We start from the raw sequence: 84,673 nt of genomic DNA, 5'->3' as shown, positions 1-84,673 counted from the left end.
AGATGTGTATAAGAGACAGCTCCCCACCTCCCCACCTCCCCACCTCATGTATTACGCTGTATGAAGCCTTGACCCTCAACCTATGGTGGAACAACTCAAGCCTCGCTATTCTGTCACCTGGATAGACCGAATTGCCGACATTCCTAAACCGGCGTGGGATGCTCTGGCTTTGCCGCTCAAAACACCGTTCCTGGAATGGGACTGGCTCCACAATATGGAGACATCTAACAGCACCACGAGATCGGGCTGGTTGCCGAAACATCTGGTCGTCTGGCGCGATCGACAGTTAGTGGGAGCCGCACCTCTGTATGTGAAAGAACATAGCTCCGGTGAATTTGTCTTCAGTCATTTCTGGAGTAATGAAGATGTTGCCCATCGGTTAGGGGTACGGTACTACCCGAAGTTGTTGGGGATGTCACCCTTTACGCCAGCCGAAGGTTATCGCTTTTTGATCGCTCCTGATGAGGACGAGGATGATCTAACGGAACGCATGGTGGCAGAGATTGATTATTTCTGCGATCGTCACCACATCACCACCTGTAACTTTCTTTATGTGGATCCAGACTGGCGATCAGTGATTGAACGGCATGGATTTTCCTCCTGGTTGCACCATAGCTACATTTGGCAAAATCAGGGCTATCGAACCTTTGATGACTACTTAAGTGCGTTTAATGCTAACCAACGGCGCAATATTAAGCGAGAGCGTAAGGCTGTGAATACGTCAGGATTGACCCTGCGAACGCTGACCGGAGAGGAGATCCCGAAGCCGCTATTCTCGCAAATGTACGATTTTTATAGTGATACCTGCGATAAGTTTGGTTGGTGGGGCAGTAAGTACCTAACTCGCAAGTTTTTCGAGCAACTTTATCCCCACTATGCCCATCGAGTGTTGTTTGTCGCGGCTTATAGTGAAACCGACGATCGCCATCCGGTGGGGATGTCGTTTTGCTTAACCAAAGGTAGCCAATTATACGGTCGCTATTGGGGTGCGACCCAGGACATTGACTGCCTCCATTTTGATGCTTGCTACTACACCCCGATCGAGTGGGCAATCAATCACGGCATTCAGGTATTTGATCCGGGGGCAGGGGGACGACATAAGAAACGGCGGGGGTTTCCGGCAACTCCGAATTACTCGGTGCATCGGTTTTATCATCCCCGTTTGACACAAATCTTTCGTTCCTATCAGGATCAAATTAATGATCTAGAACAACAGGAAATTGATGCCATTAATGATGATTTACCGTTTAAACAAACGAATCTAGTTGCAGAAACAGAAACAGATTTGTAAGGTGATCTGATTAGCCAATGAGTTAATGCTTGCTGATCTATCTATCTCAAGCTAACCAGCCGCTTGACTGAAAATTATCACATGCTGTTGGGGTAAGAATCCTTGAGTTTCTTGCCAGATTAATCCTACAGTGGCAAGTTCCTTTTTGACTTGGTTTTGGGTCATTTTATGTAGCTTTTTAATCGGAACAAAGGGGTTCTCACCTCGATATTCGACTAAGATGACTCGTCCATTGGGTTTCAGTGCCTGGGCGATCGCCTGCATCATTTCCTGAGGATAGGTAAATTCATGATAGGCATCAACGAATAGCGCTAAATCAATACTATTTGGTGGTAAGTGTGGATCAATTTCACTTCCTAAAATTGGCTCCACATTAGTGATGTGATTCTCCTGTTTCAGACCTTCCAGAATCTCTATCATCTCTGGTTGGATATCCACCGCCTAAGTACAGGACAAAAAGCTTGAAAGATTGAGCAGGGTAGGGTTTCATCAGAATTACGACACTCATCAGAAACCCTATGAGCCAATATAGCGAATTAAGGCGAGTCCTCCAAGCCCAATTGAACTGGCATGGAGCCAGGATTTCATTTCTGGCTTTGTTTTTGTTAGCCTTGCTGAAAGTCAAAACGGTAAATTTAAGCGAACTATGTTTAGGCTTTGGCGGCAAGGCTTTGCCCGAATCGAGCTACAAGCGGTTGCAGCGCTTTTTTCGAGAGTTTGACCTGGATTACACCGAACTGGCGACCCTGTTGGTGAGTTGGATGCAAATTCCACCAGGGTGGGTGTTGAGCCTGGATCGCACGACCTGGAAATTCGGGAGTCATTGGCACAACATTTTGACCTTAGGCATTGTGCATGAAGGGGTTGCCTTCCCGATTCTGTGGTGGCTGTTGGATAAAAAAGGGAACTCCAACAGCGACGAGCGGATGCGGTTTATGGAAACCTTTGCCAAACGATTTCCCACCGCTCGGGTGAACTGCTTGTGTGCGGATCGCGAGTTCGTTGGCCAAGCCTGGGTGCGCTATCTCCTGCTCGAACCGGCTTTAGCCTTTCGCTTACGGATTCGGGACACCGACCAGATTGAGCACGATGGCAAGGTCCTGGCGGCGCGGGTCGTCTTTGCCCATCTGCAAGTCGGTCAATCTCAAAGACTCACTGGCACTTGCCGGGTCTGGGGTTATCCGGTTGCTGTGGAAGCCCTGCGACTTGAGGATGGGGAGTTACTCGTGGTCATTGCGCCCGTCCACACCCAGAATTTGGTTCAAGATTACGCCAAACGTTGGTCGATTGAAACCTTGTTTGGCATTTTCAAAACGCGGGGTTTCTGTCTGGAATCCACTCACTTCACCGATGCCGAGCGGTTGAGCAAGTTGTTCGCCTTGTTGACCTTAGCTTTATGTTGGGCCATGAAAACAGGCGTATGGTTGCATCAATGGCAGCCGATTGAGATGAAAAAACACGGTCGTCGTGCCAAAAGTTTGTTTCGCTTAGGATTCGATTATTTGCGCCATTTGGTGCTCAATCCATCTGCGTCTAATGGGTCCGACTTTTTGCAATCTCTACAACTTTTGTCCCGTACTTAGATCCACCGCCAGCACTTTACCTTTGGGGACTAATGGGGCAATCCGAAAACTGAAATACCCCGTTCCGGCACCAATATCAGCAACAACATCGGTGGGCTTCAGGTTCAAATGATCGATCAATACCTGAGGCTGTTCTTCCCGTTCGCGACTGGGGCGTTCCAACCAACCTGCGCCCAAATGTCCCATCACCTGAGCAATCTCCCGCCCTAAATACACCTTACCAATGCCATCCCGGCTGGCGGGGCGGGTTTGATACACCGAAGATGCAGTAAGAGCCAGAGTTGGTAATGGGGCATGAAGGTAAAGCCCAATGCAGAGTAGGAGAGTAGCGATCGCCCTCAACCAGCGAACGGATAAGTTGTGCTTCATTGGAATGGCAGGTGGCTAACGACTTAAGCTAATTTTGTAACTCTTGTATTACAAAAGCTGTATTTGTAGTACGATTTTGCGAAATTGCTTCCGCGTCTAGTGTAGACCTCAGCACCACCCATTGTGATTGAGGTGCAGAATGACCACACTATTGCTGCCACCATTTACAGCCCGCACCTACGCCGGTGAGACAGATTTACCCGCGATCGTCGAGTTGATCAACACCTGCAATGCGATCGATCAATTAGATCAGGTCGTTACGGTTGCAGACTTACAACACTCTCTAGACAATCCTGACCCAGATTCGATCGATGAACTGCGGTTATGGAGCGATGCCGAAGGTCGGCTAATTGGCTACTCTCGACTCCACATCTTGCCTGCGACTACCACCGCTCAGGAGGGCTTTTTTAACACCAAAGTGCATCCCGATGCTCGCTACCAGGGGGTGGAAGACCAGATCCTCGCCTGGGCAGAAGCGACATTTCGTGATGTGGGGCGATCGCTGAACCTGCCTCTCTACCTGCGAACGGGGGCACGAGACAGTCAGATCGAGCAAAGAACCTGGCTAGAACAGCAGGGCTTCTCTGTCGCTCGGTGCTTTTACCGTATGGCGCGATCGCTGGCAGACCCGATTCCTACCCCACAATTTCCGGCAGGATTTACAGTGCGATCGGTGCAACCGGAGGATCTGTCTGCCTGGGTCGAGATGTTTAACCAGACATTTATCGATCACTGGAACCATCACCCGATGACCGCAGAACGGCGACAGCGTTGGCTGACTCGTCCTGATTATGATCCAGAGCTTGATCAACTCGCGATCGCGCCCGATGGTACATTGGCCGCCTTTTACTTTAATTTGATTGACCAAGAGGACAATCGTTGGACAGGACGGCAGGAAGGTTGGATTGGTGATTTGGGAACTCGTCGGGGGTTTCGTCGCCTGGGGTTAGGTCGAGCCATGTTGCTGATGGGAATGCACCAATTGAAAGCGAAAGGGATGAATACGGCTTTGCTATCAGTCGATGCTCAAAACCCATCGAGAGCCTTCAACTTATATGAATCCGAAGGCTTTCGGCGACAGTGGAGTAACTTCGCGTATTGCAAGGAGGTTTAATCATTCGGGGACATTTCCTAGTGCAGGTTCAACCGACCCTCTGTGCAGTGCCTAAGACTACCCACCCTGCGGGAAGCAAGCTATACCCTCGCCCTCTCTCATAAGGCTACCGTGTACACACAAGTGATCCAATTTAGCTAAAGCCCTGACGAACCGCCCCCAACCCCAATTCTGGGGGAGCCAAACGATTCAAAGTCCCCTAGAATTAGGGGCTTAAAGCCCTGCGGGCATACCAGAAAAGGGGGCTAAAAGGATGTAAACGAAGTCAGACTCGATTTGTGTGTACACAGTAGCCCATAAGGAGAAGAAACAAGAGTTTTAGCTCCCTTCTCCCTGGGGAGAAGGGGTGGGGATGAGGGTAAAATTCGGATGACAAGAAGCTGGTCTGACACTGTACTAGGAATAAGCTGTGTTGGCGATCGCTCGGCTCAACCCGTATTTCGCATCCCGGCGGCAATCCCGTTAATGGTGAGTAATGCGCCCCGCAGCAGTTCTCCTTTGCTATAGCGCGATCGCACTAATCCGGTGGTTTCGACCTGATCCTTGTACTGCCGCAAGCGTTTGATCAAAGAAACTTGGAGGAGACCCAGAGGAACGATCGTGCCATTGCGTAAATGCACCGACCGTTGCAAATCGGGGTTGTCATCCAGTAAGCGATGATGGCCGTTAATTTTCAGCACAATATCGCGGGTGCGGTAGAACTCACTGGCAATCTGTTCAAAAATCGGTTCAAACCGATCGCGATCGGCAGGACGACTGAGTTCCTGCACATAATGCTGGGCGATTTGCAGATCAACTTTCGATAAAGTCATTTCCACTTTTGACAGCACCACTTTGAAGAAGGGCCACTTGAAGTAGAAATAGCGCAACAGTTTCAGATGTTCTTCGGGCTCTTCATCCAAAAAGCTTTGCAGGGCTGTACCGACACCGTACCAGGATGGTAACAAGAAGCGAGTTTGCGTCCAGCTAAATACCCAGGGAATGGCTCTCAGCCCACTCAGATCTCGCTTGCCACCACTGCGACGAGCCGGACGGGAACTGATCTGAAGCTGACTAATTTCTTCGATCGGCGTGATTTGCAGAAAGAAGTCAAGGAAATCGGGTTGCTCGTAAATCAGCGATCGGTAGTGGGTACGGGCTCGGGTCGCCAGTTCTTCCATAATTTCGTGCCAGGGCTGGATATCATCAAATCCAGTCCGCAACAAGCTACCCTGAATCACCGCCGTAGTCACGGTTTCCAGGTTATAGAGGGCAAGTTCGGGCAACGAGTATTTTGAGGCGAGGACTTCACCCTGTTCCGTGATTTTGATCCGCCCATTCACACTTCGACCCGGTTGAGCCAGAATCGCTTCGTAAGCCGGGCCACCACCGCGACCCACCGAGCCACCGCGACCGTGGAAAATCCGTAAATCTATCCCATAGGTTTCGGCAATCCGTTGAAGGGCTTGTTGGGCTTTATGAATTTCCCAGTTGCTACTGAGGAAGCCGGAGTCCTTGTTGCTATCGGAGTAGCCCAACATCACCTCTTGCAGGTTAGGGGTCAGTGGTGAAATTGGCGCACCGTCCTGGCAATGCCCACCTGCCAGCATGGTGCGATAGAGCGGGAGTTCAAACAGCTCAGTCATAATTGCGGGGGCTTTCCGCAAGTCTTCTACCGTCTCAAACAACGGCACGACCTGCACACAACTGGCTCCGGTCGCGGGGTCATAAAGCCCAGCTTCTTTTGCCAGTAACAAGACTTCCAGCAGATCACTGACATCATGGCTCATGCTAATGATGTAGGTCTGGCAGATGTCTGGTCCGAACTCTTTCTGCAAGCGTCGCAACATGCGGAAGGTTTCGATCGTCTCGCAGGTTTTTTCCGAGAAGGGTAGCTCGGTGGACACCAGGGGACGACGGGTTTGCAGTTCCGTGGCTAACCAGAGAACTTTTTCCGGTTCCGAAAGTTCGTTATAGGGTTTGTGTAGCACTTGCAGGTAATTGACGATTTCCGTCAAGGCATCCAAATGGCGGGTGCTTTCCTGCCGAATATCCAGGTGTGCCAAGTTAAACCCAAAGATTTCCACCTGACAAATGAGCTGATCCAGATCCGTACAGGTCAGTCCGGTTTCTGCCAGGTTCAGTTTAATCAGGTGCAGTTCAGCTAAAAATTCCTGAGTGGAGCGATAAATCGTAGCTGGATTGGCTTCTGACAGCGCTGTGGTCAGGTTACTGTAGTCGCTGTCATACAGGCGATTATTGCGATCGCGGGTATTCTCCAGCCGTTTCTGGATGTAGGACAACTTGAGGCGGTAGGGTTCCTGACGGTAGCGAATGGCTAAGCGATCGTAGACCTCTGGCATCTGAAGTTGATCCTGCTCCAGGGACTCCAGGAGATCGGGTAGGACATCGCTCCAGTGTAGGGACAGACTGAGCAAGTCAATCAGTTTGCGGATGGATTGGATATACCGCTCCAGCACCAGATTGCGTTGATAGCAAGCGGTCTTCCAGGTGACAGCTGGCGTCACGGATGGGTTGCCATCGCGATCGGAACCCACCCAGGAGCCAAACTTACAGAAATTATGCTTGGGTAGCTGCATCCGGGGAAACGACTCTTGCAGATCATGCTTCAGCCGTTGATACAACTGCGGAATCACCTCAAACAACACTTCCTGGAAGTAATGCAGGGCATAGTCTACTTCATCCAGTACCGTTGGTTTGAACTGGTGGAGTTCATCCGTGCGCCACCAGAGGCGAATTTCCTCAGTGAGTTGTTGGTGCAGCAGTTTGGCTTCCCAGGATAGTGGGGCATCCTGAGCCGAACTTTGTTCCTCTGCCAGATCCAACTGGCGCAAGATTTTGACAATCCGGCGCTGCTTACCTCGAATCGTGTGCCGCACAATCTCGGTTGGGTGAGCGGTGAACACTAAGCGCACATCCAGGCGATTAATCAACGCTTGAATATGCTGGGGAGGAACATTCAGGCTCCGCAGCTTAGGAAATAGCCAGTGAAACGTGCCTAATTCTTTACGGGAGCCAGCTTCTTGCAGGGCTTTTTCCAGCAAATCGGCTTCTAAACGACTACTGGAGGTGGTGGCTTCCTCCGCCAGACTGGTGGCGGTTTGCCCATTCGTGGGACTGGCGGCTGGGGTTTTGCTGGTCGTCACGGTTTCCCGAGAAGCCCGATATTGCTGTTGTTGATCGCGTTGTTCGTAATGTTGCTCAACGATATTGATCAACTGGAAATATAACGCAAATGCCCGCGCTGCCCGAATCGCTTCATTTAGATCCAGGCGTTCGACCAACTTCAATACTTCTGATTCCCGAAAGGTATTCGCCTGCCCTTCGGGGGAGCAGAGATCGCGGAGTTGATTTAATAAGTCAACTAGTTCTTGCCCACACTCCTGTCGTAAAACGGTTTCCCACAGATCTTCTACAATGCCAAGCCGATGCCGCAGCAGTAAATCAGAGGGAGAAGCAACTAGCATTTCTGCGGTTGTTCTGGTTTCTGTAGCGGCTCCAGAACCAAATACATCATCCGCTGAAGATCGTGTCGAAGTCATGGAGTCTGCCCTAGCCAAGGATATTCAATACATTTTATGGGTTTACTTCTGGATTTTGGAGTTGCCGGGGCAACGAATTATCAGGGCTGGGTAGAATTACCGCCGCTCGTAATCTCGTTGTTAACATCAGAGGTAGAGGTATCCGGGTGATCGATCGCGCTGGGTGGAAATGTCAACAATGGCAAACGATCGCCCCGAAAGATTTCCTCACTGAGTTGTCCTAGCTCCTGCACCGTCTGGAGAATGGCTCGTCCACCTAATACTCCCATTAGGACAGGGATTGTTGCTAGACTCAGCCATAAATCTGGCGATCGCGGAGTGGAAGTCGCAGTATTCGGGGTTGGTTCATTCGGTTCAAGGAGTGGCATAGTGAAGTATTTTTAAGATATGTAAATAAAAAGTCCAACTTGTAGCATTAGCCACGTTTCTTGCTAAAACGGGTTGCTTATGGAAGAGTTGTTGCGACATGCAACCCTCAAGGGAGCTTGGCATCTGCTGCATCAACCACTCATGATGTGGCAACGAATGGCTGGAACCATCGTCATCATATCTAGTGAGATGCCATTCTGGGTGGCAAGTATGCCAAATTGCCATAAGTGTGTTATTTCTATGGGGCAAGATGGCGGTGTCTGGTCGCTAGTTTGAGCTAAAAGCAGGGATCAACTCTCTCATGGCGAATGTGGATGGACATAATGCATCACCTTCTGGCGAGTCGTTTTCCGTAGAAACGGCAACTAAGCGCGTTTCCCTGACTCACTGGATACATCGGGTGATTGGGCTAAGTCAAGCCCAAATCAAAATGCGATTGCGGGGCAATGGGTTGCATTTGCTATGTGAAGGGCAACCCTGTCCGGATGCCGAAACGATCATCTGGCGGTTACAACGTGCCTTTGCGATCGCGCCTCTAGAAAAATTACTGCCGCCTGGTTCGCCCCAAATTTTTCAGATGACGATTTATGGGCGAGAGTTGGGCGAGGCGAATCCCGATTGGACGAGAACGATCCATTTTCATGGGGTGAGTTCAGTCATAGAGCCGATCGCCTCAACGTCAGAGGTTGAAGTTGTCCCATCTCAGGCAACGACTGAGGAGGAGGCTGAACTGCCTGCGCTGGCATCGGCTCCGGTGACTTCAGAGGTCGCTTCGCCAGAGCCAACTGTGCCAGATATGACCGCTATCACGGCAACGATCGTGGAGTCCGAAGAAGTTGCTGCCAGTGTGACTGAGCCAGTAGCGGTTGGATCGACACCGACTGAAATCCCTGATTTAGACCCCGTTCCTGTCGAGGAAGTGGTAGTTGCAGCAGCCGATTTGCCAGAAGATCAGGTGGCTATAGAGTCAGAACCAGAGGTGGTGGCGGTCGTCTCGACGGTCGAATTAGCTCGGCAGGGACAACCGGACGCGATCGCTCGTTACTTGAGTCAGGTCTTGAGCCATTTGGATGTGGCAGTGCGGGTCAAGATTGAAGTGGGTAAAACTGCCAATCAGCAGGTGGGGCAGTCAGGCAACCCGGAAACTGAGTCAGACTCAGATAGAGAACCCCCGAAGCGCCTATTGATTTTATGTGAGTCGATCTATGCTCCCGATCCAGGGCTGCTGGCAGAACCGATCGCCCAACGCTTACGCGAACTAGACTTAACCGGATTCCGCCACGCGATCGTCTTTGGTCAAGTTCAGGGGGAAACCAGACCCGAATGGCTGTTACGAGTCGATTTAACGCCGCCAGAAATTACCCTGCGGGAATGGGCCCGTTGGGGGGATGTGCAGGCGATTAGCCAACTGTTAAATCACAACCTGCGATCGCAAGAAACCCAGGTATCCGCCCTGTTAAAGGACTCCACGCTACATTTATCCTGCTCGGGGATGGGAGTCACTGCTCCAGATAAACTGACTGTCTTAGCCACGATCGCGCCACTGTTACAAGAGCTTGCCCCCCAGGGAATTCAGGCGGCGACGATTTATGGCTTAATTCGTGAGCCGGACAGCACGAAAGCCACCGAGCCACCTGCCGATGCCGATACGGCTCTCTCTCCCCTGTGGGTACATTGGTTAGATCTACCCGCCACTACCCAGCCCGATCGGGCTGGATCAACCTTAGAACTGGCACAGCAGGCTCATCTAGAGGCAATTACTTTTTTATTAACTCGGTTATTAAATCCCGATCTGGCAACCAAGTTAGCCACGGGTGGCATTCGGGTGCAGCTTCGCCAAAAAGGGGATCTGCTACATGTGATGACGGATGCGCCTACTTGTCCGCGTCAAAGTGATATAGGAGCGGCGGTAGTTCGCTTCCTGAAGCCGTTAGCGATCGCGGATGTGGCGGGAGTCCGGGTGTATGGACGGCGGGCGGGACAAAAGCAACCGTTATGGAGTTATGGAGCCGATTTTGCCCCCCGGAGTCGGTTAGTCCCCGAAGCGACCCCAGAATTTGCAGCTTCCGATGCCTATGTGAATGAATTGCTGTCACCTCCCGGAGCCATTGTCCTGTGGTCGGAATTGCCGCCGCATGATTGGCGATCGGTGATTCAAACGGCCTGTAGTCAAGCGGTGGGTTGGCTGCAACGATCGTTGATTGCCTCCCAATTGTTTGTGCCCCAAGAACCGGCGACTCTGACTGCGACGGAAGCCGGTTTCGACTCTGAAGCCAGTACGGCGATGCGTTCAGCCTATGGTGTGGGAGTTGCCCTGATTTGGAGTACGGTCGGAGTCCTGCTGGTGCTGCAATCCGATTGGCTATTAGGACGGTGGGTGCAACCATTATTGCGGGAACAATCGCCTCCGATCGCGCAACAACCTGCTTCGCCCTCATTGGTAACTGCGCCATCGCCTTTGCCGAATCTGCCGTTACAAAAGTCTCAACCTGAGAATGCTGAAGACTTTAATGATTCTGGGTTTACTCGCCCCGGTTCAGTAATGTTGTCGTCCCCGGATCCTAGTCAGTCTGGGGGGTCGGACGTTGTGTTACCAGCTTCTCCCTTACAACCAACGGCGGAGAGTGTCGCGGCGATCGATCCCTCGACCTATCCCACTTTTAATAGTCGGCAGTTTGATACGCAACTGACTCTGTATCGTCGCTACTTGGAGCAGCATGGTACGCCCGATGTTTTGATTATTGGCAGTTCCAGAGCCTTACGAGGGATTGATCCAGTGTCTCTCCAAACGGCACTGGCGGAACAGGGCTATCCCGGCATGAAGGTGTTTAATTTTGGGGTAAATGGGGCGACAGTACAAGTCGTCGATCTGCTGGTGCGGCAAATTCTCCCACCAGAACGGCTGCCGAAGTTAATTCTATGGGCGGATGGGGCGCGGGCATTCAATAGTGGACGCGTAGACATTACCTATAACGGGATCGTAGCATCGGAAGGGTATCGCACCTTGTTAGCCGGTCAACCGCCGGTTCCTGGTACGACGGTGGCTCAAGCAAGTGGCACCGCCGCTAACTCTCCAGCCCGGTCAGCCAAGGCGGGTACTGAAGATGCCACAGCGTCTCTGTCGGGTAGCTATCGGATTCTGAATGATCTGCTCAATCAACAGTTAGCCGCGTTATCGGTCACCTATGGGCAGCGCGATCGCCTGAAAACTCGATTACGGGATCAGGTGGCTGCCTGGTTGCCCCAAAGTGGGACGTTAGCGGCTTCATTACGGTTGATTTCGCCCAATTCGCTGGCAGACTCCACCAGTCCGGCGGCATCGGCATCGACTTCTGTACCGCCAGTGTTAGCCGAAAGTCAAAGTCAGATTGATGTGAATGGTTTCCTGCCGTTAGCGATCCGGTTCAATCCAGCCACGTACTATCAAAAGTACGCCAGAGTGCCTGGAGATTATGATTCTGACTATGAATCCTTCCAACTTAACGGGAAGCAGACCGATGCCTTAATCGCCCTGGCTCAGTTTGCTCAAGCTCAACACATTCCATTAGTGTTTGTAAATTTGCCCTTAACGGCAGAGTATCTGGATCCACCTCGGCGACGTTATGAGGAGGAGTTCCAACGCCACCTGCTTCAGTTAGCGCCGCAATTGGGCTTAATTTATCGGGATTTGAGCCAGGGAGTAGCCACCAAATCAGACTATTTCTCGGATCCCAGCCACTTAAATCGTTACGGAGGGTATGAGGTGTCCCGCCGACTGGCACAGGATGTGATGATTCCCTGGAGTCAAGCCCGGTAGGCTACAAAATATCGATCGTGCCTTGCTGACCATCAATGCGGACTAACTGATTATCTTTCAGCAGGTGAGTGGCATCATGCACATCCATGACTGCCGGAATCCGGTATTCTCGCGCCACGATCGCGCCATGGGATAAGCGTCCTCCCACCTCAGCGATCAATCCTTTGGCTCTGGCTAGTAGCGGTGCCCAACCTGAGTCGGTATAGGGAACAACCAGAATTGTATCTGTACCGATTTCTGGCATTGTCTTGAAGTCCCGCACAATCTTGATCCGTCCTTCTACTTGCCCAGGGCTCGCTGCAATCCCCCGCAGTTGTTGGGATACGTGCCAACCTTGGGTCTTTAACATTGGTTGGGGCGGATCATCGCCATAAACTAGAAAGGGGACGGGTTCCAGCTGACGATCGCGTTCCAGTTGTGCCTTACGCGGTTCAATCCACTGGAATACATCTAGATGGTCAACGACTTGCGAGGATGGCTGGATCACCTGCCGAATTTCATCGAGTTCGAGGAAAAAGATCTCCCCTGGATGGTTGAGTCGTCCAGCATCAAGCCATTGCCGTTCCAACGCCACCACTGCCCAACGCAATTCTGCTAATAGGTGACTGTAGACTTCCGTGACTCTCCCCTTCAGGTCAAACCGCCGTTGGATGGAACGGACTTTGCCAGTGGCTTTGGCAGGGACAGGCGCGATCGCTGGCGGATACAAACAAAATTGCTGAAATGATGCTCGGACTGAAGTCGGATCTTCCTTCCAGGTGGGCACAGCAATATCCGTCCCAACTTCACTTAAGTACCCATAGGTTTCTAGCAACTGCTCGAACTGCTCAAGAATTTCTCTCCCCTCAGCCGTCGTCGCCAACCCTTCAAATACATCACCCCTAAACTGCTCATCTCCCCCATCTCCTCCATCTTCCCCATCCCCTAACCACCCCGATCGCTCCAACACCACTCTCGCCCTTCCTGCCAACTCCTGGAGCGATCGCAATGCCGCCACCTCTGGAGTCGCCTGGGAGTCGATCTGGTCATCCTGAACTTTGGCGATCGCTTTTCGCAGGGCGGCACTTAAGGGAGCCAGAATGCTGTAGTAGGTGGCTAGCTTCAGCAGATTCAAAATATGGTCAATTCGTTGCAGTAATTCGGTCGCCGAGAGGGTGCTGGCTGGCTGTTCCGCCAATTCTAAGAGAGCTGGAGTGAAGGTTTGGCGATCGTGCTGCTGGAAGTCCTGCTCTAACCGACGTTCGCGTTGCCACAGGCGTAAAAGTCCCGGCAGACTGCGTAGGGTCGATCGTAGCGGGGGTTTACTAAACTTCGCTCCTCGGGTTAAAAACTCTAGGCTTTCCGGTGGCAATCCCATGCGGCGAAAAATTTGTCCCAGTAGAGACGCATTAAAGTAAGCACGGGAATAATGGAGAGTAGCGGTTTGCCCAAAATCCAGCCCTTTTGCCCGTTCCGCTAAGACCAACGTGAATAAATCACCCCACACGCCACAGGTCAGAGGACGGTTAATTGACCAGGTTAGCGGTCGAATCATGCCGGGAATCACTTCACTGGCAATTTTGCGCGTCCAAATTGGCAGCAGCGTCGTAATCGGACGAGATTGCAGTAGCCAGAGCGTTTGTCCGTCGTAGCTCCATTCAATATCTTGGGGAATGCCGTGATAATGCTGTTCCAAACTCCGAGCCAGAAACGCCACTTGCTGGATCAATCGCGGGGGAATGTCACCGCTGCCCTGCATCGGTAAGCTCAATTCATCCGGTAATTGCCAGGAATTGGTAGCAGTGAAATATTGCTGTTGAATCGCATTCCCGATCGTCACCTGATAGCTTTCTGGTGTCACCTGCCCCGAAACTACCTGACTGGCGTTACCCGGTAGCGCTTCGATCACGACCTCATCCCCTTGCCGCGCGATCGGATCGCGACTAAAAGCAACTCCCGAAAATACGCCCCGAATTTGTTGCTGCACAATTACCGCCATTGATGTATCGGCAACTCCCCGTTGCTGGCGATACTGTACGGCGGAGGGGCGATCGTAGGAGGCTAAACACCGATGGATGGCAACTGGCAGTTCCTCTTGGCTGGTCACACTTAAAACGGTTTCGTACTGCCCCGCCGCTGAAGCAATATCGGAGTCTTCTCCAACGGCTGACGATCGCACCACGAATGGTTGTTGAGGAGAGGGTTGCAGTTTGGCAATTAAGGGAGCTGGATCATCACCCGGAGCCAGAACCCAACCCATTGGGATAGGATAGCCCAACCGTTTCAAATCGGATAGCGTTGCCGCTTTGCCCCCAACTTGGGTGGCATCCAGGGATTGATCGAGGGAGCGGAGGGCACGATCGCCTCGAAAAAACTTAAACATGGTTTGAGACTCCGTTTGTCCAGCAGTGGGGCTTAAATCCAGATCATCGGGAATTTTGGTGTAAATCCAACCCAGTAAGGCGGATAACGCGATCGTCGCTATAATCAATTCCGTTTCATGAATATGACGTAGGGCAGTAATCAGCGGCAGCAAAATTAACACGCCGAATCGTCCTTGACGGCGCTCTCGCAGGATAGTGAAGCTAATGCTGCTAATCAAAAACAGTAAAGCCGCACCGACGGGATCAAAGGCAATATAACCCCAAACCACATTCGTCGTTCCAGCCCCCTTACCGACCCAGTAGCGCCCCATCACCAGGGCAATCAACGCTACCATCACCCAGGCAGGACTAAGGGGAAAAAAGGTGCGAGCCAACCAGACAGCTGCAATCCCTTTACTGGCTTCGGATAGCACTGCCAGTATTCCCGCAACTTTACCCCCGTGATAAAACGCGGCTGACACCCCAATATTGCCTGTCCCCAATTGGGATAGTTTTTTGCCAGTCAGAGCTTGGGTGATCCAACCGACTAACGGCAGTCCTCCCAAAATCGGACAAAGGAGAAAGATCAGCAGAGCACCCCAAACCTGTGTCAGTGTCATGAGGCTTGAGTCCATAGCCAACCTAAATGCAGCTCGAATCCAGGTAGCACTGGATTGCCCTTGAGCACAGCGGGAGCTGACAAAACTGTTACAGGTTGCCCCGGACGATAAACTTCGACCTGTCGATCCTGGGGATTAATCAACCAGCCCAGTTGTAAGCCATTGTCCAGATACTCCTGCATTTTGGTTTGTAATGGCTGTAATTCATCTGTCACAGACCGCAGTTCAATCACGAAATCTGGACAAATGGGTGGAAATCGCTTTTTTTGAGCAGGGGTTAGGGCATCCCAGCGATCGCGGCGAATCCAGGCCACATCGGGCGAGCGATCGGCTCCATTCGGTAGCTTAAATCCAGTGGAGGAATCAAACGTAATGCCCTGTCGAGTCTGACGATTCCACAGGGTAACATCGGTCGCAATCTCAGCGTTATAGTTACCTGTGTCTCCTCCCGTGGGTGACATGATGATTACCTCCCCGGTAGCCGTCCGCTCAAACTTCAACTCCGGATTGACCTGACACAGTTGATAAAACTGCTCATCCGTGAGCGTGATGATGGGGTTCAGGTTAATTGAGTATGCCGTCATGGTCTGGGCTACTCCCAATCGGCGGTATCTTCATCATTGTACGATCGCCTTCTCCGGTTGGTCGCCCCATAGCAAAAAGCCCCTCCGGAGTGGAAGGGCTTTTGTATGATCAAGAACTAATGAGAATTAGCCGTTGATAGCAGGAGCGGTCAGCGCGATGGGAGCCGCTTCGCCAGCCGCCAAGTCGAGCGGGAAGTTGTGAGCATTACGCTCGTGCATCACTTCCATCCCCAGGTTGGCGCGGTTCAGCACGTCTGCCCAGGTTCCCACCACACGACCTTGAGAGTCGATGATGGACTGGTTGAAGTTGAACCCGTTCAGGTTGAACGCCATCGTGCTGATGCCCAGCGCGGTGAACCAGATCCCAACTACCGGCCATGCACCCAAGAAGAAGTGCAAGGAACGAGAGTTGTTGAAGCTAGCGTATTGGAAGATCAACCGACCAAAGTAACCGTGGGCCGCCACGATGTTGTAGGTTTCTTCTTCTTGTCCGAACTTGTAACCGTAGTTCTGAGATTCGGTTTCGGTGGTTTCCCGCACCAGCGAGGAGGTCACCAACGAACCGTGCATGGCGGAGAACAAGCTACCACCGAACACGCCAGCCACACCCAGCATGTGGAAGGGGTGCATCAGAATGTTGTGCTCCGCTTGGAACACGAACATGAAGTTGAAGGTACCGGAAATACCCAGAGGCATCCCGTCAGAGAAGGACCCTTGACCGATCGGGTAGATCAGGAACACGGCGGTTGCAGCAGCCACAGGAGCGCTGTAAGCGACGCAGATCCAGGGACGCATGCCGAGGCGGTAGGAGAGTTCCCATTCCCGACCCATGTAAGCGAACACGCCAATCAGGAAGTGCAGGACAATCAGTTGGTAAGGCCCACCGTTGTACAGCCACTCATCGAGGGAAGCCGCTTCCCAAATGGGGTAGAAGTGCAGACCGATCGCGTTGCTGGAAGGCACAACCGCACCGGAGATGATGTTGTTGCCGTACATGAGAGAGCCAGCCACAGGCTCACGGATGCCATCGATGTCCACGGGGGGAGCTGCGATGAAGGCAATGATGAAGCAGATAGTCGCGGTCAGTAGGGTGGGGATCATCAGAACACCGAACCAGCCGACATAAAGACGGTTGTTGGTGCTGGTCACCCACTCGCAGAACTGACTCCAGATGTTAGCGCTTTCGCGGCGCTGAAGAGTCGTTGTCATGATAGTAATGAGTGCTTGATGTAACTTGGATGATGTACGGCTTTCACCGTATGCACTTTAGTTTAGACTTCTTCATTGAGTTTTGTAAAGTACCTGATTAAGATTTCTCCCGAATAGGCGATCGACCCCGCTAAACCAGGCTGAGTACCCCTCTGATGTCGTCAGAAGTGTAAAGCTATATTTGTTTTTGATAAAGTAAAACGACTCAAAAGGTTAACAAGGGTTAACAATCCGCTGGACGGTTTACCGCCCGTCTGATGCCTGCTCCGCCTACCCCACTTCTGAACCTAACTTCAAGCTGGCAAGGGCTTGGGGAATATTGAGTTCCAGGAAGCGATCGAGGGCTAAATAAATCCAGTGATACGATCGCTGATTGTCTGGGCAGGTTTTCTGAAAGCCCAGTTTTAGACGCAGTTCTTCGTACAACGGATGCACAATCAGCGAATAAAGATCACACAGGTTGGGAAAATCGCTCTGCATTTGTACCAGGGTTTGTTTGGTGTCCTCAAGTAGCAGACAGAGATTGTCCACCGAGAGGAACTGGCTTTCAATCACCCAGGCTCGGATATAGACTGAAGTGCAATCTGGATCGCCTGAAACTGCCATCTGAAATGGGTCGGTTTCGTTATCCGTTGTCAGGTAAAAGCTTTTACTGGGAGCCTGGAAGAAGTTAAATTCTGAAGTGCTTGTCACCGGATACAAAATACAAATGCCGACGGGATTTTGGTTGTCGGAGCGTCGTAAGACCCGCATGCCCCTGGCGTAACGCTGCGCCCAACTCCGGAAGGAGCGAGCGATTTTATGGGAAACGAACGCATTGTCCTTAATCAGTTCGGCATAGGTGCGAGTCACCAAATTTGCCAGGGGAATGGTATCGGTGCGTGGATTAAAGTTGTCTACCGTCAGCGTGACGGTGGCGATCGGGACGGGTGGATCAGCCAGTTCGGGTAACGATCGCACTTGCAAACACAGGGTTTGACCATCAAAGCGTTTTTCGATCAGCCCGAGGGCAACCAGGCGATCAATCATCATCCCTGCCGCGCGATCGCTGCCCCGATCCTGATCGCCATAAAATAACTCGGCGGCTTCCCGATGAGTACAGGCAACTAATCGGTCTAGGGGATAAAGCTGAGTGAGGGGATGGAGTGCGGCTACGGCGGTATCCTGCTGGTGTTTCAGTAACAAATAAGCCCACAATCTCACAAAGCACTCGGCTCGTCGTCGAGTTAACCCTCCGCGCTCTAGGAGCATTCTCACGTAGCGACGTTGCTGCTCAGGTGAAAAAAACCGATCGAGGACTTCTGGCTCAATCGACTGCGGAGACTCGGACGATGATTTCAAGGAACTTACCACAGAGAGATCACTGATATTAAGAAGGGGCTAACGCGATCGTAAACGAATTCACCCATTCAGGGGTTTCCAAACTTGGAAAGGTATGCGTTCTGAATTAGTCAGATCGAAGAGTACCCAAACGGGTGACTGCTTTTCCGACAATTGCAGCGACAATTCGGAATATCATCCTGTCAGGTGTAGTTGAATGGTTGGTTTGAGGGGATGCCTCAACCATCTGTTCTATGGCTGGGCAATAGTTCAGCCCTGTGGGAAGACGAACTATCTTGAAGGAACAGATTCAATTCACGCTTTCTCTAATCAGCAAGATCAATTCCTTGACCGGGAATTTCTGAAGCTTAGAGAGGATTTTTTTGAGGTTGGTGTGACTATTATCAACCGATTTATCTGAGTTCCACAATCGGATGTTGCCTAAAACTTCACCCTACTTCACCCCAATTCATCTGACTTCGGGCTGTATCACCTGACTTCAGACCAGTAAGGTGAATTACAGTTTGCTCATTGTCGATTCGCCAGACCAGCGAGCAGAATAGCCTCAAGTACTTGAGGAATCTGACCTATGACAGCTCGTGTTCTTAATGTTTCTCCGGAAACCGCGTCTGTCGGCTCGTTGTTTGTCTGCCAAGCCCCCCGCAGCTCACGTAGCTTTACGGCATCTCACCCTGATTCTGGCAAACACCTAGTCCGCAGACACACTGAAACTCCGGAACCCTCGACCAGTAGTGATATTCCAGATGTGAATCTGCTCTGGAAGCAGTTGTTTGAACTGTTGCCCCAGGGAGTGATTGTTGCCTCTCGGTATCAGAAACCCGTGTACTGGAACCTGAAAGCTCAATATCTCTGTCAGGAAGCACTGAACACCAATTTCCCGATCGCCGGACTCCCCGGTTTGGTGTCGGAGGTGTGTCAGCAGTTCATGCGGGAGGATTCCGCCGCTAGTACAGGGATTACGCACGAATATCAAACGGCTAGCGGGCGAACGGTTCGGATTACGGTACGCTGGTTAGAACTGAATTTAGGCAACGATCGCCCGAATGGTAATGGTCGGGTTGAGCACTTGCGCCCGGTGGACTCTAACGGTGAAGCTCCGTATTTGCTGATCTTTTTGGAAGACCGCGATCAAGTGTTACGGGAGGAATTGCGGATTCAGCAGCAGAAATATGACCTGACCGATCGGGAAGCGGAAATCTGGATGCTGTTGCAGCAAGAGTTTACCTATCAAGAGATTGCCAAACGGCTGCAAATTAGCCTGAATACCGTCAAGACGCACGTTAAAAATGTCTATGCCAAGAAGCGGAGTTGTCAAGAGACTGAGTCGGAATAAGTGGCTTGGTTGTGTGAGGCAGTCAGGCATGATGGTAATTAGCTTGCCACTTACCGATGACGAATGATTGATGACTGCTCGAACCATCACGTACAGTCCAGCCCATACGCTGGTTCCCACCTATGAGTGCTTTAATCGGTGTACCTATTGTAATTTTCGGGTTGATCCGGGTACACACGCTGGGCTGAGTTTGACGGCTGCTGCCGAGCAATTAGCGACCCTGCGGGAGCATGGGGTAATCGAAATCCTGATCTTGAGTGGGGAGGTGCATCCCCAAAGCCCCGATCGCCCTCACTGGTTCCAACGCATTTACGATTTGTGTGACCTGGCACTCTCCCTGGGATTTTTGCCCCATACCAATGCTGGAATTTTGAGTCGGGCAGAAATGGAGCGGCTCAAAGCGGTGAATGTGTCGATGGGCTTGATGCTGGAGCAAATTACCCCAGCGCTCCTTCAGACGGTGCATCGTCATGCCCCCAGCAAAGTGCCAGCCGTTCGCTTGCAACAACTGATCTGGGCAGGAGAGTTGCGAATTCCCTTTACGACTGGACTGCTGTTAGGCATTGGCGACACCGTGGACGATCGCCTTGCTACCTTAGAAGCGATCGCCGCGATTGCCCAGGAATGGGGGCATATTCAGGAAGTGATTTTGCAACCCTATCGTCCCGGTCAGCAGGAAGCTCTCAGTAGTGCCGCCTTCGGGATTGAGGATTTGATCGACACGATCGCGATCGCCCGCAAAATTCTGTCATCTCAAGTGACCTTGCAAGTGCCGCCGAATCTAATTGCCAAACCGGAACAGTTGATTGCCTGTATTGAAGCAGGGGCGAGGGATTTGGGGGGCATTGGTGTGCGGGATGAGGTGAATCCAGATTATCCCCATCCAATCGATCTCACTCTAGCGAATACATTAGAACTAGCTGGCTGGCAATTAATCCCACGATTACCTGTCTATCCCCAATATTTTGACTGGTTATCGGCACCGTTACGGCAGGCGGTCGATCGCTGGCAGCGGCAACTGGATCAAACAGGAATCCCGCAAACCTGATGATGACATGACCACCAGATCTCCGGGATTCAAAGAGTATCGCGACGAAACCAGAACGGCGATCGTAACGATACAGAGTTTTTAGAGTTGGTTATTGTTCCGCCGTAGCCAGTTCGGTGCTGCCCCGACCTCGACGTTGGGTGAGGGAGTTGAACAGGAGAATACCGATCGCTTTGATCAGGCTACCTTCGAGTTCTTTGAACATCTTCATGTTCAGACCAAAGGCATCATTGGCTTCGTCTACAATCCGTTCAGCCGTTGCCTCATCCACCTCTAGATCGTTCATGGCTTGACGATAGACGGTCTTAAAGGCTTTCTCGTCCGAGATGGTTTTGAACTCGTAGAAGTTAGTTCCAGATCCATCGCTCAGGTTCATGCCTCGTTGAGCAATGCCCTTGAGGATTTGACCGCCGGATAAATCGCCTAAGTACCGGGTGTAGGAGTGAGCCACCAGCAGTTCCGGGGCGGTGTTCGATACTTCCCGAATCCGAGCCACGTAAGCTTGGGCGGCTGAGGAAGGGGCAATTTGCTCCCGCCAGTTCGTCCCGTAGTAGTAGTACAGGTCGTTTTCTAGAGCTTCTTTACGGTTGAGTTCTGGGAAGTAGATTTTTGACACGATCGGATGATCTTTCTGCTTCTCCATTTCCTCTTCCATCGCGGTGTAGACGTAGTAGAGGTTCGACACCAGCTTGCGGTAAGAGTTTTTTTCTACAGTGCCTTTTAAGAAACAGGCGATGAAACCTGTATTTTCAGCCATCGTATGGGATTTCTTGGTGCCCTCACGTAGCTTGGTTGCTAAATTACTGCTCATACTAAATCTTCCAACCTGGGGTTGACGTGTGAGTGTACTGGGTTCTGAAACGCTAAAAAACCATCTAAATTGTTAAGGTAGACCGATTTGATGAGCGTTTTTATTAAAAATTTTGAAGGACATGGAGCTAAATTGAACAACTTACGAAACAAAAAATAATAGCCACTTTCATCAAAGCCCTGGCAAATCAAGATCATACGGCTTTAGACAAAAATGGCTAGCTTAAATTGCTTGACATGTAAATTTTACAATTCGTAAAAAATCAACCCTCGGCGGGTACAACTTGGGGTTGCCCCATACTGTAATTCAGCACCCGGCTATTCAAGTTATAGGAAATACTGCCTTGCTGGAGCAGCGATCGCACCAGGTGTTCTAGATCCGAACCAATTCGCCGCAGGTTGTATTCCGTTAACTCAGCCCCGTTATACGCTTCAACTAGCTCATCAAACTTACGGTAAACCTGCTGAAGGGCTTCTTCCGTCCAAACGAATTCGTTATCTGGATCAACATCCAGAGTCAACACGTTGTCGCTGGGAATCAATTCATTCTTTTCAACGGTGGCAGCAAAGATATGGATATGGCGCGTGGTTGACTTCAGCAACATGGGGTAGTCAGCTAAACGGTACAGCTTTATTGTAAAGAGCGATCGTCCCTAGCAGGTATTGCATTCGTCAACTAGACCAATAGATGGAAGGGGAACAAGCCCTCTCAGCGCATTGCCAGCGATCCTGTACACTGAGGGGCAATTCATCTGAATGGCGCTTCTATGGCAACCCCGAAAATGAATAGACTAGCGATAGAAATGCCGCAACTGACTGTATTTAAGCTTTAGCAAGCGAATTATGACGACGAGTAATCCCGCCCACCCCCCTCAACGTGTGATTGGTTTGACTGGAGGGATTGGCATGGGCAAAACGACAGTATCGGATTATCTGGCAACTGTCCATCACATTCCAGTGCTAGATGCAGATATTTTTGCCAGGGAAGCGGTACAACCGGGCGCAACGGCATTGGCTGAACTGGTCGATCGCTACGGTTCTGGAGTGCTGTTACCCGACGGGAGTTTGAACCGCCATCGCTTAGGCGACATTATTTTCAGCAGTCCGGCGGAACGGCTCTGGGTGGAACAACGGATTCATCCCTATGTCCGCGATCGCCTCACGGAATCGATGCAAGCTCCGTTACTCCGAACCAGCCCGATCGTGGTGATGGTGATTCCGTTGTTATTTGAAGCTCGAATGACTGATTTGGTTACAGAAACCTGGGTGATCCGGTGTACTGAAGACCAACAGCTACAACGCTTAATCCACCGCGATCGCCTCAGCTTTGAACAAGCCCAGGCTCGAATGAATAGTCAGATGGCAATTCAGAAAAAACTGGCTCGGGCGGATGTGGTGCTGGACAATACCTCCACGCCGGACCAGTTGTATCAAGAAATCGATCGCTATATCGCTAAACATCCCCAGCAAGTCACGATTCGCCGGGGATGCTAACGGCTAATCCATCGCTTCGCCGCCCACCACGACATTGCGAATCCGCAGACTGGGCCCACCACAGCCGACGGGCAAGCCACTTTGCCCCCCCTTGCCACAACCGCCGGACTCATCCCAGAAAAAGTCATCGCCGATCGCTTCAATGTCTGCCAGGGTCTTAAACGCATTGCCGGATAAGGTGACATCCCGGACGGGTTCGGCAATCTCGCCATTGCGGATCATCCAGGCTTCTCCGGCAGCAAAGGTGAACATTTCGCCATTGGTCATGCCACCCAGCCAGTTGCGGGCGTAGACCCCCTCTTCGATGTCATTCAGCAGATCATTGACCGGAGTTTTACCGCGTTCGATCCAGGTATTGGTCATCCGGACGATCGGGGGGTAATGGTAGTTCAAACATCGGGCATTGCCAGTTACTGCTTCGCCTAGCTTGCCTGCCGTCTCCCGCGAGTGTAACCGTCCCACCAGCACTCCATCCTGGATTAACTGAGTTGTGGTGGCAGGTGTACCTTCGTCGTCATAAAAGTAACTGCCCCGATGTCCGGCAGGGGCTGCCCCATCAAAGATTTGCAGTTCCGGGGAGCCAAATCGTCGCCCAATGCTCATGGTTTCCAGCAAATCGGGATTTTCGTAAGCCATGTCTGCTTCCGACAAATGCCCAAAGGCTTCATGCACAAATAATCCCGACAGAATCGGATCGATCACTACTGTATAGGTATTGCCTTTGACGGGAGGCAGGGCTAGTGAATCAACGGCGCGTTGGGCAGCACTGCGGACCTGTTCATCTAAGCCGAGTAAGTCCTCATACGCTTTTCGCGATCCGGTGGTTTCTCGTCCGGTCTGCACCGTTTCACCATTGCGAGCCGTAGCCGCGAACCGCATTTCCATGTCTACCCAGGATTGCTCCAGTAATGTGCCCTCTGAGGTTGCGAGAATCACCCGTTGAGCGCTGTCGCCATACCGCACTGAAATGGTGGCAATTTGGGAATTGAGACTACGCAGAATTTCGCCATAGTGCTGGCATAGGGCTTTTTTATCCGCTAACGGGACTTGGCGGGGATCGGTACCAGACAACGGCAGAATGCAGGTATCCTGAATCGACGGAACCTCGGCTAACAGGGTTTCTTCATCCCCGACTAAATGGGCTGCCGCGATCGCTTCTTCAATCCGATCTTTTAAGGTAGCAAGCTGGTTAAAACTGGCGAATCCCCAACCGCCTTTGTGGCAGGCTCGCACATGTCCCCCGATCGCAATCCCTTCACTCAGGGTTTCAATTTTATTACCTCGAAATAAAATATCTGCACCTTCGGCTGCCTCTAGCCGAATTGCCAGATAGTCAACCTGAGAGCGATAGCGGGCAATCAGGTCAGCTAGCAGATCCTTAACATTCGGGGGAAGAGTAGCCATGAACCAACCTCAGGGCAATGAACTGCCTTTATTCTGCAATTAATCGTCCCCGCTTGCCAATGACATCGCAGTGGGGGGAACCGATCGCGACCTGGGTAACGTGCCACAATGGGCAAATTCGGTGGCTATCAGTTCCTCCAAATTAAGGTACTGCGAGAGTAAATGCGATCGCCAAATAAACTGTCCGAAAACTTGCCATTAAAGCTAAAGTCTCTGAGAAGTTGTCTGATTAAAGATGTCGCTTCTGGGAAACAGACGGTATCTTAGCGAAAGGTGGGAGTATCTCTGCGCCAAGCGCCGATTTTTGTTGTGAACAAGCAATTTTGGTCAAGTTGCTTAGAGGTTGATGTCGTTGTCGAGGATTCATGAACAACGCCTTTGTTGGTCAAGTATTACAAGGTGGTAAATACACACTCGATCAGGTCTTGGGTCAAGGTGGGTTTGGCATTACATTTCGAGCCACCCATCATTACCTGCAAAAAATCGTTGTAGTTAAAACCTTGAATCCTGCTTCTCAAGCCACCGGAGAATTTGATCTGATCCAACGGCAATTCCAGGATGAAGGGCGACGACTGGCATTATGTCTGCATCCCAACATTGTGCAAGTCAATGATTTCTTTCTTGAAGATGGATTGCCCTATTTAGTGATGGAATATATCCCGGGGAAAACATTAGAGGAGGTGGTGTTTCCCGATCGCCCATTATCAGAAACTACGGCGATTCACTATATTCGGCAAATTGCGGCAGCCTTACAAGTGGTGCATCAAAGCGGGTTATTACACCGGGATGTCAAACCCCAAAATATTATGTGGCGCGATGGCACTCAAGATGTCGTGCTCATTGACTTTGGTATTGCCAGAGAATTTACCCTGGGTGCGACCCAAACCCACACCAGCATCATTTCGGCGGGCTATGCCCCGATCGAGCAATATATGGCGCAGGCAAAACGTACTCCGGCTATGGATGTATATGGGTTAGCGGCAACCTTGTATGCTCTGTTGACCGCCGCCGTACCCGTGGCTTCAGTCCTGCGCGATCGCCAACCAATGCCAGCTCCGCGTGATTTACGCCCTGAGTTGAGTGCTGCCGTTAACCAAGCCGTGATGCAAGGCATGGCGGTGGATGTGCAATATCGTCCGGCAACGATCGCTGAATGGCTGACCCTGTTACCCGAGTCAGACTTTAAGGTAAAAATGCCGACCACTGGCGAGCCGCCTGGGCAGCAAACACCGACCTCAAGGATGGCAACCGTGGCGATTAGTCCGGGTTACTACTCTCCTCAGGCTGGCAATGGTACGGCAGCGCAAGTTTTACCTCCTCCTAGCCTGCCATCCAGCCGTGTATCACCCTGGCTCTGGGTTGGCTTAGCCGCGATCGGGAGTGCAGTGGCAACGGGTGCAGGAGCGGCTTGGTTTTACTCCCGTCAAACCACAGATCCAATTGACTCGGTACCCGTGGTGCGACAGCCATCCCCAACTCCACTACCGTCGGTGGTTGCCAGCGAGCCTCCAGCGCTACCAACACCCACCCCGAGTCCGACTCAGCCGGTGTCTGTGCCAACCCCACCTCCTCAGGTGTCTGGAACTCCTATGGCAATGCAGAATCCTACGGATGCGTTACCTGTCGATGTACCTAATGTCCCTGGTTTTCCCACTGGAACTCCAGAGGATGCCATTCGGCAACAGCTAGGGGAGCCGACTAAATCCAGCTATGGGTATTGGGGCAATACGCGATCGGTCTTATATGAGTTAATGCCCAATCAAGTCACATTGGGATTTCTGTATGACAACGATACGGGTAAGGTGCGCCAAAGTGAAGCCTCGTTTTCGCAAGCTATCGATCGCTCAGTCATGCAAACAACCTTGACGGCAATGTTAGATGGCAAGATGGATCGCACGATCACCCAGGGATTGATGGATGTGTGGCAATGGCGATCGAATAACTATTCCTTCAGGAAAGGTAATTTAAAAGGAGTGATTGAACGCAATGAACGCGATCGTATCTACATCGGTGTGTGGGATGCCGATCTGCATTAGCGTCTGAATCAACGTCCAGCCATTTACTGATCAGGACAGCAATGCCGCAACCAATTCTCTATATCGCAATTACCAATCATGGCTTTGGACATGCGACCCGAGCCGCCGCTGTGGTGGCAGAGATGCAACGGTTATGCCCAGAGATGTTGCTGATTTTGGTGACAACGGCTCCCCGATGGTTGCTGGAGGCTTATATTCCGGGGGATTTCATTCTGCGTCCCCGGGCTTTTGATGTGGGGGTGGTGCAGAGTGATAGTTTGAAGATGGATCAGCCTGCCACCCTGGAAAAGTTGCAACAAATCAAAGCGCAGCAGCACCGCCTGATCGCTTCAGAGGTCAATTTTATTCGGCAGAATCGGGTGGGTTTAGTGTTAGCGGATATTCCTCCCCTGGCTGTGCCGATCTCCCATGCGGCTGGTGTGCCAGTGTGGATGATGAGTAACTTTGGTTGGGATTTTATCTATCGTCCCTGGGGAGGCGGATTTATCGCGATCGCGGATTGGATTGCCGATTGCTTTCAGCAGTGCGATCGCTTATTTCGCCTGCCCTTACATGAACCGATGACTGCGTTTCCGCAGGTGCAGGATGTGGGGTTTACTGGCGGGACACCCCGTTACTCAGTGGAGGAATTGCGGCAAACATGGGGGATTAAAACTCCACAGGAACAAACGATTCTCATGACCTTTGGTGGGTTGGGATTAGAACAAATTCCGTACCAGAATGTGCAGCAGTTTCCTGATTGGCAATTTATTACCTTCGATCGCAATGCACCCGATCTTCCCAATCTGCTCCGGATAACGGATCATCAGTATCGTCCGGTGGATTTGATGCCGATTTGTGGACGGATGATGTCAAAACCAGGCTACAGCACCTTCTCTGAGGCGTGCCGCTTAAATCTACCCATTCTGTCCATCACGCGGGATGATTTTGCGGAAGCATCCGTATTAATTGAAGGCATTCAGCAGCATGTCCCGCATCAAATTCTCTCACCCGCCGAGTTTTTTACGGGAGATTGGCAATTTTTACAGCAACCCCTTCAGGCAGCTCGCCAGCCCAATTCTGTCCCTGGCAATGGCAACGAGACGATCGCACAAGCCGTAATTAACTTTTTTCAAACCCAGTAAGGTATCCTCCCACTCAGTCCGCTCGATTCCGAATCAGCTACTATGAGAATCATTGTGGAGTGTGGAGCGAGAGAAAATTTGCTGAATAACGACAAGTTTTCTCTGAAGTCAATTTAATGGCGTGAAGTAGGGCATCTTAACGCTATAGATGCATCTCGTAGAGTGATGATATGAAGCACAATCCCAAAGCATTTGGGGTAGGAGTAGGTGCAGCAGTTCTGAGTGCAATCGCGGGCATGAGTCTATTAGTTTGGCAACGCCACACCTCCCAAACTACCGCTGCTGCCATGGTGTGTCAGACGATCGCGACCGATCCCAACCCACCGCTGAATGTTCGCTCCAGTCCTGTTGTGGCGAGTGATAACATCATCGGCAAGATTAACAATGGTACGCTCCTGACGGTGGTGGATGAAAATCAGGGCTGGTTACGCATTAGCACTCCCACCGATGGTTGGGTTTACAAAGAATACACCGTCACGAGTTGTGTGCTGCCAACGGAAGCCCAGCTTTCTGGGGCAATTTCTCCAATTTCTGATCAGGGCAATCGGGCTTTTGCTACAGCGACGGAACATTACCAGAATGGGAATCTAACGGCGGCGATCGCGTTGGCAAAAATGGTACCTGCCGATAGTCCGATTTATCCGGACGCGCAAACGGCGCTCAACCAGTGGCAACAGGATTGGCAACGGGCAGAAGCCCAGTTTTACAAAGCTCAAACTGCCCTACGGGATGGTCGCTGGCAGGATGTGATGAATACAGTTAAAGACTTTCCAGAGAATCGGTTTTGGAAAGCTAAATTAACGCCGATCGTCCGGCAGGCAATTCAGGTTCAAGCGCAAAAAACGAATAGCGGTCTAGAGGCACGATCGAAACATTAAATTCTTGAATTCGTCCGTTTTTTTAGGTCAGATCGATGTAACAGAGTAATTAGAGCGTATGGCTATCAACTACGGCTAAGGCTGTTTCTCGAATCTCTCTATTGGTTATTTTTATGAAATTCCAGTCGTCTGTTCCCTTTCTTGCTGGTGCTGCTTCCCTCGCCGCGATCGCAGGCATTACCTATACCGTAGTGCAATCTTCACCTCGCACCATGCCCACTATTACCCCCTCGGCTGAGGTGAGCGCTGTCCCAACCATCTCTCCTCCGGCGACGGCTGCTCCTTCTGGTTCTCCACCTACCCCGACTACGCTATCTTCCCCTCAGGTCGCTACGCCTGGAGCTACTTCCGCCAGTGCGCCAACGGCTTCTCGGCAAATCAAGTCCTGTGAAATGACGATGGCAAAGGTTAATGATCCAGACGCGCCATTGAATATCCGCTCTCAACCGACCACAGAAGGGAGTCAGATTGTCGGAACTTTGCGGAATGGGGAGTTCGTAACGGTGGAGCGCGAACAGGATGGTTGGTTGCAAATTAGTGTGCCGATGTCCGGCTGGATTGCCAAGAACCGCACAGAAACCGGCTGCAACCAGAAGCTAGAACAGGTGAGTTTTGCGGCGGGGCAGGATCAGGTGATGATTCGCGATCGCTTCATTGGCACAGGCTCTCATCGCTATGTCTTGCAAGCTAAACAAGGACAAACGATTACGGTCACCCGTGAAGCCGGAGCGTTTCCAGCCGTGATTGCCCCCAATGGCAAATATTTGACCGAAGACCCGGACGATCGCCGCACCGATTGGTCTGGTCAAGCCACCCAAACCGGAGAATACATTTTTCAACTCGACTCTAACTTCCGGGGCTACAATTATGCGTTCTCAGTGCAAATTCAATAACGTCAGTCAGTTACTCCTGAGGGGGCTGACCATCCCGCCGTCCCAATTCATAAATACCGCAGGCGACACAGGCAAGCATCCCCATGCTAATTGCCCAACTTTGCCCTAGCGTGAGTTCAACACCATAGTTGCAAAAGCCCCCCAGTACCAAGAACGGCACGATGCTAAATAGTGATGCATAAAAGGCATTTTGGGCTTCTCGACCTTTGCGGGTGCGTTCAAATTCGGCTTCTGATGTGTAGAGCGATCGCTCGGCAAAGTTAAACCACCGATTCAGTTGTTCCATCACCCAATGGCTGACGGGAGATAGTCCCAGATATAACGCCAGTGACCAGAGGGTAGCCCCGGCGATCGCGGTGGGGTCAAACACAATTCTGAAGGGGAATATCTCATCGAGCATGGAGGTTCGCCACAAAACCTGGATGTTGAATTGTTTGCTGTATTACCCATTCTGCCTTGAATAGGCAGGTAGTAGCGAATTGTACTCAGGAAATCTGTAAAGTCCTCTGCTACAAGGGGTTGGAGCGATCACGGCAACTTTTTTCAAAAAAATGGCGGATTGGGCTTGCAATTTACCCACTCTCTCCGTTACTATCAATATCCGTGGGTGAGCGGGTCGGTGCCCGAGTGGTTAATGGGGGCGGACTGTAAATCCGCTGGCTACGCCTACGCTGGTTCAAATCCAGCCCGGCCCATCCACGTAACCAGCAAGAGGTAGAAGTGATTGCTGAAATTGCTTTTACCTTTCTGTTTGGTCTTTTGCCCTTGTAGCTCAGTGGTAGAGCACACCCTTGGTAAGGGTGAGGTCACGAGTTCAATCCTCGTCAAGGGCTCTTAGTTTGTTCGTTCTAAGCGATACGCTAGCATGGTAGGCAGCATTCATACCAGCAACGTTCGAAAGAAATGCAAATCGAAATTGCTCTGCCCGATGACATTGCCCGTGATTTAGCTGCCAAATGGGGCAGTTTGGAACGTCAAATCTTGGAGATGGTTGTTGTTCAAGCCTACCAAGATGAAGTTATTAGTGCAGGAAAGGTACGGCAACTACTTGGTTTTGCAACCCGTCTAGAAGTGGATGCCTGGCTCAAACAAAAAGGCATATTCCTTCACTACGATCAATCTGAACTAGAAGCAGATTGCCGAACTCATGAGCAACTGAGGAATGCAGGCAAGTTGCTAGCATGATTGTGGTTGCGGATACTTCACCCATCTGTTACTTAATTTTAATTGGACAGATTGGTCTGTTGCCTCAGCTTTATGGTGAGGTCGTGATTTCTCAAGCCATTCAAGATGAGTTAGCCGATGTGCGTTCGCCTAGTCAAGTACAGCAATGGATCGCTCAACCACCTGCTTGGTTAAAAATTCAATCAGTTTATCTGCAACCAGATGCCGAATTGGAAGTTCTCGATTGGGGAGAACAATCAGCCATTTTACTTGTTGAACAGCTTGGGGCAGATTGCCTGATTGTTGATGAGATCGTTGGACGACGAATTGCTCGATCGCGTGGTTTACGGGTAATTGGGGTATTAGGAATTTTGGAAGAAGCCGGTAGATTAGGTTGGCTCGATTTGCCTGCTGTATTAGAGCAACTACAGCAAACCACATTTCGTGTATCTCAGCAGTTGATTCAGCAGATATTGGAACGTTACTATCCCCCAAGTTAAGTCATCCAACGATTCAAAAGACTGACAGAAGTGCTGGAAAAACCAACTTATTGAGTTGAAGAGACATCAATTGGTTGGGGAAGGAAGTACCTCCATGATCTATCTCTGGGCGTGTACGCTACGCTAAATAACGCCAGGGAAATGGCATTGTACATGAGGAGCAATCGGTTATGGCAAAGCATACGCAGGCGCACTTGTCGCGTACTGTTGATAAACGGAAACCGCCAGCGTTAAAGGATATGACGAAACGCCAGATGGAATACTATATGGGGGCGAAACTGTTAGAGATTGGTGTTGACCCCAATTCAGCTATCTATCGCTGGGCAACGGAGGAGAAGGGCAACCAGGAGGTCTACACCTACAGCGCTTACTGGGCTGACTCCAAAGACAAATTGCTGCAAGAAGAAGCGGGTTCATAAAGCAAAGCAGGAGTGCCTGCGATCGTGGCTACTCCTGCTCTGTTAGAGATTTAATTTGACGGCGATCGTTGGCTTACCAGAACGATGGTTGGTGGCGAATCAAATTGAGGAATTCTTCCCGTGTCTTTTGATCCTCTTGAAACACGCCAACCATGGCGCTAGTCACCGTCCAGGAACCGGGCTTCTGTACCCCCCGCATCACCATGCACATGTGGCTGGCTTCCATGACAACGGCGACCCCTTGAGGTTCCAGGATGGTCTGTACGGCTTCCGCAATTTGCCGAGTTAACCGTTCTTGCACCTGTAAGCGCCGGGAATACATTTCCACAATCCGGGCGAGTTTACTCAGACCGACTACCTTTTGGTTCGGGATGTAAGCAACATGAACCCGACCCATAAACGGTAGCATGTGGTGTTCGCACAAACTGAAGGCATTAATGTCCCGCACTAACACCATCTCATTATGACCTTCGTCAAAAATGGCACCGTTGACCAGTTCTTCCAAAGATTGCTGATAGCCACTGGTGAGGAAGCGCATAGCTTCTGCGACCCGCTTCGGGGTTTTCAGCAGACCTTCACGATCGGGATCTTCTCCAACTCCTAAGAGAATTGTTCTGACCGCATCCATCATCTCGGCTTGGTCAGCTTCAGAGGGAGGATGGAGCTTGGGTTCTTGGTGTCCGTCCAGGGTATTGCGATCGGGGCGGGTCTGAAGGGTGGTCGCGGTTTCCAGTGAGGATGATTTCGCACCGTTGGCACCGTTGGAAGCAGCAATAGTCATAAGTTAAGTTGAAGGTAAGTGAGATACGAACGTGGACAAACTCGGCTGAGTGATCGATGAGTTGAACTGGACTAGAATGTGCCAGCGTTGGGCATGAGTGTCAGATCTTCAATCACAGCCGTTTCAGGTAAAAGGGCAGCGTAGAGGATGGACTGAGCCACGATTTCTGGGGTTAGCATTTGAGTGCGATCGAAATCAGCATTAACGGTTGTGGTATCCCAAAGTGGGGTATTGACCGAGCCGGGAGAAATGGTTACTACCCGAATGCCGTGGGAACGCTCCTCCGCTGCCAGGGCTTTGGAGAGAGCCACTAAACCGAATTTGCTGACACAGTATGCCCCCCAATCCGGAAAAACTTGATGTCCGGCGATCGAAGCAACATTAATGATGGTGCCGCGTTGCCGTTGGCGCATTCCTGGTAAAATTCCTTGAATGCACTGAAAAACGCTGGTCAGGTTCAGGTCAAGCACCTGTTGCCAGTCTGGTAGCGACATCTCTGCCAAGGCTCCGGTATATGCCATGCCAGCATTGTTAACCAGAATGTCGATCGCGGACTCCTGATCGATCGCGGCGATGGTTTGCCGCACCTGAGTCAGGTTAGCTAAATCGACGGGATAGATGTGAGCTTTGACTCCAAAGGTCGTGGCTTGCTCCGCTACCTGTTGCAGTTGCGTTTGGTTGCGGCTGACTAAAGCCAGATGAATCCCTGCCTGGGCAAATGCTAGGGCAGTTGCTTTGCCAATACCACTACTTGCCCCTGTAATGAGGGCATACCGTTCTGTTTGAGGAGTCATGGAACCGCCCAAGATCAACAGTCTGTGTGAATGCTTAGTGATGAAAGCGCTGAAAATTGCTCTGACCTGCTCTCAGGCTAACGAATCAGACTGAGTCAGCCATTAAGCGCCGATTAGAAATGGGATTCGGTCATCCTGGGATGATTAACCCGAGCCAGTGACAGGTCAATAGGCAAGATCAAATCCAGATTCAAATGTCAAGTTGCGGGATGGTTCACTGAGATGAGCTGACTCGAAGCATGACCTTGATGGCAAGTCCAGCTTCAATGGGAAAAGCTCTACAGCGCAACCAGAATTGTGAACATTTGTTACTGATTTGATTATATCACTCAGAATCGCCTGTTGTCGGAAAACCGCAAGTTTAGGCAGGAATATCGGCAAAAACCCCGATCGCCCGGAATTTTTGGTAGCGCAGATCACGTCGTTGTTGCCCGGTTAATGCGCCCAGTTCATCTAAATGATGGAGAATCGATTGTTTTAACGTTTCGGCAGCTTGTAATGGATTAGCATGGGCACCGCCGATCGGTTCGGGGAGAATTTCGTCAATAATGCCTAATTGTTTCAAGTCGGGAGCGGTAATTTTTAAGGATTCTGCCGCCTGGGGAGCGCGTGACGCATCTTTCCACAGGATCGCGGCACAGGCTTCGGGGGTCGCCACGGTGTAAACCGAATGTTCAAACATCATTAAGCGATCGCCCACACCGATTCCTAATGCGCCTCCGGAACCGCCTTCGCCAATCACCGTACAGAGAATCGGGACATCTAAGCGAAACATTTCGCGCAGGTTATAGGCGATCGCTTCGCCCTGACCTAACTTCTCAGCTTCCATCCCTGCCCAGGCTCCGGGCGTGTCGATAAAGGTGAGAATTGGCATACTGAAGCGATTGGCGTGCTCCATCAGCCGCATGGCTTTGCGATAGCCACCGGGGGCTGCCATGCCAAAGTTGCGTGCCACATTATCTTTAGTGTCTCGCCCTTTCTGGTGTCCTAGCATGACGACTGGTTTGCCAGCAATCCGACCAACGCCACCCACCAAAGCCGGATCGTCGTTGCCACCGCGATCGCCGTGTAGCTCCATCCATTCGTCACTAATCGCCTGGATGTAGTCCAGGGTACTGGGGCGACGGGGATGACGGGCAACTTGTAACCGTTGCGCTGGCGACAGACTACTAAAAATTTCCTGACGTAGTTGGACTGCTCGGGCTTCTAGCTGGCGAATTTGATCCGAGACATCGACATCATTTTCTTCTGCCAGTTCCCGGATTTGAATGATGCGAGCTTCGAGTTCGGCTAATGGCTTTTCAAAGTCGAGCAGGATCGGTTTACGTTCAGTGGGTGCCATAGGTTAGGGACAGAAATGGGATGTGGAGGAATATGCGATCGTTCAAACTGAGAGATGATTGCTTCCTAACCTCTCTCTAGTTCTGGATGCGGTGTATACACAAGTCTGAGTTGATCGGACTTGCAACCTGTTTTGCCCCCTAAATCCCCCAATTCTGGGGGACTTTGAATGGTTGGTTCCCCCCAGAATTGGGGGGCTAGGGGGGCAAAATGCAGGATTTTTAGGCTCCAGAGAAGATGTGTATACACAGTAGCTAGTTTCTGGTGAATCAGTGATTAAACTAACAAGGGTCTAAAGCCATGCTTCACAGAAACTTGACCAATTTGATCCATCTTCTCCACAGTAATGCGATTGCGTCCCCAAGAGAAGTTAGTATGCCATTTTTCAAATTCCAGCAGCATTGATTCCGCGAAACAGGCGAATAACTGACGGGCGGGTACATCCATGTTGACGATCGACATGATCTTCCAATCAATGTCTAAGGAATGCTCGACAATGCCACCATTCAGGACAACTACTCCATCGCGCTGAATTTTGGTACCGAGATTCTTGGGATAGCCCCCGTCGATCAACAAGCAGGTGGGTTTAAGCACCGCCGGATCAATCTCGACTCCTTTCGGCATACTGGCAACCCAAACCACAATATCGGCTTGAGGTAGGGCTTCCTGCAAATCCATAATCTTGCCGCGACCCAATTCGGCTTGCAGGTCTTGCAGCCGTTCTCGGTTACGAGCAATCAGCAATAAATCTTCGACATCGGTACGAACATTCAGCCAGCGACACACTGCACTGCCAATGTCCCCTGTAGCACCACAAACGGCAACCGTTGCTTTAGACAGATCGATGTCTAGTTGGGCAGCAGCTTGTTCGACCTGACGGCAAATAATGTAGGCAGTGTGAGTATTGCCAGTTGTGAACCGTTGGAAGTCTAACAGGACATTACGAACCTGGGTAATTTGCTCCAGGTTGAAGTTCTCAAAAATAATCGAGGAAAATCCGCCTAGGGCTGTGATGTTGATGCCATGTTTTTGAGCATGTGCCATCGCGTTAATCACTTTGCGGGTGGCGGCTTTAATGCGGCGGGCGGCTAACATTTCCGGCAAAAAGCAGGATTCGACATACTTGCCTTCGATCGTCTGCCCAGTGATACTCGTTACCCGGATGGTATCGACAATTTGAGGTGGCGCACTACACCAAAAATCTAAACCTTGATCGGCATATTCTGGGTAGCCAAGTTCTTTGGCAACGGATTGAGCGTGTTCCAAACTGGTAAGGTGACCGATAAGACCAAACATGAATGACGTGGATAAATTGTATTGAGCTTGTTTAAAGGCACGTTAAACATCAGCAAATTGTCACAAGCAAGCGACGGATGGGCTTGATGCGACCAGCTTCAAATTTGCTGAATGATCAAAATGATTGTTAGAGATACGAATAAACCAGGCATTAGTAGGGGGTTGAGAGGCATTCTACCGAAGAATGCCTCTGTTAATCGAGGAAATTGCAATTAGGCAGCGGCTAGACCCATTGCCGAGAGCCGCATGACATCCCGGTTGCTGAAGCCAATGTTGCCGAGGGCTTCGCCGTACTGGATCATGAAGTCTTCGACTAAGGCTTCTTTTTCCATGCCCAGAACTTTAGCATCCGCTTCGACCTGGTTCAGCATTTGCCAAACGATCGGCAGGTTTTGCCGATTGGCAGCTTCTAATTCCGCTTTGACGGCTTCAAAGTTCGCTTGTAGCCACTCTTCACCGAAGTTGAGGTGAGTATATTCGTCTTTCACAACGCCTTCAGTAATCTTGCGAGCGAAATCGTCAGCAACGGGAATGTAGATGTTGTAGGCGGCGATCGCAAAACACTCAATAATTAACGCCTGGATCAGCAAGCAAGTGGCAATATTGCCCTGAGCCGCCGCATCCTGAAAGTTTTGATGCAATCTAGAGAAAAACTTGCGGGCAAACTCCATGTCGGGAGTCACATCGAGATTACGTCCGCAGGCTTCAAAGCCCTTTTTGTGCCGACTTTCCATTTTTGCTAGACTAATCAACCGATCTTTGTGGTCTGGTAGCAATTCAGCCAACCTGATGTAATTTTCGTTAGCTTCTTGCTCGCCTTCAATCACAATGGCGTTGATGCGGCTGTAAGCATCGCGGTAGTTCTCGCTATGGAAGTCGATTGCTACAGTAGCCTCAAGCTGCGGCATAGATTACTTTCTCCTCGAAGAATGTTGCCGATCGCTGATCGGCATAGGAACGATGGGATAAGGAATGGGGGTAAACGTAACGAACAACTTAACGTTTCTGCTTGTATCACTGTAGCGCTTTCTTACAATGAATTAAAATTCATGGTAGAATTTCGCGCTTTTGCAAGCCAGAACCTGAAGCCGATGACAGCCTCAAGGTTCCCTGATTAAGTTGATCCAGGGAGTTGATCCTGGGGTTACGCGATCGCCAGAAGTCATTCCTGATTCTACATATTCTTTATCCATCTCGTACATTTAACTTAATAATGACTGTCAAGCAACACCATAGAGTCTGGCAATTTACCAAGTTATGTGCCTGAATTAATTAGCTTCCAACGAAATGTCTTCCAGGTGAGAGAGGATTTTCAGTCGTACTGTTCGTTCTCCCAGGCTATCGAGGGGGGTTTCCAGCACCTCGCCGGATAGAGGATTCAGGCAACTGAGCAAGGTACGGAGATGGGGGGTACTGGCACCGCTATCCAGATAAACCCGTTCCGAGAGGGCATTGAGTCGCTTCCAGGTCATGAATAGCTTGACAATCAATTGTTCTAATTGCGCCGCTTGATTCACCATGTCGGCCGTTGAACTGAGACAACCAATCCGTAGAGCTTCTTCCAATGCCAGTTCCAGATCAAGCGATTGATTGTTTAACGCTCCGACTTTGGTTGCCGCTTCTAAGTATTTCGCTAAATAGCGGGCTTCTGCTGTCACCTGCTTTAGCGTATCGACATCAGGATTTTCGATAATCTCGGTTCGCAGTGAGGCTTGATGGGCTTCTGGTAACTTCTCCATTTCCCGCACCAGGGGAGCTAGATACCGGGTGGGGATCGTATGGTCAGCCGCTTTTTCTTTGATCTCTGTGGGTAACAATTCGGAGGTCATCGCAGTCCACTCATCCGAAAGTTGCCGGACTTCCCGCCGGGTAATGCGATCGCCCCGTCGTGCCGCATCACTCACCATTTGTTGGACTTCTGGTGCCGCGTGCGCTGTTTCCACAAACGCCCGTTTACTGAACTGGTTAACATCTTCAGATTCTAAAAAACCACCTTCCAGCAAGGTATCGGCGCTATTCGCCAGTTCAATCAACGAGTAAGCCTGACTTTTGCTAATTTCCCGATCTTTGAGCCAATTCAGAAATCCTGTCCCGCGCCCATCGCCATTCCGTTTTTCCCGATCGCGCACTGCCCGTAAAATTCGTCCCCGCCAAATATCCGTTTGCAAATCAAACCGATCGCAGACTTGCCAAGCTTGCTCAATCCGGTGCTGAAATTCTTGATCCGCAATCTGTTCGTCATCGGGATCGGGGAGTTGGAAATTTAGGTCAACTCCCTCTAGCATGGCGGGATCAAGTGCAGGAGTAAGATTTGCCGGAGACTGAGGAGCTTGTACCATCGAAACCCTTTGCGGACAACAGGCTGATCATTATGGCATGGGATGGACGATCGTTCAGCAGGAGATAGGGAGATGAGGAGATGGGGAGATGGGGGGATGGGGGATGAGCATTCTGTTTCCTCACCTTCTTCACCTTCCTCACCGCTTCTGCCGTTCTAACCAGCGTTGGTACAAATCCGGTCGCCGATCGCGGGTACGTTGAACTTGTTGCTCATGCCGCCATTTGGCGATCGCGGCATGGTTGCCAGAGAGTAGAACTTCTGGAACTGCCCAATCTCGGAACACCGGAGGACGGGTGTATTGGGGATAATCGAGCAATTCTTGCTCAAAGCTTTCAGCTTTCAAAGATTCTTCTTTACCTACCGTTCCTGGTAACAAGCGAGTCACCCCGTTAATTAACGTTAGGGCAGGAATCTCACCACAGGTCAGCACGAAATCCCCCAGAGACACCTCTTGTGTAACTAGATTCAGAACTCGCTCATCTACTCCCTCGTAGTGCCCACAAATAATCACTAATTGTTGATAGTTAGCCGCAAACTTCTGGAACATTGCCTGATGCATCGGTTCGCCCTGGGGAGTCATTAGCACCACTTCACGGGGTGGGATCTGGGGCAGGGATTCAACGGCTGCAAAAATGGGTTCTGGTTTCATCAACATGCCGACACCACCGCCATAGGGTTCATCATCGACTTTGCGATGTTTATCGGTGGTAAAGTCGCGTGGATTAATCAGATGAACAGCCGCGATTTGTTTGGCTAAGGCTTTGCCTAGTAGCCCCGAACTGAGGGGTGAGGTAAAGAAATCAGGGAACAGAGTCACAATATCAAAACGCATGGAGGAGGGAGGGAGAGGATGGGGAGATCGGTGGGATCGGGCAGATGGGGAGATCAGATCTTACGGGTTTTGGTGAGCAATTGATGAGTCAGGTCGGCGGACTTTTGTTGTTTAAACGACGCTTTCATCGTTAAAGATTATGCCTAATTAAGGAGTGGTGCTCCAAGGTTAGAGGCATTGGCAAATTTGGGGTTTGCCAAAAAATAGGGTAGAGCCTGTTTCACCAAAATAGTAATCTGGTCTAGATAGGCATAGCGTTGCCTTGGTTGCCTTGACCCAAAACGGACGATCGGCAGTTCAGCGATTAGGATGAGTAACAACGACGTGTCTTCCCGACTTACCAAACTTTTGGAGCGTTGGTTTCATCGAACGCTGGGGAATAGCGCTATGCCGCAACTAGAGTTTCATCGCCTTGGAGAGGAAATGCCCCAGTCAACGAAAACTGCCATTATGGTTATTGGGGGAGCCGAAGATAAGGTACATGGGCGCGAGATCTTGAACAGCTTTTTTACTCGCTCAGGGTCAACGGATGCCCGGATTGCCATTATTCCTTCTGCCTCCCGTGAACCAGTTGCGACCGGAGAGCGGTATCACAGCATTTTTACTGAGATGGGAGCCAAGGGCATCGAGATTTTGGATATCCGCGATCGTGAGCAATGTGAAGATCCCTTGATGCAAAGCTATGCCGAAAACTGCACTGGCGTATTTCTCACCGGGGGAGATCAGTTGCGCCTGTGTGGATTACTCGCTGATACTCCCTTAATGGATATGGTGCGGCAACGGGCTCAACGGGGGGAGATTACCTTAGCGGGAACCAGTGCCGGGGCGGCAGTCATGGGACATTACATGATTGCTGGGGGCGGTAGTGGGGAGTCCCCGAACCGATCGCTGGTGGATATGACCACTGGGTTAGCCATCTTGCCGGATTTGTTGGTGGATCAACACTTTCATAACCGCAATCGGATGGCTCGGTTAATGAGTGCGATCGCGGCTCATCCCGATCGTCTGGGGATAGGGATCGATGAAGATACCTGTGCCGTGTTTGAAGGGGATGGTACGTTACAGGTGATTGGTAAAGGTACAGTGACAGTGATTGATCCCAAAGACCTGTCCTATACGAATCAGCCGGATGTCGGCGCGACTGATCCGCTGAGTATCTATAACCTGCGGGTACATGTCCTCAGTTATGGCGATCGTTTCGATCTCCGGAAACGCACTGCCTTGCCGCCCCAACGCCAGAAGTTTTAAGGGTTTGAGATCAAGAAAATCACTGCTGCGAATAGCTGCAATTCTGAGCAATTCTCGTTAAGCTGAGTTCAATCTCGTTCATTCACTCTGGCTGCCGTGAAAATCGTTCATGATGAACAGTCTCGGATCTCCCAGAGCTTGAAACTGAATAATTGCATCAAAATATCTGCTCGACAGTGGCAGTGCTCACCCTCGCAACCACCAGCAGGGTTTCGCATTTGAAGTGACTCCATAAAAATGGCTAATTGCTTATGAAGATTCTCAAAATCCAGACATTACGAGGTCCTAACTATTGGAGTATTCGTCGTCACAAGCTGATTGTAATGCGTCTGGATTTGGAGGATCTTGCCGATAAGCCCTCCAACCAAATTCCAGGGTTCTACGAGGGATTAATCCAGGTGCTCCCCAGCCTGGTTGAACATTTTTGTTCTCCCGGTTGTCGGGGTGGTTTCCTCAGTCGGGTGCGCGAGGGCACCATGATGGGGCACATCATTGAGCATGTTGCCCTGGAGTTGCAAGAACTGGCGGGGATGGAGTCAGGGTTTGGACGAACCCGAGAATCCTCGACTCCTGGCATTTATCGAGTGGTGTTTGAATACGTTTACGAGCAGGCAGGACGCTATGCCGCGCGGGCAGCTGTTCGCCTCTGTCAAAGTATTGTGAATACCGGCACCTATCCAGCCGAAGAATTGGAGCAAGATCTGTCCGATCTACGCCAACTGGCGGCGGATGGTTCTCTAGGACCCAGTACGGAATCCTTAGTTAAGGAAGCGGAAGCCCGTGGCATTCCCTGGTCTGAACTGAGTGCCCGCTCCATGATCCAATTGGGATATGGGGTACACCAAAAACGGATTCAAGCGACGCTCAGCAACTACACCAGCATTTTGGGCGTAGAACTGGCTAGTGATAAGGAAGGCACGAAACGAGTGCTACGGGAAGCCGGAGTGCCTGTACCGCGTGGGACGGTGGTGGACTACCTGGATGATTTGGAGGAAGCGATCGCATCGGTGGGTGGTTATCCGATCGTGATCAAGCCTCTAGATGGTAATCATGGTCGGGGAATTACGATCAATATCGAGAATTGGCAGCAGGCTGAGGAAGCCTATGATGCGGCGCGGGAAGTGTCGCGATCGGTGATTGTGGAACGCTACTACCAGGGGCGTGATCACCGGGTTTTAGTGATTAATGGCAAGGTTGTCGCCGTAGCGGAACGGGTGCCTGCCCATGTAGTGGGGGATGGTCGCTCGACGATCGCAGAATTGATTGAAATTACTAATCAAGATCCCCGGCGGGGCGAAGGGCACGATAATGTGCTGACTAAAATTCAACTCGATCGCACCAGTTGGCAACTGCTGGAACGCCAGGGGTTAACTGTGGATACGGTGCTCGACCGGGGGGAAGTCTGTTATCTCCGAGCCACCGCCAACCTGAGTACCGGCGGAATCGCGGTCGATCGTACCGACGACATTCATCCTGAAAATGTCTGGTTAGCCCAGCGGGTTGCCAAGATTATTGGCTTGGATATTGCCGGAATTGATGTCGTGACTCCCGATATCACCCGTCCTTTGCGGGAAGTGGATGGGGTAATTGTCGAAGTCAATGCGGCTCCGGGTTTCCGGATGCATGTCTGCCCCAGTGAAGGCATTCCTCGTAACGTTGCGGAACCGGTTATGGATATGTTATTCCCTGCCGGAACTCCGAGCCGTGTACCGATCCTGGCTGTGACAGGCACTAATGGTAAAACCACGACCACTCGGTTGATTGCCCATATCTTTAAGCAAACCGGACAGGTGGTGGGCTACACGACCACGGATGGCACCTATATTGGGGATTATTTGGTGGAACCGGGCGATAACACGGGCCCCCAGAGTGCCCAACTGATTTTGCAAGATCCGTTAGTGGAAGTGGCGGTACTAGAGAGTGCGAGAGGCGGCATCCTGCGATCGGGTCTGGCGTTCCAGGAATGTAATGTTGGAGTGGTGTTAAACGTCGCCGCCGACCACCTGGGACTGGGGGATATTGACACGATCGAAGAAATGGCGCGAGTGAAAAGCGTAGTGGCTGAAACGGCTATGCCCAACGGCTATGCGATTTTGAATGCCGATGATCCGTTGGTGTCCGCGATGGCGAGTAAAGTCACGGCTCAGGTGGCATATTTCTCGATGCATCCTCAGTCTGATCTGATCAAAGCCCATACGCAAAAAGGGGGGCTGGCGGCAGTTTACGAGAATGGCTATCTCTCGATTCTCAAAGGCGATTGGACATTGCGGATTGAACAGGCAGCCAATGTCCCCTTAACGTTGGGGGGACGGGCACCGTTTATGATTGCCAATGCCCTTGCCGCGAGTTTGGCGGCCTTTGCCCAGGGGGTGCGGATTGAGGATATCCGGGCTGCCCTGTTGACGTTCCGGGCATCGACGGAACAAACTCCGGGACGGATGAATCTCGTCAATCTGGGTAAATACCATGCTCTAGTCGATTACGCCCATAATCCCCATAGTTATGAAGCCCTGGCGGGATTTGTGAAGAATTGGCCAGGGGAACGGATTGGGGTTGTGGGTGGTCCTGGCGATCGCCGCGATGACGACTTCGTGATGCTAGGAACGTTAGCGGCAGGCATGTTCGATCGCATTTTTGTCAAAGAGGATGATGATACCCGAGGGCGATCGCGGGGGGATGCGGCGCGGTTAATTACTGAAGGCATTCGGCAAGCCAGCCCAGATAGTCGCTATGAAACGATTCTGGATGAAACAACGGCGATCCAAACGGCATTGGATGCGGCTCCACTCAATAGTTTGGTGGTGATTTTGCCGGAGAGTGTGACGCGTGCCTTGCGCTTAATTGATGCCCGTCGTCCCTTAGCGGAAGCAGAAGCGGTACCAGATCCAGCAACAGTAGAGCCGCCATTGAGTAATGGCAATGTGGTTGCCCCCCAACCCAGTTCTCCGGATGAAGATTCTGTAGAGTATGTGAACTTCGGACGATAGCTTGGCGGGTAAACTGACGTGTTGACTATGATGGCGGATGGTACTCGATCGTTCTAGGGTTGTCCGCTTGTCCTAACCTGCTATGAATCTATCTCCCCACCATGCCCCCCCCAGAGTGTCGGCTGATCAATTAGCCACTCGCTGGGCGAACAGAATCATTGTTCTCAGTGTCGTGCTGATTTTGGTGGCGACGCTGTATCCGTTTCGCTTGCGGATCCCCGACGTGTTGCTGATTAGACAGGTGATTCGCCAGTTTGTGTTTAATCCCACTGATAAGGTGGACTTGATCGCTAATGTCCTGCTATTTGTGCCGTTAGGGTTTGGGGTCAGTGCCAAACTATTGCCCCATAAATGGTTATCCCGTTCTACGTGGCTGATTGTCCTGGGCTGTGGTGCGGGGCTATCGTTGATGGTCGAATGTCTCCAGGTTCTCCTGAGTGATAGAACCTCGGCTCTCACGGATGTGATGACCAATACCCTGGGAGGCTATCTTGGCTATCTGACGTTTAAGTATGCCCGATCGCCGTTGTTGGACTGGATCCAACTGGGACTAGAACAATTTCAACGATTGGTATCGCGGTTGTCATTTCGTCAGATTGCCGCTGCCTCCGTGATCTACGCTGTGTTAGCGATCGGGGTTGTGGGATGGCTGAATGGTTCTACCCTCCGCACATGGGATCTCAACGCCAGGTTATTTATTGGGACGGATCCTGCCCATCGGTTCTCGTGGGAGGGCACGATCGGGAATGTGCAGATTTGCGATCGGGCGTTATCTGCCAGTGCCTTAACGCCATTTCTGACCCAGGCTGAATCAATGCTGCCCTGCGGCGATCACCTGGTTGCGCACTATCCGTTGACTAATACATCGGGTTTGACCGATAGCCTAGGTCGATCCCCTGATCTGGTTTGGCGAGGGAATCAAACCGCATCGGCCACTCTCTCATCGCAGGGGGCGGCAATCTCAGCCCAACATTGGTTAGAAATGACGGATCCAGCGACCGTCTTGAATCAACGTCTCCGAGCCAGTTCAGAACTGACCGTGGCGGCAAACATTACTGTGCCTCAAACTGATTTGCCTAATCGGTTTAATCAGATTATGTCCCTGACCAATCATTCGTTCCTCGGTAACTTTAGCTTGATTCAACTGCGATCGAACCTGTTGCTGTGGATTGCGACGAATTTTCACTCCTCGCTTAGACCACCACCCCAAGGGTTTAAGGCAAATGTCCTGGCAGATGATCAACCGCATCGGATGGTCATGACCTACTCAGGGTTAGCATTGCGGGGGTATGTAGACCAGGCTGAGAACCCACTCCTGGTTTTGCTGACTCCGGTTGATTATCAGGTGATTTGCTCGCTGTTAGCCTTTGTGCCAATGGGAATTTTGTTGCGTTTGTTGGTGAATGGTGCGAAAGGACAGCCCCTGGTGCGCTTGTTGCTGACGGGTGTGGGTTGTGTGATTCCCCCTCTGGTACTAGAAAGCTGGCTGGCTGATCAAAGCGATCGCCCTATTCGGCTTGCCAACTTACTCCTGAGTATCTTGATTGTCAGCGCGACCTTTTGGCTATCACGCGGTCTTGCCACGCAAAAGTCGATACGATCGGAGATTCGAGCGAGTGAATCAGAGCATCCCTAGTCTAGCGATCGTCTAAATCGCTGGTGTCTTCATCCGGTTTGCTGATCTCTTCCTTGAAGCCCCGTAGGGTTTTGCCTAACGTCCCTCCCAGTTCGGGAATCTTTTTCGGCCCAAAGATCAGAATTGCCACGATCGCAATAATTGCCACTTCTGGCCATCCCAAACCAAACATACGCTCTCCGGTAACGGTGTTCCCATTATCCCTCCTTTGTTAGACAGTAGGCGACCCTGATGGTGGGACAATAACAAGCGGTAAGCCAACGCTTGAGAGTTGCCCAATTGCCACCTGTAACGTTGTTGTGATGGAGGGAGAATGTCAGCCTTTGAAGCGGTCAGTTCAGCCACGTCTGCCCGGAATTCGTTGCCCCCAGTTATTCCTGCCGATCGATTGCAGATTGAAGTATTAATTCACCCGACTCAGGATGTGGCGCAAGCGCCCTTCGGGCAGGATGTAATTCAGGGACTCACGCAGCAACCTAAGACATTACCGCCCAAGTATTTCTATGACGATCGGGGTTCGCAATTATTTGAGCAAATTTGTGAGTTACCTGAATATTATTTAACGCGCACCGAAACCAGCATTCTACAAAATTATGCGGCTGAGATCGCAGCAACCACCGGGGTGTGTGAACTGGTGGAGTTAGGCAGTGGTAGTTCCACGAAAACCCGCTTATTACTGAATGCCTATCAAGCGTTAGGCTATCCGTTGCATTATATTCCGATCGATATCAGTGCTGGCATTCTTAAAGACAGTGCCCACCAGTTATTGAGCGAGTATCCCACTCTAAACATTCACGGCTTAGTAGGGACGTATGAGCAGGCCCTACAACATCTGTCTACGCCCCATTTACCCAAACGATTGATCTTCTTTCTTGGCAGTAGTTTAGGCAATTTGAATCCGGCGGAATGTGAGCAATTTTTCCAACAAATTCGCTCGGCGTTACAGCCAGGAGAATACTTTCTGTTAGGGGTCGATCTACACAAATCAACTGAGTTATTAGAAGCGGCGTATAACGATCGTCAGGGTGTGACGGCAGAGTTTAATCTCAATATGTTGCAGCATCTGAATCAGCGATTTCAGGGTGATTTTGATCTGACTCAATTTGAGCATTGGTCGTTCTACAATGAGTCTTTGCATCAAATTGAAATGCATCTCCGCAGTCTGCGATCGCAAACCATCGAATTAGCCGCTTTGAGCCTGACTGTAACCTTTGAGTCTGGTGAGACCATCCGGACGGAAATCTCGCGCAAATTTAATCTAACTGCCACTCAACAGCAACTTGAGGAAATTGGTTTAAATCCGTTACGGGTTTGGGCAGATCAAAATACTTGGTTTGGCTTGTTACTTTGTCAAGTGAGCGATCGTGATGGATAAATCCCTCCCTAAATATTGGGCTATTGTCCAACCTCGGCTGACCCCGTACCTATTTCTGCTACCCGCCCTATTTATGCTGGGGCTGACCGTGTTTTATCCGGCGGTGCAGGCGTTTTATCTGAGTTTTACCCGTTACGACATCTTGACCGCTCCGGAGTGGGTCGGATTTGCCAATTTCCGGCGATTATGGGCAGATACCGTGTTCTGGCAGACCTTTCGCAATACGCTGCTGTATATGGTGTGTGTGGTGCCGTTGCTGGTGATGTTGCCGTTGGGATTAGCGATTCTGGTCAACCAGAAGTTGCGGGGAGTCCGGTGGTTTCGGGCAGCATACTATACGCCAGTGGTGATCTCGATGGTGGTGGCTGGGCTGGCATGGAAGTGGCTGTATGCCGAAACCGGATTGCTGAATCAACTACTCCGGCTGTTGGGGCTAACGACCGATGGTATTCCCTGGTTAACCAGTCCCAGTTGGGCAATTTTCAGCGTTATGGCAGTCACAGTCTGGAAAGGATTGGGCTACTACATGGTGATTTACCTGGCGGGATTGCAAGCCATTCCCCAGGAGTTATATGAAGCGGCGGCGATCGATGGTTCCGATGGTATCAAGCAACATTGGGATATCACAGTACCGTTGATGAAACCTTACATTTTCTTAGTCGCGGTGATTTCTGCCATTTCCGCCACGAAGGTGTTTGAAGAAGTGTATGTGATGACCCAGGGAGGGCCCCGCAACAGTTCCGCCACGATCGTCTATTACCTGTACGAACGGGCATTTAAGGATCTAGATATTAGCTACGCTTGCACGATCGGCTTGGTGATGTTTGGGCTAATTCTAGTGCTATCGCTGCTGCGACTGAGTTTAGAGCGGCTGACGACCAGGGACGAGCAAGCTTGAGGCTATCCTAATCAATCCGGAAGTTATAGGGTAAGCGAACGTAAATGCCACGGGGATCATTGAGTGCGCGGAGGGCAGATAACTCGCTATATAACTTGAGGGCTTCGGTAGTCAGTGGATCGAGTTTGGTGGAGAGTTCTGCTACCTTATCGTCTTTGCTGGTACCAAATAAGCGCTCTGTCAGGGTTCGGGGTTTGGGATATTCGGTCAATGTCCAGTTATTGCCTAAATTGGCTTTTTGAGCAGCGTACTTGATTGCATCATTCAGCCCTCCCAATTGATCGACCAACCCCAAGTCTTTAGCCCGAATGCCTGACCAGACGCGTCCCTGTGCCAGATCGGCAACTTTGGCTTTGTCCAGTTTGCGAGACTCGGCAACTTTGGTGATGAATTGGTTGTAGATGCGATCGACCGATTGTTGAATTAATGCCATCTCCTGGGGACTTTTCGGACGGGAGACGCTTCTAATATCAGCAAAGCGACTGGTTTTGACGGTATCCCAGGTAATGCCAATGTTATTCCCCAGTTGTTGAATATTCGGTAACAAGCCAAATACCCCGATCGAGCCAGTAATCGTATTCGGTTCGGCAAAAATCCGATCGCTGTACGTCGAAATCCAATACCCGCCGGAAGCCGCCACTGTTCCCATTGAGACAATCACGGGTTTGACTTTGCGAGTCAGAATCACTTCCCGTTGCATCACTTCCGAAGCCGAGGCACTTCCCCCTGGACTATTGACCCGCAACACGATCGCTTTAACATTCTGATCAAGTCGCAGTTCGCGTAGTTGTTTGGCAAAGCGATCGCCCCCAATCTGTCCGGTTTGCCCCTGTCCATCGACAATATTACCTTCCGCGTAGACGATGGCAATTTGGTTGCTAGAGAAGTTCTCGCGACCCAGGGCGTTCTCTGCCACCTTGGCATAATCTTTTAAGGTAACTTGCCGCAGGGTCTGATCCTCAGCCTGATTGCCAGTCAACTGCCTTAATTCAGTTAAGATTTCATCCTGGTAAGCCAGCTTATCGACCAACCGCAGTTTTAATGCGTCTTCGGGTTCCAGTGCCGCCTCGCGATCGGAGATTGCCTGGAGTTGCTGCGGCGTGAGTTTGCGATCGCGACTCGCGGCTGTAAGAAATTCTCGCCATAAATCATTCAATAAGGTTTCAGTCTGTTGTTTATTCGCCGGACTCCGTTCGGTTAGCAAAAACGGTTCTACTGCTGATTTATATCTACCGACCCGTGTCACCTGGACTCCGACCCCAAATTTCTGGAGGGCGTTAGCAAAGAAGGTGGCTTCGGAACTTAGCCCATTCATCTCCAGGGAGCCAAAGGGATTCAGCGCGATCGTATTCGCCACAGAACCGAGGTAATAATCCCGCTCTTGCCAGTCCATGGGGTAGGCAAGAATTTTTTTCCCTGCTGCTTTAAATCGTTGCAGTGCCCCCCGCACTTCCTTTAAGGTGGCAAACCCAGAACCACTGCCAGCCGCACTAATATTGCCATGGAGATATAGCCCCACAATCCGATCGTCTTTGGCTGCTTGGTCGATCGCGTCGATCGCCGATCGTAGCGAGATCGTTTCCAGGCTAGTGCCAGACAGCGCAGCTTCCAGGGCTTGCCCTCCCCCTGAACCTGGCGGCGCATCCACAATATCTAATCCCAAATCGAAGACCAGAACAGATTTATTTGCCACCCTGGGCCCCGTTTCTCTAGACGCTGCGCCAATGAATAGAGCAATTAACCCACCGACGCTTAATCCGAGAAAAATGAATAAGCCGAGCAGGGTGGCAAACGTGTACTTAAAAAAGTCTCGCATTCGAGTAGGTTCCTAAAACAAGCAGCGATTCGCTTCTATCCTAATCACTGCGTTTGCAATTGAGCATCTAGTGCCTTGAGAATCCGATCGTGTACCTCTTCCCAATGCGCCTGGGTAGCAGTATCCCGATCGGAGGGCGATCGATCTAAGGTATTGCTTAGTTGATCGCGCAGTTGTTTTAAGTGATAGCGTGCCAGGGTCGTGGCTTCCCTGGGAACGTTGGCTTTACGTAATGCCATTTGGATCATTTGATGTAGATACGCCTGTTGTAAGCCTCGTCGCAAACTGGTTGTCGCTAGTGGCAGGGAGTTGCCCGTTGGGTTGGGTAAAACTTCTTGCCAAACAATCGTTTGCAGCGTCTCAAATAGGTTGGCTAGGGTAAACGACTGTCCCGGTTTGGCTTTCAACTCTGCATCTTGTAACCGTACCAAGCGATCGCGACTGAAGAGTTGTTGGAGCACGCTCGTCTGTAGCCACAGGATGCGATCGTGAATGGGGTAGTCTAACTGAATTGAGGCGACTTCACCCCAGTGCTCCCACCGAGCGGGAGTCAGCTTATTGAGCAATTCGGGGGAAAAGCGAAAGGCATTGGCAGCGAAGATATAGGTGTCTAACAGATCTAATGCCTGCCGTTGTTGTTCGGCTGAAATCGGTTCTAACGGTAGCCGACCGACCACACTTCCAGAGCGATAGCGGTTAAATGACTGTCCCCCAATATAGTTGGTCAAGAGGAATCCGTAGCTGGCATAGTAGTGAAAGATTGTTTCAAAGCGATCGCGCACTTCACTCAGCCCTTCATCGCCTCGGGGAGCATGTTGATTTAATGCCTGCCATAACCGTTGGGCATTCTCAAACTGCCAGGGGGCATAGGTGAGGAGATCGCTACTGAGATCAAACACTTGAATTTGGGGATCCAGTTCGGCAGCCGCATCCTCATCTGTGCCGTATGCCAGGGCTGGCTCGGGTGACCGGCGGACGATCGCCTCTAAAAATCGCTGTTCCGCCTGGGGTGTTCGGGCATTAAACGGGGTATAGCCATAGGCGATCGCCCATTCATCATAGGGCCCGACGACCGTGGTAAAGTAGTCGCCCTGGGGAAAGGTGGGAGGAGCCAGATTCACGGCAGTATAGTCCATGACGGAGGCTGTCAGTCCCCTGGTATGGGTTAGCTCGGTATTGTTTAACTCGGTAGGGGACAACATGGCACTGGCTCGAAAATTGTGGCGAAGTCCTAACGTATGACCGACCTCATGGGCAATCAGTTCTTGCAGGTATTGCCGGACATACTCTTGCATCCTGTCACTAGCCGGAGCCGCATGATGCAGCATCGATAGTGCCATTGCTCCCAGAGCGAACTGGCGGGATGCACCTTGGCGATAACAGCGATCGTCGGCTTGGATTTGTGCCTGGGACGATCGTGGCTTGGAGCCACTAGAGGACGATGGGCAAGGGAATGGACTGGATCGCTCGGATGCCTGACGCTCCTGTTCCAGGGCAAGATATCGCTGTTTAGCTCCCCGAGCAAAGCTAGCATCAATCAAAATGTCAGCATCTAAAATTTCCCCCGTGAGCGGATTGACGCGGATCGGTGCCAAGCCATCAAATCCGCTATAGTACGCTGTTAGCCAACGAATGGTGTTATAGCGGGCATCTGCCGGACTCCAGGTAGCATCATCGGGCATTTGCCGGACTTCGATCACATCCACGAATCCGGCTTGCTCAAAGGCTTTGTTCCATAACAGCACTCCTGCTTTAACCGTGTCACGATACTCGGGAGGAATGCTGTTTTCCAGCCAGAAGACGATCGGTTGTTTAGGGGGTGAGAGTGGGGCAGTCGGGTTCTGTTTCTCTAAATGCCAACGGTTGATATAGCGGACGAAGGGCGATTTATGGGATTGCTGCGATAAATCTTGATAGGCGGTGATGAAATAGCCCACTCGATCGTCGGCAAACCGAGGACGATAGCCATGATGGTCGGGCAGTCGTGACCAGCTATAGTGCGCTCGCAAGACCAGATTGCGGTTGTCTGGGAGTGAGGGAATTTGGGGACGGGATTGTTCGGCAGGATGCAGCGAGAAACTATAAATCGTTTCTAACTCAACATTTTTCGGGAAGACCTGAACATTGCCCAGAGTCGATTTTTCTGAGTCTAAACTGTATTGAGCGTCCAGGGCGGCTGATAGATCGGCAGTAAAACCAGGCAAATCGCTGAGGAGTAAAGGCTCTAGATCGACCAAAAAGGTGTGACGTTGGGGATGGATCTGCTGAATTGGTAATGTGGCTAGAATCGACTCACTAAACGATCTCCGGACGGATCGTTCAATTGGATCTCCGGAGCGTGCCCGAAAGTAGAGATTGGGAACGACCAGTTGCAGCGTATGTTTGACCTGCCGAATCATGAAGACAAAGCTGGGCAAAGATTGACCACTAACCAGCGATCGATCCCCAATGCCGGACTCGCGGGTCATACTCCAGAGATACTGAACATTCAGTTGATCGGGGGCAATTTCGGCAAATAGCTTGCCCGCTTCTGGATCAAAGTAAAGCGTAAATAACCCGGCTAAGCGCTGGGCATTACCAATGACACTGGCAAACGGGTCCAGGGGAGTAATCGGTTGTTGGCTGGCAGGTTTTGTCCCGATCGCCTTCGCCCTTGAGGTCGGAGAGGGCGGCTGAGGTGAATTGAGTTGTTTGGCGATTGCCTGTAACTCACTGCGTTGTCCTAACTCAGGGAAGGCTGGATGCCAGGAGGCAGTACCCAATACCAGCAGCAGACTGAACCAAAATGCCAGAACGATCGCGATCTTCTTCATGCTTCCGGCGGCACTAACCCAATACGGCGTGAAATCACCCTACCGCCAAAATTTAACTGCGATCGCTCCAGTCCATGTTTTTTAATGTCTGACAGCCATTGATTAATACACTTAATAATAATAATAATAGATCACTTTGTATGTGGAGAGTGACTAAATTGGAAGTTAGTTGAACCTAGCCATTGACAGGAGCCGCTAAATCGGTGTGTCTGAATTGACTCCGTACTTCTACGAAAACTTTGTTTGGATTTTATGCTAAAAGCACTGTTTATCCGTAGATTTTCGATTGTTAAGTCAATCGTTTATCAAAACGGTGAGTATTTTTAGCGAGATTTCTCTGATTTTTCCCAATGATAGATTCCCTTCGCTCGGTTTTTTCGCAAAAAGAGTATTTTTTTGAACTCTTGATTAGGAATTGCCGAAACTAGACCACGTGGGGGTCTTACCCCCTTTTACAACAACATTGATTTTAATTAAGTTGGTACTAGACAACAAAAAAATATCGATTCACTAACTCAGTAAATCTATCTAGATAACTTGTTGCTGATACCTGGCATTTCGATGTGTTCCCTCAACTAACAATTCGATTCATTTTGGGCAACTTTCGGGAGTTTGATTACTGCATTTAGGTGCGGTTATAGGAGAAACACACAATGTCACGGGATGCTCTGGTTGTTGGAATTAGTTCCTATCAACATCTGCCTAGTCTGGGGGCCCCAGCTCAAGATGCCGAGGCGATCGCGCAACAGCTTGAGTCCTATGGTGATTTTCGGGTCACCCGCTTACCAGAAATGGTGAAAGAAGGGCATCTCCAGGTGGGGATGAAAACTCCGGTGACTCTGGCACCACTGGAAGCGGCTCTGGTTCAACTGTTTAAACCTAAGGGTAACAATATTCCCCATACTGCCCTGTTCTACTTTTCGGGGCATGGCTTGCAAAAAGAAGCGGGTATTCGGGAAGGGTTTCTAGCTACCAGCGAAGTCAATCCCCAAGCCCATTTCTATGGCTTATCGCTGTTCTGGCTACGCCGCCTCTTGCAAGAAAGTCCAGTGCGGCAACGGATTATTTTGTTGGACTGCTGCCATAGCGGTGAAATTCTCAATTTCCTGGAGGCAGATCCGGGGGCAAAATCGGGCACCGATCGCCTGTTTATGGCGGCCTCACGGGAATATGAATCGGCCTATGAGTCGATCGCTGGCAACTACAGTGTGTTCACCCAGGCGCTGATTAATGGACTGGACCCACGTCGGTTAGCCAATGGCATAGTCAGTAACTACGCCTTGACCGATTGGGTTAGTAGTGCCCTGAAAGGGGAAGTGCAACAACCCTTGTTTGAAAACTCCGGTAGCGAAATCATCCTCACCCGTTGTCAGAGTGCAGAAACCGTTTTGCAAACCAGCCTGTCTCAGGAGATCTGTCCCTATCGCGGCTTGGAATTTTTTGATGAACACCATGCCGATTACTTCTTTGGTCGGGAAGAACTGACGGATCAGTTGATCGATAAATTAAAGACAGGCAACTTTCTGGCGGTGGTGGGGGCATCGGGCAGTGGCAAGTCTTCGCTGGTACGGGCAGGTCTGGTACACAAATTACGCCGAGGACAGCGCCTATCGGGCAGTAGTGATTGGCAAATTAAACTGATCACACCCACCGAACAACCGCTCAAAAGTTTGGCGAATGCCTTCATTAATCCCACGGCGGCGGCGGTCGATCGGGCAGAACAACTACGGCGGGCAGAAATTTTTCTGCAAGAGGGGGGGACAGGCTTATCCCAACTGGTGCGTGCCAGTTTGATGTCCAATCCCAGTAAGCATTCTCGCCTGGTATTAATCATTGACCAATTTGAGGAAGTGTTTACCCTCTGCCAGAGTCCCCATGCTGAGCGCGATCGCCATCGGTTTTTTAATTGTTTAACAACCGCGTTACGGGAGGTGGGCGATCGCCTCAGTATTGTGATTGTGCTGCGGGCAGACTTTTTTAGTAAATGTTCCCTGTATAACGGCTTGGCGGAGCAGATCGAGCAATTTCTGGTCATGGTGACTCCACTGACCTATGAGCAGATCAAAGCGTCAATTACCAAACCGGCGGAGAAAGTTGGTCTAGTCTGTGAACCGAATCTGGTATATAACATACTGCTGGATGTCGCTGGGTCACCCGGAGAACTGCCGTTACTGCAATATACCCTGCTGGAATTGTGGTATCACCGCCAAATTGATCCATCGGGTGGAGCCAGCCGCCTGACTTTAAATGCCTACACAGAACTGGGCGGAGTGCGGGGGACGCTGCAAAAACGTGCCGATGAAGTGTTTTATAGCCTGACTCCCGAAGAACAGCAGGTGGCAAAACGCATTTTCATTGCCCTGACCCAATTGGGAGAAGGGACGGAAGATACCCGGCGGCGCATCCTCAAATCTGAGTTGGTGGGTTCCCGGTTGTCGATCGATCTGGTCGATCGAGTGCTAGAGAAACTGGTAGCCGCAAAACTGGTCGTGACCAATCAGGTGCCAACCACCAGTCGGCATCAGGAATGTCTAGATCAGCGCTTTGCCAATGTTTCTACGGCACTCCGCTTGGCACAGATGGTCAAAAGCAAGTCGCCTCAGTCCGCTCAGGATCTAGAGCGATCGCTGCCCAAGCATCACACTACCCTGAACCAGGGGTCTAACCACAGTATTGCTCGGCTCGCCTACCTACCTGATTTGGAGGTATTTTATGCTTCACCGGGTGTCGGTGGGCAGGAAACAGTGGATATTGCTCACGAAGCGCTGATCCGTAACTGGACATTATTGCGCTCCTGGTTGGATGAAAACCGGGAAATGCTGCGGCGACAACGGGGCATTGAACGGGCGGCGCGGGAGTGGGATAGTGCTGGGCAACCGCGAGCGGCGGAATATTTGCTGCGGGGCAATCGGCTGTTGAATGCTGCCGACTTTCTCGATACCTATGCGGATGATTTATCTGCCTTAGCCCAGCGCTATATTGCCGTTAGTCAGGAGGAGCATCATCAGGCCCGGCGGGAGTTGCGGCTGTTACAGGTGGCTGTGCCCTGTACGCTGTTGGTGGCATTGGCAGTTACCTGTATTCAGTATTGGACAGCCATGCGGAGTCAGGCAGAGAAGGACTATCAGCTTCAGGTGGCTACCTCTCGTCAGTGGGCGGCGATCGCCCAATCTACGCTTCAGGAGACGAATAGCGATCCTGCCACTGCCCTGTTAATCAGTCGGTTAGCGGCTCAACAGGGACAAACCTATGAAGCCGAAGCCAGTCTGCGGGCGGCCTTGCAAAAATTACGGCTTCAAGCCGATCTGCGGGGACACCAGGGGGCGGTATCGCAGGTGATTTTTGCTGATAATCATCATCGGTTAGCCACGGCTGGAGACGATGGCACGATTCGCTTCTGGTCGATCGCCTCACCAACCGTGGAGCGAGTGTTGTCCTGGGATGAGGAACGAGAAGGAGTCGCCCAGCCACCCATTACCACGATCGCCTTTACCGGCGATCAGCAGCGGCTCGTTGCCTCTGCTCAGACCAGGAATCAGGTGCAGGTGTGGTCAGTTGAGTCGGGAGCGCGATTACTACAACTTGGGGGATTTCGGCAACCCGTGACCCATTTGGCGGTAAATGGCAATTGGATTGCCGCCGCCAGCGCCGATCGCACCATTCAGGTTTGGCAGGCAGACACCGGCAAACTGCAAGCTCGGTTTATTCAAACAACTCCAGCGACTGGGTTGAGTTTTAGTTCGGATGGTCAGCAATTGCTGGCGATCAGCGGCAATACTGTGCAAGTGTGGCAGGTCGCAACTAAACAGACCAAACAACTGTTGCGTCATGCGGGGGGCGTGACCAGTGCAACATTTGATGCTACTGCTCAAGTAGTGGTGACGGGTACCCAGGATGGCACGATTCGCGCGTGGGATGTGGCAACTGGCAAAGTGCAGCAAACGTTGAATCCTGGTATGGCTGCGATCGCACAAATCTGCTTGAGTCCGAATGGGCAATATTTCGCGATCTCAGATGTTACCCAACGAGTGTGGCTGTGGCATTTTCCCAAGGGGCAGCTATTTAGTATTCAGGGAGTAGGAGGCAGTGGGCAACGCAGCCAAGAGCCGGTGGCGATCGCGTTCAGTCCCAATAGTCAACGTCTCAGCACAACGCAGGTACGGCGGGTAGATAACCGCCTCAGTTATGTCACCTACCTCTGGGATGTGCGAACCCAGCGTAGTGTTGGCAGTTTATGGGAGCACACTGGGAGTATTCGATCGGTGCAATTTGATAGCAATGGTTCTTTAGTCGCGACCGCCAGTGCCGATGGTTCTGTGCGGCTATGGGCGGCGGATATGGGTGGCGAGTTACCCTCGTTTACGTTGCCGCATGAAGTGATTCGGTGGGTCACTTTCCTGAAGTCTCCAGCGACTACACCTGATTCTATGCTGAGTGCAGCGGCCGCAGCGATTCAAGGGAGTTCTACACCGGCTCCGGCGACTCATCCCCTGGCGAATGCCCTGGTGACGGTTGGCATGCATGGAACGTTACATCATTGGCACCTGAGCCAATGGAGAGGATCAAGTTCCGACTCGCGACCACCCGTAGAGGCGACCCCAGCGTCACGTTTACCGTTGGGACTGAACTGGTTGCAGCCCTGGAATGGCAGCCCCAGTCCTCTATTCGCGGATGGGAGTCGGCTATCCAGTCAACGGACTAATCCTGTAGAGTCTGTGGGTATGAACCGGCAACAACTTGGAACGTCTAAGATTGCGGCTAACGGGGCTACTGTTCGCGATCGCGAGGTCGTTCAAATTGCCCATGCTGGTGGGGCAGCGTTGCTGGATGTTGCCTCGTTTTTCCCACCATCGGGGAATACATTAATGAGTGTGGCGTTGAGTGCGGATGGGCAGTTGGTGGCAACGGCGGATAGTGTGGGTCAGGTAAAGATCTGGCAGCCTCGCCCGGATCAACCTCAGCCAACCGAGGTGTCAACACGGATTCTAGAAGCCTCTGGTGCGGCGACGAACCGGGTTCAGCAGCTGGTATTCAGTCCAGATCAACGGGTGATTTTGGGGATTGAAAACGATCGCACAATTCAACTGTGGGATGTGCAATCGGGAAAGCGGTTGCAGAGTTTGCAAGGGCATCAAGGCACGATCGGCGATGCACAATTTAGCCCAGATGGTCGGCAGGTGATTAGTGCGAGTCAGGATGGCACTGTGCGGATTTGGGACTTAGCCTCGGGGCAATCGACCATGACGCTAACGCAGCCAACCGCTGTAATGAGTGGGCATTTCAGTCCGGATGGTCAGCGGGTGGTGACGGCTGGACTGGATGGTACGGCAAAGATCTTTGATCCGCATACGGGTGCGTTACGGGTGATTCTGGCAGGGCATCGTGGGGCAGTGCTTGATGCTGAGTTTAGTCCCGATGGCAAAATGCTCGTGACAGCGAGTACAGATGGTACGGCTCGCTTATGGGATGCCGATACTGGAACGGAGCGGGCGTTATTACGTCCAGTCGAAGCTGGAAATCAGCTCGATCCGTTACAACGGGCTTTCTTCAGTCCGGATGGGCAGATGGTGGTGACACTGAATAGCACTGGCACAGTTCAGGTATGGGCGGCTACCTGGAATGGACTGCTAAAGCTAGCTCACGATCGCACGCTGCGTCCTCTCCGCCCCGAAGAATGCCTGCGTTATTTGAGATTGCCACCGAATGCTTGCCCGTCCTCAGACTGGAAGTAGCCCTGTGGGCAGTTGGAATGTCGGCAAGCCAGTGCCGCCGCCCGCGATCGTTCAGTCGGTAGGTGATCTGAAACGCTAAAATAGGGTCTATTGTTGCAATTAGAAAGGCGGTTCATGACGACTTCTGCTCCAGCCAAAACCCAGTACGAAGCAGTCATCGGGTTAGAAACCCATTGCCAACTCAATACTGAGACTAAGATCTTTTCGACCAGTTCCACCAAATTTGGTGAGCCTCCGAACACGCTGATCGACCCGGTGTGTATGGGGATGCCGGGAGTGCTGCCTGTATTGAATCAGAAGGTGTTAGAGTCGGCGGTGAAAACTGGGTTAGCCCTGAACTGCCAAATTGCTGCCTATAGTAAATTCGATCGCAAACAGTACTTCTACCCTGACCTGCCTAAGAATTATCAGATCTCGCAGTACGATTTGCCCATCGCTGAACATGGGTTTTTAGAGATTGAGCTTTACGATAAGGAAACCGGAACAGCGACTCGGAAACGGATTGGTATCACTCGCCTGCACATGGAAGAGGATGCGGGCAAGTTGGTGCATGGTGGCAGCGATCGCCTCGCGGGATCAACCTATTCATTAGTAGACTACAACCGCGCCGGAGTTCCCCTGCTAGAGATTGTGTCAGAACCGGATATTCGCACCGGGCAGGAAGCCGCAGAGTATGCCCAGGAATTACGGCGGATTTTGCGCTACCTGGGGGTGAGTGATGGCAATATGCAGGAAGGCTCTCTCCGGTGTGATGTCAATATTTCGGTGCGTCCCGTGGGGCAGAAGGAGTTCGGCACCAAGGTCGAAATTAAAAATATGAACTCCTTCAACGCGATTCAACGGGCGATCGAGTACGAAATTGAGCGGCAAATCGAGGCGATCGCAACAGGGCAAAAGATTTATCAGGAAACTCGCCTGTGGGAAGAAGGGTCGCAACGCACCATTAGTATGAGATCGAAGGAAGGGTCGAGCGATTATCGCTATTTTCCGGAACCCGACCTGGGACCGATCGAAGTTAGCCCTACCCAATTAGAGGAATGGCGATCGCAGTTACCTGAACTACCTGCTCAGAAACGCCATCGGTACGAGGAAGACTTAGGCTTGTCTGCCTACGATGCGCGGGTGTTAACCGATAATCGCGCCGTTGCGGAATACTTTGAAGCTGCCTTGGCGGCTGGTGCTTCAGCCAAAACCACCGTCAATTTGATTATGGGCGATATCAGCGCCTACTTAAATAGCCACCCCAACCTGACGATTACCGACCTGCCATTGTCGCCCACGGCCTTAGCAGAACTGGTGAATTTGCTGGAAGACAACACAATCAGCAGCAAAATTGCTAAAGATATGCTGCCGGAACTGCTGACCAAAGGTGGCTCACCCCAAGCGATCGTCGATCGCGATGGGCTGGGGCAAATTTCTGATACCAGCGCTCTAGAAGCGGCGATCGCGGAGGTGTTAGCCGAGAATCCTAAGGAACTGGAACTCTATCGGGGCGGTAAAACCAAATTGCTAGGCTTTTTCGTCGGTCAGGTGATGAAGAAGACAGGGGGACGGGCAGATCCCAAGCTAACGAATCAATTGTTGGCAAAAACCTTGAATGGTTAATCATGGCAGCCGTTGGGATTGATTGGGGATCAACGGGAACCATGGGTCGCATGTTGGAGTCAGAGGCTAGGAGTTCGGGTAACTGCTGGGCTTCTGACTCTCGTTATTTCTTCAGGTTTATCATTCATGCCGAACAGCTTTGCTAAAAAAACACAAAAGGGGGGTGACACCCCCCACCCCTTCAATGGCATAATATGGTAAGTAGATGCACCCTGATGATAGGGGGAGGCGCGTTGGCGACTCTCCCTTTTTTATTGATTAATTAAAATCCCAGAACTGCTCACAGCCCTAACCAACGGCTCATCCCTAACCCTGATATAATCGCCTCTCGAATAGGGCAACGCATGGAGGCAGTATGGTCGCAGATTGGCAGGAGATTTCGGGAGGAGTCACCGCTCCCAAAGGGTATCGAGCCGCAGGGATAACAGCCGGACTGAAGCCTTCCGGGTTGCCCGATCTGGCGCTGATCATCTCCGATGTAGAAGCGATCGCGGCGGGAGTCTTTACCACCAGCCAGGTGCGAGCGGCTTGCGTGGATTACTGTCGGGAACGGTTGCAAGCCAAAACCACTGCCCGTGCCATTTTGTGTAATGCCGGACAGGCGAATGCGGCGACCGGAGATGCTGGCATGGCGGATGCGATCGAGTCTGCCCAGTCCTTAAGCCAGATCCTGAGTGTGCCCCCGGAAGCGATCCTATTAGCGTCCACGGGGGTAATTGGACAGCGGATTAAGCTGGATATCCTGAAAGCGGCTCTACCGCAACTGGTGAATGCCCTATCCCCAACCGGATCGGATAGTGCTGCCCAAGCCATTATTACAACCGATTTAGTGCCCAAAACGATCGCACTGGAAACGATGCTGCACGATCGCCCGGTGCGAATTGGTGGAATTGCCAAAGGATCGGGGATGATTCACCCCAACATGGCAACGATGTTGTCCTTTATTACCTGTGATGCGGCTGTCTCACCCCATTTATGGCAGGAAATGTTAGGGCGAGCCGTCGATCGCAGTTTTAACCAGATCACCGTGGATGGCGATACCAGTACCAACGATACTGTTCTAGCCTTAACGAATGGTGAATCTCGGACTCCAGCCATTACTGAGATGGGAGCCGATGCCGAGAAATTAGAAGCGATGCTGACAGAAGTCTGTATTTACCTGGCGCAGGCGATCGCCCGGGACGGGGAAGGGGCGACTTGTCTGGTGGAAGTGCGGGTGAGTGGTACGGATGATGATGCTTCTGCCCGTCAAATTGCCCGAACGATCGCGGGATCATCGCTCACGAAGTCAGCTATTTTTGGGCGTGACCCCAACTGGGGCAGAATTGCCGGAGCGGCGGGACGGGCGGGAGTCGCGTTTAACCAGGATGACTTACAGATCAAACTGGGCGATTTTCTGATGATGGATCATGGGCAGCCCCAACCCTTCGATCGCTCGGCAGCTAACGCTTACTTGCAAGCCAAGGCTGCCGGAGCCTACCTCAAGGATGACACGGTGCTGATCTCCGTCAGTGTGGGGTCTGGATCTGGGTCGGGAGTCGCCTGGGGCTGTGACCTCAGCTATGACTACGTCAAAATCAACGCTGAGTACACTACTTAAGTCGGTAAATTGGCAAATACCCGTTCGACAATTCGTTGGGTTTTCTCATCCAACCGGTGCCAATCGACTTCCCCAGTTTCATCAAACAAGGTCTGATCAATTTCGACACTTGGATGGGTGGACTGCCCAAATCCGCCCGTCCAAGATGTTCCAGTCGCCGAGTTGTAGTTGCGGAAGCAGATCTGATAGCACAAATCCCATAATTCGATGGCGACCTGCTGATCTGCATGATCGAGGCGCAGTAAGTAGCCCGGATAAGGACTGGGTAGGTTGGCTAATTGTTGGCGGATCTCATCGGCTTGTTCGGGAGTCGCTGTTTCCAATCGCGATCGTAGCTCGATCACCTGAGTCTTGATGTCATCGGCAATCCCCTCTGGCCAAACCAGGACATCTTCATAGCTGCCCTTCCAGGTCGAAAACTCTAACTGCTTCCGAAGATTGTCGATTAACCGGATAAAGGCGGGTTGCATCAGGACTTCTGCTTGCTGCCAGACGGTGATGTCCCCAAATTTTGGCATGGCGATCGCAGACTCCCCAGGATGAAATTCAGCTTTTCACACTAGCGAATCCGGAGTAGGCACTCAAGGATTGGTAACAAAACGATAGAGATAGCTCGATTAGGAGACATTTCTTCATGTTGGACTCTATCGATAGATGTGGCTCAGTACAAGACTTTCATCGACTGACAGGATTTTCTCTATGGATTAGTAACCGAAAGATCTATTACAGAACGTCATATTTTTTCGATTCTAGGTTCAATTAACTTTACAAACAGGGGTAACATAGTCAGTAGGTAAATATTCTCATGAAGTTTACCCCTCACCTTTGGCTTAGTCTGTCAAAGATATGTTCTGTGGGACTTGGTGGACAATTACTTGCCTCTGTTGTTTCCCGAAACATGTGATTTGCCACTCCCCCGATCGCTCAGTTATCGCCTTCAAGCGCGTCTGGCTCGTTACATTCCTTTACCTGCCAGTCCTCCACTTGGGATAAGTGGGCTTCTTTGCGGATTAGGCAGGGGTTGCGACTCAAAATCATCACTCAGCAACCCCGAAGCTACTGAATTCCCACAACCCCTTGAGTAATCAAGATGAGCACCCAATTCCCTTGGTTAACGATTATTACTCTGTTTCCTCTGGTCGCCTCTCTGCTGATTCCAGTGCTGCCAGACAAACAGGGTAAAACAATTCGCTGGTATGCGCTGTCCGTTGGTTTAATCGATTTTGCTCTTACCATCTATGCCTTCTGGCAAAATTACGACCTACAGACACCCGATTTTCAGATGGCAGAAACCTATGCCTGGGTGCCACAACTGGGGTTGAATTGGTCACTGGCAGTAGATGGCATCTCGATGCCTCTGGTAGTGCTGGCAGGTTTGGTGACAACGTTGTCGATGCTGGCAGCATGGCAGGTGAAGCAAAAGCCGCGCCTGTTTTATTTCCTGATGTTAGCGATGTATAGCGCCCAGATTGGCGTGTTCTGCGCTCAGGATATGCTGCTGTTCTTCTTAATGTGGGAGTTGGAACTGGTTCCGGTCTACATTTTGATTTCGATTTGGGGTGGCCCCAAACGGCTCTATGCCGCCACCAAGTTTATTCTCTATACCGCGATCGGCTCTGTGTTTATCCTGGTTGCCGGATTAGCGATGGCATTCTACGGTGGCAACGTCACCTTTGATATGCGCGAGTTAGGACTGAAGGATTACTCGCTGACGTTTGAATTGCTGGCGTATGCTGGTCTGTTGATCGCTTACGGGGTCAAACTGCCGATCTTCCCACTCCATACCTGGTTACCCGATGCTCACGGTGAAGCTTCGGCTCCGGTATCAATGATTCTGGCGGGTGTACTGCTGAAAATGGGCGGTTATGCCTTGATCCGGATGAACGTAGAAATGCTACCTAATGCCCATGTCTACTTCGCTCCCCTACTGGCAATTTTAGGGGTGGTGAATATCATCTACGGAGCCTTGGTGTCCTTTGGGCAACGCAACCTGAAGCGCCGGATGGCATATTCCTCCATTTCCCACATGGGTTTTGTATTGCTCGGCATCGCGTCTTACACCGAAATCGGTATGAGTGGTGCAGTGCTACAAATGGTGTCCCACGGCTTAATTGCTGCTGCTCTGTTCTATCTATCCGGTGTGACTTATGAGCGGACTCATACCCTGATGATGGACAAGATGGGCGGCTTGGGTAAGGCAATGCCGAAGGTTTTCGCTCTATTCACGATCGGTTCAATGGCTTCTCTGGCACTCCCCGGTATGAGTGGGTTTGTCAGTGAACTGGCGGTATTCGTCGGGTTCTCGACCAGTGATGCCTATGGCTCTAGCTTCAAAGTTGTGGTCGTCCTATTGTCTGCCGTTGGTCTGATTCTGACTCCGATCTATCTGCTCTCAATGCTGCGGGAGATCTTCTACGGCAAAGAGAATGCGGCTCTGGCTGCCAGTGGCGAGTTGTTTGATGCCAAACCCCGCGAGATCTTCATTACCGCTTGCTTGTTGATTCCAATCATCGGCATTGGGTTGTACCCTAAACTGCTAACTCAGACCTACGATGTCAAAACGGTACAGGTAGCAAGTCGGGCTAGAACAGTGGTATCCACGATCGCGCACCAGCCGGGAGACAATCTCTCGCGGATTTCGGTTGCGCCCAGTTTGCCCACGACTCCGACCACGGAACTATTAGGGCTTGTGAAGTAAAAACTGCCAGGTACATCAGCACAAGTACCTCATCCACCGGATGCTGTCCCAGTGTCCGGTTTTTTGTTGGCAGTGAAAATCCGGCTGGGTCGGGTAACTCGTATACTGTGGATCGATCGCTGCTTAATTTGACTGAAACTGCTATGAAACAAACCCTGATTGCCGTCTTGACCGCTCCGATCGCGGCTCTGTTGCTCAGCACTCATGCTTGGGCAGTGGTTCGTACTCAAGTGGTGGAGTACAAGCATGGTGATGTCGTGCTGGAAGGTTATCTTGCTTATGACGATGCGATTCAGGGCAAGCGTCCGGGCGTGCTGGTCGTACATGAGTGGACAGGATTGGGCAAGTACGTCAAACAACGGGCAGAACAGTTAGCCAAATTGGGGTATGTTGCCTTTGCGATCGATATGTATGGCAAAGGTATTCGTCCGAGTAACCCCAAGGATGCGGGAGCAGAGGCAACCATTTATCGATCGAATCGTCCTTTAATGCGCGATCGTGCCAGGGCAGGGCTGGCTGTACTCCAACAGAATGCCTTAACGGATGTCAGTCGGATTGCGGCGATCGGCTATTGCTTTGGCGGTGGCACTGTATTGGAATTGGCTCGCAGTGGTGCGCCTGTGGCTGGAGTCGTGAGTTTTCATGGCAATCTGGATACACCGAATCCGGCAGATGCCCAGAATATTCAAGCCAAAGTCTTGGTGCTGCATGGAGCCGATGATCCCTATGTGCCCCCCGAGCAAGTTTCTGCTTTTGAAACCGAGATGCGGAATGCCAAAGTCGATTGGCAACTGGTGAGCTATGGCAACACGGTACATAGTTTTACGAATCCCGAGGCAGGCAACGATCCCTCGAAGGGATCTGCTTATAATCCGATCGCCGATCGCCGATCGTTTGCCGCCATGCAACAGTTCTTTGCCGAACTGTTCTCACCGGCAGCGCGTCCTGCCTCTCAGACTTCCTCTCGCTCAGCGGCACGACTATTGCCCCCTGGTACCCGCCTGATTCCGCGCCTAATTAACCGTCCCCAATGACACCACAGCCGCCGATCGATCGTCAGCGTGAACATCAGGCAAACGAGCGGACGTTTCTCGCCTGGTTGCGAACCTCGATCGCCTTAATTAGTTTTGGGTTTGCGATCGCTCGGTTTGCTTTATTTCTCCGGCAATTGCAAGCGACGACGACTGGACAGGAAGTGATTATGCATCCAGTGTTCAGTTATGAAAATTTTGGGATTGTCATGGTGATTTTAGGCGTGGTGACGATCGCCCTGGCGGCATGGCAATATAACCGAGTGTTTTGGCAAATTGAACGAGGCAATTACCGTCCCAACCGCTTGATGGTCTGGAGTATGACGGCATTAGTGATTACGTTAGGACTGATCAGCATTCCTTTGATGGTGTGGCGGACGTATGAATCGCGATCGTCACCAAGTTCTACAAAGCTACGTTCAAGTCGATCGAGTTACGATCCTGCCATGCCGTTTTGGGCGATGCACCGCCGTCGCTAGATCATCATGTTTCTCTTCCTCTCTAAACTTTTACCGTTATTTCTGTATCCCCTAGGTTTGGCATGTGTCTTGATGGTGGTGGCGCTGGGCATGTTGCTGTGGAAGCTACCCCGGAGACTAGCGGCGATCCCGATCTTGCTGGCATTGACTGTGCTTTTAGTCAGTAGTAATGGCTGGGTCAGTAATGGCATTGTGCGATCGCTGGAGTTTCAACATTTGCCGAGCGGAGAATTACCCAAAGCGGATGCGATCGTGGTCTTGGGTGGTGCGACTAAACCTGCCTCCCCGCCCCGTCCCTGGGTGGATTTAAGTGAAGAAGGCGATCGGGTAATTTATGGAGCCAAGTTATATCGGGAAGGGAAAGCCCCTCGGCTGATTTTGGCAGGTGGACGGATTGATTGGTGGGGCGATCAACCTTCAGAGTCGGCGGATATGGCGGCAATTGTAGAGTTGATGGGCGTTCCTAAGTCGGCGATTCTGCAAGAGCCGGATTCTTTAACGACCTACGAAAATGCTGTGAATGTGAAAAAAATTCTGGATGCTCAAGGGATTCGGCAAATTCTGCTGGTGACATCGGCAATGCACATGCCGCGATCGCTATTGATCTTTCAGAAACAGGGGATTGATGCGATTCCTGCCCCAGTCGATTTTTTGACCACCGATCGCGACCTGCAAGCGATGCAAAGTTCGCCTCAGTCCGTTCTTCTTACCCTGATGCCAGAAGCCGATCGCCTGAAGGAAACCACTCGCGCTCTGAAAGAATACCTGGGTACTGTGATCTATCGGTTACGAGGATGGTTGTAGGGTAAGCTAACAGCAAACGTAGTGCATGGTTAGCCACTCCCATTGAAGTGAATTATGAGTGAGAGTTTATCGGATATCCAGGTCAAAGCTGGGGCAGTGTTTGAAGCTGGGGTTAGCGTACCTGTGAGTTTTGGCAATGATGCCGTCGCAGTGCAAGCCGCACGACAAGGAGTAGCCCTCTGCGATCGCTCCCATTGGGGTCGGATTCACATCTCGGATAGCGATCGCTTAAACTTCCTGCACAACCAAAGCACGAATGATTTTAAGTTGCTTAAACCCGGTCAAGGGGCTGATACGGTATTTGTCACCTCAACGGCGCGGACGATCGATTTGGCAACGGCGTATGTCTTGGATGACACGGTGTTAGTGGTGGTGTCGCCCAATCGCCGCGAGTATTTGTTGCAATGGCTCGATCGCTATATTTTCTTCGGTGATCAAGTTGCGTTGACGGATGTGACTACATCAACGGCGATGTTTAGTCTGATCGGGGCAGAAAGTGATGCTGTGTTGCAGCAACTAGGAGCAGATACCTTAATTGGTCAGCCCAACGGCAATCATCTGGAACTATCACTAGCAGGACACTCTGTTCGGATCGCAGTTGGCAGTGGCTTAGCGCTACCCGGCTATACCGTGATTATGGATCTTCAGTCTACTGTGGATGTTTGGCAAGCTCTCACGCAGGCAGGGGCAGTGCCAATGGGCGATCGCGCCTGGGAACAATTGCGGATTGAGCAAGGACGACCGATGCCCGATCGCGAACTCACAGAAGATTTCAATGCGGTGGAAGCCTGTTTATGGCAGGCGATTTCGTTGAATAAAGGCTGTTATATCGGACAGGAAACGATCGCCCGATTAGACACATACAAAGGCGTAAAACAACAGATTTGGGGCATTCGCTTACAGCAAGCGGTAGACCTCGGTACACCAATTACTATCGACAATGAGAAAGTCGGAGTTCTGACTAGCCTGACTGAAACTAACGCAGGATGGGTTGGGTTAGGTTATGTGCGGACAAAAGCGGGGGGAAGTGCTGGACTCACGGTTCAAGTGGGTGAGAGTCAGGGCGAATTGGTGGATCTGCCATTTTTACAACGAGAACGGCAATAGCTCCAAAACGCCAAAGGGGCAGATCTTGGATCTACCCCCTAATTCAACAATTATCTTTCTGTACGGGCGCGGCATTCGGCAGGAATTTTCGGGGCAATGGCAAGGGCTTTTTACCGTAGCCTGCTTCCCGAAGGGTGTGCCACGCCCCTACACAAAATTACACCTGAATCAATCTGCAACCCTAATTAAACTAAGCGGAGTTCGGGATACTCAACTAAGAGATCGTTTTTGCTCAGCACTTCGTTTTCTGCCTGAGGTGTCCAAAGGACTTCGAGTGCCAGTAGACGATCGCTCGCTACTCCCCCTAACTGTTGCAATGCCCGCCGGAGATCTTCGGAACTATTCACCTGCGGTAGATCCAGTTTCCCTTCCGTCCCTACTAAGAGGGTGACAACAATGTGTTCACCAGGCTCCTGGTTAGACTCGACCAAAGCTCCATTCGTTTCTCCGGCGGGTAAACTGCCTACGGTGGGGGCTTGTCGCAGTTGGTTATTGACATTTGAGAGGGTTTCCCGACTGAATTTGCTGCGTTCTGCCAGGGCTAACCGATTAAACTGGGCTTCGGCAGCCGCCAGTTTGGTTTGCTGGACGGTGGTATTGCCATGTGTCCAGTATTCGGGATGGCGTAACAATGCTAGTGACGTTTCTTGCAAGACTTCGGCTAATCCCTCGGTCGAACCCGTATTAGCGGAGGCAGCAATCTGATTCAGTTCAGTTTGTAATTCCCGCGCTTCTGCCAGTAGGCCTACCTGTACCCGCGCTACGGAGATGGTCGGGTTGCTGACCGCATCGTAGCCTAAGCTGTCATCGGTTGATCGGGCACGACGGAAGCTCTGTACTAGGAAATTGGCAACTCCTAGGAAAATTAGGATGGTAAACAAGCCACCAAATCCCCCTCCGATGCCAAATACCGGGAAGAGGAATGGGAAACCAATCCCACCACCGGGATAGTATCCACCGCCATAGCCGCCATAGCCACCTCCAGGAGGAGCATAACTACGTGGGGCAGGAGCCACCCGAGTCGGAGCCCGGAAGGAACCACCACCAATCCGACCCCCACCAGCGGCTAGAGCATCGTTACCATGACCGAAGGCAAGTGCAATTACTAGCACTCCCAACACGACTGCTCTGAGTAGGGGTTTTATCCAAGCTGTCAGTTTTTTATTCATAAGCCGTCTTTATCCAGACCCTTTCAAACAATGATGTGGCAGTCATTAGGCTACACTTACCACTGTACCGTCTTCCTTCCTGCCAGGACATCGACTCCAGGGCAAGTCTTGGGCGAGATCACCGCCCGATCGTGGCGAGTTTCCTCACCATCCCTTGACGATCGCTCAACTCTGCCTACAATAAAAGGTAGAAACGTAAAGATTTGTAACTGAAGAAGGACGACAAATGACTCAACCTCAACCTACTGTTACCCCCAAGTTAAGCGAACCCAAGTTTGGTTTCAATGAGTATGCTGAGCGTTTGAACGGTCGTGCTGCCATGATTGGCTTTGCTCTCGCCTTAGCGATCGAGTATGTCACGGGTCACGGTCTATTACAGTGGCTCGGTTTGAACTAGATCCAACGATTAATTTGAATTAACTGAATCGGAGGGGTGACGATCGCAGGCTAATCTGCTTGGTTTACCCTTCCGATTTTGATTAAGGAGTATCGTTCTGGGCTTAAGAACTCGACTTTAGACTAAATGCAATTTTCCGCTATATGTAAGGGCAAACGGCCGTTCGCCCCTCCTAAATATGGGGTATTTTTTGAATTAGTCTAAACTTCAGTAAGAAATTAGCGGCAGGACGATCGCGCAAATCACAAATAGGATCAGCAAACAGTACCAAATCCAAGTCCAGATGATTTCGGCTTGGGTAGGTGGGATCAGCACTTTTTTCATCGTCATCACTGGGACAGGTCGTAAGGACAACCAGACACTATCCCGACAAACCGGTTCATATTTCTGGGCTTGGTAAAACGGTACTCCGGTGAGAGAAGCGGATACCCAGAGGCAGCGAATATTTCGCTCTAGAGCGGCTTTCTCTAACGTGGCTAATAACTGTCGCCCAATGCCTTGGCGGGCAAAATTGGGATCGACAAAGAGAGCATTAATCGAGGGTTGGGATAAGGCGAGAGCGCCAAAACCAACAATTTGCCCTGCCATTTCTGCCACAAAAATTTGTTCTTGCCATACCCGAATATTGGCTTTGCTATCAATCAATGCCTCTAGTTGTTCTGGGGTATAGTCTTTGGCACACAGGGTTTGAATGGAATCAACTTGTAGCCGGACTAGATGGGGCATGTCATCCGATCGCGCTAGACGAATGGCGATCGCAGTAGGAGATGGGGACACGAGTAGATCCTTACAGCAGTCGGGGTAATTGCTAGACAGCTACATATTTTCTGGCAGAAATTTCGTGTGCTGCCGATCGAGCTACAACCAGAATGCCCAAAATTCGGTGAACACTAAAAAAGCTGAGAACCAAGAGTCAACTTAGTTCTCAGCCTTCAGGTTAAGTAAACGGTGATTAACCGATCAGTTGCTTCACTTTGCTGATGATGCCGTCTGGATCAATGCCCTGGTGGGGATACTGTTCCCATAGCCCACCGCAGCCCTCTTCATGGGTGCCGAGGTAAGCGTACTTGGGAGTGAAACCCCGCTCCAGCAACCAGGAACCAAAGCGACTACCTAAGCCAGTCTTACGGTTAAAGGCTTCCACCACTAACACGAAGGGAGATTTACCGATTTTGGCGATCGTGTCTTCATCGACTACATTCAGGGTGGGTTTGTTGATTAACCCTACATCAATTCCTTCCTGCTTCAGCCGTTCAACTGCATCCAAGGCACGATACAGCGAATCCCCAAAGGCAACGATATAGCCAGCTTTCCCTTCCCGCACCACTTCGTCTTTACCCGGCACAAAGGTATAGCCTTCCCCATACAGGTCTTTGCCATCGGTTCCCAGAATCATCGGGGTTTTGGAGCGGGTGGAGAAGATAAACCGCAGACCGGGATCGGAGAACACCGCTTCTACACAGGCTCTCATTTGATGGGCATCGGCTGGGAAGTATAGCTTGGTGTCGTAGCCGTCATCCAACCCGTTATCTGCGAAGAAGTTGTTGATGCCAAAGTGGCAGGTGTTGTCTGCCATATCGTCAATCCCAGAGTGGGAGAAGTGACACAGCAGGTTGGAGTAGTTCAACCGCGCCATCGTAATTTCGGAAATACACATTTCCAGGAAGGCGGCAAAGGTGGCAAAAATCCCTTGCTTACCTTTTTCCATCCCGAATCCGGCAGCAGCGGAAATATTACCCCGCTCCATAATGCCGGAGGGAATGAAGACTTCGGGATGGGCATCGTGAATCTTCTTCAGACCGCAGGAGCCTTCCAGGTCACTATCAATCACGACGACGTTGGCTTTACGTTCTGCTTCGCTCATCCGACCGAGAATGCCGACCACCGCATCACCAAACACGTTGCGGTTAGAATCCCATTTGTCGCTAACACCCAGGAAGGTATAGGTTTGCTTAGGCGTTTCGATCGCTTTCAGGTAATTGACCGCATCGGTTAAACCCCGTTGTTCCAGGTAGGCGATCGCCAGTTTGACCGAAATCACATCATGCCCGTGGTTAGACCCTTCCAGCCCCTCAATTCCAGGACACATGGGGCGCTTGTTAATCACCGCCACGGGGCCGGGAGTATTGATTGCTTCGTAGATCCGGCTATACAGCCCATCCAGATCTTCGCCATCGCCTTCCAACACCTTCACGCCATGTCCAGTCAGAGTTTTAGCCACACTAAATCCAGGCAGATACTTAGAAGGATGTCCAGCGATCGTCACATCATTATCATCAATAATCAGTTTGACGTTCAGGTGTTGGGCGACGGCTAACCGAGCGGCTTCCGCATCATCCCCTTCCTGCTGCGAACCATCGGAACCCAGACAGAACACAGCCTTGCCAGGATTGGCTAGTGCAACTCCGTTAACATAGGGCCACATGTGTCCCAACCGACCGGAACTAAATTTCACCCCTGGCGTTAAACCTAATTCGGGGTGTCCCGGCAACTTAGACCCTGCTTCCCGGTAGCGCATCAGTTGTTCGGCAGGCAGTTCCCCATGTAGAGTTGCCATCAAATACTGAGTCCCCACCCGGTGTCCAGCTTCATCAAAGAAGATGGGGACAAATTTCTCGGCGGCTCCCCGGAATAGGGCATCCAGGATCATCACCTCGGGCACCGTGTCGTAGGGACCACCCGTATGACCACCCACGCCTCTCGCTGCTCCCGTTGCCGTGAAGAAGATGATCGCATCCCGGCAGAGCTGAATATTCGCTTTGAGGGCTTCGCGCTCATCATTGGTGAGCGTAGGTTTCGTGGGATCTAAGGCGATGGGTTTGTAGGCAGATAAATCGATCGGGAAGCGAGTGGTCGTAGTCGTCATGGGTGATTAGTCCTGATTAGGGCGAGGTTGGGAAAACTGACACCAAGGGAATAACGTGAAACTCTTCAGAGTAGGAGCCAGAGATCCCAAGTAGAGAAATCTTTCTGGCATTGCCTACCAATCGTCACGCCATGAAAAATTTCTCACGTCAATAGCAACATGAGCATAAACACCTATTAGCTTACCATCATTCAGATTCGGCAAGAGGGTCTACTACCGATATTTCTTAAATGCCAGCGTCACGTTATGACCGCCAAAGCCAAACGAGTTAGACAGGGCAACGTCCACGGTCTGTTCCCGGCTCTGATGCGGCACATAATCCAAATCACAGGCTGGATCCGGGTTATGCAGGTTGATGGTGGGGGGGACACGATCGTTCGCGATCGCCATGACGGTTGCCACCGCTTCAATCCCACCGGAACCACCGAGCAAATGCCCGGTCATGGATTTGGTAGAACTAATCGCGATTTTATAGGCGTGTTCACCCAATGCCGTTTTAATCGCGGCGGTTTCGTTGGAATCGTTTGCAGGCGTACTCGTGCCGTGGGCATTAATGTAACTGACTTGATCCGGAGTCAGATTGGCATCCTTTAATGCCAGGGAAATCGCTCTCGCTGCCCCTTCACCACCGGGCACTGGAGATGTCATGTGGTAAGCATCACAGGTCATGCCATAGCCGACGATTTCGCCATAAATTCGGGCACCCCGGCTGAGGGCATGTTCCAGTTCTTCCAGAATCAGGATACCAACCCCTTCACCCATGACAAAGCCATCCCGACCTTGATCAAATGGACGACAGGCCGTAGCGGGATCATCGTTCCGGGTAGACAGGGCCCGCGCCGCCGCAAACCCAGCAACGGATAGAGGTGTAACGGCGGCTTCCGTCCCCCCACAAATCATGGCCTGGGCATAGCCCCGTTGGACAAACCGAAAGGCATCCCCGATCGCATTGGAGCCTGCCGCACAGGCAGTGACGGAGCAGGAATTCGGTCCTTTTGCTCCCGTGTGAATGGCGGTGAGTCCGGCGGCCATATTGGCAATCATCATCGGAATCATGAACGGACTACAGCGATCGGGGCCTTTGGTCAAATAAATCTCTTGTTGGTCTTCCAGGACTTTGAGACCACCGATACCCGTCCCAATCAGGACTCCCACCTGTTCCGCATTCAGGTCATTAATCACCAATTGGGCATCTGCCAAGGCCTGTTTACTCGCTGCTACGGCAAACTGAGCAAAGCGATCCATGCGCTTGGCTTCCTTGCGATCCAGGTATTTTAGGGGATCGAAGCCTTTGACCTCACCGGCTATCCGACAGTCGTGCCGAGAGGCATCAAACAAGGTAATGGGGGCAATGCCGTTGCGCCCACTCATTAACCCGTCCCAATACTCAGAGAGGGTGTTGCCAATTGGGGTAATCGCGCCCAGCCCTGTAACGACAACGCGCTTAAGATCAGCCTGTGTCATGGTTTCCGTCAACGTTTGAGGGGTCAGTGCCCACAATAGAATAAGGGTTAAGGAGGGAGTTATGAGTTAGCCGCGAACCGCCGCTGTTTGAACTCATAACTCACATAAAGACTGAAAGGTGCGGTTAGGCAGAGGCTTTCAGTTGATTGTTGATGTAGTCAACCGCTGCTTGAACGGTGGCAATTTCTTCCGCCGCTTCATCCGGAATTTCGATATCAAATTCTTCTTCCAGCGCCATCACAAGTTCTACAGTATCCAGGGAATCTGCTCCCAGGTCGTTGGCAAAACTGGCTTGCGGAGTTACTTCGCTCGCATCCACGCCCAACTGTTCCGCTACAATCTTTTGTACTTTCTCGAAAATGCCTGTGTCGCTCATATGGTCGTCCCTTGTTGAATGCGATGACTATGGGTTCAAGCCAGAACGATCGCGCTATCGTTTGGTTTGCCCGGCTCATGAGTTGAAAATGATCTCGTTACCAGAGTGATCTGATTTCGAGCATTTTCTCATCTTATCTGAAAGCGCGATCGCCCGAGTCAGTGAGAGGCGGTTTCTCAAGTGGAACTCGATCAGTCGATCAGTTCCCGCAACGATTGTTCCTGGCGCTTCACAGCAGCGAGCAACTGGGCATTTTGCAAAATTACCCCAGCCTGGTTGTTAAAAATTTGCATGTATTTCTGATCACTGTCATCAAAGCTGGTCTGGAAGCACTCGGGAATCTCTTGCCCAAAGATTGGCTTGGCATCGGACTCGTCCCCCGGTATTTTTTTGTTGACTAACTGGGTGACCCCAATCAGTTCCCCATCCGGATTCAATACAGGTGTACAGAGCAGACTACAGGTACGATAGCCACTTTTTTCATCGGTGTGGCGGGCTGTGGTGGAATCGGGATGATTATATAAATCGAACGGGATATTGAGGGATTCTCCCGTGGCGGCGACTCGACCGGCATAGCCCTGCCCGATTTTGACTCGTAGTTCCCGTAAGCTGCCATCTTCAAACGGAATTTTTGTCCATAATTCGTCGGTTAAATGATCGACGAGCCATAGGGTGCTGCGATCGGCGTTCATCAATTCCTTGGCGGCTGCCATCACCCGGTACAGAATATCTTCCGGTTCCAGGCTACTCTGACTCACCGATCGGGTGGCTGCCATTAATGCGGCGGCGACTCGCTGACCTCTAGCGGTCTTATGGTAGGAGCAGAAGCTTTCCAGAATCATTTGGATTAAGGGAGCGCTGGCCGCGAACTGTTGTTGATCTTTAGTAGTAAATCCCCGTTGATCCACTTTTTCGGCCAGGGAAGTCTGACTGTCTGCACCGGGCTTGAGTTTGTTGAGTAATTGGATCACCGCAATTAATTGACCATGCTCATTCAGCATCGGCATTGCCAGCATGGTGTAGGTGCGGTAGTTGTTGCGTTTGTCTTGCAGTTTGGCGGTTTCCGATCGCGGATCGGCGTAAAAGTCGTAGGGAATATTGATCACCTGTTTGGTGCGAGCCACTTCGCCGACGATGCCTTTATCCGCCGGAATCCGGATTTCCAGGGAGCGATCGCTGCCCTCTGCCTCGGCAATGATTGACCAGAGTTCATTGCGCTCCTCGTCTAACAGAAAGATGGTGGTGCGATCAGCACAGAGCGACTTACCAATCTTTAGAGTGATCGATCGCAGCGTTGTGTCCAAAATATCGTCAAATCCCTGGTTATCCATGACTTGATTCAGCATGGACAGGGTTTGCATCACCACATTTTGGGGACTATTTTCCACCTGGCGTTTGACGGCAGCATACTGATGGGCATTGTGCAGCGCGACTCCCACCTGAGCATTAAAAATCTGCATATACTTCTGACTATTGCGATCGAAGCTGGCTTGAAAACACTCCGGGGCTTGCGGCCAGTTGCTCGGATCGTAGTCAGGAAATTCTCCCTGGCGACGTTTGTTGACTAACTGAGTCACCCCTAACAGTTCCCCATCCGGACTCCAAACGGGCATACACAGTAAGCTACAGGTGCGGTAGCCGGTTTTTTGGTCAGTGTTCTGGGCGGTTTCGGAGTCGGGATGCTCGTAGAGATCAAACGGAATATTTAACGGTTCACGGGTAGCCGCCACTTTACCCGCAAAGCCTTGTCCCACCTGAACGCGGAGTTCCCGATCGGAACCATCCTCAAACACAATCCTCGTCCATAATTCCTGGGTGTCATGGTCGAGAAGCCACAGCGTGGAACGATCGGCGTTCATCAGTTTCTTGGCTGCCTCCATCACTCGCCCAATGATTTCCTCGGAATCGAGGCTACTTTGAGACACCGATCGGGTGGCTTCTGCTAACGCCTCCGAGGCTTGTAACCGTTGGGTGAGTTTGTAGCAATCCTGACACCGCAACAGAATCCGGAGAATTGCCGGGACATATTCTTCCAGTTGCTGCCGATTAGCTTCCGTAAAGCCCTGGGGATGAATGCGATGGGCTAAGGGTTCCCCCGGAGCATAGACCCGGCGTAATTTATTCGCCAGTTGGACAACCGCGACAATCTTTTGCTGTTCGTTAACGAGGGGAAGTACCAGTTCGTTATAGATCTGATAGTCCGTTTCCGACTGGGCAGTCGGTAGGTCTGAGCCAAACGAGCCATCGACAAGCTTGCGAATATTCGTGACCTGACCTTCGTTGGTTTTGTTGGTAATGATCTGAATTTCTGGATAGCCGCCCCTATCCCGGTGGGCAATGATTGACCAGATATCATTCTTTTCGTCGTCAATGAAAAAAATTGTGGTGCGATCGACATGCAGTAGCTCTCCCATGCGGACGGTGATCGAGCCGAGAATTTGGTAGAGAATATCGGCAAAATCTCGTCCCTCCATCACATTCAGCATGGAGAGCAGCTTTTGTTCCTGGCTGACCACCAGTTGCATAAAGTCGGCTTGCAACTCTGCCAGCGATTTGATGATCCAGCTTTGGTTAAATACATTGGCGTAGATGCGGTTGTAGCAGGTGAGCTTGCCCGATCGCTTCACCACTAACCCAGTCAGCCGCAATTCCATTTGCTCCGGATTGTCGGTCGCGGGAACTTCGCCTTGCCATAAAATCTGCTGATATAGATCCAATAGGCCGCGTCCGCGTTGCCCAATTCGTACCAGCCGATCGCGGATTGCCTTCAAATGCGGCGGTTCGTCGGTAGCTTCCCAGTTAATGATCAAATGCGATCGCACTAATTGTTCGACCCAAGCGGCTTCTTGACCCGTAGGAATGGTGTCCTCCGAGGTGGCAATTAGCTTACAAATCTTCTGGGTTAAAAATGGCTGTCCCCCCGTCCAATCTAGAACCGCATCCAGCACCGCCTCAGGATTAGTCACAATCGGCGCTAAGCCATCGACCAGCGGCTGCACTTCCGATCGCTGAAATCCATTCAGTTCGATCGCCCGACCGATATTAAACGGAGTTCGGTTTTTGTCCTGAATCAGATCCGAAGGCGTAGCGACTCCCAGCAAGGCAAAAGTCAGGCGATCGTATTCATTACAGGCTCGGATGAAGGCAAAGAAATCTTCAGTCCGAAAATTCAGGCTGAGAACGCTATCAATTTCATCAATGAAAATGACGATTTTCTCGGGAACGGACTCCAGTAACACTTGCTCAATGAACTCACTCAACCGTTGAACCGGGGGGAGATACTCGCGATCGCGCAACCAGCTTTTTAGATCCAGCTTTAGGTTAAAACTGGTGACAAGTCGGCGCATCAGTCCGGCATACCACTGATCGGCAGTGATTTCCTGGCTGCCAATCTTGTTCAGATCGATCGCGGCTCCAATCATGCCCTCTGCCTGCAAGTGGTGCATCGTGCGTACCCGCAGGCTGGTTTTGCCCATTTGCCGTGAGTTGAGGACGTAGCAAAATTCTCCTGCCTTCACGCCTTCATAAAGGTCGCGATCAGCTTGTCGTACCACGTAACTGGGGGCATCCAGGGATAGGTGACCGCCGACTTTATAGGTATATGTTGCAGGGTGAGAGCTGACCATCGGAACTCGTAGGGGTAGATGGGGGCTGTTAGCGTTGGGCTAACCGTTGACTGAAATATTGCCGATACAATTCAAACCGTGATGTCACCCGATTGCCATGAAGCTGCACTAACCCGAGACTATGGAGCTTAAAGGCTAGAACCGACTCTAACTCGATCGGCTCATTGGCAGCTACTACCCAACTCAGGGCGGTTGACAATTTTGGATGTTGTTGCAAATTCCACAGGTGGCGGCGCAAATGATCGCCGTAAATCCCCGCTTCCGTGGGAGCCGTGGTGAGTAATTCTGCCAGGGTAAGGTGCTGTTGTGCCAGGTGATAGAACGCTAATCGGATCAGATAGGGATGGCCGCCGACAATCCGCATCAATTGCTCAATTTGCGATCGCTGCCAGTTCAACCCATGCCGTTCTGCCAGATCCAATACCTGTTCTGGACTGAATTCTGAGAGTTCGATCGGCAACCCCACATTAAACGGGGACTGATTCACATCCAGGGGAATATAAACCTCCGTGGAATGGACAATCACCAACCGCAGCTTTTCCCATAAACCACTGCCACTATCGCCATAGCCTGCTTCCTCGTACCAGGCTCGCAGTAAGCCGAAGAAGTCATCTGCGATCGTCGGGTACTGAAAAATCCGATCAACTTCATCCAATCCCAACACCAATGGCGTATTGATTTCTGATAGCAAACAATCTTCAAAGTAAGCGGTGCAGTTGTCCTTACTGCCAAAGGTATCCGACCAGTATTCATCTACCGCATGGGGCGATCGCAGCTTGCGAGCTACCCGACTACAAAACCATTGCAGAAATTGATTCAAGTTGGCAAATACCCCAGCATCAGCATGTTGAAAGCTCAATGGCACTGTGGCATAACCCTGTTCTCTCGCCTGCTGCAAAATTCTGGACATGAGGGATGTCTTGCCCATTTGCCGGGGGGCTTTAATCCGAATCAAGGTTCCCGGCTGCAAGATCTCCCGATAACACTGGGCTTCATAGGGCGATCGCTCGACGTAAAAGGCAGAATCTAACCGGACTTGTCCCTGAGGCAGTTCCGGATCGGCGACAGGGGTGGGGGCAGGTGGAGGAGATGGGGGAGATGAGAGAGATAAGGAAACTACTGCCTGACCTTCCCTATCCTCCTCACCTTCCCTATCTTCCCCACTTTCCCCACCTCCCCACCTTTCCTGCCCACTGACACAAGCCAACACGGTTTGCACAACTGGAATGGTGTCACGGTTAGAAGACCAGGTGAGGGAACGAATGTCCTGGAGGTAGTTGCGTAGATCATGGTTGAGGCGATCGTCGGGTAGGTAGCCCAGGCGAATCGGCAGGACGATCGGGCGACGGTTGGGGCTGATCGCTTGTAAAAGTGTGACCTGGCGTAATTCTTCGATTACCATTTCGCTGACTGCCGCTTGGGGTGACAGGAGTAGTAAAAAATAGTCACACTGCTGCAAGTGGGCGTAGATCTGGGTTAACCAGCGATCGATCGGAACTGGCTCACTGAAAAAGTCATCAGGGACAGTAATGATGGCTTGATGGCCGGCAGCCGTAATGGCTTGAGACAACTGGTTGGCTAAGGTGCGATCGGGCTCCTGGTGGCGATAGCTAATAAAGATTTGTTGGGGGGAATCAATGGGGGCTGGAACAGATAAGAATTGTTCTGATAGAAGATTAATACTGTTGTCAGCCTGCCGTTGGGCTGCTCGTTCTAAGGCACCCCGAAATTTTTTTTTAGTAACTTTCTCTCCACAGACAGTCGATAACTTTTGCCAAAGTTTATATCCTACAGACTTCTCGACATACTCTGGATTTAAAGGATAGATCTCATCATAAGTGCGTCCTGCCCAAGAACCGATAAATACTTCTCGTTCTAAATCATTCAGTCGCTTGCCAGTATGTTGATAGATTAAGCGATCGGCAAGTTCTAAAGCTTCCCTAACGTCCATAACAGTTCAGAATTAACCCTCGGTTCTCAGGATGAAAATAAGGCTGCAATAGATTGACCATTAAATCGGTAAAAGGTTAAGTAAATAACTTAATCTAAGTATGGTTCATTGGTTAGTTTTTATTGAGATGGGAGTGTTATGTAATGACAAACGATCAATGAGAGTCCTGCTTTTCAAGCTTTATTCTGCCTTAATTATAAAAAAGTTGAAGTAACTCATTTCTGATCTAGATCACATATCTCGATCGATATAAATAAAAGCCTCCTGATTATCTCATACTAAGGATGTAGATATAATTAATCAGTAGATCTTTCGTAGTTTTGATGAGGTTTTCTGAGCTATGAATTAATTATAAGAAGATGAGTTTTTATGAGGTTTTTAGATCACAGGCTTAATTGATCGAGATCACAATAAATAACGTGAATCTCATGAGCTTTTCTGGTTCTCGTTTAATCAAATTTTCGCGAAGCTAAGAGTATGAACGGTTGCTAAAAATGATGCTCCCAGCAGCAAACGCTTCAACTGTGCTTCGATTGGCTAGAGGAAACTATTATGTATACCCCCACTGAATTTATAATTCGTCGCTGTGCCGAGTCTTTGCAGGCGGGCTATCGCCAGATTTACAGTGTTCAAAAACCGGAATATGCTGACTTAATTGAGTGGGTAGCGACCACCGCCTTAGAGGCAATCGCCACCAGTGATGCGCTTTACCACAACGTAGAACACACCATTTTGGTAGCCGAAGTGGGGCAGGAAATTCTCCGGGGCAAGCAACGGCGGGAAGGTGATGTCACCTGCCATGAATGGCTAACGTTTATGATTGCGCTTCTGTGCCATGACATCGGTTATGTCAAAGGGGTATGTCAGCAAGACTGTCCGGCGGAACGGATCTTTGCTACTGGTGTGGATGATGCTGTCATTATCCTGTCTCCGGGGACAACCGATGCCAGCCTGACCCCTTACCACGTCGATCGCAGCAAACGGTTTGTGCTGGAAAACTTCAGTCACCATCCCTTGATTGATGTGGCTGCGATCGTCCAGCAAATTGAACTAACCCGCTTCCCCGTTCCCGATGCACCGGAATATCGCCAGATGGGGAATTATGCCGGACTGGCGCGGGCGGCTGACTTAATTGGTCAGTTAAGTGATCCGCGCTATCTGGACAAACTTCCTGCCCTGTTTTATGAATTCGAGGAAGTGGGAACGACTCAAGCGCTGGGTTACAACCATCCTGCCGACTTGCGGGCTAGCTATCCCAAGTTCTTTCGCCATGTCGTCAGTCCCTATCTGGTGGATGGCATTCGTTACCTGGGCATGACTCGTCAAGGCAGACATATTCTGGCAAACCTCTACGCTAACGTAGTGCAGGTCGAACGGGAACAAAAGGCGGCATCCGTCGAGACGGCTCATGCCAATCCGGTGCTGGAGGACTCTCGCTTGGATGTGTCTCCAGCCACATCTACGAGTTTTGGTATTCCCACCGACCAACCTACGTCTCCACGCTTGTTCTGGGGGGAGTTTGATACAGAAACAACCTCTAATCCGTTAGGAGTGTGGGCAGATGCACCGGGTAGACCACTGTCCCCTGGCGATCGTCCGCTCGGCATGCCCTACTTTGTTCCTAAACAGCTATAAGGTTGGTTGGGGCGGGGGATAGATGCTGCGCCCTCACCTTAATCATCTAAAATCCATTCCGAAGCTCGTTCGCCCAACTCTAGAGGAATACTGACGGCTTTGCCTAACCGGGGACGATCGCGGGTTTGTTCAATATATCGGCGTACCGTTTCCGTACTGTCCCAAGCCACTAAGTAGCTAGCAATGGCATCTAAATGCGCCAAATATTCCGCTTCTGTCATCGGAAAAGATACCTGTTCCAGATACTTCCACATCACCAATACAAACACCTTCCGCTGAATGCGGCGTAGTTGCAGGTCATAGGAGTAACCCCATTTATTCAGAATGATCTGGCGTAACTCTTGTCCGGTCATAACAGGGCTAGCCACTTGCTTGCACAATTCAGCATAACGGTTTCAGACGATCGCCATCGTGCCAGATTGGGACTACTCCAGGCAGGATCCATCTCTTAATATTTCGTATCACTTTTAGGGATCCGGACTTAGCTATGATTTCTAGCGACACGAAATGTAATAATTTACCGTATAGAAGCTACAAACGGCATCCATAGGAAATTGTTGCGGTTCTTGCGATTCGCATAGCGACCTGCCTTGGTGGAATTGCGATCGAGCCTTAATCTAACAGATGGTGACCTGTGGGATTAAGCCGCCTTAATTCCATGCTCACGATCGTGAGCGATTGCCCAGTGCTTGCTAAGACTCCTTCATAAGAGAACCTAGACCTAGTCATGACTCAACTTTCTGGATCCTCCGACGTACCTGATATGGGTCGTCGCCAATTCATGAACTTACTCACCTTCGGTGCCATTACGGGGACAGCCCTCGGAGCCCTGTATCCCGTAGTCAAGTATTTCATTCCTCCCTCTTCTGGTGGTGCTGGTGGCGGTGTGACTGCCAAAGATGCGTTGGGAAATGATGTCCTCGTGAGCGATTTCCTGGCAAGCCATAACGCGGGAGATCATGTGTTAGCTCAAGGGCTGAAAGGGGACCCCACGTACATTGTGGTCAAAGAGGACAAATCGATCGCTGACTTTGGCATTAACGCGGTTTGTACCCACCTGGGCTGTGTCGTGCCCTGGAATGCGGCTGAGAACAAATTTATGTGTCCTTGCCACGGCTCCCAGTACAACAGCGAAGGAAAGGTTGTGCGGGGTCCGGCTCCTCTGTCTCTGGCACTGGTTCATGCCACCATTGCCGACGACAAGGTGAACTTTACGAACTGGACTGAAACTGACTTCCGTACCGGCGAAGATCCCTGGTGGGCATAAGCGCCGATTCGCTGATCCTAATTGGCTACTGAGACACTGCACCCAAATGAGAAATTTTTCTTTATCCCTGCTATTCCGCCGTCCGGCGATCGCGTTTAAGCCTGCGTTAATGGCGATCGTGGCAATCACCGTTTTTCTAGCGGGAAACTTTGCCTTCCCCCAAGCTGCGGCGGCTTATCCGGTTTTTGCTCAACAGGCTTACAAAAATCCTCGGGAAGCAACCGGACGGATTGTTTGCGCGAACTGCCACCTGGCAGCTAAACCCACCGAAGTTGAAGTGCCTCAAGCCGTTCTGCCTGATACGGTTTTTGAAGCGGTGGTGAAAATTCCCTACGATACCAGCGTTCAGCAAGTTGTGGGCAATGGTGAGAAAGGACCGTTAAATGTTGGTGCTGTTGTGATGCTGCCGGAAGGCTTCAAACTGGCACCAGAAGATCGGATTCCTGAGGAATTACAAGAAAAGGTGCAAGACCTTTATTACCAGCCCTATAGCGAAGATCAAGAAAATATCATCGTTGTTGGTCCACTGCCCGGTGAGCAGTACCAGGAAATTGTGTTCCCGATTCTCTCCCCCGATCCGAACCAGGATAAATCCATTCACTTTGGTAAGTATTCTGTCCATGTCGGTGGCAACCGGGGTCGCGGTCAGGTTTACCCCAATGGTGAAAAGAGCAATAACGCTGTCTTCAACGCCTCTGCGGCCGGTCAAATCAGCCAGATCACTAAGCCAGAAGATGGTGGTTATGAAGTCACCATTCAAACGGCGGATGGTAGCACTGTCGTTGACACCGTTCCTCCGGGCCCAGAACTAATGGTGGCAGAGGGGCAAGAGGTAAAAGCTGGCGATGCCTTAACCGTTAATCCTAACGTGGGTGGTTTTGGTCAAGTCGATGCGGAAATTGTGCTGCAAAGCCCCAACCGGATTGCTGGACTACTGGCATTCTTCGCGATCGTGGTTATTTCCCAAATCATGCTGGTTCTGAAGAAGAAACAAATTGAGCGAGTCCAAGCCGCCGAAATGGAATTCTAACTGGATTAGCCATTGATTGGACGACAGGGTAGGGGGCGTTCCTACCCTGTTTTTGTTATGTCGGTAGATGTAGCTCCGGGCAGTCGTTTCAGCCAAAACAAAGGGTGAGCCAGCGACAGAACTCACCCTGCACCTCAATTTCCTTGCAAATCCGTCAACCAGGTCGCCAACATCCGAAGCGACTTTAACGAGTTCCTGTCCCTGTTGAACTATTTGGGCTCCCTGACCCTGCTCCCTGTTCCGGTGGAGTATATTCTTGCGTAGCGTTGGTTAGTTCACTGCGATCGACTGAAGTGTAACGCCAAGCTCCCGCTAGCTCAAACGCCAACACTCCTGATGATGTCATGGCTTGAACACCAATCACTACAGATATCACGCAGAGTGCCTGAGAAAAAGTACTCATGGGAGCCAAAAAGGACCTCTATACCCCTCATTGTATTCTCTTCAAGGGAATTTGAACAGTATATATACTGAATTTTTATGAAATTATGCTGAATCAAGCTTAAAAATATCCTTGACCCACTATCTAAAATGCCGGGTAGCATGGTAAGGATTCTGGCGACTCAATTGGTCAAATCACAGGGGTGAAGTTTGTCAGATTTGATCAGGATTCGATTGATCTGGCAAAAAATGAAGTCAGGGTTCTGCCCACAAAGCTGAGTGATGGCGTGGTCTAGGGAATAGTACTGAACCACTCTCTGCCCGACTAGCAAGATTTCACCTATTCTTCACATACTGATGTGGGGAATGGCTTCCTACGATCGCATGAGTTGGTGATGGATGACTTAATTTACCTCCACAACCTCTACTGTTCCGGAAACTTTGAGTATCTACTGAATGAGTTACATATTCCCATACCTCCTCTACCGGGGTGATAAAGATTTCAGTAAATTGGATGAATAATTTGTGTAATTTGTAACTTGTATTGATTTGGCTAGAGGTTAGTTAATTGGGAAATCAGGAATGTGACTTTCCAGTGAACTGATTAACAGCCACTTTGAACCTGCTTTAACGGCAATATTCCTATTTGCTGCAATTGGCATAGGTAGGGTGAGCTTATGTTAAACAAGATACATTGGTCAAAGAACTGTTTAGTCGCGAGCTAACATTCACCCAATAAAGTAGTTGACGAATCAAAATGTTCTCTGTTAGGTTCAACTTAACTTCATTGCAAATCTAGCGGTTGTATCATGCTGCACTGCCCTAACTATGGTTATTTTTGGTTTACCACGGTTCACCTGGAGTGAATGTCCTTCAACATGGCATTCTCCAGGTGAGCCGCAGCATTAGGTCTGCGGCTTTTTAGTTTTTAGTCAACTAGGTCTAGTAATTATGATGACGATCGCTGGCAGTTGGTTTTATAGCTTTACGTTTTGGCCCAGAGCATGTTCCGGGTAGGTTTGTCACATCGTGATTTGTCAAGCCCGGAGCCTCTAAGTTCCGGGCTTTTTTGTTGCTTCCTTTGTTCCATTGCACTGTATTAATTTCAGGAGTTACCCAAGTGTTGGACGCTAAATTGACCCTTAAATCCCATCCTCAGCATCGATCGTCAATTCAGTTATCTCCCCAGGTGACGATCGGTGGTCGAACCATCGTTGTGATTGGGGGCCCCTGTACGGTCGAGAGTTTGGATCAAATGGAGCAAGTGGCTCGATCCCTCTCGACCGTTTCTGTATCTGCCCTGCGAGGGGGGGTATATAAGCCGCGCACCTCTCCCTATGCTTTCCAGGGAGCGGGGATTGATGGCTTACGGATTCTGGCATCGGTACGGGAACAGTTTGGGTTGCCCGTAGTGACCGAAGTGATGGCGATCGACCAGATTGAAACTGTAGCTGCCTATGCCGATATGCTGCAAGTGGGTAGCCGCAACATGCAAAATTTTGAATTACTCAAGGCGCTAGGTCGTACCCATAAACCGATTTTATTGAAGCGAGGGTTAGCGGCCACGATCGAAGAATTTGTCATGGCGGCTGAATATATTCTGAGTCACGGCAACCCGAATGTGGTGTTGTGTGAACGGGGCATTCGCAGTTTCGATTCCTACACTCGCAATGTGTTGGACTTGGGGGCAGTCGTTGCCCTGAGGCAGTTAACCCATCTACCGGTGATTGTTGATCCGAGCCATGCCGCTGGCAAACGGGAATTGGTTGCCGATCTGGCAAGAGCCGCGATTGCCTGTGGTGCTGATGGCTTGATCATTGAATGCCATCCTGACCCCGATCGTTCCGTCTCCGATGCTCGTCAAGCTCTATCTCTGTCGGCTATGGCAGATTTAGTTCAAAGTCTGGAACCTATTGCGACAGCGATCGATCGGCAGATCCTTAGCTCTAAAGAATTGGTGGTGTGTTAGGGAGAGGGAGATGGGGAGATGGGGAGATGGGGAGCTGTCTCTTATACACATCTGACGCTGCCGAC

At 51.0% G+C, this 84,673-nt stretch carries 64 protein-coding genes and 2 tRNA genes; 34 read left to right on the top strand and 32 right to left on the bottom strand.

Features of this window, described 5'->3' with window-relative positions; translation table 11 throughout:
• Nucleotides 1-82: 82 nt before the first annotated feature.
• Nucleotides 83-1,291 carry a GNAT family N-acetyltransferase gene (locus tag ACN4EK_RS19345; RefSeq protein WP_431659804.1) on the top strand — a complete coding sequence of 403 codons (1,209 nt, stop codon included), beginning with the start codon at nt 83-85 and terminating at the stop codon, nt 1,289-1,291.
• 51 nt (nt 1,292-1,342) lie between these two features.
• Here ACN4EK_RS19345 and ACN4EK_RS19340 read toward each other — a convergent pair whose 3' ends face one another.
• Nucleotides 1,343-1,729 carry a class I SAM-dependent methyltransferase gene (locus ACN4EK_RS19340; RefSeq protein WP_431659803.1) on the bottom strand — a complete coding sequence of 129 codons (387 nt, stop codon included), beginning with the start codon at nt 1,727-1,729 and terminating at the stop codon, nt 1,343-1,345.
• A gap of 80 nt (nt 1,730-1,809) precedes the next feature.
• On the opposite strand from ACN4EK_RS19340, the gene ACN4EK_RS19335 reads away from it, so the two are divergent.
• Nucleotides 1,810-2,874, top strand: a complete 1,065-nt coding sequence (locus ACN4EK_RS19335) for an IS4 family transposase (protein WP_431656348.1) — start codon at nt 1,810-1,812, stop codon at nt 2,872-2,874.
• Here the strand turns inward: ACN4EK_RS19335 and ACN4EK_RS19330 are convergent.
• On the bottom strand, nt 2,851-3,243 hold the full coding sequence (locus tag ACN4EK_RS19330) for a class I SAM-dependent methyltransferase (protein ID WP_431659802.1): 393 nt from the start codon (nt 3,241-3,243) through the stop codon (nt 2,851-2,853). The two genes, ACN4EK_RS19335 and ACN4EK_RS19330, sit on opposite strands and share 24 nt — an antisense overlap.
• Before the next feature lie 139 nt (nt 3,244-3,382).
• Between ACN4EK_RS19330 and ACN4EK_RS19325 the strand changes: the two genes are divergently transcribed.
• A complete protein-coding gene (locus ACN4EK_RS19325; RefSeq protein ID WP_431659800.1) occupies nt 3,383-4,357 on the top strand; it encodes a GNAT family N-acetyltransferase in 975 nt (324 codons plus the stop codon).
• A 428-nt stretch (nt 4,358-4,785) separates the two neighbouring features.
• Here ACN4EK_RS19325 and ppc read toward each other — a convergent pair whose 3' ends face one another.
• Together ppc and ACN4EK_RS19315 are read right to left on the bottom strand one after the other, a co-directional pair.
• On the bottom strand, nt 4,786-7,899 hold the full coding sequence (gene ppc, locus ACN4EK_RS19320; protein WP_431659799.1) for a phosphoenolpyruvate carboxylase: 3,114 nt from the start codon (nt 7,897-7,899) through the stop codon (nt 4,786-4,788).
• Nucleotides 7,900-7,979: 80 nt separating this feature from the next.
• Nucleotides 7,980-8,267, bottom strand: coding sequence for a hypothetical protein (locus ACN4EK_RS19315; protein ID WP_431659798.1), 288 nt, complete (start codon nt 8,265-8,267; stop codon nt 7,980-7,982).
• Between the two features lie 302 nt (nt 8,268-8,569).
• Here ACN4EK_RS19315 and ACN4EK_RS19310 point away from each other — a divergent pair, with 302 nt between their 5' ends.
• On the top strand, nt 8,570-12,064 hold the full coding sequence (locus ACN4EK_RS19310; protein ID WP_431659796.1) for a hypothetical protein: 3,495 nt from the start codon (nt 8,570-8,572) through the stop codon (nt 12,062-12,064).
• Nucleotide 12,065: 1 nt separating this feature from the next.
• Here ACN4EK_RS19310 and ACN4EK_RS19305 read toward each other — a convergent pair whose 3' ends face one another.
• From ACN4EK_RS19305 to ACN4EK_RS19290, 4 genes are all read right to left on the bottom strand, one after another.
• Nucleotides 12,066-15,026 carry a glycerol-3-phosphate acyltransferase gene (locus ACN4EK_RS19305; RefSeq protein ID WP_431659795.1) on the bottom strand — a complete coding sequence of 987 codons (2,961 nt, stop codon included), beginning with the start codon at nt 15,024-15,026 and terminating at the stop codon, nt 12,066-12,068.
• Nucleotides 15,023-15,610 carry a Uma2 family endonuclease gene (locus ACN4EK_RS19300; protein ID WP_431659793.1) on the bottom strand — a complete coding sequence of 196 codons (588 nt, stop codon included), beginning with the start codon at nt 15,608-15,610 and terminating at the stop codon, nt 15,023-15,025. The genes ACN4EK_RS19305 and ACN4EK_RS19300 overlap by 4 nt, the downstream gene beginning before the upstream one ends.
• A gap of 126 nt (nt 15,611-15,736) precedes the next feature.
• Complete coding sequence (psbA, locus tag ACN4EK_RS19295) at nt 15,737-16,819, bottom strand: photosystem II q(b) protein (RefSeq protein WP_431659792.1); 1,083 nt, start codon at nt 16,817-16,819, stop codon at nt 15,737-15,739.
• Nucleotides 16,820-17,089: 270 nt separating this feature from the next.
• Nucleotides 17,090-18,160: a hypothetical protein gene (locus tag ACN4EK_RS19290; RefSeq protein ID WP_431659791.1), complete on the bottom strand. Its 1,071-nt coding sequence runs from the start codon at nt 18,158-18,160 to the stop codon at nt 17,090-17,092.
• A gap of 568 nt (nt 18,161-18,728) precedes the next feature.
• Between ACN4EK_RS19290 and ACN4EK_RS19285 the strand changes: the two genes are divergently transcribed.
• Both ACN4EK_RS19285 and cofG read left to right on the top strand, forming a co-directional pair.
• Entirely contained in the window at nt 18,729-19,493 is a 765-nt protein-coding gene (locus ACN4EK_RS19285) for a LuxR C-terminal-related transcriptional regulator (protein ID WP_431659790.1), read from the top strand.
• A 70-nt stretch (nt 19,494-19,563) separates the two neighbouring features.
• Nucleotides 19,564-20,541 (top strand): 7,8-didemethyl-8-hydroxy-5-deazariboflavin synthase subunit CofG, encoded by a 978-nt coding sequence (cofG, locus tag ACN4EK_RS19280; protein WP_431659788.1) that lies wholly within the window; start codon nt 19,564-19,566, stop codon nt 20,539-20,541.
• 91 nt (nt 20,542-20,632) lie between these two features.
• On the opposite strand, the gene ACN4EK_RS19275 is transcribed toward cofG, so the two are convergent.
• Nucleotides 20,633-21,352 (bottom strand): biliverdin-producing heme oxygenase, encoded by a 720-nt coding sequence (locus tag ACN4EK_RS19275; protein ID WP_431659787.1) that lies wholly within the window; start codon nt 21,350-21,352, stop codon nt 20,633-20,635.
• A gap of 262 nt (nt 21,353-21,614) precedes the next feature.
• On the bottom strand, nt 21,615-21,956 hold the full coding sequence (gene ndhM / locus ACN4EK_RS19270) for an NAD(P)H-quinone oxidoreductase subunit M (protein ID WP_431659786.1): 342 nt from the start codon (nt 21,954-21,956) through the stop codon (nt 21,615-21,617).
• Nucleotides 21,957-22,194: 238 nt separating this feature from the next.
• On the opposite strand from ndhM, the gene coaE reads away from it, so the two are divergent.
• Nucleotides 22,195-22,845, top strand: a complete 651-nt coding sequence (coaE, locus tag ACN4EK_RS19265; protein WP_431659785.1) for a dephospho-CoA kinase — start codon at nt 22,195-22,197, stop codon at nt 22,843-22,845.
• 3 nt (nt 22,846-22,848) lie between these two features.
• Here coaE and ACN4EK_RS19260 read toward each other — a convergent pair whose 3' ends face one another.
• The gene (locus ACN4EK_RS19260) at nt 22,849-24,249 is read right to left on the bottom strand and encodes a TldD/PmbA family protein (protein ID WP_431659784.1); all 1,401 of its coding nucleotides are present in this window, start codon (nt 24,247-24,249) and stop codon (nt 22,849-22,851) included.
• Between the two features lie 365 nt (nt 24,250-24,614).
• On the opposite strand from ACN4EK_RS19260, the gene ACN4EK_RS19255 reads away from it, so the two are divergent.
• From ACN4EK_RS19255 to ACN4EK_RS19240, 4 genes are all read left to right on the top strand, one after another.
• Nucleotides 24,615-26,285 (top strand): serine/threonine protein kinase, encoded by a 1,671-nt coding sequence (locus tag ACN4EK_RS19255; RefSeq protein ID WP_431659782.1) that lies wholly within the window; start codon nt 24,615-24,617, stop codon nt 26,283-26,285.
• A 41-nt stretch (nt 26,286-26,326) separates the two neighbouring features.
• Nucleotides 26,327-27,409 (top strand): glycosyl transferase, encoded by a 1,083-nt coding sequence (locus ACN4EK_RS19250; protein WP_431659781.1) that lies wholly within the window; start codon nt 26,327-26,329, stop codon nt 27,407-27,409.
• 170 nt (nt 27,410-27,579) lie between these two features.
• A complete protein-coding gene (locus tag ACN4EK_RS19245) occupies nt 27,580-28,287 on the top strand; it encodes an SH3 domain-containing protein (RefSeq protein ID WP_431659779.1) in 708 nt (235 codons plus the stop codon).
• Nucleotides 28,288-28,400: 113 nt separating this feature from the next.
• Nucleotides 28,401-29,180 (top strand): SH3 domain-containing protein, encoded by a 780-nt coding sequence (locus ACN4EK_RS19240; protein WP_431659778.1) that lies wholly within the window; start codon nt 28,401-28,403, stop codon nt 29,178-29,180.
• A 10-nt stretch (nt 29,181-29,190) separates the two neighbouring features.
• Here the strand turns inward: ACN4EK_RS19240 and ACN4EK_RS19235 are convergent, their stop codons facing one another.
• On the bottom strand, nt 29,191-29,580 hold the full coding sequence (locus tag ACN4EK_RS19235) for a hypothetical protein (RefSeq protein ID WP_431659777.1): 390 nt from the start codon (nt 29,578-29,580) through the stop codon (nt 29,191-29,193).
• Nucleotides 29,581-29,793: 213 nt separating this feature from the next.
• On the opposite strand from ACN4EK_RS19235, the gene ACN4EK_RS19230 reads away from it, so the two are divergent.
• The 5 genes from ACN4EK_RS19230 to ACN4EK_RS19210 all read left to right on the top strand — a co-directional run bounded on the left by ACN4EK_RS19230 (nt 29,794) and on the right by ACN4EK_RS19210 (nt 31,263).
• Nucleotides 29,794-29,875, top strand: a tRNA-Tyr gene (locus ACN4EK_RS19230).
• A 66-nt stretch (nt 29,876-29,941) separates the two neighbouring features.
• Nucleotides 29,942-30,013, top strand: a tRNA-Thr gene (locus tag ACN4EK_RS19225).
• A gap of 70 nt (nt 30,014-30,083) precedes the next feature.
• Nucleotides 30,084-30,365: a UPF0175 family protein gene (locus ACN4EK_RS19220; protein ID WP_431659776.1), complete on the top strand. Its 282-nt coding sequence runs from the start codon at nt 30,084-30,086 to the stop codon at nt 30,363-30,365.
• Nucleotides 30,362-30,844, top strand: a complete 483-nt coding sequence (locus ACN4EK_RS19215; RefSeq protein ID WP_431659774.1) for a DUF3368 domain-containing protein — start codon at nt 30,362-30,364, stop codon at nt 30,842-30,844. The genes ACN4EK_RS19220 and ACN4EK_RS19215 overlap by 4 nt, the downstream gene beginning before the upstream one ends.
• A gap of 170 nt (nt 30,845-31,014) precedes the next feature.
• Entirely contained in the window at nt 31,015-31,263 is a 249-nt protein-coding gene (locus ACN4EK_RS19210; protein WP_431659773.1) for a hypothetical protein, read from the top strand.
• Between the two features lie 73 nt (nt 31,264-31,336).
• Here the strand turns inward: ACN4EK_RS19210 and folE are convergent, their stop codons facing one another.
• From folE to trmD, 7 genes are all read right to left on the bottom strand, one after another.
• A complete protein-coding gene (gene folE, locus ACN4EK_RS19205) occupies nt 31,337-32,044 on the bottom strand; it encodes a GTP cyclohydrolase I FolE (protein WP_431659772.1) in 708 nt (235 codons plus the stop codon).
• Nucleotides 32,045-32,115: 71 nt separating this feature from the next.
• The gene (locus ACN4EK_RS19200) at nt 32,116-32,838 is read right to left on the bottom strand and encodes an SDR family oxidoreductase (RefSeq protein WP_431659770.1); all 723 of its coding nucleotides are present in this window, start codon (nt 32,836-32,838) and stop codon (nt 32,116-32,118) included.
• A gap of 361 nt (nt 32,839-33,199) precedes the next feature.
• Nucleotides 33,200-34,180, bottom strand: a complete 981-nt coding sequence (gene accA / locus ACN4EK_RS19195; protein WP_431659768.1) for an acetyl-CoA carboxylase carboxyl transferase subunit alpha — start codon at nt 34,178-34,180, stop codon at nt 33,200-33,202.
• 275 nt (nt 34,181-34,455) lie between these two features.
• Entirely contained in the window at nt 34,456-35,475 is a 1,020-nt protein-coding gene (locus ACN4EK_RS19190) for a long-chain acyl-[acyl-carrier-protein] reductase (protein WP_431659766.1), read from the bottom strand.
• Between the two features lie 212 nt (nt 35,476-35,687).
• Nucleotides 35,688-36,383: an aldehyde oxygenase (deformylating) gene (locus tag ACN4EK_RS19185; RefSeq protein ID WP_431659764.1), complete on the bottom strand. Its 696-nt coding sequence runs from the start codon at nt 36,381-36,383 to the stop codon at nt 35,688-35,690.
• A 360-nt stretch (nt 36,384-36,743) separates the two neighbouring features.
• Nucleotides 36,744-37,814 (bottom strand): hypothetical protein, encoded by a 1,071-nt coding sequence (locus ACN4EK_RS19180; protein WP_431659763.1) that lies wholly within the window; start codon nt 37,812-37,814, stop codon nt 36,744-36,746.
• A gap of 138 nt (nt 37,815-37,952) precedes the next feature.
• Entirely contained in the window at nt 37,953-38,648 is a 696-nt protein-coding gene (gene trmD / locus ACN4EK_RS19175; protein ID WP_431659761.1) for a tRNA (guanosine(37)-N1)-methyltransferase TrmD, read from the bottom strand.
• A 309-nt stretch (nt 38,649-38,957) separates the two neighbouring features.
• Here trmD and ACN4EK_RS19170 point away from each other — a divergent pair, with 309 nt between their 5' ends.
• The 3 genes from ACN4EK_RS19170 (at nt 38,958) to ACN4EK_RS19160 (ending at nt 44,519) form a co-directional block, all read left to right on the top strand.
• Nucleotides 38,958-39,896, top strand: a complete 939-nt coding sequence (locus tag ACN4EK_RS19170) for a cyanophycinase (protein WP_431659760.1) — start codon at nt 38,958-38,960, stop codon at nt 39,894-39,896.
• Between the two features lie 251 nt (nt 39,897-40,147).
• Nucleotides 40,148-42,883, top strand: coding sequence for a cyanophycin synthetase (gene cphA, locus ACN4EK_RS19165; RefSeq protein WP_431659759.1), 2,736 nt, complete (start codon nt 40,148-40,150; stop codon nt 42,881-42,883).
• Between the two features lie 82 nt (nt 42,884-42,965).
• Nucleotides 42,966-44,519: a VanZ family protein gene (locus tag ACN4EK_RS19160; protein ID WP_431659758.1), complete on the top strand. Its 1,554-nt coding sequence runs from the start codon at nt 42,966-42,968 to the stop codon at nt 44,517-44,519.
• 1 nt (nt 44,520) lies between these two features.
• Here ACN4EK_RS19160 and tatA read toward each other — a convergent pair whose 3' ends face one another.
• A complete protein-coding gene (gene tatA / locus ACN4EK_RS19155; RefSeq protein ID WP_431659756.1) occupies nt 44,521-44,691 on the bottom strand; it encodes a twin-arginine translocase TatA/TatE family subunit in 171 nt (56 codons plus the stop codon).
• 141 nt (nt 44,692-44,832) lie between these two features.
• On the opposite strand from tatA, the gene egtD reads away from it, so the two are divergent.
• Both egtD and ACN4EK_RS19145 read left to right on the top strand, forming a co-directional pair.
• Nucleotides 44,833-45,894, top strand: coding sequence for an L-histidine N(alpha)-methyltransferase (gene egtD / locus ACN4EK_RS19150; RefSeq protein WP_431659754.1), 1,062 nt, complete (start codon nt 44,833-44,835; stop codon nt 45,892-45,894).
• Nucleotides 45,887-46,792, top strand: coding sequence for a carbohydrate ABC transporter permease (locus ACN4EK_RS19145; protein ID WP_431659753.1), 906 nt, complete (start codon nt 45,887-45,889; stop codon nt 46,790-46,792). The genes egtD and ACN4EK_RS19145 overlap by 8 nt, the downstream gene beginning before the upstream one ends.
• A gap of 7 nt (nt 46,793-46,799) precedes the next feature.
• Here ACN4EK_RS19145 and sppA read toward each other — a convergent pair whose 3' ends face one another.
• Nucleotides 46,800-48,608, bottom strand: coding sequence for a signal peptide peptidase SppA (gene sppA, locus ACN4EK_RS19140; RefSeq protein ID WP_431659752.1), 1,809 nt, complete (start codon nt 48,606-48,608; stop codon nt 46,800-46,802).
• Between the two features lie 44 nt (nt 48,609-48,652).
• Nucleotides 48,653-51,421: a zinc-dependent metalloprotease gene (locus ACN4EK_RS19135; RefSeq protein WP_431659751.1), complete on the bottom strand. Its 2,769-nt coding sequence runs from the start codon at nt 51,419-51,421 to the stop codon at nt 48,653-48,655.
• A 653-nt stretch (nt 51,422-52,074) separates the two neighbouring features.
• On the opposite strand from ACN4EK_RS19135, the gene ACN4EK_RS19130 reads away from it, so the two are divergent.
• The 3 genes from ACN4EK_RS19130 (at nt 52,075) to argJ (ending at nt 60,358) form a co-directional block, all read left to right on the top strand.
• Complete coding sequence (locus ACN4EK_RS19130) at nt 52,075-57,153, top strand: nSTAND1 domain-containing NTPase (RefSeq protein ID WP_431659750.1); 5,079 nt, start codon at nt 52,075-52,077, stop codon at nt 57,151-57,153.
• A gap of 114 nt (nt 57,154-57,267) precedes the next feature.
• The gene (gene gatB, locus ACN4EK_RS19125; protein ID WP_431659748.1) at nt 57,268-58,758 is read left to right on the top strand and encodes an Asp-tRNA(Asn)/Glu-tRNA(Gln) amidotransferase subunit GatB; all 1,491 of its coding nucleotides are present in this window, start codon (nt 57,268-57,270) and stop codon (nt 58,756-58,758) included.
• Nucleotides 58,759-59,113: 355 nt separating this feature from the next.
• Nucleotides 59,114-60,358, top strand: a complete 1,245-nt coding sequence (gene argJ, locus ACN4EK_RS19120) for a bifunctional ornithine acetyltransferase/N-acetylglutamate synthase (protein ID WP_431659747.1) — start codon at nt 59,114-59,116, stop codon at nt 60,356-60,358.
• Here argJ and ACN4EK_RS19115 read toward each other — a convergent pair.
• A complete protein-coding gene (locus ACN4EK_RS19115; protein WP_431659746.1) occupies nt 60,355-60,876 on the bottom strand; it encodes a hypothetical protein in 522 nt (173 codons plus the stop codon). The genes argJ and ACN4EK_RS19115 overlap by 4 nt on opposite strands.
• Nucleotides 60,877-61,448: 572 nt before the next feature.
• Between ACN4EK_RS19115 and ACN4EK_RS19110 the strand changes: the two genes are divergently transcribed.
• The 5 genes from ACN4EK_RS19110 to ygfZ all read left to right on the top strand — a co-directional run bounded on the left by ACN4EK_RS19110 (nt 61,449) and on the right by ygfZ (nt 66,477).
• Entirely contained in the window at nt 61,449-63,056 is a 1,608-nt protein-coding gene (locus ACN4EK_RS19110) for an NAD(P)H-quinone oxidoreductase subunit 4 (protein ID WP_431659744.1), read from the top strand.
• Nucleotides 63,057-63,199: 143 nt separating this feature from the next.
• Entirely contained in the window at nt 63,200-64,090 is an 891-nt protein-coding gene (locus tag ACN4EK_RS19105) for a dienelactone hydrolase family protein (RefSeq protein WP_431659743.1), read from the top strand.
• Complete coding sequence (locus ACN4EK_RS19100; protein WP_431659742.1) at nt 64,087-64,566, top strand: YidH family protein; 480 nt, start codon at nt 64,087-64,089, stop codon at nt 64,564-64,566. Before ACN4EK_RS19105 ends, ACN4EK_RS19100 begins: the two co-directional genes overlap by 4 nt.
• Nucleotides 64,567-64,572: 6 nt before the next feature.
• The gene (locus ACN4EK_RS19095; protein WP_431659740.1) at nt 64,573-65,370 is read left to right on the top strand and encodes a YdcF family protein; all 798 of its coding nucleotides are present in this window, start codon (nt 64,573-64,575) and stop codon (nt 65,368-65,370) included.
• A 54-nt stretch (nt 65,371-65,424) separates the two neighbouring features.
• On the top strand, nt 65,425-66,477 hold the full coding sequence (gene ygfZ, locus ACN4EK_RS19090) for a CAF17-like 4Fe-4S cluster assembly/insertion protein YgfZ (RefSeq protein ID WP_431659739.1): 1,053 nt from the start codon (nt 65,425-65,427) through the stop codon (nt 66,475-66,477).
• Between the two features lie 185 nt (nt 66,478-66,662).
• On the opposite strand, the gene ACN4EK_RS19085 is transcribed toward ygfZ, so the two are convergent.
• The gene (locus ACN4EK_RS19085; RefSeq protein WP_431659738.1) at nt 66,663-67,646 is read right to left on the bottom strand and encodes a DUF1517 domain-containing protein; all 984 of its coding nucleotides are present in this window, start codon (nt 67,644-67,646) and stop codon (nt 66,663-66,665) included.
• A 226-nt stretch (nt 67,647-67,872) separates the two neighbouring features.
• On the opposite strand from ACN4EK_RS19085, the gene ACN4EK_RS19080 reads away from it, so the two are divergent.
• Nucleotides 67,873-68,043, top strand: coding sequence for a hypothetical protein (locus tag ACN4EK_RS19080; RefSeq protein WP_431659737.1), 171 nt, complete (start codon nt 67,873-67,875; stop codon nt 68,041-68,043).
• A gap of 207 nt (nt 68,044-68,250) precedes the next feature.
• On the opposite strand, the gene ACN4EK_RS19075 is transcribed toward ACN4EK_RS19080, so the two are convergent.
• The 6 genes from ACN4EK_RS19075 to ACN4EK_RS19050 all read right to left on the bottom strand — a co-directional run bounded on the left by ACN4EK_RS19075 (nt 68,251) and on the right by ACN4EK_RS19050 (nt 78,326).
• Complete coding sequence (locus tag ACN4EK_RS19075; protein ID WP_431659735.1) at nt 68,251-68,820, bottom strand: GNAT family N-acetyltransferase; 570 nt, start codon at nt 68,818-68,820, stop codon at nt 68,251-68,253.
• 175 nt (nt 68,821-68,995) lie between these two features.
• Nucleotides 68,996-70,909, bottom strand: a complete 1,914-nt coding sequence (locus ACN4EK_RS19070; RefSeq protein WP_431659734.1) for a transketolase C-terminal domain-containing protein — start codon at nt 70,907-70,909, stop codon at nt 68,996-68,998.
• A 213-nt stretch (nt 70,910-71,122) separates the two neighbouring features.
• Complete coding sequence (gene fabF / locus ACN4EK_RS19065; RefSeq protein ID WP_431659733.1) at nt 71,123-72,373, bottom strand: beta-ketoacyl-ACP synthase II; 1,251 nt, start codon at nt 72,371-72,373, stop codon at nt 71,123-71,125.
• Nucleotides 72,374-72,497: 124 nt separating this feature from the next.
• The gene (acpP, locus tag ACN4EK_RS19060) at nt 72,498-72,749 is read right to left on the bottom strand and encodes an acyl carrier protein (protein ID WP_431659731.1); all 252 of its coding nucleotides are present in this window, start codon (nt 72,747-72,749) and stop codon (nt 72,498-72,500) included.
• Between the two features lie 191 nt (nt 72,750-72,940).
• Nucleotides 72,941-76,375: a GAF domain-containing protein gene (locus tag ACN4EK_RS19055; protein ID WP_431659729.1), complete on the bottom strand. Its 3,435-nt coding sequence runs from the start codon at nt 76,373-76,375 to the stop codon at nt 72,941-72,943.
• Between the two features lie 28 nt (nt 76,376-76,403).
• Nucleotides 76,404-78,326, bottom strand: a complete 1,923-nt coding sequence (locus ACN4EK_RS19050) for an AAA-like domain-containing protein (protein ID WP_431659727.1) — start codon at nt 78,324-78,326, stop codon at nt 76,404-76,406.
• Nucleotides 78,327-78,878: 552 nt separating this feature from the next.
• Here ACN4EK_RS19050 and ACN4EK_RS19045 point away from each other — a divergent pair.
• Nucleotides 78,879-79,961, top strand: a complete 1,083-nt coding sequence (locus ACN4EK_RS19045; protein ID WP_431659725.1) for an Npun_R2479 family HD domain-containing metalloprotein — start codon at nt 78,879-78,881, stop codon at nt 79,959-79,961.
• Nucleotides 79,962-79,999: 38 nt separating this feature from the next.
• Here ACN4EK_RS19045 and ACN4EK_RS19040 read toward each other — a convergent pair whose 3' ends face one another.
• Nucleotides 80,000-80,329, bottom strand: a complete 330-nt coding sequence (locus ACN4EK_RS19040; protein WP_431659724.1) for a DUF3067 family protein — start codon at nt 80,327-80,329, stop codon at nt 80,000-80,002.
• A gap of 359 nt (nt 80,330-80,688) precedes the next feature.
• Between ACN4EK_RS19040 and petC the strand changes: the two genes are divergently transcribed.
• Together petC and petA are read left to right on the top strand one after the other, a co-directional pair.
• Nucleotides 80,689-81,228 carry a cytochrome b6-f complex iron-sulfur subunit gene (gene petC / locus ACN4EK_RS19035; RefSeq protein WP_431659723.1) on the top strand — a complete coding sequence of 180 codons (540 nt, stop codon included), beginning with the start codon at nt 80,689-80,691 and terminating at the stop codon, nt 81,226-81,228.
• A 46-nt stretch (nt 81,229-81,274) separates the two neighbouring features.
• The gene (gene petA, locus ACN4EK_RS19030) at nt 81,275-82,258 is read left to right on the top strand and encodes a cytochrome f (RefSeq protein WP_431659721.1); all 984 of its coding nucleotides are present in this window, start codon (nt 81,275-81,277) and stop codon (nt 82,256-82,258) included.
• A gap of 184 nt (nt 82,259-82,442) precedes the next feature.
• Here the strand turns inward: petA and ACN4EK_RS19025 are convergent, their stop codons facing one another.
• On the bottom strand, nt 82,443-82,661 hold the full coding sequence (locus ACN4EK_RS19025) for a hypothetical protein (protein ID WP_431659719.1): 219 nt from the start codon (nt 82,659-82,661) through the stop codon (nt 82,443-82,445).
• A gap of 1,098 nt (nt 82,662-83,759) precedes the next feature.
• Between ACN4EK_RS19025 and aroF the strand changes: the two genes are divergently transcribed.
• The gene (gene aroF, locus ACN4EK_RS19020; protein WP_431659718.1) at nt 83,760-84,608 is read left to right on the top strand and encodes a 3-deoxy-7-phosphoheptulonate synthase; all 849 of its coding nucleotides are present in this window, start codon (nt 83,760-83,762) and stop codon (nt 84,606-84,608) included.
• Nucleotides 84,609-84,673: the final 65 nt, after the last annotated feature.

Source organism: Pantanalinema rosaneae CENA516, from assembly GCF_050753385.1.
GTDB classification, from domain to species: Bacteria; Cyanobacteriota; Cyanobacteriia; order Leptolyngbyales; family Leptolyngbyaceae; genus Pantanalinema; species Pantanalinema rosaneae.
This window is presented reverse-complemented; position numbering and strand designations above follow the sequence as displayed.

Coding starts and splice junctions, on each gene's coding strand:
- ACN4EK_RS19345 (WP_431659804.1), top strand. CDS start 83: ATGGTGGAACAACTCAAGCCTCGCTATTCTGTCACCTGGATAGACCGA.
- ACN4EK_RS19335 (WP_431656348.1), top strand. CDS start 1,810: ATGAGCCAATATAGCGAATTAAGGCGAGTCCTCCAAGCCCAATTGAAC.
- ACN4EK_RS19330 (WP_431659802.1), bottom strand. CDS start 3,243: ATGAAGCACAACTTATCCGTTCGCTGGTTGAGGGCGATCGCTACTCTC.
- ACN4EK_RS19325 (WP_431659800.1), top strand. CDS start 3,383: ATGACCACACTATTGCTGCCACCATTTACAGCCCGCACCTACGCCGGT.
- ppc (WP_431659799.1), bottom strand. CDS start 7,899: ATGACTTCGACACGATCTTCAGCGGATGATGTATTTGGTTCTGGAGCC.
- ACN4EK_RS19315 (WP_431659798.1), bottom strand. CDS start 8,267: ATGCCACTCCTTGAACCGAATGAACCAACCCCGAATACTGCGACTTCC.
- ACN4EK_RS19310 (WP_431659796.1), top strand. CDS start 8,570: ATGGCGAATGTGGATGGACATAATGCATCACCTTCTGGCGAGTCGTTT.
- ACN4EK_RS19305 (WP_431659795.1), bottom strand. CDS start 15,026: ATGACACTGACACAGGTTTGGGGTGCTCTGCTGATCTTTCTCCTTTGT.
- ACN4EK_RS19300 (WP_431659793.1), bottom strand. CDS start 15,610: ATGACGGCATACTCAATTAACCTGAACCCCATCATCACGCTCACGGAT.
- psbA (WP_431659792.1), bottom strand. CDS start 16,819: ATGACAACGACTCTTCAGCGCCGCGAAAGCGCTAACATCTGGAGTCAG.
- ACN4EK_RS19285 (WP_431659790.1), top strand. CDS start 18,729: ATGACAGCTCGTGTTCTTAATGTTTCTCCGGAAACCGCGTCTGTCGGC.
- cofG (WP_431659788.1), top strand. CDS start 19,564: ATGACTGCTCGAACCATCACGTACAGTCCAGCCCATACGCTGGTTCCC.
- ACN4EK_RS19275 (WP_431659787.1), bottom strand. CDS start 21,352: ATGAGCAGTAATTTAGCAACCAAGCTACGTGAGGGCACCAAGAAATCC.
- ndhM (WP_431659786.1), bottom strand. CDS start 21,956: ATGTTGCTGAAGTCAACCACGCGCCATATCCATATCTTTGCTGCCACC.
- coaE (WP_431659785.1), top strand. CDS start 22,195: ATGACGACGAGTAATCCCGCCCACCCCCCTCAACGTGTGATTGGTTTG.
- ACN4EK_RS19260 (WP_431659784.1), bottom strand. CDS start 24,249: ATGGCTACTCTTCCCCCGAATGTTAAGGATCTGCTAGCTGACCTGATT.
- ACN4EK_RS19255 (WP_431659782.1), top strand. CDS start 24,615: ATGAACAACGCCTTTGTTGGTCAAGTATTACAAGGTGGTAAATACACA.
- ACN4EK_RS19250 (WP_431659781.1), top strand. CDS start 26,327: ATGCCGCAACCAATTCTCTATATCGCAATTACCAATCATGGCTTTGGA.
- ACN4EK_RS19245 (WP_431659779.1), top strand. CDS start 27,580: ATGAAGCACAATCCCAAAGCATTTGGGGTAGGAGTAGGTGCAGCAGTT.
- ACN4EK_RS19240 (WP_431659778.1), top strand. CDS start 28,401: ATGAAATTCCAGTCGTCTGTTCCCTTTCTTGCTGGTGCTGCTTCCCTC.
- ACN4EK_RS19235 (WP_431659777.1), bottom strand. CDS start 29,580: ATGCTCGATGAGATATTCCCCTTCAGAATTGTGTTTGACCCCACCGCG.
- ACN4EK_RS19220 (WP_431659776.1), top strand. CDS start 30,084: ATGCAAATCGAAATTGCTCTGCCCGATGACATTGCCCGTGATTTAGCT.
- ACN4EK_RS19215 (WP_431659774.1), top strand. CDS start 30,362: ATGATTGTGGTTGCGGATACTTCACCCATCTGTTACTTAATTTTAATT.
- ACN4EK_RS19210 (WP_431659773.1), top strand. CDS start 31,015: ATGGCAAAGCATACGCAGGCGCACTTGTCGCGTACTGTTGATAAACGG.
- folE (WP_431659772.1), bottom strand. CDS start 32,044: ATGACTATTGCTGCTTCCAACGGTGCCAACGGTGCGAAATCATCCTCA.
- ACN4EK_RS19200 (WP_431659770.1), bottom strand. CDS start 32,838: ATGACTCCTCAAACAGAACGGTATGCCCTCATTACAGGGGCAAGTAGT.
- accA (WP_431659768.1), bottom strand. CDS start 34,180: ATGGCACCCACTGAACGTAAACCGATCCTGCTCGACTTTGAAAAGCCA.
- ACN4EK_RS19190 (WP_431659766.1), bottom strand. CDS start 35,475: ATGTTTGGTCTTATCGGTCACCTTACCAGTTTGGAACACGCTCAATCC.
- ACN4EK_RS19185 (WP_431659764.1), bottom strand. CDS start 36,383: ATGCCGCAGCTTGAGGCTACTGTAGCAATCGACTTCCATAGCGAGAAC.
- ACN4EK_RS19180 (WP_431659763.1), bottom strand. CDS start 37,814: ATGGTACAAGCTCCTCAGTCTCCGGCAAATCTTACTCCTGCACTTGAT.
- trmD (WP_431659761.1), bottom strand. CDS start 38,648: ATGCGTTTTGATATTGTGACTCTGTTCCCTGATTTCTTTACCTCACCC.
- ACN4EK_RS19170 (WP_431659760.1), top strand. CDS start 38,958: ATGAGTAACAACGACGTGTCTTCCCGACTTACCAAACTTTTGGAGCGT.
- cphA (WP_431659759.1), top strand. CDS start 40,148: ATGAAGATTCTCAAAATCCAGACATTACGAGGTCCTAACTATTGGAGT.
- ACN4EK_RS19160 (WP_431659758.1), top strand. CDS start 42,966: ATGAATCTATCTCCCCACCATGCCCCCCCCAGAGTGTCGGCTGATCAA.
- tatA (WP_431659756.1), bottom strand. CDS start 44,691: ATGTTTGGTTTGGGATGGCCAGAAGTGGCAATTATTGCGATCGTGGCA.
- egtD (WP_431659754.1), top strand. CDS start 44,833: ATGTCAGCCTTTGAAGCGGTCAGTTCAGCCACGTCTGCCCGGAATTCG.
- ACN4EK_RS19145 (WP_431659753.1), top strand. CDS start 45,887: ATGGATAAATCCCTCCCTAAATATTGGGCTATTGTCCAACCTCGGCTG.
- sppA (WP_431659752.1), bottom strand. CDS start 48,608: ATGCGAGACTTTTTTAAGTACACGTTTGCCACCCTGCTCGGCTTATTC.
- ACN4EK_RS19135 (WP_431659751.1), bottom strand. CDS start 51,421: ATGAAGAAGATCGCGATCGTTCTGGCATTTTGGTTCAGTCTGCTGCTG.
- ACN4EK_RS19130 (WP_431659750.1), top strand. CDS start 52,075: ATGTCACGGGATGCTCTGGTTGTTGGAATTAGTTCCTATCAACATCTG.
- gatB (WP_431659748.1), top strand. CDS start 57,268: ATGACGACTTCTGCTCCAGCCAAAACCCAGTACGAAGCAGTCATCGGG.
- argJ (WP_431659747.1), top strand. CDS start 59,114: ATGGTCGCAGATTGGCAGGAGATTTCGGGAGGAGTCACCGCTCCCAAA.
- ACN4EK_RS19115 (WP_431659746.1), bottom strand. CDS start 60,876: ATGCCAAAATTTGGGGACATCACCGTCTGGCAGCAAGCAGAAGTCCTG.
- ACN4EK_RS19110 (WP_431659744.1), top strand. CDS start 61,449: ATGAGCACCCAATTCCCTTGGTTAACGATTATTACTCTGTTTCCTCTG.
- ACN4EK_RS19105 (WP_431659743.1), top strand. CDS start 63,200: ATGAAACAAACCCTGATTGCCGTCTTGACCGCTCCGATCGCGGCTCTG.
- ACN4EK_RS19100 (WP_431659742.1), top strand. CDS start 64,087: ATGACACCACAGCCGCCGATCGATCGTCAGCGTGAACATCAGGCAAAC.
- ACN4EK_RS19095 (WP_431659740.1), top strand. CDS start 64,573: ATGTTTCTCTTCCTCTCTAAACTTTTACCGTTATTTCTGTATCCCCTA.
- ygfZ (WP_431659739.1), top strand. CDS start 65,425: ATGAGTGAGAGTTTATCGGATATCCAGGTCAAAGCTGGGGCAGTGTTT.
- ACN4EK_RS19085 (WP_431659738.1), bottom strand. CDS start 67,646: ATGAATAAAAAACTGACAGCTTGGATAAAACCCCTACTCAGAGCAGTC.
- ACN4EK_RS19080 (WP_431659737.1), top strand. CDS start 67,873: ATGACTCAACCTCAACCTACTGTTACCCCCAAGTTAAGCGAACCCAAG.
- ACN4EK_RS19070 (WP_431659734.1), bottom strand. CDS start 70,909: ATGACGACTACGACCACTCGCTTCCCGATCGATTTATCTGCCTACAAA.
- fabF (WP_431659733.1), bottom strand. CDS start 72,373: ATGACACAGGCTGATCTTAAGCGCGTTGTCGTTACAGGGCTGGGCGCG.
- acpP (WP_431659731.1), bottom strand. CDS start 72,749: ATGAGCGACACAGGCATTTTCGAGAAAGTACAAAAGATTGTAGCGGAA.
- ACN4EK_RS19055 (WP_431659729.1), bottom strand. CDS start 76,375: ATGGTCAGCTCTCACCCTGCAACATATACCTATAAAGTCGGCGGTCAC.
- ACN4EK_RS19050 (WP_431659727.1), bottom strand. CDS start 78,326: ATGGACGTTAGGGAAGCTTTAGAACTTGCCGATCGCTTAATCTATCAA.
- ACN4EK_RS19045 (WP_431659725.1), top strand. CDS start 78,879: ATGTATACCCCCACTGAATTTATAATTCGTCGCTGTGCCGAGTCTTTG.
- petC (WP_431659723.1), top strand. CDS start 80,689: ATGACTCAACTTTCTGGATCCTCCGACGTACCTGATATGGGTCGTCGC.
- petA (WP_431659721.1), top strand. CDS start 81,275: ATGAGAAATTTTTCTTTATCCCTGCTATTCCGCCGTCCGGCGATCGCG.
- ACN4EK_RS19025 (WP_431659719.1), bottom strand. CDS start 82,661: ATGAGTACTTTTTCTCAGGCACTCTGCGTGATATCTGTAGTGATTGGT.